Origin of the sequence: Pseudomonas sp. GL-RE-26, from assembly GCF_019956275.1 — a bacterium.
Classification (GTDB): domain Bacteria; phylum Pseudomonadota; class Gammaproteobacteria; order Pseudomonadales; family Pseudomonadaceae; genus Aquipseudomonas; species Aquipseudomonas grandcourensis.
On the sequence record NZ_JAHBDI010000002.1, the window covers coordinates 57,672 to 171,108 of the forward strand.

Annotated in this window: 107 protein-coding genes, 4 tRNA genes and 1 pseudogene (2 of these 112 only partly in view); 80 read left to right on the forward strand and 32 right to left on the reverse strand. The window is 60.3% G+C overall.

The window, feature by feature from the left end; translation table 11 throughout:
- A protein-coding gene (gene flgE, locus KGB07_RS01140) for a flagellar hook protein FlgE (RefSeq protein ID WP_046042367.1) crosses the window boundary here: on the forward strand, window positions 1-579 show its 3' portion. The gene continues 762 nt to the left of window position 1, outside the view; 579 of the gene's 1,341 nt are visible here — the last part of the coding sequence; the start codon falls outside the window, past its left edge; the stop codon is at window positions 577-579.
- A gap of 947 nt (window positions 580-1,526) precedes the next feature.
- Here flgE and KGB07_RS01145 read toward each other — a convergent pair.
- Window positions 1,527-4,421, reverse strand: a complete 2,895-nt coding sequence (locus KGB07_RS01145) for a ribonucleoside-diphosphate reductase subunit alpha (RefSeq protein WP_046043035.1) — start codon at window positions 4,419-4,421, stop codon at window positions 1,527-1,529.
- 740 nt (window positions 4,422-5,161) lie between these two features.
- On the opposite strand from KGB07_RS01145, the gene KGB07_RS01150 reads away from it, so the two are divergent.
- Together KGB07_RS01150 and KGB07_RS01155 are read left to right on the forward strand one after the other, a co-directional pair.
- Entirely contained in the window at window positions 5,162-5,884 is a 723-nt protein-coding gene (locus tag KGB07_RS01150; protein ID WP_008051517.1) for a response regulator, read from the forward strand.
- Window positions 5,881-7,491 (forward strand): ATP-binding protein, encoded by a 1,611-nt coding sequence (locus tag KGB07_RS01155; protein WP_046043033.1) that lies wholly within the window; start codon window positions 5,881-5,883, stop codon window positions 7,489-7,491. Before KGB07_RS01150 ends, KGB07_RS01155 begins: the two co-directional genes overlap by 4 nt.
- A gap of 53 nt (window positions 7,492-7,544) precedes the next feature.
- Here KGB07_RS01155 and KGB07_RS01160 read toward each other — a convergent pair whose 3' ends face one another.
- Both KGB07_RS01160 and KGB07_RS01165 read right to left on the reverse strand, forming a co-directional pair.
- Window positions 7,545-8,270 (reverse strand): 4'-phosphopantetheinyl transferase, encoded by a 726-nt coding sequence (locus tag KGB07_RS01160; protein ID WP_221174497.1) that lies wholly within the window; start codon window positions 8,268-8,270, stop codon window positions 7,545-7,547.
- 235 nt (window positions 8,271-8,505) lie between these two features.
- A complete protein-coding gene (locus tag KGB07_RS01165) occupies window positions 8,506-9,297 on the reverse strand; it encodes a dienelactone hydrolase family protein (RefSeq protein ID WP_046043031.1) in 792 nt (263 codons plus the stop codon).
- A gap of 146 nt (window positions 9,298-9,443) precedes the next feature.
- Between KGB07_RS01165 and KGB07_RS01170 the strand changes: the two genes are divergently transcribed.
- From KGB07_RS01170 to KGB07_RS29625, 4 genes are all read left to right on the forward strand, one after another.
- Window positions 9,444-10,046, forward strand: a complete 603-nt coding sequence (locus tag KGB07_RS01170; RefSeq protein WP_046043030.1) for a membrane protein — start codon at window positions 9,444-9,446, stop codon at window positions 10,044-10,046.
- Between the two features lie 120 nt (window positions 10,047-10,166).
- A complete protein-coding gene (locus KGB07_RS01175) occupies window positions 10,167-10,844 on the forward strand; it encodes a response regulator transcription factor (RefSeq protein ID WP_046043028.1) in 678 nt (225 codons plus the stop codon).
- The gene (locus KGB07_RS01180) at window positions 10,841-12,187 is read left to right on the forward strand and encodes an ATP-binding protein (protein WP_046043027.1); all 1,347 of its coding nucleotides are present in this window, start codon (window positions 10,841-10,843) and stop codon (window positions 12,185-12,187) included. Before KGB07_RS01175 ends, KGB07_RS01180 begins: the two co-directional genes overlap by 4 nt.
- Before the next feature lie 196 nt (window positions 12,188-12,383).
- Entirely contained in the window at window positions 12,384-13,139 is a 756-nt protein-coding gene (locus tag KGB07_RS29625) for a polysaccharide deacetylase family protein (protein ID WP_052960579.1), read from the forward strand.
- Window positions 13,140-13,220: 81 nt separating this feature from the next.
- Here the strand turns inward: KGB07_RS29625 and KGB07_RS01195 are convergent, their stop codons facing one another.
- Window positions 13,221-14,219, reverse strand: a complete 999-nt coding sequence (locus KGB07_RS01195) for an AraC family transcriptional regulator (RefSeq protein WP_046043026.1) — start codon at window positions 14,217-14,219, stop codon at window positions 13,221-13,223.
- 338 nt (window positions 14,220-14,557) lie between these two features.
- Here KGB07_RS01195 and KGB07_RS01200 point away from each other — a divergent pair, with 338 nt between their 5' ends.
- Both KGB07_RS01200 and KGB07_RS01205 read left to right on the forward strand, forming a co-directional pair.
- Window positions 14,558-15,892 (forward strand): dicarboxylate/amino acid:cation symporter, encoded by a 1,335-nt coding sequence (locus KGB07_RS01200; RefSeq protein WP_046043025.1) that lies wholly within the window; start codon window positions 14,558-14,560, stop codon window positions 15,890-15,892.
- 144 nt (window positions 15,893-16,036) lie between these two features.
- Window positions 16,037-17,218 (forward strand): CaiB/BaiF CoA transferase family protein, encoded by a 1,182-nt coding sequence (locus KGB07_RS01205; RefSeq protein ID WP_046043024.1) that lies wholly within the window; start codon window positions 16,037-16,039, stop codon window positions 17,216-17,218.
- 42 nt (window positions 17,219-17,260) lie between these two features.
- On the opposite strand, the gene KGB07_RS01210 is transcribed toward KGB07_RS01205, so the two are convergent.
- Window positions 17,261-17,755, reverse strand: coding sequence for a SprT family zinc-dependent metalloprotease (locus KGB07_RS01210; RefSeq protein WP_046043022.1), 495 nt, complete (start codon window positions 17,753-17,755; stop codon window positions 17,261-17,263).
- Between the two features lie 157 nt (window positions 17,756-17,912).
- The gene (locus KGB07_RS01215) at window positions 17,913-18,515 is read right to left on the reverse strand and encodes a Yip1 family protein (protein WP_046043020.1); all 603 of its coding nucleotides are present in this window, start codon (window positions 18,513-18,515) and stop codon (window positions 17,913-17,915) included.
- Between the two features lie 281 nt (window positions 18,516-18,796).
- On the opposite strand from KGB07_RS01215, the gene ttcA reads away from it, so the two are divergent.
- The gene (ttcA, locus tag KGB07_RS01220) at window positions 18,797-19,621 is read left to right on the forward strand and encodes a tRNA 2-thiocytidine(32) synthetase TtcA (RefSeq protein ID WP_008051493.1); all 825 of its coding nucleotides are present in this window, start codon (window positions 18,797-18,799) and stop codon (window positions 19,619-19,621) included.
- A 178-nt stretch (window positions 19,622-19,799) separates the two neighbouring features.
- Window positions 19,800-20,474, forward strand: coding sequence for a DNA-3-methyladenine glycosylase I (locus KGB07_RS01225; RefSeq protein WP_046043019.1), 675 nt, complete (start codon window positions 19,800-19,802; stop codon window positions 20,472-20,474).
- 100 nt (window positions 20,475-20,574) lie between these two features.
- On the opposite strand, the gene KGB07_RS01230 is transcribed toward KGB07_RS01225, so the two are convergent.
- From KGB07_RS01230 to arsC, 3 genes are read right to left on the reverse strand one after another with little or no spacing between them, the layout of a single operon-like run.
- Complete coding sequence (locus tag KGB07_RS01230) at window positions 20,575-21,000, reverse strand: DUF2069 domain-containing protein (protein WP_046043017.1); 426 nt, start codon at window positions 20,998-21,000, stop codon at window positions 20,575-20,577.
- A 1-nt stretch (window position 21,001) separates the two neighbouring features.
- Window positions 21,002-21,598 carry an NAD(P)H:quinone oxidoreductase gene (gene wrbA / locus KGB07_RS01235; protein WP_046043016.1) on the reverse strand — a complete coding sequence of 199 codons (597 nt, stop codon included), beginning with the start codon at window positions 21,596-21,598 and terminating at the stop codon, window positions 21,002-21,004.
- Entirely contained in the window at window positions 21,595-21,948 is a 354-nt protein-coding gene (gene arsC, locus KGB07_RS01240) for an arsenate reductase (glutaredoxin) (RefSeq protein WP_223464201.1), read from the reverse strand. Before arsC ends, wrbA begins: the two co-directional genes overlap by 4 nt.
- Before the next feature lie 114 nt (window positions 21,949-22,062).
- Between arsC and KGB07_RS01245 the strand changes: the two genes are divergently transcribed.
- Entirely contained in the window at window positions 22,063-22,530 is a 468-nt protein-coding gene (locus KGB07_RS01245; RefSeq protein ID WP_046043014.1) for a TlpA disulfide reductase family protein, read from the forward strand.
- Between the two features lie 90 nt (window positions 22,531-22,620).
- Here the strand turns inward: KGB07_RS01245 and KGB07_RS01250 are convergent, their stop codons facing one another.
- The 4 genes from KGB07_RS01250 to KGB07_RS01265 all read right to left on the reverse strand — a co-directional run bounded on the left by KGB07_RS01250 (window position 22,621) and on the right by KGB07_RS01265 (window position 27,378).
- Window positions 22,621-23,025, reverse strand: coding sequence for an META domain-containing protein (locus KGB07_RS01250; protein ID WP_223464202.1), 405 nt, complete (start codon window positions 23,023-23,025; stop codon window positions 22,621-22,623).
- A complete protein-coding gene (locus KGB07_RS01255; protein WP_223464203.1) occupies window positions 23,025-23,459 on the reverse strand; it encodes a hypothetical protein in 435 nt (144 codons plus the stop codon). Before KGB07_RS01255 ends, KGB07_RS01250 begins: the two co-directional genes overlap by 1 nt.
- A gap of 77 nt (window positions 23,460-23,536) precedes the next feature.
- Window positions 23,537-24,529, reverse strand: coding sequence for a 2-hydroxyacid dehydrogenase (locus KGB07_RS01260; protein WP_046043010.1), 993 nt, complete (start codon window positions 24,527-24,529; stop codon window positions 23,537-23,539).
- A 95-nt stretch (window positions 24,530-24,624) separates the two neighbouring features.
- Entirely contained in the window at window positions 24,625-27,378 is a 2,754-nt protein-coding gene (locus KGB07_RS01265) for a response regulator (RefSeq protein ID WP_223464205.1), read from the reverse strand.
- 215 nt (window positions 27,379-27,593) lie between these two features.
- On the opposite strand from KGB07_RS01265, the gene KGB07_RS01270 reads away from it, so the two are divergent.
- From KGB07_RS01270 to KGB07_RS01305, 8 genes are all read left to right on the forward strand, one after another.
- Entirely contained in the window at window positions 27,594-28,313 is a 720-nt protein-coding gene (locus KGB07_RS01270; RefSeq protein WP_046043008.1) for a response regulator transcription factor, read from the forward strand.
- Window positions 28,303-29,724, forward strand: coding sequence for a sensor histidine kinase (locus KGB07_RS01275; RefSeq protein ID WP_223464207.1), 1,422 nt, complete (start codon window positions 28,303-28,305; stop codon window positions 29,722-29,724). The genes KGB07_RS01270 and KGB07_RS01275 overlap by 11 nt, the downstream gene beginning before the upstream one ends.
- Window positions 29,725-29,892: 168 nt before the next feature.
- Window positions 29,893-30,795: a cysteine synthase CysM gene (gene cysM / locus KGB07_RS01280; protein WP_046043004.1), complete on the forward strand. Its 903-nt coding sequence runs from the start codon at window positions 29,893-29,895 to the stop codon at window positions 30,793-30,795.
- Window positions 30,795-32,147, forward strand: coding sequence for a 23S rRNA (uracil(1939)-C(5))-methyltransferase RlmD (gene rlmD / locus KGB07_RS01285; protein ID WP_223464215.1), 1,353 nt, complete (start codon window positions 30,795-30,797; stop codon window positions 32,145-32,147). The genes cysM and rlmD overlap by 1 nt, the downstream gene beginning before the upstream one ends.
- Window positions 32,148-32,269: 122 nt before the next feature.
- Window positions 32,270-34,513, forward strand: coding sequence for a GTP diphosphokinase (gene relA / locus KGB07_RS01290; protein ID WP_046043002.1), 2,244 nt, complete (start codon window positions 32,270-32,272; stop codon window positions 34,511-34,513).
- A gap of 137 nt (window positions 34,514-34,650) precedes the next feature.
- Complete coding sequence (mazG, locus tag KGB07_RS01295; protein WP_223464216.1) at window positions 34,651-35,484, forward strand: nucleoside triphosphate pyrophosphohydrolase; 834 nt, start codon at window positions 34,651-34,653, stop codon at window positions 35,482-35,484.
- A gap of 28 nt (window positions 35,485-35,512) precedes the next feature.
- Window positions 35,513-36,055: a DUF2058 domain-containing protein gene (locus KGB07_RS01300; RefSeq protein ID WP_103397702.1), complete on the forward strand. Its 543-nt coding sequence runs from the start codon at window positions 35,513-35,515 to the stop codon at window positions 36,053-36,055.
- A 158-nt stretch (window positions 36,056-36,213) separates the two neighbouring features.
- A complete protein-coding gene (locus KGB07_RS01305) occupies window positions 36,214-37,161 on the forward strand; it encodes a hypothetical protein (RefSeq protein WP_223464218.1) in 948 nt (315 codons plus the stop codon).
- Between the two features lie 68 nt (window positions 37,162-37,229).
- Here KGB07_RS01305 and KGB07_RS01310 read toward each other — a convergent pair whose 3' ends face one another.
- From KGB07_RS01310 to KGB07_RS01335, 6 genes are all read right to left on the reverse strand, one after another.
- A complete protein-coding gene (locus KGB07_RS01310; protein WP_223464220.1) occupies window positions 37,230-37,418 on the reverse strand; it encodes a hypothetical protein in 189 nt (62 codons plus the stop codon).
- 392 nt (window positions 37,419-37,810) lie between these two features.
- A complete protein-coding gene (fabB, locus tag KGB07_RS01315) occupies window positions 37,811-39,031 on the reverse strand; it encodes a beta-ketoacyl-ACP synthase I (protein ID WP_046042997.1) in 1,221 nt (406 codons plus the stop codon).
- Between the two features lie 11 nt (window positions 39,032-39,042).
- Complete coding sequence (gene fabA, locus KGB07_RS01320; RefSeq protein ID WP_046042996.1) at window positions 39,043-39,558, reverse strand: 3-hydroxyacyl-[acyl-carrier-protein] dehydratase FabA; 516 nt, start codon at window positions 39,556-39,558, stop codon at window positions 39,043-39,045.
- 247 nt (window positions 39,559-39,805) lie between these two features.
- Window positions 39,806-41,707: an ATP-binding protein gene (locus tag KGB07_RS01325; RefSeq protein ID WP_223464222.1), complete on the reverse strand. Its 1,902-nt coding sequence runs from the start codon at window positions 41,705-41,707 to the stop codon at window positions 39,806-39,808.
- Window positions 41,704-42,636, reverse strand: a complete 933-nt coding sequence (locus KGB07_RS01330) for an ABC transporter substrate-binding protein (protein WP_046042993.1) — start codon at window positions 42,634-42,636, stop codon at window positions 41,704-41,706. Before KGB07_RS01330 ends, KGB07_RS01325 begins: the two co-directional genes overlap by 4 nt.
- Before the next feature lies 1 nt (window position 42,637).
- Complete coding sequence (locus tag KGB07_RS01335) at window positions 42,638-44,761, reverse strand: TonB-dependent receptor plug domain-containing protein (RefSeq protein ID WP_223464224.1); 2,124 nt, start codon at window positions 44,759-44,761, stop codon at window positions 42,638-42,640.
- A 195-nt stretch (window positions 44,762-44,956) separates the two neighbouring features.
- Here KGB07_RS01335 and KGB07_RS01340 point away from each other — a divergent pair, with 195 nt between their 5' ends.
- The 10 genes from KGB07_RS01340 (at window position 44,957) to KGB07_RS01385 (ending at window position 53,576) form a co-directional block, all read left to right on the forward strand.
- A complete protein-coding gene (locus tag KGB07_RS01340; protein WP_223464225.1) occupies window positions 44,957-45,982 on the forward strand; it encodes an NAD(P)H-dependent glycerol-3-phosphate dehydrogenase in 1,026 nt (341 codons plus the stop codon).
- A gap of 33 nt (window positions 45,983-46,015) precedes the next feature.
- On the forward strand, window positions 46,016-46,363 hold the full coding sequence (locus KGB07_RS01345) for a DUF4389 domain-containing protein (protein WP_046042988.1): 348 nt from the start codon (window positions 46,016-46,018) through the stop codon (window positions 46,361-46,363).
- Entirely contained in the window at window positions 46,360-46,812 is a 453-nt protein-coding gene (sixA, locus tag KGB07_RS01350; protein ID WP_046042987.1) for a phosphohistidine phosphatase SixA, read from the forward strand. The genes KGB07_RS01345 and sixA overlap by 4 nt, the downstream gene beginning before the upstream one ends.
- 199 nt (window positions 46,813-47,011) lie before the next feature.
- Entirely contained in the window at window positions 47,012-48,679 is a 1,668-nt protein-coding gene (locus KGB07_RS01355) for an AMP-binding protein (RefSeq protein ID WP_046042986.1), read from the forward strand.
- A gap of 32 nt (window positions 48,680-48,711) precedes the next feature.
- Complete coding sequence (locus KGB07_RS01360) at window positions 48,712-49,155, forward strand: hotdog fold thioesterase (protein ID WP_046042985.1); 444 nt, start codon at window positions 48,712-48,714, stop codon at window positions 49,153-49,155.
- Window positions 49,156-49,268: 113 nt separating this feature from the next.
- A complete protein-coding gene (locus KGB07_RS01365) occupies window positions 49,269-50,075 on the forward strand; it encodes an alpha/beta fold hydrolase (protein ID WP_223464226.1) in 807 nt (268 codons plus the stop codon).
- A complete protein-coding gene (locus tag KGB07_RS01370) occupies window positions 50,072-50,926 on the forward strand; it encodes an alpha/beta hydrolase (RefSeq protein WP_046042982.1) in 855 nt (284 codons plus the stop codon). Before KGB07_RS01365 ends, KGB07_RS01370 begins: the two co-directional genes overlap by 4 nt.
- A 50-nt stretch (window positions 50,927-50,976) precedes the next feature.
- Entirely contained in the window at window positions 50,977-51,636 is a 660-nt protein-coding gene (locus KGB07_RS01375; protein WP_046042981.1) for a glutathione S-transferase family protein, read from the forward strand.
- Between the two features lie 8 nt (window positions 51,637-51,644).
- Window positions 51,645-52,451 carry a DUF4892 domain-containing protein gene (locus tag KGB07_RS01380; protein WP_046042980.1) on the forward strand — a complete coding sequence of 269 codons (807 nt, stop codon included), beginning with the start codon at window positions 51,645-51,647 and terminating at the stop codon, window positions 52,449-52,451.
- Between the two features lie 69 nt (window positions 52,452-52,520).
- A complete protein-coding gene (locus tag KGB07_RS01385; RefSeq protein WP_046042978.1) occupies window positions 52,521-53,576 on the forward strand; it encodes an AI-2E family transporter in 1,056 nt (351 codons plus the stop codon).
- A gap of 785 nt (window positions 53,577-54,361) precedes the next feature.
- Here the strand turns inward: KGB07_RS01385 and KGB07_RS01390 are convergent.
- Window positions 54,362-55,411, reverse strand: a complete 1,050-nt coding sequence (locus tag KGB07_RS01390; protein ID WP_046037530.1) for a sensor histidine kinase — start codon at window positions 55,409-55,411, stop codon at window positions 54,362-54,364.
- A complete protein-coding gene (locus KGB07_RS01395) occupies window positions 55,411-56,169 on the reverse strand; it encodes a response regulator (RefSeq protein ID WP_046037528.1) in 759 nt (252 codons plus the stop codon). Before KGB07_RS01395 ends, KGB07_RS01390 begins: the two co-directional genes overlap by 1 nt.
- 296 nt (window positions 56,170-56,465) lie before the next feature.
- Between KGB07_RS01395 and pyrF the strand changes: the two genes are divergently transcribed.
- A complete protein-coding gene (gene pyrF / locus KGB07_RS01400) occupies window positions 56,466-57,164 on the forward strand; it encodes an orotidine-5'-phosphate decarboxylase (RefSeq protein ID WP_008016546.1) in 699 nt (232 codons plus the stop codon).
- Between the two features lie 141 nt (window positions 57,165-57,305).
- Here pyrF and KGB07_RS01405 read toward each other — a convergent pair whose 3' ends face one another.
- Entirely contained in the window at window positions 57,306-58,310 is a 1,005-nt protein-coding gene (locus KGB07_RS01405) for an NADP-dependent oxidoreductase (protein ID WP_046037524.1), read from the reverse strand.
- Between the two features lie 236 nt (window positions 58,311-58,546).
- On the opposite strand from KGB07_RS01405, the gene KGB07_RS01410 reads away from it, so the two are divergent.
- The 4 genes and pseudogenes from KGB07_RS01410 to KGB07_RS29635 all read left to right on the forward strand — a co-directional run bounded on the left by KGB07_RS01410 (window position 58,547) and on the right by KGB07_RS29635 (window position 62,968).
- The gene (locus KGB07_RS01410; RefSeq protein WP_046037522.1) at window positions 58,547-59,308 is read left to right on the forward strand and encodes an SDR family oxidoreductase; all 762 of its coding nucleotides are present in this window, start codon (window positions 58,547-58,549) and stop codon (window positions 59,306-59,308) included.
- Between the two features lie 201 nt (window positions 59,309-59,509).
- Window positions 59,510-60,895, forward strand: a complete 1,386-nt coding sequence (locus KGB07_RS01415) for a PLP-dependent aminotransferase family protein (RefSeq protein ID WP_223464227.1) — start codon at window positions 59,510-59,512, stop codon at window positions 60,893-60,895.
- A gap of 987 nt (window positions 60,896-61,882) precedes the next feature.
- Window positions 61,883-62,107 (forward strand): annotated as a pseudogene (locus KGB07_RS29630) (HAMP domain-containing protein); the annotation flags it as partial.
- Entirely contained in the window at window positions 62,105-62,968 is an 864-nt protein-coding gene (locus KGB07_RS29635; protein ID WP_411741520.1) for a methyl-accepting chemotaxis protein, read from the forward strand. The pseudogene KGB07_RS29630 and the gene KGB07_RS29635, both read left to right, overlap by 3 nt.
- Before the next feature lie 60 nt (window positions 62,969-63,028).
- Here KGB07_RS29635 and KGB07_RS01425 read toward each other — a convergent pair whose 3' ends face one another.
- Entirely contained in the window at window positions 63,029-63,787 is a 759-nt protein-coding gene (locus KGB07_RS01425; protein ID WP_046037516.1) for a hypothetical protein, read from the reverse strand.
- 385 nt (window positions 63,788-64,172) lie between these two features.
- On the opposite strand from KGB07_RS01425, the gene KGB07_RS01430 reads away from it, so the two are divergent.
- The 4 genes from KGB07_RS01430 (at window position 64,173) to KGB07_RS01445 (ending at window position 64,585) form a co-directional block, all read left to right on the forward strand.
- Window positions 64,173-64,248, forward strand: a tRNA-Glu gene (locus tag KGB07_RS01430).
- A gap of 2 nt (window positions 64,249-64,250) precedes the next feature.
- Window positions 64,251-64,326: transfer RNA gene (locus KGB07_RS01435), tRNA-Gly, on the forward strand.
- 104 nt (window positions 64,327-64,430) lie between these two features.
- Window positions 64,431-64,506: transfer RNA gene (locus KGB07_RS01440), tRNA-Glu, on the forward strand.
- Window positions 64,507-64,509: 3 nt separating this feature from the next.
- Window positions 64,510-64,585: transfer RNA gene (locus KGB07_RS01445), tRNA-Gly, on the forward strand.
- Between the two features lie 58 nt (window positions 64,586-64,643).
- Here the strand turns inward: KGB07_RS01445 and KGB07_RS01450 are convergent.
- Entirely contained in the window at window positions 64,644-65,513 is an 870-nt protein-coding gene (locus KGB07_RS01450) for an AraC family transcriptional regulator (RefSeq protein ID WP_223464229.1), read from the reverse strand.
- A 404-nt stretch (window positions 65,514-65,917) separates the two neighbouring features.
- Here KGB07_RS01450 and KGB07_RS01455 point away from each other — a divergent pair, with 404 nt between their 5' ends.
- From KGB07_RS01455 to KGB07_RS01505, 11 genes are all read left to right on the forward strand, one after another.
- Window positions 65,918-66,127: a Flp family type IVb pilin gene (locus KGB07_RS01455; RefSeq protein ID WP_223464230.1), complete on the forward strand. Its 210-nt coding sequence runs from the start codon at window positions 65,918-65,920 to the stop codon at window positions 66,125-66,127.
- 29 nt (window positions 66,128-66,156) lie between these two features.
- Complete coding sequence (locus tag KGB07_RS01460) at window positions 66,157-66,687, forward strand: prepilin peptidase (protein ID WP_223464241.1); 531 nt, start codon at window positions 66,157-66,159, stop codon at window positions 66,685-66,687.
- A gap of 2 nt (window positions 66,688-66,689) precedes the next feature.
- Window positions 66,690-68,018, forward strand: coding sequence for an AAA family ATPase (locus KGB07_RS01465; protein WP_223464242.1), 1,329 nt, complete (start codon window positions 66,690-66,692; stop codon window positions 68,016-68,018).
- A 15-nt stretch (window positions 68,019-68,033) separates the two neighbouring features.
- On the forward strand, window positions 68,034-68,864 hold the full coding sequence (cpaB, locus tag KGB07_RS01470) for a Flp pilus assembly protein CpaB (protein ID WP_223464243.1): 831 nt from the start codon (window positions 68,034-68,036) through the stop codon (window positions 68,862-68,864).
- A gap of 75 nt (window positions 68,865-68,939) precedes the next feature.
- Window positions 68,940-70,274 carry a TadE/TadG family type IV pilus assembly protein gene (locus KGB07_RS01475; protein ID WP_223464244.1) on the forward strand — a complete coding sequence of 445 codons (1,335 nt, stop codon included), beginning with the start codon at window positions 68,940-68,942 and terminating at the stop codon, window positions 70,272-70,274.
- An 8-nt stretch (window positions 70,275-70,282) separates the two neighbouring features.
- Window positions 70,283-70,768: a TadE/TadG family type IV pilus assembly protein gene (locus tag KGB07_RS01480; RefSeq protein WP_223464245.1), complete on the forward strand. Its 486-nt coding sequence runs from the start codon at window positions 70,283-70,285 to the stop codon at window positions 70,766-70,768.
- Window positions 70,768-71,262: a TadE/TadG family type IV pilus assembly protein gene (locus KGB07_RS01485; RefSeq protein ID WP_223464247.1), complete on the forward strand. Its 495-nt coding sequence runs from the start codon at window positions 70,768-70,770 to the stop codon at window positions 71,260-71,262. Before KGB07_RS01480 ends, KGB07_RS01485 begins: the two co-directional genes overlap by 1 nt.
- Entirely contained in the window at window positions 71,256-72,476 is a 1,221-nt protein-coding gene (locus tag KGB07_RS01490; protein WP_223464248.1) for an AAA family ATPase, read from the forward strand. The genes KGB07_RS01485 and KGB07_RS01490 overlap by 7 nt, the downstream gene beginning before the upstream one ends.
- 3 nt (window positions 72,477-72,479) lie before the next feature.
- Window positions 72,480-73,922 carry a CpaF family protein gene (locus KGB07_RS01495; RefSeq protein WP_223464249.1) on the forward strand — a complete coding sequence of 481 codons (1,443 nt, stop codon included), beginning with the start codon at window positions 72,480-72,482 and terminating at the stop codon, window positions 73,920-73,922.
- Entirely contained in the window at window positions 73,919-74,905 is a 987-nt protein-coding gene (locus KGB07_RS01500; RefSeq protein WP_223464250.1) for a type II secretion system F family protein, read from the forward strand. Before KGB07_RS01495 ends, KGB07_RS01500 begins: the two co-directional genes overlap by 4 nt.
- A 29-nt stretch (window positions 74,906-74,934) precedes the next feature.
- Window positions 74,935-75,897 carry a type II secretion system F family protein gene (locus KGB07_RS01505; protein WP_223464251.1) on the forward strand — a complete coding sequence of 321 codons (963 nt, stop codon included), beginning with the start codon at window positions 74,935-74,937 and terminating at the stop codon, window positions 75,895-75,897.
- Window positions 75,898-76,038: 141 nt separating this feature from the next.
- On the opposite strand, the gene KGB07_RS01510 is transcribed toward KGB07_RS01505, so the two are convergent.
- The 5 genes from KGB07_RS01510 to KGB07_RS01530 form a co-directional block, all read right to left on the reverse strand.
- Window positions 76,039-76,308: a DUF3613 domain-containing protein gene (locus KGB07_RS01510; RefSeq protein ID WP_223464253.1), complete on the reverse strand. Its 270-nt coding sequence runs from the start codon at window positions 76,306-76,308 to the stop codon at window positions 76,039-76,041.
- Between the two features lie 18 nt (window positions 76,309-76,326).
- Window positions 76,327-77,040 (reverse strand): hypothetical protein, encoded by a 714-nt coding sequence (locus KGB07_RS01515; protein WP_223464254.1) that lies wholly within the window; start codon window positions 77,038-77,040, stop codon window positions 76,327-76,329.
- Between the two features lie 119 nt (window positions 77,041-77,159).
- On the reverse strand, window positions 77,160-78,383 hold the full coding sequence (locus KGB07_RS01520; protein ID WP_223464255.1) for a type II and III secretion system protein family protein: 1,224 nt from the start codon (window positions 78,381-78,383) through the stop codon (window positions 77,160-77,162).
- 619 nt (window positions 78,384-79,002) lie between these two features.
- Entirely contained in the window at window positions 79,003-79,410 is a 408-nt protein-coding gene (locus tag KGB07_RS01525) for a PA2817 family protein (protein ID WP_007991629.1), read from the reverse strand.
- A 74-nt stretch (window positions 79,411-79,484) separates the two neighbouring features.
- On the reverse strand, window positions 79,485-81,932 hold the full coding sequence (locus KGB07_RS01530; RefSeq protein WP_223464256.1) for an acyl-CoA dehydrogenase: 2,448 nt from the start codon (window positions 81,930-81,932) through the stop codon (window positions 79,485-79,487).
- A gap of 249 nt (window positions 81,933-82,181) precedes the next feature.
- Between KGB07_RS01530 and KGB07_RS01535 the strand changes: the two genes are divergently transcribed.
- From KGB07_RS01535 to KGB07_RS01550, 4 genes are all read left to right on the forward strand, one after another.
- A complete protein-coding gene (locus KGB07_RS01535) occupies window positions 82,182-82,841 on the forward strand; it encodes a transglutaminase-like domain-containing protein (protein WP_046037493.1) in 660 nt (219 codons plus the stop codon).
- A 43-nt stretch (window positions 82,842-82,884) separates the two neighbouring features.
- Window positions 82,885-83,508, forward strand: a complete 624-nt coding sequence (locus KGB07_RS01540; protein ID WP_046037492.1) for a glutathione S-transferase family protein — start codon at window positions 82,885-82,887, stop codon at window positions 83,506-83,508.
- Between the two features lie 132 nt (window positions 83,509-83,640).
- Window positions 83,641-84,573 carry an ABC transporter ATP-binding protein gene (locus KGB07_RS01545; RefSeq protein ID WP_223464257.1) on the forward strand — a complete coding sequence of 311 codons (933 nt, stop codon included), beginning with the start codon at window positions 83,641-83,643 and terminating at the stop codon, window positions 84,571-84,573.
- Window positions 84,570-85,349: an ABC transporter permease gene (locus KGB07_RS01550; protein ID WP_046037490.1), complete on the forward strand. Its 780-nt coding sequence runs from the start codon at window positions 84,570-84,572 to the stop codon at window positions 85,347-85,349. Before KGB07_RS01545 ends, KGB07_RS01550 begins: the two co-directional genes overlap by 4 nt.
- Window positions 85,350-85,445: 96 nt before the next feature.
- Here the strand turns inward: KGB07_RS01550 and KGB07_RS01555 are convergent, their stop codons facing one another.
- Window positions 85,446-85,961 (reverse strand): DUF2062 domain-containing protein, encoded by a 516-nt coding sequence (locus KGB07_RS01555; protein WP_046037489.1) that lies wholly within the window; start codon window positions 85,959-85,961, stop codon window positions 85,446-85,448.
- A gap of 134 nt (window positions 85,962-86,095) precedes the next feature.
- Between KGB07_RS01555 and KGB07_RS01560 the strand changes: the two genes are divergently transcribed.
- The 12 genes from KGB07_RS01560 to KGB07_RS01615 all read left to right on the forward strand — a co-directional run bounded on the left by KGB07_RS01560 (window position 86,096) and on the right by KGB07_RS01615 (window position 97,641).
- Window positions 86,096-88,330 (forward strand): DNA internalization-related competence protein ComEC/Rec2, encoded by a 2,235-nt coding sequence (locus tag KGB07_RS01560; RefSeq protein ID WP_223464259.1) that lies wholly within the window; start codon window positions 86,096-86,098, stop codon window positions 88,328-88,330.
- Window positions 88,331-88,428: 98 nt separating this feature from the next.
- A complete protein-coding gene (locus KGB07_RS01565) occupies window positions 88,429-89,064 on the forward strand; it encodes a MotA/TolQ/ExbB proton channel family protein (protein ID WP_046037487.1) in 636 nt (211 codons plus the stop codon).
- Complete coding sequence (locus KGB07_RS01570; protein ID WP_223464261.1) at window positions 89,061-89,498, forward strand: ExbD/TolR family protein; 438 nt, start codon at window positions 89,061-89,063, stop codon at window positions 89,496-89,498. Before KGB07_RS01565 ends, KGB07_RS01570 begins: the two co-directional genes overlap by 4 nt.
- Entirely contained in the window at window positions 89,498-90,508 is a 1,011-nt protein-coding gene (gene lpxK / locus KGB07_RS01575; RefSeq protein WP_223464262.1) for a tetraacyldisaccharide 4'-kinase, read from the forward strand. Before KGB07_RS01570 ends, lpxK begins: the two co-directional genes overlap by 1 nt.
- A gap of 24 nt (window positions 90,509-90,532) precedes the next feature.
- Window positions 90,533-90,718, forward strand: coding sequence for a Trm112 family protein (locus KGB07_RS01580; RefSeq protein WP_003179363.1), 186 nt, complete (start codon window positions 90,533-90,535; stop codon window positions 90,716-90,718).
- Entirely contained in the window at window positions 90,715-91,479 is a 765-nt protein-coding gene (gene kdsB, locus KGB07_RS01585; protein ID WP_046037484.1) for a 3-deoxy-manno-octulosonate cytidylyltransferase, read from the forward strand. The genes KGB07_RS01580 and kdsB overlap by 4 nt, the downstream gene beginning before the upstream one ends.
- Entirely contained in the window at window positions 91,479-91,943 is a 465-nt protein-coding gene (locus tag KGB07_RS01590) for a low molecular weight protein-tyrosine-phosphatase (protein WP_046037483.1), read from the forward strand. The genes kdsB and KGB07_RS01590 overlap by 1 nt, the downstream gene beginning before the upstream one ends.
- Window positions 91,940-92,959, forward strand: a complete 1,020-nt coding sequence (murB, locus tag KGB07_RS01595; protein WP_046037482.1) for a UDP-N-acetylmuramate dehydrogenase — start codon at window positions 91,940-91,942, stop codon at window positions 92,957-92,959. Before KGB07_RS01590 ends, murB begins: the two co-directional genes overlap by 4 nt.
- Window positions 92,960-93,276: 317 nt before the next feature.
- Entirely contained in the window at window positions 93,277-93,747 is a 471-nt protein-coding gene (locus KGB07_RS01600) for a (2Fe-2S)-binding protein (protein ID WP_046037481.1), read from the forward strand.
- The gene (locus KGB07_RS01605) at window positions 93,744-96,065 is read left to right on the forward strand and encodes a xanthine dehydrogenase family protein molybdopterin-binding subunit (RefSeq protein ID WP_223464263.1); all 2,322 of its coding nucleotides are present in this window, start codon (window positions 93,744-93,746) and stop codon (window positions 96,063-96,065) included. Before KGB07_RS01600 ends, KGB07_RS01605 begins: the two co-directional genes overlap by 4 nt.
- The gene (locus KGB07_RS01610) at window positions 96,065-97,048 is read left to right on the forward strand and encodes an XdhC family protein (RefSeq protein ID WP_223464264.1); all 984 of its coding nucleotides are present in this window, start codon (window positions 96,065-96,067) and stop codon (window positions 97,046-97,048) included. The genes KGB07_RS01605 and KGB07_RS01610 overlap by 1 nt, the downstream gene beginning before the upstream one ends.
- Window positions 97,045-97,641, forward strand: a complete 597-nt coding sequence (locus tag KGB07_RS01615) for an NTP transferase domain-containing protein (RefSeq protein ID WP_223464265.1) — start codon at window positions 97,045-97,047, stop codon at window positions 97,639-97,641. The genes KGB07_RS01610 and KGB07_RS01615 overlap by 4 nt, the downstream gene beginning before the upstream one ends.
- Before the next feature lie 78 nt (window positions 97,642-97,719).
- Here KGB07_RS01615 and rne read toward each other — a convergent pair whose 3' ends face one another.
- Window positions 97,720-100,980 (reverse strand): ribonuclease E, encoded by a 3,261-nt coding sequence (gene rne, locus KGB07_RS01620; RefSeq protein ID WP_223464266.1) that lies wholly within the window; start codon window positions 100,978-100,980, stop codon window positions 97,720-97,722.
- A gap of 702 nt (window positions 100,981-101,682) precedes the next feature.
- Here rne and rluC point away from each other — a divergent pair.
- The 3 genes from rluC to KGB07_RS01635 are packed head-to-tail and all read left to right on the forward strand — an operon-like array spanning window position 101,683 to window position 104,308.
- Window positions 101,683-102,645 carry a 23S rRNA pseudouridine(955/2504/2580) synthase RluC gene (rluC, locus tag KGB07_RS01625; RefSeq protein ID WP_046037476.1) on the forward strand — a complete coding sequence of 321 codons (963 nt, stop codon included), beginning with the start codon at window positions 101,683-101,685 and terminating at the stop codon, window positions 102,643-102,645.
- Window positions 102,632-103,294 carry an HAD-IA family hydrolase gene (locus tag KGB07_RS01630; protein WP_046037475.1) on the forward strand — a complete coding sequence of 221 codons (663 nt, stop codon included), beginning with the start codon at window positions 102,632-102,634 and terminating at the stop codon, window positions 103,292-103,294. Before rluC ends, KGB07_RS01630 begins: the two co-directional genes overlap by 14 nt.
- Before the next feature lie 24 nt (window positions 103,295-103,318).
- Window positions 103,319-104,308, forward strand: coding sequence for a S49 family peptidase (locus KGB07_RS01635; protein WP_223464269.1), 990 nt, complete (start codon window positions 103,319-103,321; stop codon window positions 104,306-104,308).
- A gap of 54 nt (window positions 104,309-104,362) precedes the next feature.
- Here KGB07_RS01635 and KGB07_RS01640 read toward each other — a convergent pair whose 3' ends face one another.
- Entirely contained in the window at window positions 104,363-104,941 is a 579-nt protein-coding gene (locus KGB07_RS01640; protein WP_046037473.1) for a Maf family protein, read from the reverse strand.
- A 105-nt stretch (window positions 104,942-105,046) separates the two neighbouring features.
- On the opposite strand from KGB07_RS01640, the gene KGB07_RS01645 reads away from it, so the two are divergent.
- The 11 genes from KGB07_RS01645 to KGB07_RS01695 all read left to right on the forward strand — a co-directional run.
- Window positions 105,047-105,574 carry a YceD family protein gene (locus tag KGB07_RS01645; protein ID WP_008050439.1) on the forward strand — a complete coding sequence of 176 codons (528 nt, stop codon included), beginning with the start codon at window positions 105,047-105,049 and terminating at the stop codon, window positions 105,572-105,574.
- A 13-nt stretch (window positions 105,575-105,587) separates the two neighbouring features.
- Window positions 105,588-105,770: a 50S ribosomal protein L32 gene (gene rpmF, locus KGB07_RS01650; RefSeq protein ID WP_003179396.1), complete on the forward strand. Its 183-nt coding sequence runs from the start codon at window positions 105,588-105,590 to the stop codon at window positions 105,768-105,770.
- Window positions 105,771-105,774: 4 nt separating this feature from the next.
- The gene (gene plsX / locus KGB07_RS01655) at window positions 105,775-106,785 is read left to right on the forward strand and encodes a phosphate acyltransferase PlsX (RefSeq protein WP_080925235.1); all 1,011 of its coding nucleotides are present in this window, start codon (window positions 105,775-105,777) and stop codon (window positions 106,783-106,785) included.
- A gap of 125 nt (window positions 106,786-106,910) precedes the next feature.
- Window positions 106,911-107,849 (forward strand): ACP S-malonyltransferase, encoded by a 939-nt coding sequence (gene fabD, locus KGB07_RS01660; protein ID WP_046037471.1) that lies wholly within the window; start codon window positions 106,911-106,913, stop codon window positions 107,847-107,849.
- A 16-nt stretch (window positions 107,850-107,865) separates the two neighbouring features.
- Window positions 107,866-108,606 (forward strand): 3-oxoacyl-ACP reductase FabG, encoded by a 741-nt coding sequence (gene fabG / locus KGB07_RS01665; protein WP_007987168.1) that lies wholly within the window; start codon window positions 107,866-107,868, stop codon window positions 108,604-108,606.
- 196 nt (window positions 108,607-108,802) lie between these two features.
- Window positions 108,803-109,039 carry an acyl carrier protein gene (gene acpP, locus KGB07_RS01670; protein WP_003175607.1) on the forward strand — a complete coding sequence of 79 codons (237 nt, stop codon included), beginning with the start codon at window positions 108,803-108,805 and terminating at the stop codon, window positions 109,037-109,039.
- 109 nt (window positions 109,040-109,148) lie between these two features.
- Complete coding sequence (fabF, locus tag KGB07_RS01675) at window positions 109,149-110,393, forward strand: beta-ketoacyl-ACP synthase II (protein ID WP_046037470.1); 1,245 nt, start codon at window positions 109,149-109,151, stop codon at window positions 110,391-110,393.
- The gene (gene pabC / locus KGB07_RS01680; RefSeq protein WP_223464271.1) at window positions 110,393-111,208 is read left to right on the forward strand and encodes an aminodeoxychorismate lyase; all 816 of its coding nucleotides are present in this window, start codon (window positions 110,393-110,395) and stop codon (window positions 111,206-111,208) included. Before fabF ends, pabC begins: the two co-directional genes overlap by 1 nt.
- 3 nt (window positions 111,209-111,211) lie before the next feature.
- Window positions 111,212-112,444 (forward strand): endolytic transglycosylase MltG, encoded by a 1,233-nt coding sequence (gene mltG / locus KGB07_RS01685; RefSeq protein WP_223464273.1) that lies wholly within the window; start codon window positions 111,212-111,214, stop codon window positions 112,442-112,444.
- A 19-nt stretch (window positions 112,445-112,463) separates the two neighbouring features.
- Entirely contained in the window at window positions 112,464-113,096 is a 633-nt protein-coding gene (gene tmk, locus KGB07_RS01690) for a dTMP kinase (protein ID WP_046037467.1), read from the forward strand.
- Window positions 113,089-113,437: the start of a DNA polymerase III subunit delta' gene (locus KGB07_RS01695; RefSeq protein ID WP_046037466.1), read on the forward strand. It continues 638 nt past the right edge of the window; the window shows 349 of its 987 coding nt (coding positions 1-349); its start codon is at window positions 113,089-113,091; its stop codon lies beyond the right edge, outside the window. Before tmk ends, KGB07_RS01695 begins: the two co-directional genes overlap by 8 nt.

A 113,437-nucleotide genomic window follows, 5' to 3' on the forward strand; every position in this document is an offset into this window, starting at 1 on the left:
GTTTCGGTCAGCACGCCAGTGACGCCACCGACGACCCCGCCAACATCGACCACCAGCAATGACCTGAAAATCAGCAACTGGACGCCGGGTACCGTCACCAACGGTGTCTGGGCAGCCAACGGCGCGGCAGCCGATCCGGCGGGCCTGACCATCGCCATGGGCAACACCACCCAGTTCAACGCCGACACCGCGCGTTCGATTCCATCGCAGAACGGTTATGCCACTGGCCAGATCACCAACCTGACCATCGACGGTAGCGGCGTACTGCTGGCCAACTTCAGCAACAACCAGACCAAGCCAATCGGCCAGATTTCGCTGGCAAGTTTCACCAACGAACAAGGTCTGCAGCCGGTGGGTGGCACCAGCTGGAAAGAAACCTACACCTCGGGTATTCCGGGCTACGATGCGCCGGAAACCGGAACGCTGGGTTCCGTCGTTTCGAACTCCCTGGAAGAGTCCAACGTCAACCTGACCAACGAACTGGTCGACCTGATCAAGGCGCAGAGCAACTACCAGGCAAATGCCAAGACCATCTCCACCCAGAGCACCATCATGCAGACCATCATTCAGATGACTTGATGCTGGAAAGTGCAGTGCAAGGAGCCCCTCATTAGAGGGGCTTTTTTGTTGGTGCGCCAGGCATGGCGCGTTGCGCGTAAGCGCAACCAGCTTGGCTGTGGTGGCCACGCTGGTGACTTGGAGGTGAAAGTCCTCTACACACCCGGCAAGGGGAAGTGTTAGCCAGAGGCAAGGGTGTCGCGGGTGACTGCGAATCCGAAGGAAGCCCGAGGCAAAATGCTGGCCTGACGAACAGGAAGCGGATAGAGGCGGCGCAGCGGGGTAAGAAGGCCAATATCTTCAAAGCCCGATACTTGCACGGAACGCTGCGACGTAGATCCGACAGGCATAAGCAGGAAGGTCGCGCGAATTACCCTGGGAGATCTGTTTAGCCTGCCATGTGCTACCGGCGTCGCGAGATGACGGGATGGGCGACAGAAGTCAGCAGAGGCCGTAGTAGTTGCTCGAAACCGGAGTAATGAAGGGCTGAACCTGCCATGAGTGGATAGTCGGGTGTGATCTCTGTTGGAGCGTAAAGCAGAAACTCCGCGTAGCGGAGGTCAAGACCATTAGGAGGTAGGAGCCGGAAGCTCCGAGGGCCGGTCTGGGCGCTTAGATACCGCAGGCGACACATCAACGGAACCAAGCTCGCTGACGTTGTTTGTCAGTAGGCAGGAACCGCCGTATACGGAACCGTACGTACGGTGGTGTGAGAGGACGGCGGGGGCAACCCCGCCTCCTACTCGATTCTTGGGTTTTGTATTGGAGGTAATGGCCTCATCGCGAGCAGGCTCGCTCCTACAGTTGATCGTGTTTATCTGGAAAGACCCGGTCCCCTGTAGGAGCGAACCTGCTCGCGATAGCGTCAGTACAAGCCCCCATTTCCTTCAGGCAAAAGAAAACCCCCGACCCGCCAGAGGCTGATCGGGGGTTTCGAGTAAGCGCCTTGCGACGCTTACCGGCTCAGCTTATTGGCAAGCTTCGCAATCCGGCTCGTCGATGGCGCAAGCCTTTGGCACTGGAGCAGGGCCGGCAGGAGCTGCCAGGACCGAGTCGTCACCGTGGTTGCCGCCGCTGGAAACAGCGTTCAGCTTGCCGGTGTTGATGGTCGACTTCTCGGTGCTGGTCGCAGCCAGGGCGCGGAGGTAGTAAGTGGTTTTCAGACCACGGTACCAGGCCATGCGGTAGGTCACGTCCAGCTTCTTGCCCGAAGCGCCGGCGATGTACAGGTTCAGCGACTGAGCCTGGTCGATCCACTTCTGACGACGGCTGGCGGCGTCGACGATCCACTTGGTGTCCACTTCGAAGGCAGTCGCGTAGAGCTCTTTGAGTTCTTGCGGGATGCGCTCGATCTGCTGCACCGAACCGTCGTAGTACTTCAGGTCGTTGATCATGACCGAGTCCCACAGACCGCGAGCCTTCAGGTCGCGAACCAGGTACGGGTTGATCACGGTGAATTCGCCCGACAGGTTCGATTTCACATACAGGTTCTGGTAGGTCGGTTCGATCGACTGCGATACGCCGGTGATGTTGGCGATGGTCGCGGTCGGTGCGATGGCCATGATGTTCGAGTTACGGATGCCTTTCTGTACACGGGCACGAACCGGTGCCCAGTCCAGGGATTCGTTCAGGTCGACATCGATGTACTTCTGGCCACGGGACTCGATCAGGATCTGTTGCGAATCCAGCGGCAGGATGCCTTTGGACCACAGCGAACCCTGGAACGTCTCGTAGGCGCCGCGCTCGTCGGCCAGGTCGCAGGAAGCCTGGATCGCGTAGTAGCTGACCGCTTCCATCGACTTGTCGGCGAACTCGACGGCAGCGTCGGAGCCGTAAGGGATGTGCTGCAGGTACAAAGCGTCCTGGAAGCCCATGATGCCCAGACCGACCGGACGGTGCTTGAAGTTGGAGTTCTTCGCTTGCGGCACCGAGTAGTAGTTGATGTCGATCACGTTATCGAGCATGCGCACGGCGGTGTTCACGGTGCGTTGCAGCTTGGCGGTGTCCAGCTTGCCGTCGACGATGTGGTTCGGCAGGTTGATCGAGCCCAGGTTGCAAACGGCGATCTCGTCCTTGTTGGTGTTCAAGGTGATCTCGGTGCACAGGTTCGAGCTGTGGACCACGCCCACGTGCTGCTGCGGGCTGCGCAGGTTGCACGGGTCCTTGAAGGTCAGCCATGGGTGGCCGGTTTCGAACAGCATGGACAGCATCTTGCGCCACAGGTCTTTGGCCTGGATGGTCTTGAACAGCTTGACCTTGCCCGGGTACTCGGTCAGGGCTTCGTAGTACTCGTAGCGCTCTTCGAAGGCCTTGCCGGTCAGGTCGTGCAGGTCCGGTACTTCGGACGGCGAGAACAGGGTCCACTTGCCGTCATCGAAGACGCGCTTCATGAACAGGTCAGGGATCCAGTTGGCGGTGTTCATGTCGTGGGTACGACGACGATCATCACCGGTGTTCTTGCGCAGTTCGATGAACTCTTCGATGTCCATGTGCCAGGTTTCCAGGTAGGCACACACAGCGCCTTTGCGCTTGCCACCCTGGTTAACGGCAACGGCAGTGTCGTTGACGACTTTCAGGAACGGCACGACGCCCTGGGACTTGCCGTTGGTGCCCTTAATGTACGAACCCAGCGCACGAACCGGTGTCCAGTCGTTGCCTAGGCCACCAGCGAATTTCGACAGCATGGCGTTGTCGTGGATCGCGTGGTAGATGCCCGACAGGTCATCCGGCACGGTGGTCAGGTAGCAGCTCGACAGCTGTGGACGCAGGGTACCGGCGTTGAACAGGGTCGGGGTCGACGACATGTAGTCGAAGGACGACAGCAGGTTGTAGAACTCGATCGCACGGTCTTCTTTCTGCTTCTCTTCGATCGCCAGGCCCATGGCCACGCGCATGAAGAAGATCTGCGGCAGTTCGAAACGCACGCCATCCTTATGGATGAAGTAACGGTCGTACAGGGTTTGCAGGCCCAGGTAGGTGAATTGCTGATCGCGCTCGTGGTTGATCGCCTTGCCCAGTTTTTCCAGGTCGAAGGAGGCCAGCACAGGGTTCAGCAGTTCGAACTCGATACCTTTGGCGATGTAGGCCGGCAGTGCCTTGGCGTACAGGTCGACCATCTCGTGGTGAGTGGCGCTTTCGGCCACACCGAGGAAGCCCAGGCCTTCGGCACGCAGGGTGTCCATCAGCAGGCGGGCGGTCACGAACGAGTAGTTCGGCTCACGCTCAACCAGAGTACGGGCGGTCATCACCAGGGCGGTGTTGACGTCGGTCAGGGCCACGCCGTCGTACAGGTTCTTCAGGGTTTCGCGCTGGATCAGGTCGCCGTCGACTTCTTCCAGGCCTTCGCACGCTTCGGTGACGATGGTGTTCAGGCGGCCCATGTCCAGCGGCGCCAGGCTGCCGTCGGCACGGGTGATGCGGATCGACGGGTGAGCGTTGACCGCTTCTTCGGTTGGTGCGTGGGCAGCGCGCTCTTTCGAACGACCGTCACGGTAGATCACGTAGTCGCGAGCGACTTTTTGCTCGCCGGCACGCATCAGGGCCAGTTCGACCTGGTCCTGGATTTCTTCGATGTGGATGGTGCCGCCCGATGGCATGCGACGCTTGAAGGTCGCGGTGACCTGTTCGGTCAGGCGGGCAACGGTGTCGTGGATTCGCGACGAGGCAGCAGCGGTGCCGCCTTCAACTGCGAGGAACGCTTTGGTGATGGCGACGGTGATCTTGTCATCGGTGTAGGGAACGACAGTGCCGTTACGCTTGATCACACGCAGTTGACCTGGCGCGGTGGCGGACAGATCCGAATTCGAATCGGCGGCCTGCGGCAAGGTGCCCTGCGGGTTCTCGCGAGTTGTGTCGGTTTGCATGGGGGGTGTCTCCACATTCTCTATGTTTGTTTGGGCACCATCACGGTGCCCACCGTTCCGTCCTGAAGCACTACAACCGGCGAGCGCCGGGCATAACAACTTCGGGACAGATCAGGAAGGGGGCTATAGGGCGCCGCTTCCATGCCGAAGTCTTTGGTCTCGTGCCGTGGGCGCAAGACCGGGGGTCCTTTGAGGTGACAGTTCAGGACTGCAACACCCGTACCGTTTTCACCACTTGGGGTCGAAATACAGTAGCCATCCGCACGCGCGGTTTGGTCTTTCAAAAATACGTATGGTTCAACCGGACAGAGGCAATAAAAGCGCTTGAAATTGGTGTCTGGTTTGTGTTTGGTTTTTTGCGCAAAACCCTACATCTAGGGGTTTTTTAGCGCCGGGGTACAAGATAATGCGTTTTAGGGGGGGATTGCAACGTACTACCTGTGGATAAACCTGTGCGTAAATTGTGTGTGAAAGAGGTAACCGGCGTGTAGGCCGCGACGCTGCTGGACCGGACCTTTTTTCAGCGATTTTCAACCATCGAAATCGCACGGGCGGATTTTTAAGGGCGCGAACCCTATCACAAAAAACCCTGTTGTCCGAACGCATTTACCCGCTTGTGTTCTCGACGGGCGGCGTTTATACAATCGGCCCAGCGTGTATACATATTTATCCCCCCGAATCATTACAAAAAGACGGGCGGATCCTTCCTTATTAGTGTTTTTGGCAAGCAGAGGTCACCCGTGGAGCAAGAAGCCTGGCAGGTATTGATTGTGGAGGACGACCAGCGACTGGCCGAACTGACCCGCGATTACCTGGAAGCCAATGGCCTGCGTGTATCGATCGAAGGCAATGGTGCGCTCGCGGCGAATCGCATCATCAAGGAACAGCCGGACCTGGTGATCCTCGACCTGATGCTCCCCGGTGAAGATGGCCTGAGCATTTGCCGCAAGGTCCGCGCCCGCTATGACGGCCCGATCCTGATGCTCACTGCCCGCACCGATGACACTGACCAGATTCTCGGCCTGGACCTGGGGGCTGACGACTACGTCTGCAAACCAGTACGCCCGCGTCTGCTGCTGGCGCGCATCCAGGCGTTGCTGCGCCGTAGCGAAACGCCCGAAGTCGCCCCGGAAAAACAGCGGCGTCTACAGTTCGGTCCGCTGATCGTCGACAACGCCTTGCGCGAAGCCTGGTTGCAGGGCAACGGCATCGAGCTGACCAGCGCCGAATTCGACCTGCTCTGGCTATTGGTGGCCAATGCCGGGCGCATCCTCTCCCGGGAAGAGATCTTCACCGCGCTGCGGGGCATCGGCTATGACGGTCAGGACCGCTCCATTGATGTGCGCATCTCGCGCATCCGCCCGAAGATCGGCGATGACCCGGAGCATCCACGGCTGATCAAGACCGTGCGCAGCAAGGGCTATCTGTTCGTTCCCGAGGCTTGCGTAGACCCGTCCCTGTGAACTCGATCTTCCTGCGTATCTATGGCGGCATGTGCGCCGCGCTGATTCTGGTGGCGGTGCTCGGTGTGCTGGCGTTGCACCTGCTCAATCAGGTGCGCAGCGAGCAATACCGCGAGCGCCTGGCCCACGGCACGTTCTCGCTGATGGCCGACAACCTGCAACCGATGAACCAGACCGAGCGCCACCGGGCTTTGCTGGTGTGGGAGCGGCTGCTGGGGATTCCGCTGGCGCTGAAAACCTTTGCCGAGACCGACCTCGACTTGACCCAGCGCACCCGTGTATTGCGCGGCCAGGCATTGGTGGAACAGACCGGGCCGCATGCGGCGAAGGTCTACAAACTGGTCAGCGACAAGGAGCAGTTGATGCTCACCGGGGAAGTGCAGCAGATCAGCGAGCAACTGGCCCGGGCGACCATCTACCTGTTGACCGATGAACTGGTGCGCACCCCGGTTGCCGACCAACCCTTGCGCCTGGCGCAATTGAAGGAAAGCAAAGGCTTCGGCTTCGACCTGCGCCTGGTCACGGTTGACGAGGCGGACATGGACGAAGACCAGAGCCGCCGGGTATCCGAGGGCGACACGGTGATGGCGTTGGGCAAGGGGGGCGATTCGATCCGGGTGTTTGCCGGCATGGTGGGCACGCCGTGGGTCCTGGAAATCGGCCCGTTGTATCAGATGAATCCTTATCCGCCGGAGTGGCTGGTGCTGATTGCCGCGCTGGGCCTGACGCTGATCGGTTTGATCGTCTATCTGTTGGTGCGCCAGCTCGAGCGACGCTTGCGTGGCCTGGAAGCCGCCGCCACGCGCATCGCCAAGGGCAGCCTGGAAACCCGCGTGCCGGCGCGCGGTGCGGACTCGGTGGGGCGGCTGGCGTCGGCGTTCAACGGCATGGCCGAACACTTGCAGCAGTTGCTGGCGATCCAGCGCGAACTGGTGCGCGCGGTGTCCCACGAATTGCGCACGCCGGTGGCGCGCCTGCGCTTTGGCCTGGAGATGATCGGTTCGGCCACCACGCCGCAAGCTCTGGAAAAATACTGCCAGGGCATGGACCACGACATCGAGGACCTCGACCGGCTGGTGGACGAGATGCTGACCTACGCGCGGTTGGAGCAGGGCTCGCCGGCGCTGAACTTTCAACGCATCGATCTGGATGCCTTGGTCGATCAGGTGATCGAAGAACTGTCACCGTTGCGCGCCGACGTCACGGTGCAACGCGGGTTGTGCTTGTCGGCCGCCGATAACGACGATGCCTGGGTCGAGGCCGAACCGCGCTATCTGCATCGGGCGATCCAGAACCTGGTGACTAATGCCATGCGTCACGCGCAATCCCGGGTGACCATCAGCTATCAGGTGGGGCAGCAGCGATGCCGGGTGGATATCGAGGATGACGGGCCGGGTGTGCCGGAGTTGGCGTGGGAGAAGATATTTACGCCGTTCCTGCGCCTCGACGACAGCCGCACCCGCGCGTCTGGAGGCCATGGGTTAGGCCTGTCCATTGTGCGACGCATCATCCATTGGCATGACGGGCGCGCGTTGATCGGCAAGAGCAAGAGCCTGGGCGGGGCGTGCTTCAGCCTGAGCTGGCCGCGCAATCAGGAGAAGCGTTGAGTTTTTTGGTGACTGTTTTGCCCGCGATGTGGGCCCGACAGGCGCCAAAAAACTCAGGCCTTGATGCTGACCAGACTCAACAACTGCCCGTCCTTGACCCCAAACTGCGCATCCAGCTCGGTGCCATTGCGCCATTCGCTGGACAAATCAGTGAGCAATCGCAACCGCACCTCACCCGACTCACGCCACTCCAGCACTTCGGCGTGTTCGAAATAAAAGCGTTGCTGAACGATCGGATAGAGCGCCTTGAACAGGCTTTCCTTGACCGAGAATGTCAGGGTGACCAGCAACGCCCGTTGATCGTGATCACCGGCCGCCAAGCGCTGGAGCTCCGGTGGATTGAGGATTTCCCCGGCCAGGCGTTCGGCCCGTTCGGCATTGAGCAGGTTTTCCAGATCCATGCCCAGGCCGCGCCAATGGCTTTTGTTCGCCACGATTGCCGCGGCCCGGCCTGTGCTGTGGGTGATCGAGCCTGTGATATGACCAGGCCAGACCGGTGCCCGGTCTTCACCGATGGCCGGAATGAAGCTCAAGCCTTCCAGTCGCTGTAGCGCGGCCCGGGCACATACCCGTCCGGCGAGAAACTCCGCCTGTCGTTTGGCCACCGAGCGCTGGATGCTTGCCGGCACTTCGACAGAGCTGCGCTGAAAGTCATCGCTGGCCAGTTGGGTGCTATCGAAATGAGTACTCAGCAGGACCGTATCGGGCAGCACAAACGGCAGCGGCCAATGGTCATCGAGGGGCGTACAGCAGGCAGGCAGGACGGGGGCTGGATTCATGTCGGGCATTTTGCCGTTAAGCACCAAGGCTGGGTAGTAGCGGCGTGGCTTTTGTGGCGAGGGAGCTTGCTGTGGCGAGGGGGCTTGCCCCCCGTTGGGTGGCGAAGCCACCCTAAAACCTGCAATCGCATTGTGTCAGATAGGGCGCGTTTGCCGGATATACGACTGCTTCGCAGCCGAACGGGGGCAAGCCCCCTCGCCACAGGGAGCCTTGCTCAGCTTCAGTCGCTGTATCTCAACCAAAGATCTTCTTGAAAAACGCCTGCATGTCCGCCCATGATTTTTCATCCGCGGCCTTGTTGTAGCCTATGTCCGGCCCGCCATGATCGCCATGGCCCAGTCGATCGGCATCCGGGTTGGTGAAGCCGTGCCTGGCGCCGTCGAGGCTGACGAACTTGTAGTCGGCACCTGCCTTGTCCATCTCACTTTTGAACGCCGTGATGTTTTCCGGGGTGACGATGCTGTCCAGCGCCCCGTGTTCCACCAGTATTTTCGCTTTGACACTGCCCGGCGTTGCTGGCGTGTTGGTCGCCAGCGCGCCATGGAAACTCACCACGCCCGCCAATGGCACGCCCTGTCTTGCGGCATTGAGCACCACGGCACCGCCGAAGCAGTAGCCGATGGCGGCGATTTTATGCGGGTCGGTCTGTGGCTGTTTTTTCAGCAGGTCGAGCCCGGCCTGAAACCTTGCGCTCGACACGGCACTGTCTTTCGCCACGGCTTGCATGAAAGCCATGGCGTCCTTGGGATGCTCGGTATTTTTACCGTCGCCGTACATGTCGATGGCCAGGGCGCTGTAGCCCAGGCCGGCGAGATCACGGGCGCGACGCTTGGCGTAGTCGTTCAGGCCCCAGAACTCATGCACCACCACGACCCCGGGGCGCGGGCCTTTGATGGCATCGTCATAAGCGTAATAGCCGATCATCTTCGTGCCGTCGGCACTTTGGTAGGGGATTTCCCGGGTCTGGATAGCGGCCTGGCTGAGCCCGCTCAGGGCCAGCAGGAGGACGGCGAGTAACAGGCGCATGGTCGGATCTCCTGTTGAAACGTGTCGAAACATACGGAAGGGGGCGGTTCAGCCCAGGTTCAGAGTGCGTTCAGGGGGAGTTCAGGGCGCGGTGCGTAACCTTGCCTCGTACCCAAAAAACAAACGGCACATGAGGAAACTCCCCAATGACTGGATTCAAAAAACTGCTTCTGGCATTCACGGTTCTGGGCGCAAGCACCGCAGCTTTCGCGTCCGACGACAACTTCGCCAGTCTTACTCTTGGACAGACCAGCGACAAGGTCAAAAAATCCCACGCCCTGAACGACAACCTCAATCACCCGAACGCCGATGGCGTAATCGGCAAGGACACCACCTGGGGTGTTCGTCTGGGCCAGCAAAACACCAAGGGCCGCTACTACGCCACTTACGACAATGTGTCGGGCTCCCACAATGGCATTAAACTGCGTCAGGAAAACCTCCTGGGCAGCTACGATCTGTTCTACCCGGTGGGCGGCAGCACCAAGCTGTTCGGTGGCGCCACGGCCGGCCTGACCAAAATGACTCAGGAGTCGCCAGGCTTCAGCCGCGACAGTGATATCGGCTACGCCATCGGTGGCCAGATGGGTGTGCTGCAACAGGTTTCGCAGAACGCCTCGGTTGAACTGGGTTACCGTTACCTGCGCAGCAACGCCAGCACCGAGATGAGTGAGCGCGGCGGTAGCAAGCAGGGTTCGCTGGACCTGACCAGCAGCGCCCAGACTTATCTGTCCGCCAACTACGCTTTCTGACAAGCGTTTCGTGAACGGCCTGCGCCGGATCAGCCCGAGTGACTGATCCGGCGTTGCCATGTTAGCTATTGAGGTGCGACGTTGCGCCTCTGGAGATATTGATTTGCCCGGGAGTGCAATATGAAATTGCTGGTCGTCGAAGATGAAGCGCTGCTGCGTCATCACCTGCAAACCCGTCTGACGGAGAGCGGCCACGTGGTCGAGTCCGTGGCCAACGCCGAGGAGGCGCTGTACCAGACCGCACAGTTCAACTTTGACCTGGCGGTGATCGACCTCGGTTTGCCGGGCATGAGCGGGCTCGACCTGATCCGCCAGTTACGCTCAGGTGGCAAAACCTTCCCGATCCTGATCCTCACCGCGCGTGGCAACTGGCAGGACAAGGTTGAAGGCCTGGCCGCGGGTGCCGATGATTATCTGGTCAAGCCGTTTCAGTTCGAAGAACTGGAGGCCCGCCTGAATGCCTTGCTGCGACGTTCCAGCGGTTTCACCCAGTCGACCATCGTCGCTGGCCCGTTACTGCTGGACCTGAACCGCAAGCAGGCGTCCCTCGACGAACAGCCGCTGGCACTGACCGCGTATGAGTACCGTATTCTCGAATACCTGATGCGCCATCATCAGCAAGTGGTGCCCAAGGATCGCTTGATGGAGCAGCTCTACCCGGATGACGACGAGCGTGATCCGAATGTGATCGAGGTGCTGGTCGGCCGTCTGCGCCGCAAACTGGAGGGGCCTGGCGGGTTCAAGCCGATCGACACCGTGCGAGGCCTGGGCTACCTGTTCAACGAGCGTTGCACTTGATCCGTTCGCTGCGCATACGCTTGATGCTCGCCGCCACGCTGTTGGCGGTGTTGTTCATGTTGGCGTTGCTACCGGCGATGCAAGGCGCCTTCAGCCTGGCGCTGCAGGACTCCATCGAGCAGCGTCTGGCATCCGACGTGACCACGCTGATCTCGGCCGCCCGGGTGGAGAACAACAGCCTGCAGATGCCGGCGCAATTGCCTGACGAGCGCTTCAACCTCACCGACAGCCGATTACTCGGCTACATCTATGACCGTGAAGGACATCTGGTGTGGCGTTCGAAGGCGACCCAGGAAGAACATATCAACTACAAGCCGCGCTACGACGGACGTGGCAGTGAGTTTGCGCGGATCCGCGAAGCCAATGGCCAGGAGTTCTTCGTCTACGACGTAGAGGTCAAGTTGCTCGGCGGCAAAAGTGCAGCCTTCAGCATCGTGGCGTTGCAGCCGGTTCGCGAGTACGAGCTGACCCTCGAAGGCCTGCGGGAAAATCTCTATCTGGGTTTTGGCGCGGCACTGCTGGTGCTGCTGGCGTTGCTGTGGATCGGCCTGACCTGGGGCTTGCAGGCTTTGCGGCGCTTGAGCCAGGAGCTGGACCAGATCGAAGGTGGTACCCGCGAAAGCCTCAGTGAGGAACATCCCCGGGAATTGCTGCGCCTGACCGGCTCCCTCAACCGTTTGCTGCACAGTGAGCGTGAGCAGCGCAGTCGCTACCGTGATTCCCTCGACGACCTGGCCCATAGCCTGAAAACGCCACTGGCGGTGTTGCAAGGCGTCAGTGAAGACATGGCCCAGCGTCCAGAGGATCGCGATCAGGCCTGGGTGCTGCAAACCCAGATCGAACGCATGAGCCAGCAGATCAGCTACCAGCTGCAGCGCGCCAGCCTGCGAAAAAGCGGCCTGGTACGTCATCAGGTGCACTTGCGACCGGTACTGAAAAGCCTGTGCGACACGCTGGACAAGGTCTATCGCGACAAGCGCGTGCACGTCGCGTTCGACCTGCCCGACCCGTGTTACGTACCGATCGAGCAGGGAGCTCTGCTGGAGATGATGGGCAACCTGCTGGAAAACGCCTATCGCCTGTGCCTGGGCGAAATACGCATCAGTGTGCGCGAAACCCTCAGCGGCACTGAGTTGTGTGTCGAGGATGACGGCCCCGGCGTACCACAGAATCAGCGCGCACGGATTCTCGAGCGCGGAGAGCGCCTGGACCGCCAGCACCCTGGGCAGGGTATCGGCCTGGCGGTGGTCAAGGACATCATCGAAAGCTACAGCGCCAAGCTGACCCTGGGGGATTCACCGATGGGCGGGGCGGCGTTCCGGATTCATTTTCCGGCGGTGTGAACGGATATTTGATAGCAGTCTTTTCGGGCTACAGGTATCAGGCGTTAAACGACCGGCAACAATGTTTTGTTGGCGTTCCGCCGTTTGGTGGCAAGTAATAAGCCCCGCCTTATTGACGACATGCACACGCAGAGCCTGTGTTGGTTGCATGAGTGGATAGGGGCTGAAGCGTTACAAGCCACCAATGGAGATAAAAATGGAAAGGAAGAAAGTTTGGCTGACGTTTGACGACGGTCCTCGGCAAGCCCAGACCGAAACCGTGCTCGAAACACTGGAGCTGTTTGATATCAAGGCAACGTTTTTTATTGTTGGCAATCTGGTTGCCAGGCATGGCGAGCGTATCAAGCGCATCCTGGACGAAGGGCACCGGATCGGCAATCACACTTACGATCATCTAAGACTGGTCGGTCAGGACAAAGATACCATCATCGATCAAATCAAGATGACGGAGCAGGCACTGACTCCCTACCAGCAGCCGGACCTGATCATGAGGCCGCCTTATGGCGCTCACGATGCGATGGTCGATCGCACTGTCGCCGAGTTGGGGTATCGGCAGGTTCTCTGGAGCGTGGATACCCTGGACTGGAGCAGCAACTATCAACCTGGGGGCTGGGTATCCCATGGTGTTGAGCAAATAAGGAAAAGAAAGAACTCCATTGTGCTGATGCATGACATACACGCGACCACGGCCAATAATCTTGGCCGGTTCATCGGACAAATAAAACTGCTGGGCGATGTGGATTTCGAATCACCAGCCACACTGGCGATTCCGCCGGTCAGTCAGTTGAATATGTATGTGGTTGTAAGGGGCGATACATTGTCCAAAATTGCCAGAGAGTTTTATGGTGATGCTGCCAAGTACCCACTGATCTTTAATGCGAACAGGTCGGCGCTGGATCATCCAGACAAAATTTACCCTGGCTTGTCACTGATCATCCCGCCTCTGGAGTAAGCGTTCGCAAATCCTGGACGGGGTATTACCGGGTGCGTTCGGGAGACGCCAGTGATCACTGCGCAACGCAGGTGCTGAAACTCAGCTCTCCTGCGCCCGATATGCCCCTGGCGTCAGCCCCGTCCACTTCTTGAACGCCCGGTGAAACGCCGACGGCTCGGAAAACCCCAGCTGCTCGGCGATCTGTTGCAACGACAGGTCGGCGCGGCTCAGGTGATAAATCGCGATATCCCGGCGCAACTGGTCCTTCAATTCCTGAAAGCTCGAACCCTCTTCCCGCAAATGCCGGCGCAGGGTCTGCGGGCTGATGTGCAGGTGCGCGGCCACGGCTTCAAGGTCAGGCCAGCGTGAGCTGTCGCGACTGAGCAAGCGCCGCAGGCGGCTGCTCAAACTGTCGCCATCGTCCGGGCGCGAGAGCAGGTCGGCGGGGGAGCGCTCGAGGAAATGCTTGAGGGTACGTTCGTCCTGCAGCAGCGGCATGGCCAGGTAGCGGCTGTGAAACAACAGGCTGCTCTGGGGCCTGGAAAACTCAAGCGGGCAGGAAAACAGCAGGTCGTACTCGGCGCCGTGTTCCGGCCGGGGGTAGCTGAACGTGGCCTGCTCCAGGCGAATGCGCTGGCCGATCAGCCAGCTGCCGAAGCGGTGCCAGATCACCAGCAGGCTCTCGCTGAGGAAATGATCCGGGTCCCAGAGTTGTGAGTCGTCCAGGCTCAGGCGCACCCATTCATCTTCGCGGCTCAGGGTCAAACGCGGAGCCCCGGGGAATAGGCTATAAAACAATAAGCCGCGATGGAGTGCCTTATCCAGGTTGCGGCAGTGAATCACGGCATGGCACATCATCGCGAAGCTGCCCGGCCTGCTTGGGGCTTGCCCGAACCCCAGGTACTCGTCGTCCAGCGCCAGCCACAACGCCTGGATCAATTGGGTGAATTGCTCCGGAGCGATGCGTGCCCGGGGCTCGTCCAGCAACTCGGGGCTGATTCCCAGTTGCTGTAGCAGGTCCGAATAGTCGTAGCCGTGCCGATGCGCACCACCCAGGGCGGCGCGGGCGAAATGACTGGCGATGGTGCGTTCGCGCATGGCAGTAGATCTGACCGTTGATCGACGGATGTTAGCTGCGCACCGCGGGCATGAACAGGGCGGATATCCGCCAAATAGCAGGACGACTGTTAATGGAAGGGCGGAAATCCGCCACATGCTTATAACCGTTCGGTGACAGGGAGTTCGCTGCAACCCCGGAGATCAAAAGGCTTGCAGGGTTTTTACGGAAGGTGGCACGGGCCTTGCGATACAACGAGCAGATGCCTGCCGTTGCGCAGCTCGAAAAAACAAATCCCTCCAGTGCAGGAGGGTTCGCAATTGCGGTGTTGCGGGCAACAGATGGATGTTGTCACCGGGCACCCTTGAGGAACTTTGCAATGACGACTCGTCAGCCACTGTACAAATCCCTGTATTTCCAGGTGATCGTTGCAATTGTCATCGGTATTTTGCTCGGTCACTTCTATCCGCAGCTCGGTGTGGCGGTAAAGCCGCTGGGTGACGGGTTCATCAAACTGATCAAAATGATCATCGCCCCGATCATCTTCTGCACCGTCGTCAGCGGTATCGCCGGCATGCAGGACATGAAAGCGGTCGGCAAGACTGGCGGTTACGCACTCCTTTACTTTGAAATCGTTTCGACCATCGCATTGCTGGTGGGTCTGGTCGTGGTCAACGTCGTGCAGCCAGGCGCGGGCATGCACATCGACGTAAGCACCCTGGATGCCTCCAAAGTCGCTACCTACGTAGCGGCTGGTGCTGATCAAAGTGTCATCGGCTTCCTCCTCAACGTGATCCCGGCCACCATCGTTGGCGCATTCGCCACGGGCGACATCCTGCAAGTGCTGATGTTCTCGGTGATCTTCGGTTTCGCCCTGCATCGCCTGGGTGCCTACGGCAAGCCGCTGCTGGACTTCATCGATCGCTTCGCCCATGTGATGTTCAACATCATCAACATGATCATGAAGCTCGCGCCGATCGGTGCTTTCGGTGCCATGGCGTTCACCATCGGTGCCTACGGTGTCGGCTCGCTGGTGCAGCTGGGTCAACTGATGGCGTGCTTCTACATCACCTGCCTGCTGTTCATCCTGATTGTGCTGGGCTCCATCGCCCGTCTGCACGGCTTCAGCGTGCTGAAAATGATCCGCTACATCCGTGAAGAACTGCTGATTGTGCTCGGTACTTCTTCTTCGGAATCGGTGCTGCCACGCATGCTGGTCAAGATGGAGCGTCTGGGCGCGCAGAAATCTGTCGTGGGTCTGGTGATCCCGACCGGTTACTCGTTCAACCTCGACGGTACCGCCATCTACCTGACCATGGCCGCGGTGTTCATTGCCCAGGCAACCGATACGCACATGGACATCACGCACCAGATCACCCTGCTGGTGGTGTTGCTGCTGTCCTCCAAAGGCGCTGCGGGTGTGACCGGTAGCGGCTTCATCGTACTGGCTGCCACCCTGTCCGCCGTGGGCCACCTGCCGGTCGCCGGCCTGGCGCTGATCCTCGGTATCGACCGCTTCATGTCCGAAGCCCGTGCCCTGACCAACCTGGTCGGTAACGCCGTGGCCACCATCGTTGTGGCCAAGTGGGTCAAGGAACTGGACACCGACGTGTTGCAAGCGGAGCTGGCATCGGGCGGTCGCGGCATCGCCGACGAGCCTAAAGACGATGCACTGGGCCACGTCGAAGGGGCAACCCCGACGAACGCCAAGTAAGCCTTGTTGTAATGAAAAACCCGCTTCGGCGGGTTTTTTCATGCCCGGCGATTGAGCGCAACGGTCACTGCACGTGGCGTATAAGGTGATTGCTGCAAAGCAATCGGCTGCCTAGGCTGTGGGCATCGTTAAGGGAGAACGCTCATGTTCGGTCCACTGGCATCACTCAAGGTTCTGGATTTCTCGACACTGCTGCCGGGGCCGTTCGCCTCGTTGCTGCTGGCGGACATGGGCGCCGAAGTGCTGCGCATCGAATCACCGACCCGCATGGACCTGCTGCGGGTGTTGCCGCCCCACGATCAAGGTGTGTCAGCCAGTCATGCCTACCTCAATCGCAACAAGCGCAGCCTCGCCCTGGACCTCAAGCAGCCTGAGGCGCTGGAGGTGATCAGGTCGTTGCTGCAGGACTACGACATTGTGCTCGAGCAGTTCCGCCCAGGTGTCATGGAGCGTCTGGGCCTGGGTTACGAAGCCCTGAGGGCGATCAATCCGAAATTGATTTATGTGTCGATCACCGGCTATGGCCAGACCGGCCCCTACAAGGACCGCGCCGGCCATGACATCAACTACCTGGCCCTGTCCGGGCTGGCGAGCTACACCGGCCGTGCCGACACCGGGCCGCTGCCGTTGGGCATGCAGGTGGCGGATGTCGCCGGTGGTTCGCTGCACGGAGTGATTGGTTTGCTGGCGGCAGTCATTGCCCGGCAGCAAACCGGTCAGGGTCAGCACCTGGATGTCAGCATGACCGACTGCGCGTTCAGCCTGAATGCGATGGCAGGTGCCGGGTATCTGGCCTGTGGCGTCGAGCCGGCTCCGGAAAACCAGGTGCTCAACGGTGGCAGTTTCTACGATTACTACCGCTCCCGGGATGGGCGCTGGCTGTCGGTGGGCAGCCTGGAACCGGTATTCATGAAACAGTTGTGCACGGCATTGGGGCTGGAGGAATTGGCCGGCCTCGGCCTGTCACCGCAACCGGCGCATCAGAAACAGCTTAAAGACGCGCTGAGGGTCGAGTTCGAAAAGCATGACTTTGCCGAGTTGCGTACGCTGTTCGCCGAACGGGATGCGTGTGTCGAGCCGGTATTGAGCCTGGGAGAAGCGCTGCATCATCCACAGTTGCAAGCGCGGGAGTTGGTGACCGACGTGCCCCGTGGCGATGGCTCGTCCCAGGCGCAGATGGCGTGTCCGCTGAAGTTTTCGCAAGGGTTGCCTGAGCCCCGGCATATTGGCGCGGCGCTGGGGCAGCATACGGATCAGGTGTTGGGGGAGTTGGGGTTCAGTGCTGAGCGGATTGCTCAATTGCGGTTCGCCAAGGTAGTTCTCTAGCGTCTGCCTGCGAAGAGGTTAGTACGGCCAGCACACATCCCGCTACTCGACCCGCATCTCCCCACTGAACACCAAGGTATTGCGACACCGCCGGCACAGGTACCGCCGTCCCTGCCGAACCAGGCTGTGGCGCTGTGCCGAGAACGGGAAGTCGCTGTCGGCGCACGGACACTTGTAGATGTAGCGGGTCACGCTGCGGCGTTTGACATCATAGGTGTGGCAGCGGTTGGGCGGCAGTTCGTACACGCCGCGCATGATCAATTGCCACTCTTCGCCATGGGGCTGGATGCGGTCGCCGAACAGCTGGTGGGCGATCAGATGTGCGACTTCATGGGCCACGGTCTGCTTGAGGAAATCTTCGGTGTTTTCCCGGTACAACTGCGGGTTGAAGCGCAGCAGGTTCTCGTGCAAATGCGCGACACCGGCTTTTTGCCCGCGCAGCTTGAGGCTCACCACGGGGCGCTTGAAAGGTCGTTTGAAAAAGGATTCGGCTAGTTGGAAACAGTCTTCGACGCGGGTATTGAGTTGCTCGGGCATGCTTGATGGATCTCCAGAGCGGTCGAGTATGCCGCAACCCTGGGACCTTGCGAATCGCCAAGGTGCCGAATGGTCGTGTGCCGTCTCGTTGCTGAAGAATGAAAAGGCCGCCTTGCGGCGGCCTTTGTCAGCAGTTCCGATTTTCAGTGATGAGCGACTAACTGGTGTAGACCGGGCCCACGCCGAGTCCCCAGACAATGACTGTGAACGCCATGATGGCGACCAGCACCACCAGGCCTACGGCGAGCACCGAACTTGAAAACAGGAAGCCCTCGTCAGATGGAATGTTCATGAATGTCGGCAAGCCCACATACAGCAAATACACCGTGTAGCAGATGGCGGCGGTGCCGACGATCATCCCCAGCCACAAGTGCGGGTACAAGGCAGCGAGTCCGCCGATGAACAACGGTGTGGCGGTGTAGGTTGCAAACGCAATGCAACGGGCGAGGCTTGGGTTGGCGTCATAGGTGCGGGCCATCCAGTGGATGAACGCGCCCATTACCGCAACACCACCGAGCATCGCCACGTACGACATGATCGTCATCCATATCGCGCTTTCTACGGTCAGCATCACGGGAGCCCGATTGCCGATGACCCAGCCGACCTGCGTGGTGCCAATAAAGGCAGACACGGCGGGGATCGCCGCCAGAATCAGTGTATGGGTCAGGTACATGTGGCTGATGCTTTCCTCCTGGTCGCCACGGATTTCTTTCCATTCTTGGTCAGGGTGGGTGAAGAGCCCCACTACGTGATGGATCATGCCAGTCACTCCTCTTGTTTTACCGTCGCCCCCCAGTGGAGCGCCTACGGGCCAATGCGGCCAAGTAAGTCATAGGTCTGAATTTGTATGTGACCTTATGTCGCAGTATAGGGAGGAGTTTCCCCAGAGGGAGTAGGGGCTTTAGAGCAAATCGCGCTGTAAACCCGGTTGTTAATCGCTGCAGGGTCTGTAGGTGAGCTGGAGATGTTGCCCCCTCGCCACAAGTGCAAAGAATTTGCGTAAAATGCCGGCCTTTCGTCACACCTCACGGATTTCGCGTCATGGGCACTCTCACAGTCAACCAGAACAAACTGCAAAAGCGCCTTCGCCGACTGGCCGGAGAGGCGGTTGCCGATTTCAACATGATTGAAGACGGCGACAAGGTCATGGTCTGCCTGTCCGGTGGCAAGGACAGCTACACCATGCTCGATGTGCTGATGCACTTGCAGAAGGTCGCGCCGATCAAGTTCGAGATCGTGGCTGTGAACATGGACCAGAAGCAGCCGGGCTTCCCGGAGCACGTGCTGCCGGCCTACCTCAAGGAACTGGGGATCGAGTACCACATCGTCGAGAAAGACACTTACTCGGTGGTCAAGGAGCTGATTCCGGAAGGCAAGACCACCTGCTCGCTGTGCTCGCGCCTGCGTCGCGGCACGCTCTATACCTTCGCCGATGAAATCGGCGCGACCAAGATGGCTCTCGGTCACCATCGCGACGACATCGTCGAAACGTTCTTCCTGAACATGTTCTTCAACGGTTCGCTCAAGGCCATGCCACCGAAACTGCGCGCCGACGATGGTCGCAACGTGGTGATCCGCCCGCTGGCCTACTGCAATGAAAAAGACATCCAGGCCTACTCGGACTTCAAGCAATTCCCGATCATCCCGTGCAACCTCTGCGGTTCCCAGGAGAACCTGCAGCGTCAGGTGGTCAAGGAAATGCTGCTGGACTGGGAGCGCAAGACCCCGGGGCGTACCGAAAGCATTTTCCGCAGCCTGCAGAACGTGATCCCGTCGCAACTGGCGGATCGCAACCTGTTCGACTTCACCAGCCTCAAGATCGACGAAAGCGCCGCTTCGCGCTTCGTCAATGTGGTCAACCTCTAGTCAAAAACTGTAGGAGTAAGCCTGTGGCGAGGGGGCTTGCCCCCGTTGGGCTGCGAAGCGGCCCCAAATCTCTGATGAGCCAAAGATTTTGTGAGTGCTGCGCACTCAAACGGGGGCAAGCCCCCTCGCCACAGTTCGCTCCCACATTTGGTTTTTGTTTCATTCCTCAGGAGAGGGCATGCGCGATTACAAGTGGCTCAATGAATACTGTCTGAACCGCTTCGGTTCGGCGGCTGAACTGGAAGCCCATCTGCCCGTTCCCAAAACCCCGGCGCAACTGCGCAAGATCAGCGACGATCGCTACCTCTCGACGATGGCGTTGCGGGTATTCCGTGCCGGGCTCAAGCACAGCCTGGTGGATGCGAAGTGGCCGGCCTTCGAAGAAGTGTTCTTCAAGTTCGACCCGGAAAAAGTCGTGCTGATGAGTGCCGAGCACCTTGAACGCCTGATGCAGGACACGCGGATCATCCGTCACCTGGGCAAGCTCAAGAGCGTGCCGCGCAATGCACAGTTCATATTGGATGTGGCCCATGAAAAGGGCAGCTTCGGTGCGCTGATCGCCGATTGGCCGGTGACCGATATCGTCGGGCTCTGGACCTTCCTGAAAAAACGCGGACATCAGTTGGGCGGTCTGTCGGCCCCGCGTTTCTTGCGGATGATCGGCAAGGACACTTTTGTGCCGAGCTATGACGTGGTCGCGGCATTGAATGCGCAGGACATCATCGACAAGGTGCCGAGCAGTCTGCGCGACCTGGCGTTAGTGCAGGACGTGTTCAACCAGTGGTATGAGGAAAGTGGCGGGCGGCCGATGAGCCAGATTTCGATGATGCTGGCTTACACAGTGAATCATTGAGACCGAGTCGCCCCAATCGCGAGCAGGCTCGCTCCCACATTGGATCTGTGTCGTTCACAAAATCCCCTGTGGGGGCGAGCTTGCTCGCGATGGCGTCAGATCAGGTGGCAGAGATTTCACCTTCACCCACCAGCTTGCGGTTCAACTGATACCGCCAGCGCACATACAACAGTGCCGAACAAAACACCGCCAGACTCGCGCCCATCTCCAACAAACCGAAGATTTGCCGGTTCGGGTCATAGGCAGCCAATGCGCCCTTGATGAAATACAGGTTCACTACAAAGCACATCCACGAATGCCCGCGAGGGCTGCCGATGATCATCCCCGGTGCCAGAATCAGCAGTGGCACCAGCTCGATCAACAGAATCACCCAGGGGCGTGCCCCGTGCAGGTCGGCAATCGCCAGGTAGTAAACACACAGCAGTCCCACCAGGCCGAAAAAGCACAGCAGGCTGATGGCGCGCATCGCCTTGACCCGTGGTTCGAGCCATTCGAGGGCGGGCAGGATCTTCGGCTTCTTGGCCACCTCAGCTCTCCAGTTTCTGTGCAGTCTTGGCCAGGCGCATACCCAGCGCGCGGCACAACGCCACTTCATGGGCATCCAGACCGCTTTTGCCGTCGGCACCGGCGTGGTGGCTGGCGCCGTATGGCGTACCGCCGCCCTGGGTTTCCAGTAGCGCCGACTCGCTGTAGGGCAGGCCGGTGATCAGCATGCCGTGGTGCAGCAGTGGCAGCATCATCGACAGCAGCGTGGTTTCCTGGCCGCCGTGCAGGCTCGCGGTGGAGGTGAATACACCCGCCGGTTTGCCCACCAGGGCGCCGGTCAGCCACAGGTTGCTGGTACCGTCGAGAAAGTACTTGAGTGGCGCGGCCATGTTGCCGAAACGGGTCGGGCTGCCGAGCGCCAGGCCGGCGCAGTTCTTCAGGTCGTCGAGGCTGGCATACAGCGCGCCTTCGTCGGGAATTTCCGGCGAAACGGCTTCGCACTCGGTGGAAATCGCCGGCACCGTGCGCAGGCGGGCCTCAAGCCCGGCCTGTTCGACACCACGGGCGATCTGCCGGGCCATTTCGTTGGTCGAGCCGCTGCGGCTGTAGTACAGGACCAGAATGTACGGTGCGCTCATGGCAACAGTTCCAGGATCTGCTCCGGTGGGCGGCCGATGATGGCCTTGTCACCGACTTCGAGAATCGGTCGCTCCATCAGTTTCGGGTGGGCGGCGATGGCGGCGATCAATTGCGCTTCGCTCAGGCTGCTGTCAGCCAGGTCGAGGGTCTTGTACTCGTCCTCGCCGGTGCGCAGCAATTGCCGGGCGCTGATCCCGAGTTTGCCCAGCAGGCCCTGGATCTGCGGGGCGTCCAGCGGGGTTTCCAGGTAACGGACCACGGTCGGCGTCAGGCCACGGGCTTCAAGCAGTTCGAGCGCACCGCGGGATTTCGAGCAGCGCGGGTTGTGATAAAGCGTCAGATCGGTCATGAGCGGGTCGCATCTTGCGTAAGGTGGCGGCTATTCTAACTGTGCAACGCGCAATCCAGAACCGTGAGAGGCGATGGGTCGCAGGTGCATTCAATTTTTGACAAGGAACACGACATGACAAGGCGACTGGCAGCAGCATTGGCGATCATCGGAGCGTTGATGCTGGGGGGCTGCGGTAATGACTATGGCATCGACCAAGATGGTCATAAAATCGCCTCTGACCGCCTGGATGGCAAATGGCTGGTGCTCAACTACTGGGCAGAATGGTGCGGACCTTGCCGTACCGAGATACCGGAGTTGAACACCCTGGCCGAGCAGCTCAAGGACAAGAAAATCGGTGTGTTCGGAGTCAATTTCGACAACGTCCAGGGGCAAGAGCTGAAGGGCGCGAGCGAGAAACTGGGGATCAGGTTCACCGTGCTGGCGCAGGACCCTTCCGAACTGTTCGAGTTGCCGCGCAGCGAAGCGTTGCCGGTGACCTACATCATCGATAACAAGGGCAAGGTACGTGAGCAGTTGATGGGTGAACAGACGGCGGCGGGGGTGATGGCGAAGCTTGAGGCGTTGCAGGCTAAAAACTGATCGGATGATCGATTCACTGTGGCGAGCGGGCTTTTTGTGGCGAGGGGGCTTGCCCCCCCGCCACAGGTTTCTCGGGATACCCAGGGGGGATCAACCCTCCTCAAGCCACCAACGCAGCGGCTTGCCTTCGGCTGGCCAGAAGCGTATCTGCTCGATCGGGGAGACGTCCCAGCGCTGGACGTTTTCCAGGGCCTGAAGGAAGCGTTTTTCCTGTTCCATCAGCGCCGGCGCGCACAATTTGCGGGTGCTGCCGATTTTGCCGAAGGTCAGTTTGTCGCCATCGAGGGTGTACGGCGCAAACCAGTGGTTGCAGCCGCCATTGCCGTAGGCCCGGCCATCTTCGCCGAAGGTGATGGTCAGGTGGCTGTAGTCCATCAACGGCCGCTCGCCGATCCACTCCAGAATGTAGCTGCGGTTCTGTTGCAGTTGCACCGGCTCGGCGGCGCAGCCCAGCAGGCTGGCGCCGACCATGGCGGTCAGAGCGAGGCGTTTCATCACGCAGGCTCCTGGCATTTCGGGCACAGGTGTTTCTCGCCGACAGTGGTCCAGCCCAACTCGGCAATCCGCGCGGTGGCGGCAGGCTTTTCGGCCTTGTTGCCCAGCTTGGTATCGACGGCGAACTCGAAGCTCAGCTCTTTGGCGCAGCTGTCACAGTTCACTTGCCAGGTGTGGATGGCCAGTTCACCGAACACCGGGCCACTGGCCACCGCGACCCATTGGCCGGGCGGGTTGATCAGGTGGCGAACCGTTTCGACGGTCAGGCGCATGGACAAGTCCTTCGCACCCTTGAGGGTCACGACCAGCACGTCATTGTTGCGAATCGAACCACCGTTGCCAGTGACTTGATAACGCCCCGGCACCAGGGCGCGGCATTCAGTGAGGGTGTGTTGCGGGTTCATCAGGCTGTAGCGGAAATCGTGTTCGACCATGGGTCCTCCAAATATGCGCGATATGCTAGCACGGGCTTGCACGCCGCATCGCGCAGGCAGATGACCTTCGATCCGTTTCAGTTTCCCGTCACCAAGTTTTCCGGGGTGCCCGCTGCCCAGGCTGAAATGTTGCGCAATGTGATGGTGGCAATCGCGTCCAGCGCTTCGCGGGTCAGGAAGGCCTGGTGCGCAGTGACGATCACGTTAGGAAAGGTCAGCAGCCGTGCCAGCACATCGTCTTGCAGCGGCAGGTCGGAGCGGTCCTCGAAGAACAACTGCGCCTCTTCCTCATACACATCCAGCCCGAGGTAACCCAGGCGACCGTCTTTCAAGGCATCGATCAGCGCCGGGGTGTCCACCAGGCCGCCACGCCCGGTATTGATCAGCATCGCGCCCGGTTGCATGTGCGCCAGGGATTGACGGTTGATCAGGTGCTTGCTCTGCTCGTTGAGCGGGCAGTGCAGGCTGATGATCTGCGATTCGGCAAGCAGCTGCGGCAGGCTCAGGTAGCGCGCGCCGAGGGCTTTGACCTGTGGGTTGGGGTAGGGGTCATAGGCCAGTAACTGGCAGCCAAACCCGCTCATGATTTTGGCGAAGGTCGCGCCAATCTGACCGGTGCCGACCACGCCGACGGTCTTGCCTACCAGGTCGAAACCGGTCAGCCCCTGTAGTCTGAAATCCCCATCTCGGGTGCGGTTGTAGGCGCGGGGCAAGCGGCGGTTGAGTGCGAGGATCAGCGCCACTGCATGTTCGGCCACGGCGTGGGGCGAATAGGCCGGGACGCGCACGATGGTCAGTCCCAGACGCTTTGCCGTCGGCAAGTCGACATGGTTGTAGCCGGCCGAACGCAGGGCGATCAGGCGTGTGCCACCGGCGGCCAGGCGCTCGAGCACCGCCGCGCCGAGGTCATCATTGATGAACGCGCAGACCGCTTCATACCCTTGGGCGAGCGCTACCGTGTCGAGGCTCAGGCGCGCAGGCTGAAATTGCAGCTCGATGCCGGCCGGTTGCTCGGCCGCGAGAAAGCTCTCGCGGTCGTAGTTCTGGCTGCTGAAAAGAATCGTACGCATGCGGTGCTCCTTGAAGGTGGCCTGCACCGTTGAGCAAGCCTGCATTCGACAGTCGTCAGGTTAGCTCGCCGGCAGCCTTTAACGATTGCGCTGCATCAAGCATTCATGCGCGCCTGGGCCGCCAGGCGATTGATTGCCCGGTCGAGCTCATCCAGTGCCACGCTGGCTTTCGGGTCCTGTTGCTTGAGCAGGGTTTCGCTGCGTTGGCAGGCCGCACGCAATTGCGGTACGCCGCAATAACGCGTCGCGCCATGCAGGCGATGGACCCGTTCGATCAGGGCGTTGTGGTCGTTGCTTTGCTGAGCGAGGCGGATGGCTTCGCGGTCGGCTTCCAGGGAAGCGAGCAGCATCGCCAGCATGTCTGCAGCCAGGTCAGCCTTGCCGGCGGCCAGGCGCAATCCTTCGTCGTGGTCGAGCACCAACAGGTCATGGGCGCCAGCATGTCCATCGCCGGAACGCTCCGGGCTGTGATTGCGCAGCGCCAGGCCACTCCATTTCAGCACCACCTGGGCCAATTGCCGTTCGCTGATCGGTTTGGTCAGGTAGTCGTCCATGCCGCTTTGCAGCAGTGCGCGTTTTTCGTTGGCCATGGCGTGGGCGGTGAGGGCCACGATCGGCAGCGGGGTGCAATGGCGTTCGCTTTCCCACTGGCGGATCGCCTCGGTGCTCTGGCGACCGTCCATGCCGGGCATCTGCACGTCCATCAACACCAGATCGAATGTCTCGTTCTGTACCGCCTTGATGGCAGCATAACCGCTTTCCACCGCGAGCACCTTGGCGCCCATGTCTTCGAGCAGGGTCTGCACCAGCATCAGGTTGGCCGGATTGTCGTCGACGCAAAGTACCTTCGGGGCACGGCTGGACACCGGTTCGCCCGGTTCGCTGCGCATCGGTCGCGGGTTGACCAAGTCAGAAAGGGAGCGGCGCAGCTTGCGGGTGCAGGCCGGTTTCGCCTGGAGCTGGCTGTGGGGGTTGGGCACGGAAAGATGGAACAGCGTCTGTTCCGTGGTCGGGCACAGCACCAAGACTTTGCAGCCAAGATGCTCGAGGTCCCAGATGTGCTGGTTGAGGCGTTCCGGCGGCATGTCGTTACTGGTGATGCCGAGCACGGCAAGCTCGATCGCCTGGTCGGTCTGGTGGGCGGCGGTGACGCCATTGGTCAGGCTTTCCAGGGTATTGAACGGTGTGGTGCTGAGGCCGCAGTCTTCCAGTTGATGCTGCAACGCCTGCCGCGCCAGTTCGTGGTTTTCCAGTACCGCCACCCGTCGCCCGAGCAAGGGCGCGGAGGGCAGGTCTTCGGCATCGTCGCGGGTTTTCGGCAGGCTCAGGCTGATCCAGAACTCCGAGCCTTCCCCCGGCGTACTGTCGACGCCGATCTCACCGCCCATCTGTTCGATCAGGCGCTTGGAAATCACCAGGCCCAGGCCAGTACCGCCGGGCTGCCGTGACAGCGAGTTGTCGGCCTGGCTGAAGGCCTGGAACAGGGCGCGCACGTCCTGGTTCGACAGACCGATGCCGGTGTCCTGAATGCTGATGCGCAACTGCACGGTGTCTTCGTGTTCTTCTTCGAGCATGGCGCGGGCGACGATGGTGCCTTCGCGGGTGAACTTGATCGCGTTGCTCACCAGGTTCGTCAGGATCTGCTTGAGCCGCAGCGGGTCGCCTACCAGTGACAGCGGCGTGTCCCGGTACACCAGGCTCACCAGTTCCAACTGCTTGGCGTGGGCGGCCGGGGCGAGGATGGTCAAGGTGTCCTGGAGCAGGTCGCGCAGGTTGAACGGAATATGGTCGAGCACCAACTTGCCGGCCTCGATTTTCGAGAAGTCGAGAATCTCGTTGATGATGCCCAGCAGGCTGTCGGCGGACTTTTCGATGGTGCCCAGGTAGTCGAGCTGGCGTGGGGTGAGCTCGCTTTTTTGCAGCAGGTGGGTGAAGCCGAGAATGCCATTGAGCGGCGTGCGGATTTCATGGCTCATGTTGGCCAGGAATTCGGACTTGATCCGGCTCGCTTCCAGGGCTTCCTTGCGCGCCAGGTCCAGCTCGATGTTCTGGATCTCGATGGTTTCCAGGTTCTGGCGCACGTCTTCGGTGGCCTGGTCGATGCTGTGCTGCAATTCTTCCTGGGCATTTTGCAGGGTGCCGGCCATGCGGTTGATGCCGGAGGCCAGCTCGTCCAGTTCCTGACTGCCGAGGGGTGGCAAGCGGGTTTCCAGATGACCGTCCTTGAGTTGGGCCACGGCCTGCTTGATCTGGCTCAACGGCCGATTGATCGTGCGGCCCATGCGCAGGGCCAGCAGTGCCGCACCCGTCAGTCCCGCAATGATCAGCATCAGGCTGGCGAACAGGCTGCGGTAACCACGCAAAAGCATGCTGTTATGGGACAGTTCAAGCTCGACCCAGCCCAGCAGGCGATCGGCTTCTTCGGGAATCACGTCCCCGGCCAGGTTGCGGTGTTTGCCGAATACCGGCAGCAGATAGCGGGTCGCATCGTTGCCACTGCGGCGCAGCATCTGCGTGCCACTGCCGGAAGGTGTCTGGTTGAGCATGGTCGGGCCGGCGTGGGCCAGCAGCGTGCGGTCAGGAGCCAGGAAGGTCACCGCCCGCACGTCGGTTTGTTCCAGGGCCTGGGTGGCGATGCGTTCGAGCAGTTCGTTGTCCTGATGGCCCATGGCGGGCGCCGCCAGTGGGGCCAACTGCTCGGCGATCATTTCGCCGCGCTGCATGAGCTGGATGTGCAGGTCAGCCTGTTGCATCCAGGTAAAATAACCCCCCAGCACCAACGCCATCAGGCTGGTTGGCAACAGGGTCAGCAACAGCACGCGGCCTTTGATTCCCAGTTTCTTGAGCACGCATCTCTCCTGCATCCCGCTATTTATAGACCCGTACATGCATCCGCCATGCACCACTTGCGCAGTGTAGCGATTTGCTCGCGGGCAATCCTCGTAAAAATGGTGCCGTCATTCGTCGGTCCGGGCGGCTCTTTGGCAAAACGGACAAACCGTGGGTTGCCCCTGGCGAGGCAATCTTGAATAATCACTTAACTGAGAATTGTTTGCAGATAGTCATGGCTCCCATCACTGCTGGCCTCCCCCGAATCCTGTCCATCGAAGACGACCTTGTGCTCGGCGCCTACGTGCATGAGCATCTGGACCGCAGCGGCTTCCAGGTGACCTGGTGCCAGAACGGTCAGGAAGGCCTGGATATTGCCCGCAGGGAACCTTTCGACGTGGTGCTGATGGATATCCTGTTGCCGGGCATGGACGGCCTGGCGGTGCTGACCCAATTGCGCCAGAGCCATTCCACCCCGGTGTTGCTGATGTCGGCCCTCGGTGCCGAGGCCGATCGCATCAGCGGCTTTCGCCTGGGGGCCGATGATTACCTGCCCAAGCCCTTCAGCATGGTGGAGTTGAGGGTACGCATCGAAGCCATTCTGCGGCGGGTGGCACTCGACCGTCGACCCGCGCCCGCAGTGCTGGCCTCGTCAATGGACAGCCTGCGTTTCGACGATGAAAGCTTCGAGGTCTTTTACGGCGAACAGGCCGGTGGCCTGACCCGCAGCGAGTATCGGTTACTGGAGACGCTGCACCGCAGCGCCGACGAAGTACTGAGCAAAGCCTTCCTTTATCAACAGGTGCTGCAGCGCGGCTACGCGGCCCATGACCGCAGCCTGGACATGCACATCAGCCAGATCCGCCGCAAGCTCAAGGCCATTGGCTACACCGAGCGTGAAGTGCGCACGGTATGGGGCAAGGGCTACATCCTGAGCGCCGCCGATGAAATGTAATTTGCCGGGCAGGCATTCGCTGTTCTGGAAGCTGGCTTGTCTATTGGTCTCTTTCTGCCTGCTGATGATCTGGCTGAGTTGGTCTTGGGGCCGTTACATGGAGGAACGTAACCAGTTCCTCTCCGATGAGGCTCGCGGCACCCTGTCCGGTTATGCCGCCGAAGCCGAGCAGGCGTGGCAGCAGCGCCAGAACGTCGGTGTCGATGACTGGCTGCAAGGCATGCATCATCGGGAAAAAGGCTGGGTCGGTGTCATCGGCGGTGATTTGCAGTCCTTGAGCAACCAATCGCTGACGGACAAGGAAGTCGAACGCCTGACTTTTTTGCGCGGCCTCGATTGGCCAATCCACAAGAAAGGCCAACCGTGGATGCGCATACCGTTTCCCGGTGATCCGTCCGCCGGCAGCCTGGTGATCGAGCTGCCCAAGCGCTTCGTACCCGGGCGTTACCGGGTGTTCTGGCGGGTGATCACCAATGGCGTGATTCCGGGATTGTTCACCTTGCTGCTGTGCGTCGGGCTGTATCGCGTGTTGGTGGTGCCGCTCAACAGCTTGCGTGAACAGGCCAATGCCTGGCGTGCCGATCAACTGAACGTACGGCTGTCGACCCGGACCACCAATCGATCGGATGAACTGGGTGAGTTGGGGCGGGCGTTCGATCACATGTCTGAGCGCCTGCAAAGCACCGTGGCTTTGCAACAGCAACTGCTGCGCGATCTGTCCCACGAGTTGCGTACCCCCTTGAGCCGCCTGCGAGTGGCCAGTGAAAGCGAGCAGGGGCTGGAGCCATTGCGCGAGCGCATTGGTCGTGAGGTCGATGGCATGCAGCGCTTGGTGGAGGACACGCTGCAACTGGCGTGGCTTGATACCGAGCGCACCCGATTGCCCGACGAAGCGATCCAGATCCAGGCCCTGTGGGAAATGCTCACGGAGAACGCCTGCTACGAAAGTGGCTGGCCCGATACGCAGTTGCAATGCACGGTGGATGCATCCTGCTGGGTTCGCGGTCATCTCAACACCCTGGCCCAGGCGTTGGAAAATATTCTGCGTAATGCCATTCGTCATTCGCCGGCGGGAGGCATTGTCCAATTGGGCGGTCGTCGTGATGGCGATTTCTGGCACCTGTGGCTGGAGGATCAGGGTGGCGGTGTGGCAGAAGCTGATCTGGAGCGGATCTTCCTGCCGTTCACCCGACTCGACGGTTCGCGGCCGGGGGATGGTGGGTTTGGCCTGGGCCTGAGCATCGCCAGGAATGCGGTGCAGCGTCAGGGTGGACAGCTGTGGGCGCAGAACACAGGGACCGGGTTGCGGATGAATATGCGCTTGTTGGCGGATGTTAATAGCGCCAGTGCCGACGCCATCGCGAGCAGGCTCTCTCCCACATTGACCGTGTTTGAATCGCGAAACCTGTGATCACCGCGGTACCCTGTGGGAGCGAGCTTGCCCGCGAAGAGGCCCTCAAGTTCACCGCAAAATATCTGCTTATTCCCATTAACCATAAGCACCATACTTTGCGTGATATGGCCTGCGAACGTTTGCCGGTATGATAGGCACCCCCGCAGTCTGGATTGCGAATACGCCATGACCTTGCAGTACCCAACCATCGCCGATTGCGTCGGCAACACTCCGCTGGTTCGTTTGCAGCGCCTGCCCGGCGCCACCAGCAATACCCTTTTGCTCAAGCTCGAAGGGAACAACCCGGCGGGTTCGGTCAAGGACCGTCCGGCGCTGTCGATGATTACCCGCGCCGAACTGCGCGGGCAGATCCACGCTGGCGATACGTTGATCGAGGCGACCTCGGGCAACACCGGGATCGCTCTGGCCATGGCCGCCGCGATCAAGGGTTACAGGATGATCCTGATCATGCCGGACAACTCCAGCGCCGAGCGCAAGGCAGCCATGACGGCCTATGGCGCCGAGCTGATTCTGGTCAGCCAGGAACAGGGCATGGAAGGCGCCCGTGACCTCGCGCAGAAGATGGAAGCCGAAGGTCGCGGCAAGGTACTGGATCAGTTTGCCAACGGTGACAACCCTGAGGCGCACTACACCACCACCGGTCCGGAAATCTGGCGCCAGACCCAGGGCACCATCACCCATTTCGTCAGCTCCATGGGCACCACCGGCACCATCATGGGCGTGTCGCGCTACCTCAAGGAGCAGAACGACAACGTGCAGATCATCGGCCTGCAGCCGATGGAAGGCTCGGCGATCCCGGGTATCCGTCGCTGGCCTCAGGAATACCTGCCGAAGATCTACCAGGCCGACCGCGTGGACCGCATCGTCGACATGGCCCAAAGCGAAGCCGAAGACGTGACCCGTCGTCTGGCCCGCGAAGAAGGCATTTTCTGTGGCGTGTCCTCGGGCGGTGCCGTGGCGGCAATGCTGCGCCTGTCCAAAGAAGTTGAAAACGCGGTGATCGTCGCGATCATCTGCGACCGTGGCGACCGTTACCTGTCGACCGGCATTTTCGACGCGCCCAACTGATGGCCAAACATGAAAGAGGCCTGCGCTTCCAGCCCACCGGCGGCAGCAAGGCCCCGCAAGTCCCGACCGGCAAAAAGCAGCGCCTGACCATCGAGCGCCTGGCCAATGACGGTCGCGGTATCGCGTTTTTCGAAGGTCGCACCTGGTTCGTCATCGGCGCAATGGCCGGTGAAGAGATCGAGGCGCGCGTCCTCGGTGCCCACGGCAAAGTGGTCGAGGCGCGCACCGAACGGGTATTCAAGGCCAGCGAATTGCGCCGCCCGGCACCGTGCGCCCATGCCGGCCGCTGCGGCGGTTGCAGCGTGCAGCATCTGCCCCACAACGAACAGCTTGCCCTGAAACAGCGCATGCTCGCCGAGCAGTTGTCGAGGGTCGCGGGCGTCGAGCCCGAAGAGTGGGCGGCGCCATTGAGCGGTGCGGAGTTCGCTTACCGGCGTCGCGCCCGCGTGGCGGTGCGCTGGGACATGAAGGCGAAAAAACTCGAAGTCGGTTTCCGTGCTGCCGGCAGCCAGGACATTGTTGGCATCGATGACTGCCCGGTGCTGGTACAACCCTTGCAACCGATCATGAGCCGCTTGCCGGAGATGCTGCGGCGCTTGAGCAAACCCCAGGCACTCGGGCATGTGGAGTTGTTCAGCGGCTCGACGCTGGCCGTGTTGCTGCGGCACATGGCGCCGTTGTCCGACGCCGACCTGACGATCCTCAAGGAATTCTGTGCGTTCCATGAAGCCCAGTTGTGGCTGCATGGCGACGGCGAACCGCATCCGGTCGAGGCCGATCAGTCGTTGGGCTATCGTCTTGAACAGTGGGACCTGGAGCTGGCGTATCGTCCCGGGGATTTCATCCAGGTCAACGCCGCCGTCAACGAAGCGATGGTCGCCCAGGCACTGGACTGGTTGAGGCCGACAGCGGATGAGCGCGTCCTCGACCTGTTCTGTGGTCTGGGCAACTTTGCCTTGCCGCTGGCCAAGGCCGCTCGTGAAGTGGTGGCGGTCGAAGGTGTGCAGGTGATGGTCGATCGGGCAGCGGCGAATGCGGCTAGTAATAATCTGCATAACGCGAAGTTTTTTCAGGCCGATTTATCCCAGCCTTTGACGGACGCCGAATGGGCCGCCGAAGGCTTTTGTGCGGTACTCTTGGACCCACCGCGTGACGGTGCTTTCGAGGTCGTGCGCAAGCTCAAGAGCCTTGGCGCCGAACGTTTGGTGTATGTGTCGTGCAACCCTGCAACTCTGGCGCGCGACACGGTCGAATTGATCAAGCAGGGCTACCGGTTAAAACGTGCCGGGATTCTCGATATGTTTCCTCAAACGGCACATGTCGAGGCCATGGCGTTATTTGAAGCGAGCTAGGATGCTCGTCTGGTCCGACTGGCCCGCCCGTGCAGCCGCGCACCCAGCCCGACGTGGGCGCACGGGCAACGAAGGTCAGCGATTTGACGCATTGAATCTGCGTCGTAGGGAAGGTAAGCAAGATGGTACAGGTGAGAGCACACCAGCCGATCAACACCGACGGCAGTATCAATCTCGAGGCTTGGCTCGATCATGCGGTCAGTGTCGATCTGGCACTGGATCGCGAAGCCTTGAAAGAGGCCTGCGAGTACGCTCGCGAGGCCGAACAACAAGCCAATGCGGCACAGAATCTGTGGTCGGAAGGTAACTCGACTTTCCGTACCGGGCTTGAGATCGCCGAGATCCTCGCCGACCTCAAGCTCGACCAGGATTCACTGGTCGCCGCGATCCTGTATCGAGGCGTGCGCGAAGGCCAGATCAAGTTGCCGGCCGTCAGCCAGCGCTTCGGTCCGGTGGTGTCCAAGCTCATCGACGGCGTGCAGCGCATGGCCGCGATCAGCGACAGCCTGAGCCCGCGCAAATCCCTGGTGCTGGGCACCCAGGGCCAGGTGGAAAACCTGCGCAAGATGCTGGTGGCCATGGTCGACGACGTTCGCGTTGCCCTGATCAAACTGGCCGAACGCACGTGCGCGATCCGCGCGGTGAAGACCGCCGACGACGAAAAACGCAACCGCGTGGCCCGTGAAGTCTTCGACATCTACGCTCCGCTGGCCCATCGCCTGGGTATCGGTCACATCAAGTGGGAACTGGAAGACTTGTCCTTCCGTTACCTGGAACCGGACCAGTACAAGCAGATTGCCAAGTTGCTCCATGAGCGGCGACTGGATCGCGAGCGTTTTATCAGCGATGTGATGAGTCAGCTGAAAAACGAACTGCAGGCCACCGGCGTCGATGCCGACATCAGCGGCCGGGCCAAACACATCTATTCGATCTGGCGCAAAATGCAGCGCAAGGGGCTGGAGTTCAGCCAGATCTACGACGTGCGTGCCGTGCGTGTGTTGGTGCCGGAAATGCGCGATTGCTACACCGCGCTCGGCATCGTCCACACCCTGTGGCGACACATCCCGAAAGAGTTCGACGACTACATCGCCAACCCCAAGGAAAACGGCTATCGCTCGCTGCACACCGCGGTGATCGGGCCCGAGGGCAAGGTGCTGGAAGTGCAGATTCGCACCCACGCGATGCACGAAGAAGCCGAACTCGGCGTGTGCGCGCACTGGCGCTACAAGGGCACCGACGTCAAGTCCGGTTCCAATCACTACGAAGAGAAAATCTCCTGGCTGCGTCAGGTGCTCGAATGGCACGAAGAGCTGGGTGACATCGGTGGCCTGGCGGAACAGTTGCGGGTCGATATCGAGCCGGACCGGGTGTACATCTTCACCCCGGACGGTCACGCCATTGACTTGCCGAAGGGCGCGACCCCGCTGGACTTCGCCTACCGCGTCCACACCGAAATTGGTCACAACTGCCGTGGCGCCAAGATCAACGGGCGCATCGTACCGCTCAACTACAGCCTGCAAACCGGTGAACAGGTCGAGATCATCACCAGCAAGCACGGCACCCCGAGCCGCGACTGGCTGAACCCGAACCTGGGCTACGTCACCACGTCGCGAGCACGGGCGAAGATCGTTCACTGGTTCAAGTTGCAGGCTCGCGACCAGAACGTCGCGGCCGGTAAAACCCTGCTCGAGCGCGAGCTCAATCGCCTCGGCCTGCCGGCGGTGGATTTCGACAAGCTGGCCGACAAGGCCAACATGAAAACCGCCGAAGACCTGTTCGCCGCCCTCGGTGCCGGGGACCTGCGCCTGGCGCAACTGGTCAACCTGGCGCAGCAACTGGTCGAGCCGGAGCGTGGCAACGAGCAGCTTGAACTGATTCCACGCAAGGCCACCGGATACAAACCGGGCAAGCGCGGCGACATTCAGATCCAGGGCGTCGGCAACCTGATGACCCAGATGGCCGGCTGCTGCCAGCCGCTGCCGGGGGATGCCATCGTCGGTTACATCACCCAGGGCCGTGGCGTGAGCATTCACCGCCAGGACTGCGCCTCGGTGCTGCAACTGAGCGGGCGGGAGCCAGAGCGGATCATCCAGGTCAGCTGGGGCCCGGTACCGGTGCTCACCTATCCGGTGGACATCGTCATCCGCGCCTACGACCGTTCCGGTTTGCTGCGTGATGTTTCGCAGGTGCTGCTCAACGAGCGGATCAACGTGCTGGCGGTCAACACCCGCTCGAACAAGGAGGACAACACCGCGCTGATGTCCCTGACCATCGAGATTCCGGGGCTGGATGCATTGGGGCGGTTGCTGGGGCGGATTTCCCAGTTGCCGAACATCATCGAAACCCGGCGTAACCGTACGCCGTGATGGTGTTCATGTCTGGCACCGTTCTACTGTGTGAGCGAGCTTGCTCGCGATGGCGGCTTGAAGGACACATTGATGTTGAATGTGACGACGCTATCGCGAGCAAGCTCGCTCCCACAGGTTCTCGCAGAGTTTAATAAATGTATTCACTTGAAGACCTGCTTCACCTGATGAACCGCCTGCGCGATCCGCAGTACGGTTGCCCGTGGGACATCAAGCAAACTTACGCCAGCATCGTCCCCCACACTCTGGAAGAAGCCTACGAAGTCGCCGACGCCATTGAGCGCGGTGACTTCGATCACTTGCAGGGTGAGCTGGGCGACCTGTTGTTCCAGGTGGTTTATTACAGCCAGTTGGCCCGGGAAGAAGGGCGCTTCGAGTTCGCCGGCGTGGTCGACAGCATCACCCGCAAGCTGATCCGCCGCCATCCTCACGTGTTCCCCACCGGTGATCTGTATGCGCCAATGGATGTCCCGCGCCTGAGTGAAGCGCAGGTCAAGCAGCGTTGGGAAGAGATCAAGGCCGAGGAGCGCGCGGAGAAATCTTCAGCCCCCGAACAGCTGTCGTTGCTTGATGACGTCCCCGCGGCCTTGCCGGCGTTGTCACGGTCGGCGAAATTGCAAAAGCGCGCAGGGCAGGTCGGTTTCGACTGGCCGGACGCCTTGCCGGTGCTCGATAAAGTACGTGAAGAGCTCGATGAAGTCCTCGAAGCCATGTCGGAAAATGATCCCGAGGCCGTGGCCGACGAGATCGGCGACCTGCTGTTTTCCGTGGTCAATCTGGCGCGGCATCTCAAGGTCGATCCGGAAACCGCACTGCGTGGCGCCAACGGCAAGTTTGAAAGACGCTTTCGTTTTATCGAACAGGCATTGCGCGACACCCGCCGTCCCATGGAAGATTGCACCCTCGAAGAGTTGGACGCCTTGTGGGGCGAAGCCAAACGTCAGGAAAAGAATTTGCCCAGCTGCGGTTGAGCAGTAGCCTAAGTGAGTAATAAGCACCATGAGCATTTCCCTTCGCGACCAGTTGCTCAAAGCAGGGCTGGTCAACCAGAAGCAGGCCAAGCAGGTCAGCAAAGACAAGCAGAAACAGCAACGCCTGGCCCACAAAGGCCAGGTCGAGCTGGATGACTCCCAGCAACGCGCGGCACAGGAAGCCATGGCCGAGAAGGTCAAGCGCGACCAGGAGCTCAACCGCCAGCAGCAGGAAAAGGCTGAGGCCAAGGCCCGTGCCGCGCAGGTCAAGCAATTGATCGAAGTCTCGCGCCTGCCGAAATTGACGACCGAGGATTACTACAACTTCGTCGACGACAAGAAGGTCAAGCGCATCTCCGTCAACACCCTGATGCGCAACAAGCTCAGCAGCGGTTCGCTGGCCATCGTGCATCACGCTGGCGGCTACGAAGTGATTCCGCGCGAGGCTGCGCTGAAGATTCAGGAGCGCGACCCGCAACGCATCGTGCAGTTGAATGTGCAGACCGAAGAAGTCAGCGTCGAGGATGATCCGTACGCAGCCTACAAGATCCCTGATGATCTGATGTGGTAATCGCTTCTCTGGCATTACATGTTTGTTAGTACATTGCTGGATTAATCAATTGAACCCGAAAGATCGCGTCGATACGATCTCTCGGGTTTTCTTTTGCCCGAAATATTCTCAGGGGAGAGAACTAATGGAATGAACTTCAATGAATAAGGATATTCTCAATGCTGGTAAGTATCGCCTCGTTACGCCAACCCACTTTTAAATCGCAGCTTTCACGGCCGCGACAACTCGATCAATCCATTCACGATTATCTTGACGACGAGCTTGTCGCGCGAGCGGAGCTTGTACGCCGAAAGATCAAGATTGCTGCGAAAGCTGCTCGCGACGATCACGGCGGGTCTGCTTGCGTTTTCGTAACCTTGCCTGAGTTTTTCTGGAACATTCCCTGGCACGAAGTCCGCAATGAGCAAGAACTTCACGAACTGAGCTCTGCCTATCTGACGAAGGTGACCGAGTGTGTGACGCTGTTGATAAGCGATCTGCCAGTGGAACTGTACGGCAAGATCGTTTTATTGGCGGGAAGTTGTGCGACACTGATCAAAGTGGGAGAGGGGGAGTCGAGCTATTACGATGTCGTTAATTATGTGCTGACCATTTCCAATAAGGAGTACGAGGCTGACATTCCGCTTATGTCGATGTGGCCGAAACGTTATGTGTCTGGAATCGATTTTGGAAGGCATGTAGGCGCGGAAGACGGGTACTGGTTTTTCAAGTTGTTCGATGAGGTCGTGGTAAGGGTAAAGAAAGTCAGTGATGTACGGGCCGAGCACAGTTACTTTGGTGGTTACGAAGGGATATTCATTAATAGTCTTGTCGCGGGTTGCCCATTCGGTATCAACTTGTGCCTGGATTATGCGGTGTTGAAAGACGGTGAACGGGATAAGGAAGTTGAACAGGCGGGGGCAAAAATCGATTTTCTGATTGCCTGTGGCATGAACTTCGATTACGGCAAGCGTCATCTGTCTTCGCTTCAGTTTGCCGTCCGCAATGACGGCATGGGTGATGGTGAGTGCGAGGTGGTGAAACTTGAGGCGGGCTGGATCGTCGGTGTTGTTCCTTCGGTGGAGATCGACGACTCGCTTCATTTAGCGGCCATTCAGATTGCCTGAGCCGCGTCCTCCGGTCGCAGCCTGCCCGTGCGGGGAAGGGGCAGGCTGCATGGTGGTGGAGTCTGTCTTCAACCGGTTGCGAGCTCGCGTTTGCGCTCGAGCATTTCCAGTTCGGCCCTGTAGTTTTGTGCGTCGATCTCGGAATGGAACATCCCGACCAGCAGGTCTTGTTGATGCACATCCCAGATCCGGATACCGGCGGCTACACCCTCGTGGGATTTATGTGAATCGTCGCGTTCAGTTACTTTTACAGTCATCTGCTAGCTCCAATCTCTGTTATCTGCAGCAAGGCGTGTGCAGGCCTTTGTTATATGTTTTGTTAGCTTGCTAAGTAAATGACTGAGTTTGGTAACGGTTTTTTGCAAAAACGGAAACAGTCCTGCAGCCCGCTAAACACGCGACATTCGGTCACAGGGCATTAAGTTTCATGACAAAAGCTTCATCTTCAGAACGCACCGCAGACGCTTGTAGGAGTGAGCCTGCTCGCGATAGCGGTGGGTCAGTTACCAGTGATGTTGCCTGGAATACCTCTATCGCGAGCAGGCTCACTCCTACAGAGGATTTGTGTATGTCTTGAGGCTTTTCTCAAGGCAAAAAAAACGCCCCGAACCAGTCGGGGCGTTTTCTTGTGCGGCGTTATGGCGGGGTGTTACTTGCCCTGCCAGCGCTTCAGTACCAGGGTGGCGTTGGTGCCACCGAAACCGAAGCTGTTGCTCATCACGGTGTTGATGGTGGCGTTTTCGCGGGTCTTGGTCAGCACCGGCAGATCGGCCACTTCAGGGTCGAGTTCGTCGATGTTGGCGGAGCCGGCAATGAAGTTGCCTTCCATCATCAGCATGCAGTAGATCGCTTCGTGAACGCCGGCGGCGCCCAGCGAGTGACCGGACAGGCTCTTGGTGGAGCTGATGGCCGGAGCCTTGTCGCCGAACACTTCACGCACACCTTTCATTTCCGCGACGTCGCCGACCGGGGTCGAAGTGCCGTGGGTGTTCAGGTAGTCGATCGGGGTGTCGACGGTGGACAGTGCCTGCTGCATGCAGCGGATCGCGCCTTCGCCACTCGGGGCAACCATGTCGTAGCCGTCGGAGGTCGCGCCGTAGCCGACGATTTCCGCGTAGATTTTCGCGCCACGGGCCAGAGCGTGTTCCAGCTCTTCAACCACGACCATGCCGCCACCGCCGGCGATGACGAAACCGTCACGGTCGGCGTCGTAGGCACGGGAAGCTTTTTCCGGGGTGTCGTTGCGCTTGCTGGACAGGGCGCCCATGGCGTCGAACAGGAACGACTGGCTCCAGTGCTCTTCTTCACCGCCACCGGCGAAGACGATGTCCTGCTTGCCCATCTGGATCTGTTCCATGGCGGTACCGATGCAGTGAGCACTGGTGGCGCAGGCAGACGCGATGGAGTAGTTCAGGCCCTTGATCTTGAACGGAGTGGCCAGGCACGCGGAAACGGTGCTGCTCATGGTCCGCGTTACGCGGTATGGGCCGACGCGCTTGACGCCTTTCTCGCGCAGGATGTCCAGCGCTTCCATCTGATTCAGGGTCGATGCGCCACCGGAACCGGCGATCAGGCCGGTACGCGGGTTGGACACCTGCTCTTCGGTCAGGCCGGAGTCGGTGATGGCGTCTTTCATGGCCAGGTAGGCATAAGCTGCCGCGTGGCCGACGAAGCGATAGATCTTGCGATCGATCAGTTCTTCAAGGTTGAGGTCAATGGAGCCGGAAACCTGGCTACGCAGACCCATTTCGGCATATTCCGGGTTGAACCGGATGCCAGGGCGGCTTGCACGCAGGTTAGCGGAGACGGTCTCTTTGTCATTGCCCAGGCAAGAAACGATGCCCAGACCAGTGATAACGACGCGGCGCATGCGGATAACCCTTAGAAGTTGTCAGTGGAGGTGAACACGCCGACCCGGAGGCCTTCGGCGGTGTAGATTTCGCGACCGTCGACAGTGACCGAACCGTCGGCGATGGCCAGGTTCAGCTTGCCCTTGAGGACGCGCTTGATATGAATGTTATAGGTGACTTTCTTGGCGGTCGGCAGGACCTGGCCGAAGAATTTCACTTCGCCCGAACCCAGCGCACGGCCACGGCCCGGCAGGCCTTGCCAGCCCAGGAAGAAACCGACCAGTTGCCACATGGCGTCGAGGCCCAGGCAGCCCGGCATCACCGGGTCGCCTTCGAAGTGGCAGGCGAAGAACCACAGGTCCGGATTGATATCCAGCTCGGCGACCAATTCACCTTTGCCGTACTTGCCACCTTCTTCGCTGATAAGGGTGATGCGATCAACCATCAGCATGTTCGGGGCGGGCAGTTGCGCGTTACCAGGGCCGAACAGCTCACCGCGACCGCAGCGCAGCAGGTCTTCCCGGGTAAAGGCGTTTTGTTTGGTCATGCGAGCTCCTCAATAGTCCCATGCGGCAGGTGGGGCAAATCTTCCCGGCCGATCGAAGCGTTCATGCCTCGAACCGGCAGCCTACTCATAGACTATTGCGTTGTGGTGAAAGTCACAGCACCAAGGACATGAATGTACACTTGTGCACTGAAATTATTATTCAAGCCCCTTTTCGGGCCTGTTCGGGTGACTAAGACTGCCGCACTTTCGCCTTTCACGCCAGTCGCAGATGCTCGAAAGGCCTGTACTACTGCACCCATCGCTGCAGAATTTGCTGCAGATCAGTCCGTTTGAACGGCTTGGCCAGGTAATCGTTCATCCCTGCCGACAGACAGGCTTCGCGGTCACCCTGCAAGGCGTTGGCGGTCAGGGCGATGATCGGCAGGTCGGTGCAGCCGGGTAGCTTGCGGATTTGTCGGGTGGCTTCATAGCCATCGATGATCGGCAAGCGGCAATCCATCAGGATCGCTTCGAAAATCAGGCTCTCGGCACTGCGTACCGCCTGCGCGCCGTCGGCGGCGACACTGACCTTGAAGCCCAGGCTGCGCAACATGGCTTCGATGACGGTCTGGTTGACCGGGTTGTCTTCGACCAACAGCACATTGCGCCCCTCGCCATTGCTGTTGCGCGATTGCGCGCGAGGGGGCAATAGCGGTTGGGTCTGCTGGTGCAGAGCCAGGGGGATTTCCAGGGTGAACACCGAACCGTGGCCTTCCTCACTCTGCGCGCGCAAGGTGCCGCCCATGCGTTCGGCCAAGGTACGGGCAATCGGCAGGCCCAGCCCTGTGCCGCCGTAACGTCTTGAAATGGAGCTGTCGGCCTGCTGGAAAGCGTTGAACATCAATTCCAGGCTTTGCGCCGGGATGCCGATGCCGCTGTCGCGCACGGTGCAGGTGAACCACAGCAACTCGTGGTCCAGCGACTGCCACTGCGCCTCGATGGTGACGCGGCCCTGCTCGGTGAATTTCAGTGCATTGCCAACCAGGTTGACCAGTATCTGCCGGATACGCGTCGGGTCGCCCTTGGCCTGCAAGCCGCGCATGTCGTCGGGGATCATCAGTTGCAGGTCCAGACCACGTTGCGCGGCGCTGTGCTGGAACGACTGGGCGCAACTGCCGATCAGGTCGGCGAGGTTGAACGGGATGTGCTCCAGTTCCAGCTCTGAACGTTCGATCCGCGAGAAATCCAGGATGTCGTTGATGACCTTGAGCAAGTGCTCGGTGGATTCCGAGGCCAGCGCCGCGTATTCCACCTGTTCCTCGGTCATGTCGGTGGTTTCCAGCAACTGCAGCATGCCCAGTACGCCATTCATTGGCGTGCGCAGTTCATGGCTCATCATGGCGAGGAAATCGGATTTGGCGTTGTTGGCCTTTTCCGCTTCTTCGCGGGTCTGGATCAGCTGCGCCATGGCCTGATGCTGTTCGCGGCTGGCCTGCTCGAGACCGCTGGCGAGGTTGTTGATGTGTTGCGACAGCGCCCCCAGCTCGGTGTCATCGACAATCGGTAGCGGTGTCTTGTAGTCGCCGTCCTGGATCGCCTTGACCGCATTGCCGATATCGCGGATCGGTTGCGACAGGCTGCCCGCCAGACGCCGGGCCACAATGAAGGTAAACAGCAGGGCAAACAGTGCCAGGATGGCGGCCTTGAGCACGATTTCCTGTTGGCGCCGGCTGAAGGCGTCGTTGGAAAGCCCGACGATCACCCGGCCTAGATAGTCTTCGACAGGGGCCACGGTGGCGGTTTTGCTGCTCTGGAAAAAATCATTGTGCAAAGCGATGCGCTGGAGCCGTATCGGTGCCTGGAACACTTCGAGCTGTTGCGCGCGATTATGATGTTCGTTCGGTTGTTCGACGTACACCAGAACCCGGTTGGCGCTGTCCTGGATTTCCAGAAAGCTCACGTTGGGTGTGGCCAGCGTCGCCTTGAGCAAGGTGTCGAGCACTTCGATGTTGCCCGAAATCACTCCGTACTCGGTGGCCGGGGCCAGTTGATTGGCGATCAGCTGGCCGGTGTGGGTGATTTCCTGACGCAGATCCTGAATACGCACGAACGTGAAGAAACTGATCAGCAACAAGGTCAGCAGCAGTGCAGGGCCGAGGCTGATCAGTTGGGTGCGGGTGTTGATGTCCCAGCGACGGCGCAAACTCATGGACGGCGTTCTCCTTCAGCCAGCAGTGTGGCGACAGACGCTTCGTTTATCTGTTCGATACCCAATGAACGCGCCACCTGCGGATTGCTCGCGACCTTGAATCGATGGGGATAGTACGTGTGCGGCCAGGTGGCCGGAGGCCGGTCGAGCAATTCGTCGAGGACCGCCAACCAATCGCTCTGATCGCTATAGGTACTGGCCAGGCTCCCGGCCTTGACGAATCCGGCGTTGGGTCCGATCAGCGCCACTTGCCGGGAGTAGCTGCTCAACAGCAGGTTCTTTGCGGTTTGCGGGTTGTACAGGTCGGCATCGTCCAGGCCCAGCAACACGTCGCTTTTATTTAGCAGGGCCTGTAATGGACGACTGTCGTGAATGTTGTCCCAGCGCTGGGTGACCACCTCAAGATCCAGGGGGAGGGCGGCCTGACGCAGCTCATTCAAGAGGAATTCACTGTGGGTGTCGTAGAGCACGCCGACGCGTCTGGCCTGGGGCAACAGGGTGCGGGTCAAGCGCAACTGGCGATCCAGTGGTGGATCGCTCCATAGCAGGCAAAGGCGTGCAGGCAGCGAGTTGTTCAAGCGCTGCCGGGCCTGCAGGCGGCTGATGCGCAATACCAGTGTCGCCGGGCCCTGGGCGTTCTGCAGGCGCCAGTCGAGGCTGGGCAGGTCGAGCAGTATCAAGCGGATGTTTTCCGGCAACTTGTCCGGTATCGGCATTTTGGCCAGCGTCTGGAAGCGTACGCTATCGCTTGGTCGCAACTCGCTCAGGGCCTGGGTAAACGCCCGCACAGCGGGGCTGTCTTCGGCACCCGTGAGCAAAATGTCGGCCGCATTACTCGCCAGGCTGCCCAGCAGGCCGCTTGATAGCAGGCAGAGTATGGCCAGCAGCCGACCCAGGGTCGGCATTCTGCAGGCCGGACGATTCGGCATCTTAAAGCTCCAGCTCCGCGCTGAAATACATTACGTGGCGCTGGTCATAGTTGTTGTCGATGAAGGTGGTCGGCTGATTGTCCAGCCGTTGCTGGAGCACTCCGGCCAGCTCCAGGCTGGCCTTGCCCAAGGCGATACGTTTGGCGATGCGCGCATCGACCCGTTCGAAGCGGTAGCCGTTGAGGGCGTCATCGCCATAATAGAAAAGCGCACTGTTCCAGCCCTGGCCCCAATCGCGCAGCCATCCGGCCGAACCACTGTTGCTTGCAGTCTGCCTGGCATCCAGCGGATTGCTGGCGTCGGCATCAACGTAGGCATAGGTCAGTCGCAGGCGATCGAGGCTGCCGACGCGCCAGTCGAGCTGGGTTTCGCCCCCCGAAAAGCGTGCCTTGTTGGCGTTGCTGGCGATGTACTGATTGTTGCGCAGCGGTTCACTGATCATGCCGGTGATTTCGTCGTGGAACAGCTTCACGTCGAGCGCCAGCCCCGGTTCGGGAAAATAGCCGTTGTAGCCCAGTTCCCGGGAGCGCATGTGCTCTTGGTCGAGGTCGCCGGGGCCACGGGTCTTGACGAAATAACGGGCGCTGGACTGGCCAAAGGCGCCGGGCTTGAGGTTGGTGACCTGATAACTCCAGTTGACGTTGTTCTCGAACATGTCCGGCGAACGGACGGCCTCGGAGTACACTGCACGCAAGCCGTGACGCGGATTGATCAGGTAGTTGACCGCCATGCGAGGTGTCAGCGAGCTGCCGATCAACCGGGTGTCCTCGAACATGGCACCGCCTTGCAACAGCCAGTGTTCGGTGGCACGCCACTCGAACTGGCCGAACGCCCGCCAGATGGTGTCATCGAGCTTGCCATTGAAGTAGGTCTCGGAATCTGCCCGGTCGTAACGATAGTTCAAACCGCTGACCAGCCGCAGGTTATCGGCAAGGCTCAGGGTGTCCTGCAGTTCGAGGTCGTAGCGCGACTCTCGGGTGCTCTGGTCGATGTCGCCGCAAACGGTCTGGCTTGCGCCGTTGCGCCATTGATCGAGCACCTGATTGGCCAGCGCCTGCTCGGCGGGCGTGCCGGCCGGCGCACCAGGGCCGGTGAAACGCGTGATGTTGCGGGCCAGGCGTTCGGTGTAGTTCGGGTTCAATTGCCAGAGTTCGGTCAGTTGCGGGCTGAAGGATATTTCAGCATCGCAGGCGCGCCAGGTTTGCTGACGATCCCAGTGTTGGGCCGAACCCTGGATATAAAGGCTGTGGTCGGGATCGATGTCCAGGTTCCAGCGCAATGACCCGGCGTAGTCCTTGGCGGTGACGTCGGAGTCGTTGCCCGCGCGGGTAATCCCCGGGAACACCGGCCGGTAGGTATAGGGGCGTTGGTTGGTGCCGTCCTTGGCATTCAATTGCCAGTCGAGGCTTTGCCGTTCGTCGAGGCTCTGGCTGACGGCGAGGTTGAAGCGATCGAGGCGACGGCTGTCATGGTAGTGCGCGCCGGTTCGATCGGTGTCGAAGCCGTCGTCTTGCTGGCCGGACAGGGACAGGCGCATGTCACCGTCCTCCCAGCCCAGGCCCTGGCTGGCGTAAAAGTCGTTGATGCCGCGCTGGCCCTGGGTGACCTTCATGCGCGTACCGTGACTGTCGGCCGGCCGCCGGGTAATGATGTTGACCACCGCCATCAGGGCATTGGCGCCGTAGCTGACGGTATTCGGTCCGCGAAAAACTTCGATGCGCTCGATATCTTCCATGGCCACCGGAATGTCGCTCCAGTCGACGGTGGCCAGGCCGGCGCGATACACCGAGCGCCCGTCTATCAGCACTTGCATGCGTCGCGCTTCAGTTGCATTGGTGCCGTGGTAGTTCACCGCTGCCTGGTTGCCGCTGATGTTGCCGACCATCATCCCCGGCACCAGACGCAGCAGTTCACTGATGTCGCGGGCTCCGCTGGCGTGGATCAGGGCGCTGTCAATCACCGTCATGCTTCCCGGCACGGCCGCCGGCGACTGCTTCAGGCGCGTGGCGGTGAGCACTTGCGGCAGTGGTTCACTGTCCAGGAACAAGTCGTCGGCCAGCACCGGCGAGCTGAAAATCAGCGCCAGTACCAGAGGCGAATGCGGTGAAGAAGAGCCCGGAGACACAACTGATCCCTGTCAGTGATTGTTGGCGCGCATGTTAACCGAGCCGAATGACTTTTCCATTCACGATGTCTGCATTTTCCTCGGTTTTATTGGTCTTCTTCCTACGGTTGCAGGTATTTGATGTCGGGGCTGGCCGCCGAGGGGCTGCCCCGTATAATGCCGACATCGCCACTGGTATGGATTAACGGATTGCATATGACTGAACAGCGCCCGATTGCGGTCCTGGGAGGCGGAAGTTTTGGAACCGCCGTGGCTAATCTGCTGGCCGAGAACGGGAATCAGGTCCTTCAGTGGATGCGTGACCCCGAACAGGCCGAGGCCATTCGGGTCAATCGCGAAAACCCGCGTTACCTCAAAGGCATCAAAATTCTGCCCGGCGTCACGCCGGTCACCGACCTGCAAGCCACCCTGGACGCCTGTGACCTGTGTTTTGTCGCATTGCCCTCCAGCGCGCTGCGCTCGGTGCTGGTGCCGCACGCCGAACGCTTGACCGGCAAATTGCTGGTGAGCCTGACCAAAGGCATCGAAGCCCACACGTTCAAGCTGATGAGCGAGATCCTCGAAGAGATCGCCCCGCAGGCGCGCATCGGCGTCCTGTCCGGACCCAACCTGGCCCGAGAAATCGCCGAACATGCACTGACCGCCACGGTGGTCGCCAGTGAAGACGAAGAACTCTGCCAGCAGGTTCAGGCCGCGCTGCACGGGCGCACCTTTCGTGTGTACGCCAGCGCCGACCGTTTCGGCGTGGAACTGGGTGGGGCGTTGAAAAACGTCTACGCGATCATCGCCGGCATGGCGGTGGCGCTGGGCATGGGCGAAAATACCAAAAGCATGCTGATTACCCGGGCATTGGCGGAAATGACCCGCTTCGCGGTGAATCAGGGCGCTAACCCGATGACCTTCCTGGGACTGGCGGGCGTGGGCGATCTGATCGTGACCTGTTCGTCGCCCAAGAGCCGCAACTATCAGGTCGGTTTCGCCCTCGGCCAGGGCCTGAGCCTGGACGAGGCGGTCACGCGCCTGGGTGAAGTCGCCGAAGGGGTCAACACCCTTAAAGTGCTCAAGGCCAAGGCCCAGGAGGTTGGCGTGTACATGCCGCTGGTCGCCGGTCTGCACGCGATCCTGTTCGAGGGCCGCACGCTGGAGCAGGTCATCGGACTGTTAATGCGTGGCGAGCCGAAAACCGACGTCGACTTTATTTCCACCAGTGGTTTCAACTAATTTCACGCTTGCCAGAAAAGCAGGGAGTTGCGCATGAACGATCCAAAAGTAGAAGCCAAGTACGAATCCATCCTGCTGCGGGTGCTGTGGATGATCCTCTTCGTGCTGGTGTGGCAAGTGGCGCAGTTCATCCTCGGCGCCGTCGTGCTGGTGCAGTTGATCTATCGTTTGTTCTATGGCGCCCCAAGCGCCAGCCTGATGAATTTCGGCGACAGCCTGAGCCAGTTTCTGGCGCAGATCGGTCGTTTCGGCAGCTTTCACAGCGACCAGAAGCCCTGGCCGTTCGCCGACTGGCCGACGCCGCGTACACCGGAAGGTGAGGCGCCGCATGTCGTGGCACCGGCACCCCATCCGACCCGAGATGAGGAACCCAAGCTATGAAACTCTGGGTATTGCGTCATGGTGAAGCCGAGCCTTATGGAGCGCGACCTGATTCCGAGCGGGCACTGACCGACCACGGCCGCAAGGAAGTGTTGAGCAGCGCCGCGCGGTTGATGGGTGAGCCGCTGACGGCGATCTATGCCAGCCCCTACCTGCGTGCACAGCAGACAGCGCAACTGGTGCGCGAGGCATTGGGCTTCGAGCCCGAGATCCGTACCGTCGAATGGCTGACCCCGGACACCGACCCGGACAAAGTGGCCGAGCAACTGGTATCGGTGAGCAACGTCCTTTTGGTCAGTCACAACCCGCTGGTGGGGCATTTGTTGAGTTACCTGCAACATGGTGCCGGGCATCCGCCGGAAAAAGTCAGCACCGCCGGGTTGGCCGAACTCAAGGGCGATGAGTTACTGATCGGGTCGATGAAACTCGACAGCATCAAGCACCCTTAACACCGCTTTTCTGTGGGAGCGTGGCTTGCCCGCGAAGGTATCGACTCGGTTTACCTGATAAACCGCGGCGCCTGCATCGCGGGCAAGCCACGCTCCCACAGGTACGTCATAACCCGAAAAGTTTTGTATGAAATAGTCAACCAAGCACTTGCTTGGTTGGCTACGCTTGCTCCAGACCAAAATCACAGGAGCGAGTCGCATGTCTGCTGCTTTTCGTTTGCCACTGGACGTCTTCTACGAGCGTGAGGCCCGTCATCCCCGCCAGCGCTTTCTGGTCCAGCCTGTCGGAGGCGGCCAGGTCGAGACCTTGACCTGGGCCGACGTCGGTCATCAAGCACGCTGCGCCGCCCACTGGCTGCGAGCGCGGGAACTGCCGCAGGGCAGCCATATCGCCCTGATCTCGAAAAATTGTGCGCACTGGATCATTGCCGATCTGGCGATCTGGATGGCCGGGCATGTGTCGGTGCCGTTGTACCCAAACCTGACCGCCGAGACCGTTGCCCAAGTGCTCGAACATTCGGAAGCAGCGCTGGCGTTCATTGGCAAGCTCGATGACTGGCCAGGCATGTCCCGTGGCGTCAGCCCCGACCTGCCGACCATCAGCCTGCCCCTGCATCCTCCCGGTGACTTTGATTTCAGCTGGGACGACCTGCAACGCAGCTCGCCCATCCAGGACAATCCCAAGCCTGACGCCGATCAACTGGCGACCATCATTTACACATCCGGCACCACGGGCATGCCCAAGGGCGTGATGCACAGCTTCGGCAATCTGGGGTTCGCCACGACACGCGGCACTGCGTTGTTCGGCCTCAACGAGTCGGACCGGCTGTTGTCCTACCTGCCGCTGTGCCACGTTGCTGAGCGGATGTTCGTCGAACTGGCGTCGATCTATACAGGTCAAACAGTGTTTTTCGCTGAGAGCCTCGATACCTTCCTCACCGACCTGCGACGTGCGCGCCCGACCGCACTGTTTGGCGTGCCGCGTATCTGGACCAAATTCCAGATGGGCGTGTACAGCAAGATCCCGGCAAAACGTCTCGACTTCCTGCTTGGCCTGCCGATCATCGGCAAACGGGTCGGGCATAAAGTCCTCGCCGGGTTGGGGCTGGACGCGTTGCGCATCGCGTTGTCCGGCGCAGCTCCGGTGCCGCAGACCTTGTTGCAGTGGTACCGCAAACTGGGGCTGGACGTGCTGGAGGTCTACGGCATGACCGAGAGTTGCGGCTACTCCCACATCGGTATGCCGGGCCAGAACAAACCGGGCTGGATCGGCAAGCCTTGCCCGGAAGTCGAAGTGCGGATCGCCGAGACGGGGGAGGTCATGGTGCGCAGTGGTGCGACCATGCTCGGGTATTACAAGGAACCGGAAAAAACCGCCGACACCATTACCGAGGACGGCTTCCTGCGTACCGGCGACAAGGGCGAGCAGGACGCCGAAGGCAATCTGCGCCTGACCGGACGCCTGAAGGAAATCTTCAAGACCAGCAAAGGCAAGTACGTGGCCCCGGCTCCGATTGAAAATCGCCTGGCCGTGCATTCGCGCATCGAACAGGTCTGCGTGGTGGGCGATGGTTTGAGTGCGCCGCTGGGTTTGTGCGTGTTGTCGGCGGTCGGCCAGCAGGATGCCGACGGGGCCGCGCGCGCCGGCCTGCATTCGAGCCTGGAAAAATTGCTGGAAGAGGTCAACGGCGCCCTCGACAAGCATGAACAACTGCGGCGCCTGGTAGTGGTCAAGGACAGTTGGGCCGTGGAAAACGGCTTTCTCACCCCGACCCTGAAGATCAAGCGCAACGTGATCGAAGCGGCTTACGGTGAGCGCTTTGAGGAATGGAGCGAGCGCAGCGAAGCGGTGCTGTGGCAGGATTGATTCACGAAGAAAACCAACAAGGAAATTCTGCGATGAGCTTGTGGCGCACCACCCCGAACATCGAGCAGTTGAACGCAATCCAGAAAAACACCATTGGCGAAGTGCTGGACATCCGTTTCGAGTCCTTCGACGAAGAGTCCCTGACCGCCAGCATGGTCGTCGATCACCGCACCCATCAGCCCTACGGCTTGCTGCATGGCGGTGCCTCGGTGGTGCTGGCCGAATCGGTCGGCTCAATGGCCAGCTACCTGTGCATCGATGCCAGCAAATTCTATTGCGTGGGCCTGGAAATCAACGCCAACCATTTGCGCGGCCTGCGCAGCGGACGGGTGACGGCGGTGGCCAAGCCGATCCACATCGGCCGCACGACCCACGTCTGGGACATTCGCCTGACTAGCGATGAGGGCAAGGCCAGTTGTGTGTCGCGACTGACCATGGCAGTGGTGCCATTGGGTGAGAATCCACCGACTCGTTGAACCAAAGCCATAGCTTTGACCGGACTGTCATCATTCCTGTCAGTTACGGTCATTGCTGTAGGACGCGGTCTTGCGGACAATCGACGTCTGTTCTCGCTCATGGATTTGCAGGTATGTCGCAACAGATCTTTTTCGCCCACGCCAATGGTTTTCCTTCGGGGACCTACGGCAAGTTGTTTGCGGCGCTGGCACCCGAGTTTCAGGTGACGCATCTGGAGCAGCACGCCCACGATCCGCGTTTCCCGGCGGACGACAACTGGTACAACCTGGTGGATGAGCTGATCCATCACCTGCAACAGCAGGCCGAGCCTGTGTGGGGTGTCGGTCACTCCTTTGGTGGCGTGCTGCATCTGCATGCGGCTTTGCGCTGCCCTGAGCTGTATCGCGGGGTAGTGATGCTCGACTCGCCCGTGCTGACCCGCACCGACCAATGGGTCATACGGGCGGCCAAACGCTTTGGTTTCATCGACCGCTTGACCCCGGCCGGGCGCACCCTGGGTCGCCGTGAAGAATTCGCCGACCTGGAAAGCGCCCGGAAATATTTCGCCGGTAAAACCCTGTTCCGCGGTTTCGACCCGGAATGCTTCGATGCCTACCTGCAACACGGCTTGCACCAGGTCGGCGACAAGCTGCGCCTGCTGTTCGACCCGGCCACGGAAATCAGCATCTATCGCGGTGTGCCGCACACCAGCCCGGGCAGCACCCGGCAGTTGCAAGTGCCGCTGGCGGTGGTTCGCGGGCACAACAGCCGCGTAGTGATGCGCCATCACGCCAGTTCGGTGGACCGCCTGCCGCTGGGCGAGTCGTTGACCATGCCCGGCGGCCACATGTTTCCGCTCGAACGTCCCCTTGATACCGCTGACATGCTCAAAGGCCTGTTCTATCGCTGGGGCGGCCGTCGACAGCAGGATTGCGCATGAACCACGTCGTCGAAGAAGTCCGCCTGAGCCTGCCGCACATCGAACTGGCGGCGCACCTGTTCGGTCCTGAAGACGGTCTGCCGGTGATTGCCCTGCATGGCTGGCTGGACAACGCCAACAGCTTTGCCCGTCTGGCGCCGAAGCTCAAAGGCTTGCGCGTCATCGCGCTGGACATGGCCGGTCACGGTCATTCCGGGCATCGCCCGCCGGGCGCCGGTTACGCCATGTGGGACTATGCCCACGATGTGCTGCAAGTCGCCGAACAGCTAGAACTGCGCAAATTTGCGCTGATGGGGCATTCGATGGGCGCCATCGCTTCGCTGATCATCGCCGGGTCGATGCCCGAACGGGTCACCCACCTGGCGTTGATCGACGGCATCATTCCTCCTACAGACAAAGGTGAAAACGCTGCCGAGCGCATGGGCATGGCCCTGCAAGCTCAACTGGATTTGCGGGAGAAGCGCAAGCCGGTCTACGACACCCTCGACCGAGCCATCGAAGCGCGCATGAAGGGCCTGGTTGCGGTCAGCCGCGAGGCCGCTGAACTGCTGGCGCAGCGCGGCCTGATGCCGGTGCCGGGCGGTTACACCTGGCGCACCGACAATCGCCTCACGTTGCCATCGCCGCTGCGTCTTACAACCGAACAGGCCATGGCCTTCGTCCAGCGGATCAAGTGTCCTGCAACGCTGGTGGTTGCCGCCGACGGCATGCTCGCCAAACACCCTGAGTTGCTGGAGCGTCTACCCTTTAGCCGGGAACAGCTGCCAGGCGGCCACCATTTGCACCTCAATGACGAGTCCGGTGCCGATCTTGTCGCAGACTGTTTCAATCGGTTTTTCGCCATTCCTTGACTTGCGCCGGGCAACTGTCGAGGCTTGGCGGGTTGAAAAGGGAGACAACCATGATAGATCTCTACACCGCTGCGACTCCGAATGGCCACAAGGTCTCTATCGTGCTCGAGGAACTCGGCCTGCCCTACACGGTGCATGCCTTGAGTTTCGACAAAAAGGAGCAGAAGTCCACGGACTTCCTCAAGATCAACCCCAATGGCCGGATTCCGGCGATTGTCGACCGCGCCAACGGCGATTTCGCCGTGTTCGAATCCGGCGCCATCCTGATTTACCTCGCTGAACAGACCGGCAAACTGATGCCATCGGACCCGAAGGGGCGTTCGCTGGTATTGCAGTGGCTGATGTTTCAGATGGGCGGGATCGGCCCGATGCAGGGCCAGGCCAACGTGTTCTTCCGCTACTTTCCGGAAAAACTCCAGGGTGCCATCGACCGCTATCAGCATGAAACCCGTCGCCTCTACGAAGTGCTCGAGACGCGTTTGCAAAGCGTGGAGTTCCTCGCGGGCGAGTACAGCATTGCCGACATCGCCACCTTTCCCTGGGTGCGCGGCTACGAGTGGTCGGGCGTCTCGGTGGAGGGCTTGACGGCGTTGCAACGCTGGATGGCAACCATGGAGGCCCGGCCCGCGGTGCAGCGTGGTCTGCAGGTACCGATACGCGCCGATGAAGCCAGTGTCATCAAGGGCGCCCAGGCCATGCTGATCCGATGAGTCTATCCATGCGTTCATTCAGTTTATTGGTGCTGTGCAGTTTCAGTCCCTTGTTGTTCGCCGCTGATATTCCGGGCAGTCAGGACCTGCCGATAGTGCCGCGCATGACCGACGCCCAGATTGTCGACTATCGCCCCGCCGCCGAACTGGAGCGGATCTACCCGTTGGGCTCGATCCGTAAAATCAGTGGCCAGTTACGTTTCGACGGCCAGGTCAGTGCCCGCGGCAACGTCACGTCGGTGACCTACGAGTTGCCACCGGAGCATTCATCCATCGAGGCGTTCACCGCTGCCCGCGAGGCTTTGCAACAGCAGGACGCCGGGTTGCTCTTTTGGTGCCAGGCGCGCGATTGTGGCGAAAGCAGCCTCTGGGCCAATGAAGTCTTCGGTAACGCCAAGCTGTACGGCGCCGACGATCAACAGGCCTATCTGCTGCTGCGTCTTGCCGCACCAAGGGACAACACGCTCATTGCGCTGTACAGCATCACCCGGGGTAATCGCAAAGCCTACCTGCATGTCGAACAGTTCGAAGCTTCGGCACCGCTGGGCGAGTTGTTGCCGACCTCCGCGACCTTGCTGCGTGAACTCAAGAGCACCGGCGAGCTGGATTTTTCCACGTTGAACAGCGCACCTGACGAGACCTGGCTGCGCCTGATTTCTCGCGGACTGAATCTGGACACCACCTTGCGGGTCAGCATTTCCGGAGCGAACTCCGAAGCCTGGCGTCAGGCACTGATTGCCCAGGGCGTGCGTGCCGCGCGGATGGAAACCGGCAGTGCCGAGGGCTCTGGCCTGCACATCGAGCTATTGCGCTAGGCTGTACCGGGCGAGCGTGCAAGCTGCGTTCGCCTACTCTTTTGCTGACTGACTTTTTCGAGACTTTTGATGATCAATAACGATCGCCTGTTGGTGCAGATCCTGCTCGTGGTGTTGTTCGGCGCGAGCTTCTGGGTGATGGCGCCGTTCTGGTCGGCGATGTTCTGGGGCGCGGTCCTGGCGTTTGCCAGTTGGCCGCTGATGCGCTTGCTGACCCGTTGGCTTAACGGTCGCGAGTCGCTGGCGGCGGCATTGTTGACGCTGGGCTGGATGGTGCTGGTAGCGGCACCGCTGGTGTGGCTGGGTTTCAACCTCGCCGATCATGTGCGCGATGCCACCGCATTCATCAAGGATGCGCAGGTCGAGGGGCTACCCGAAGCACCGGTGTGGCTGGGTTCGATTCCCTTTGTGGGCGAGCGGCTGGTAGGCATCTGGAACAGCATCGATGAGCAGGGCGCGGCGATGATGGTGTCGCTCAAGCCTTATTTGGGGCAGGTGGGTAACTGGTTGCTGGCGCGCAGTGCGCAGATCGGCGGCGGTATTCTCGAGCTGACCCTGAGCATCGTCTTCGTGTTCTTTTTCTATCGTGACGGGCCGCGACTGGCGGCGTTTGTACACACGTTGCTGGAGCGGCTGATCGGTCAGCGGGCCGGCTATTACATCGAGCTGGTGGCGGGCACGGTACAGCGGGTGGTGAACGGCGTGATCGGCACCGCGGCGGCCCAGGCGATCCTGGCGCTGATCGGGTTCCTGATTGCCGGCGTACCGGGAGCGCTGGTGCTCGGTATCGTGACGTTCATGCTCAGCCTGATCCCGATGGGCCCGCCGTTGGTATGGATTCCGGCGACCGCATGGCTGGCCTGGAAAGGCGAGTACGGGATGGCCATATTCCTCGGCATCTGGGGCACATTCATCATCAGCGGTGTCGACAACGTGCTCAAACCGTACCTGATCAGCCGTGGCGGTAACCTGCCGCTGGTCATTGTGCTGCTTGGGGTGTTTGGCGGGTTGATTGCCTTTGGCTTTATCGGCCTGTTCATTGGCCCGACATTGCTGGCGGTGGCCTACAGCCTGTTGATCGACTGGAGCAAGACTCAGGCGCGGGTTGAAGATCGCCGGCCCTGAAGTTCCAGGGTCCGTAGCCCACTGAGCCCCTGAGGGTCAGTGGGCTTTTTGTTGGTGCGCCAGGCATGGCGCGTTGCGCGTAAGCGCAACCAGCTTGGCTGTGGTGGCCACGCTGGTGACTTGGAGGTGAAAGTCCTCTACACACCCGGCAAGGGGAAGTGTTAGCCAGAGGCAAGGGTGTCGCGGGTGACTGCGAATCTGAAGGAAGCCCGAGGCAAAATGCTGGCCTGACGAACAGGAAGCGGATAGAGGCGGCGCAGCGGGGTAAGAAGGCCAATATCTTCAAAGCCCGATACTTGCACGGAACGCTGCGACGTAGATCCGACAGGCATAAGCAGGAAGGTCGCGCGAATTACCCTGGGAGATCTGTTTAGCCTGCCATGTGCTACCGGCGTCGCGAGATGACGGGATGGGCGACAGAAGTCAGCAGAGGCCGTAGTAGTTGCTCGAAACCGGAGTAATGAAGGGCTGAACCTGCCATGAGTGGATAGTCGGGTGTGATCTCTGTTGGAGCGTAAAGCAGAAACTCCGCGTAGCGGAGGTCAAGACCATTAGGAGGTAGGAGCCGGAAGCTCCGAGGGCCGGTCTGGGCGCTTAGATACCGCAGGCGACACATCAACGGAACCAAGCTCGCTGACGTTGTTTGTCAGTAGGCAGGAACCGCCGTATACGGAACCGTACGTACGGTGGTGTGAGAGGACGGCGGGGGCAACCCCGCCTCCTACTCGATCGGCACAGGGCCTCATCGCGAGCAGGCTCACTCCCACATTGGGCCGGTTTTGCTTTCAGGCGCGCGGCAGGCGAATCACCGCCGTCAGGCCGCCACCGGGGGTTTCTTCCAGTGTCAGCTGCCCGCCCATTCGTTGCGCGGCCTCCCGGGCAATGGTCATGCCCAGGCCAACGCCGCCGGAATTGCGATTACGCGAGCCTTCAAGGCGAAAGAAGGGTTCGAACACTGCTTCGCGTTGTTCTGCGGCGATGCCCGGGCCATGGTCGATGACCCGAATCACCAACTGTTCACGATGGTCTTGCAGGGTAATCAGCGCCTGTCCGGCATAGCGCAGGGCATTGTCCATCAGGTTGTTGATGCAGGAGCGCAAGGCCATTGGCTGCACCTGCAGGGGAGCGCAGTGGCCGCTGGCCTGGACGTTCGCTCCCTGGTCCTGGGCATTTTCGCTCAAGGACTCCACCAACGCCTGCACGTCCATCCACTGCGGGGCTTCGCTGGTGCGCTGTTCATGCAGATAGGTGAGCGTGGCGTCGAGCATGCTGATCATGTCGTCGAGGTCCTGGCGCATCTGGCCTTGCAACTTCTCGTCGTCGATTTTCTCCAGCCGCAGCTTGAGCCGCGACAACGGCGTGCGCAGGTCGTGGGACACGGCACCAAGCATGCGCGAGCGCTGCTTGACCTGTTCCAGGATTCGGCGCTGCATTTTGTTGAACGTGTGCGCCGCTTGCCGTGCTTCCCGTGGTCCCGATTCATCCAGTGGTGGGCTGTCGAGGTCTTCGCTCAAGCGCTCGGCCGCGTCGCTCAGGCGCTGGATCGGCCGGCTCAGCAGTTTGGCGCCGTACCAGGCGGCGATGATCAGCGAGACCAATTGAAACGTCAGGGGCACCAACGGACCGCCAAACCACGGTCGAGGCGGCCGTTTCTCGAAACGTGGGTCCAGTGGCGGGCGTGGCCCGTCCAGGCCTTCGGAAAACTCCGGTGGAGGCGGCGGAGGCGGCGGGCCGTAATGGTGGAACCAGGCAAAGGCCAGCAGGTGCGCGAGGATAATCGCCAGCAACAGTACGCCAAACAGGCGACCGAACAGCGTATCGAAGCGCCCGCGCATCAGCCGATGTCTCGGGCATCGAACAGGTAACCCTCACCGCGAACGGTCTTGATCAACTGCGGAGCCTTGGGGTCGTCGCCGAGTTTCTGGCGCAGGCGCGACACCAGCAGGTCGATGCTGCGATCAAAGGCTTCGATCGAACGACCGCGAGCGGCGTCCAGCAGTTGTTCCCGGCTGAGCACGCGGCGCGGACGTTCGATAAACACCCAGAGCAGGCGGAATTCGGCGTTGGACAGCGGCACCACCAGGCCATTGTCGGCAATCAGTTGCCGCAGCACGCTGTTCAGGCGCCAATTGTCGAAACGAATGTTCGCCCGCTGTTCGCTGCGGTCATCGCGCACCCGGCGCAGGATGGTCTGGATCCGCGCCACCAGTTCGCGGGGCTCGAACGGCTTGGCCATGTAGTCGTCGGCGCCGAGTTCGAGGCCGATGATCCGGTCGGTGGGTTCGCAACGGGCGGTGAGCATCAGGATCGGGATGTCCGACTCGGCGCGCAGCCAGCGGCACAGCGACAGACCGTCTTCACCGGGCAGCATCAGGTCGAGCACCACCACGTCGAAATGCTCCGCCTGCATCGCCAGGCGCATCGCGGCGCCATCGGTGACGCCGCTGGCATGGATGTTGAACCGGGCCAGGTAGTCGATCATCAATTCGCGGATCGGGACGTCATCGTCGACGATCAGGGCGCGAATGCTCCAGCGTTTGTCGTCACCAGGCGTTTTTTGGTCGTCGTTCACGGGTGCTTGGGTGTTGTGCATGCGTGCGTTCATCTGCCAGGTAGGCTGCCAACCACAAAGATAGGCTGCGAGGTTGTGGTTCCAGCATAGGCGTCCGGCCCTGAGGCGGGAAGTGCTGTTGCAGGGACCTGTTGCGGTTGCCGAGGGTAGCGGGCCGGGGTGTTGCGGACGTGTCGTGTCTGTATCGAGCTCGACACAATGGCCTCAAGGGCTAGTCTTGCCTGAGCCGTCGCGACGATTTACCGATCATCGGGTCCCGCAGCGGCGCTGGTTCCGCTACAATGCGCGCCGATTTCGACTTGCCTGAGAGCCCACTCATGTCCGCCTGCCAGACTCCTATCATCGTCGCCCTGGATTTCCCTACCCGTGACGCCGCACTGAAGCTGGCCGATCAGTTGGACCCGAAGCTGTGCCGGGTCAAAGTCGGCAAGGAACTGTTCACCAGCTGCGCTTCGGAAATCGTCGGTACCCTGCGCGACAAGGGTTTCGAAGTGTTCCTGGACCTCAAGTTCCACGACATCCCGAACACCACAGCGATGGCCGTCAAGGCGGCTGCGGAAATGGGCGTGTGGATGGTCAACGTGCACTGCTCCGGCGGCCTGCGCATGATGGCTGCGTGCCGTGAAGTGCTGGATCAGCGTACCGGTCCGAAGCCGTTGCTGATCGGCGTGACCGTGTTGACCAGCATGGAGCGTGAAGACCTGGCGGGCATCGGCCTGGACATCGAGCCCCAGGAGCAGGTGCTGCGCCTGGCCGCCCTGGCGGAAAAAGCCGGGATGGACGGCCTGGTGTGCTCGGCCCTGGAGGCCCAGGCACTGAAAGCTGCGCATCCGTCGTTGCAACTGGTGACCCCGGGGATTCGTCCGGCGGGCAGCGCCCAGGACGATCAGCGCCGAATCCTGACGCCACGTCAGGCGCTGGATGCCGGTTCCGACTATCTGGTGATCGGCCGTCCGATCAGCCAGGCGGCGGATCCGGCCAAGGCATTGGCTTCGGTTGTGGCTGAACTGGCCTGATCTGACACCGCAGAACCAAATGTGGGAGCGGGCTTGCTCGCGAAGAGGGCGTGTCAGTCGACATCAATGTTGACTGATACATCGTATTCGCGAGCAAGTCGGATCGCCGCACCGCCGCACCCACATTGGTTTGTGGTTGCCTTAGATCTTCAACACCAACTTCCCGAAATTCTCGCCGCTGAACAATTTCATCAGCGTCTCCGGGAAAGTCTCCAGTCCTTCAACGATGTCTTCCTTGCTCTTGAGCTGCCCCTTGGCCATCCAGCCGGCCATTTCCTGGGCGGCGCTGGCGTACTGGGCGGCGTAGTCCATCACCACAAAGCCTTCCATGCGCGCGCGGTTGACCAGCAGCGACAGGTAGTTGGCCGGTCCCTTGACCGCTTCCTTGTTGTTGTACTGGCTGATGGCACCGCAAATCACCACCCGCGCCTTCATGTTAAGGCGGCTGAGCACTGCGTCGAGAATGTCGCCACCCACGTTATCGAAATACACGTCGACGCCTTTCGGGCACTCGCGCTTGAGGCCGGCCAGGACGTCTTCATTCTTGTAGTCGATAGCGCCATCGAAACCCAGTTCATCGATCAGGAACCTGCACTTGTCGGCGCCGCCGGCGATGCCAACCACCCGGCACCCTTTGATCTTGGCGATCTGCCCGGCAATGCTGCCCACGGCGCCAGCTGCGCCTGACAACACCACTGTGTCACCGGCCTTCGGAGCGCCGACGTCGAGCAGGGCGAAGTACGCCGTCATCCCGGTCATGCCCAGTGCTGACAAGTAACGTGGCAGCGGTGCCAGTTTCGGATCGACCTTGTAGAAGCCTCGCGGCTCGCCGAGGAAGAAGTCCTGCACGCCCAGGGCGCCGTTAACGTAATCCCCGACCGCGAACCCCGGGTTGTTCGAGGCAATGACTTTGCCCACACCCAAGGCGCGCATGACTTCGCCGAGCCCGACCGGCGGGATGTAGGACTTGCCCTCGTTCATCCAGCCGCGCATGGCCGGGTCCAGGGACAGGTATTCGTTTTGAACCAGGATCTGACCCGCCGCCGGCTCGCCGACCGGTACTTCCTGGTAGGTGAATGTCTCTCGGGTCGCCGCGCCAACCGGACGTTTGGCGAGCAGGAATTGGCGATTGGTCTGGGAGGTCATGGCAGGCACTCAAGATGAATGAAGCTTTGTTGATAGCCGGTCAGCGACGATGCCGCAAGTTCGGCTGATGCGGCGAATGCAGGTTGATCCAGTGCAGTGATAGTTGGTACGACAGTTCCATCACTGCAACTCATGGATGTCCAACCGGAGCCTTGATAGTGCTGCCGTGTTCAAGACCTCCATGGCTAGACTGGTCACACGCGATTCCCCGCATTCTTCTATTCGAGGACATAACAATGAGCATGACGTTTTCCGGCCAGGTGGTCGTGGTGACAGGCGGGGCGGCCGGTATTGGCCGCGCGACCGCCCAGGCATTTGCCGCCGAGGGCCTGAAGGTCGTGGTGGCCGATATGGACGTGGCGGGCGGCGAGGGCACGGTGGCGCTGATTCGTACAGCCGGCGGCGAAGCGACCTTCGTGCGTTGCAACGTTACCCTGGAAAGCGATGTGAAAAATCTGATGGAGGAGGTGATCAACACTTACGGTCGCCTTGACTATGCCTTCAACAACGCCGGCATCGAAATCGAAAAAGGCAAGTTGGCCGAAGGTACGCTCGACGAGTTCGACGCGATCATGGGCGTCAACGTCAAAGGCGTCTGGCTGTGCATGAAGTACCAGTTGCCGCTGCTGCTGGCGCAAGGGGGCGGCGCGATCGTCAATACGGCATCGGTGGCCGGCCTTGGGGCCGCGCCGAAAATGAGCATCTACGCAGCCTCTAAACACGCAGTGATCGGCCTGACCAAGTCGGCGGCCATTGAGTACGCCAAGAAAAAGATCCGGGTCAACGCGGTGTGCCCGGCGGTGATCGACACCGACATGTTCCGTCGCGCTTATGAAGCCGACCCGAAAAAAGGCGAGTTTGCCAACGCCATGCATCCGGTCGGTCGCATCGGGAAGGTTGAAGAGATCGCCAGCGCGGTGCTGTACCTGTGCAGCGATGGCGCGGCGTTCACGACTGGCCATTCGCTGGCGGTGGATGGCGGGGTTACTGCGTTTTAAAGCAAACATCTCTACCAAAGAAGAGTTGCAACCTGTGGGAGCGAGCCTGCTCGCTCCCACAGGTTTTTGGGTTCCGTTGAAGGGCCGGGCAATGTGTTTCAAATGATTAGATCCAATGATTTTGGCGGCGTTGTCGCACATGTCTTCGAGCACTCCTGTGATTAACTGCTTCTCGCAAAATCAACAGGAGTTTGCTTGCTCATGGAATTGAGAATCGACCGACAGGCGCTGGTGCCCGTCGTACAGCAAATTGTTGATGCGCTGACCTGCTGGCTTCATTCCAGTGGGGTATCGCCCGGTACACGCCTGCCTTCGGTGCGACAGATCGCGCGGACCAATTTGCTTAGTCAGGTAAGCGTCGCCCAGGCTTGTGAACGCCTGGTGACGCAGGGGATGCTGGTGTCAGGTCATGGAGCCGGCTATACGGTTGCCGACCCGATATTGGCCGCAGGCGCAAAGCACGAGCCGGTGTGGTTCGAGGGAGCTGAGCCCGAGATCGGGCCCTGTTCGACTGAGTTGAGGCTGGGCTGTGGCGGGCTGCCTGAAAGCTGGCGCGAGACAGACGATCTGATTTACGCGATTCGGCAAGTCAGTCGTACCGACACGGCCAGCCTGTTCAACTACAGCACGCCGCTGGGTTTGCCAGCCTTGCGACAACAGATCCTCAAACACCTCAGGCAGCTGGATATCCGGGCGCAGGACAACCGGATCATGACCACGGCGGGTGCCAGCCAGGGGCTTGACCTGATCGTGCGGACACTGTTCAAGGCCGGTGATTGTATGGTCGTGGAGAGTCCAGGTTATCCTGTGCTGTTCGATCTGCTCAGGTTGCATGGCATCCACATGGTCGAGGTGCCGCGAACACCGCGCGGGCCGGACTTGGACGTGCTCGAATCGGTGCTGGTCAAGCACCGGCCTCAAGGGTTGCTGATCAATAGCTTCTATCACAACCCGACCGGCAGCAGCCTTGCACCGGTGGTGGTGCGCCGCGTACTGCAGCTGGCCAGGACCTTTGGCGTGAAGGTGATCGAAGACGACGTTTATGCGGATTTGCACAGCGGTTCCGGTATGCGTCTGGCTGCGGTGGACGACAACGTGATCTACGTGGGCAGCTTTTCCAAGACCCTCAGCAGTTCCTTGCGGGTCGGATTTGTGGTGGCCGGTGTCGAAGTGATTACGCGCCTGGCCGAGGTCAAGATGATCAGTGGCATGGGCGCCTCGCGATTTTGCGAGTCGGTGCTGGCGTGCCTGTTGGCTAACGGTGCCTACCGCAAACTGGTACAGCGTCAGCGCCAACGCTTGAGCAGCGACCGGCTGGCGGTGCTGCAATTGCTCGAAGATGTCGAATGGGAAGTTTTCGGCAAGCCGGCAGGAGGCTTGTTCATCTGGGCGCGATCACGAATGTCCGACTACGATCAGGTGCGGACCCACGCTCGGCGCCTGGGTGTACTGCTGTCATCGAAGACCGCCTTCAACCCCTCGGGGGAGACCAGTGACTGGCAGCGTATCAACGTGGCATATGCCTGTGACCCGCGTGCCCGGGCGTTCTTTCAGGCCACTGCCCGGGATCGACCTCAAGCGTTCTGAAAACGACGTTGGCGTAGCTTTTTGCCATTATTCCGGCGCCAGAGCCTTGTGTTGCCACTGGCCCGTTGCGAATCTGCGTCTACAGACTTTGGCAGGGGACTAAGTGCAATGAATTCGGCCGTGCAAGGACGTTTTGCCAACCTCGGTATGGCGAAAAAACTGGGTGTCGGGTTTGTCCTGGTGCTGTTGTTGACTGCATTGGTGGCAGGCATTGGTGTTTGGTCCCTGCAAACCATCAGCCAGCGCTTCGACGGGCTCAAGCAAATGTCATCGCTCAACAGCGGTCTGCTCAAGGTGCGGCTGCTGGAGCAGGAGTACGCCCTGCACGGCAACCCAAAAACCGTCGATGCTCTGCACGAGGGCGTCGATGGCCTGATCGCCTTGGCCGGCCAGCTCAAGGCCGCGTCTGCGGCCAACGTGCCGGTGATGAATGATGTCGAACAGTCCCTGGGGGCCTATCGCAAGGCCTTCGACGAGTTTGTCTCGCTCACCCAGGCCAAGGACCTGGCCCTGGAAATGGCCAGTTGGTCGGTGTCCAGCGTGGCCAATAATCTTGATGTATTGCAGTCCGGGCTCGCCGATGACGGCGCCTATACGCTGAAAGATTCCGAAGGCAAAGATGGTGCGCAATTCATCGATCAGGCCAGCCAGGTCGGCCAGGTTTCACGCTTGATGCTGCAAGCCATGAATGAAGCTCGCGTGCGCCTGGATCAAAGTCGTAAAGGCGACGACAGCGCCGGGCAGGGCAAGATCGAACAGGCCAGCCAGGCACTGACCCAGGCCGAGCAGCTCAAGACCACGGTCAAGGACGAGGGGTACCAGACCGTCCTCAATGAGGTGATGGGCCATATCACCAGTTTCAGTGACAAGCTTGCCGAGTACACCGGCCTGCTGGAGCAGGAAAAAACCGTCTATCAACAATTGCATCAGCGCGCGGCCCAAGTGGTCGAGCGGGTGGATCAGGCTTATGTCGCGCAAGACCTGGCGATGCAGGCCGAGCTGAAAAAGAACTCGCTGCTGATCATTGGCTCTTCCGCCCTGGCCTTGCTGGTCGGGCTGGTTGCCGCGTGGTTCATCACCCGGTTGATCGTGGCACCGCTGCGCAGCGTGATTCAGGTGGCGCAGCAGATTGCCTCGGGGGATTTGAGTGCGACCATTGACGTGACCCGCCGTGACGAAATTGGCCAGTTGATGCAGGCAATGCAACAAATGGGCGCGGGACTCAGCCATATAGTCAGCGGCTTGCAGTCGGGTATCGAGCAGTTGGCGACTTCCGCCCAATCGCTGTCGGCGGTGACTGAACAGACCAATCTCGAAGTCAGCACGCAGAAAGAGGAAACCGAACAGGTCGCCACCGCAATGAATCAGATGACGGCCACGGTGCATGATGTCGCACGTAATGCAGAGGAGGCGGCCCTGGCAGCGCAAACGGCTGACGGCAAGGTTGAAAGTGGTCAGCAGGTGGTGCGCCAGAGCATGGCGCGGATCGAGCAACTGGCGGACTCGGCCATCTCGGCCAGTTCGAGCATCGAAAGCCTGAGTGCGGAAATCCAGAACATCGGCACGGTTTTGAGTGTGATCAAGAGCGTGGCGGAGCAGACCAACCTGCTGGCATTGAACGCGGCGATCGAGGCGGCCCGGGCCGGCGAGCAGGGTAGGGGCTTTGCGGTGGTGGCCGATGAAGTGCGTGCGCTGGCCAAGCGAACCCAGCAATCGACCGAGGAAATCGAACGCCTGGTCAGCGCTTTGCGCTCGGCGGCGCAGTCGTCGGTGCAGCAGATCCAGAGCAGTGGTGAGTTGGTGAAGCTGGCGGTCAGTGATGCCTTGCAGACCGAGAGTGCGCTGGGAAGCATTGCGGCGGCGGTGTCGTTGATCCAGCAGATGAACCAGCAGATCGCCGCGGCGGCCGAGGAACAGAGCTCGGTGGCCGAGGAGATCAATCGCAGTGTCACCAGTATTCGCGCCAGTGCCGATCAGTCATCGCTGGCGATGCAGGGCAATGCAGCGTCCAGTATTCAGCTGGCACAACTGGGGGTTGAACTGAAGGGGATGGTGGGGCATTTCAGGCTTTGAACTGATCATCGGTCAGACCAAAAAAAGCCACCTCTCGGTGGCTTTTTTCATTTTCGCTGATCAGTCGTAGATCACTTTTTTCTTCCAGTCCGCGTCAGCCTCGACGTCCTTGAGGCCTTCGGTCAACTGGTTGACCTCGCCTTCGACCGGCGCGATGCGATCCATGACCTGATCGTTGGCGCGGGCCAGGAGTTTTTCCAGGTACTCCAGTTGCTCGGCGTAGACCTGTGGGTCCTGTTGTTTGCGCAGGTATTGCACGCCGCGCTCGAATGCCAGGCGAGCCTGCCCGGGCTGGTTCTGTTGCAGGGAATGCTGGCCGAGGTTGTTGAAGAACTCGATGTGCAGCAGCACCAGGATGTGGCGCACTTCACGAATCCAGCGCTTGGCTTCGTTGGGGGGCAAGAAGCCGTCCTGTGCCGCACGGGTAATCTGGCCGTGCAGGGCTTCGAGCAGGAAGCGTACATCCTTGGCCTTGGCTTCGGTCTGGATCGGTGCTGGCGGATTGTTGACCGGGATGGATTCACCCTGGCCGACAAGGGCCTCCAGTTCGGCGATCCGTGCCTTGAGGTTGGCGCTGGATTTTTCCAGGTTGAGCAGGCGCTGGCAGACGTTCAGTTCCAGGCGGGCCAACAGTAGCTTGAGTGCCGGGGTCATCAGCTGGCCGGGGAACGTCTCGGTGATTTCGCCGCAGCGTCGCAGGCGATCGTTGAGCTCGATCTTGGTACGGGCCTTTTCCAGCTTGTTGTTTTCCACCACATGGTTCATGTAGCCAATGGCGATCAACAGTGCGATCCCGGCTACGACTAGCAGGGTGATCATGAGTGGCGTCACCGGTAAGACCTCTTTATAGGTTACGCATGCGAGTCTGGTGGCTTGGCATTTGAGCGCCCAGGCCCGCACGACGGGTTGGATCGGACATGCTTGTACTTATATCGGCCGGAGCCCCGCATCTATAAATGATGGCACTCGATATACAGATTGCCATCACCCGGTGGACTATAACGTCTTGGCGGGTGCCAGAATATAGGCGTCAAACGCCGGGCAGCGGAAAAACCGCAACGGCTCCCAAAAGCAGGGTGAAGTCATTGATTTAAATAAATTTATATCAGGGGGTTGACGACCTCTCAATCCATCCATAGAATGCGCGCCACTTGCAGCGTAAAGCACACAGCGAAACGAAGCAGGGAGTGAATGTTGTACGTGTGTCCCCTTCGTCTAGTGGCCTAGGACACCGCCCTTTCACGGCGGTAACAGGGGTTCGAGTCCCCTAGGGGACGCCAATGCGGGAATAGCTCAGTTGGTAGAGCACGACCTTGCCAAGGTCGGGGTCGCGAGTTCGAGTCTCGTTTCCCGCTCCAATTTTAAACAGCGTTGCTTTCGGGCAGGGCTGAGTGAAACCAGAACCAAGTCTTCGGATGCGGCTCTGGACACCGAAACACACACCATGTGTTTCGGGTAGCGTGTCCCCTTCGTCTAGTGGCCTAGGACACCGCCCTTTCACGGCGGTAACAGGGGTTCGAGTCCCCTAGGGGACGCCATTTGCGGGAATAGCTCAGTTGGTAGAGCACGACCTTGCCAAGGTCGGGGTCGCGAGTTCGAGTCTCGTTTCCCGCTCCATATTTAACGAAAACGCCGCTCATTGAGCGGCGTTTTTGTTTGTGCGTAAAAAACCAGATCAACCGCTGAGGGTTTGTACCAGGCTTTCGAGCGTCTCAGTGGTTTTCTCATCCTGCACCTGTTGCGCAGCTGCGGTCGCCCTGATTTGCCGTACAAGGCGGTATTCGCTGGGCGTGCAATTTGCGAACTGCTTGAAGGCACGGGCGAAGTAGGAAGGATCCTTGAAGCCGGCCTCATAGCCGATGCTGGTAATCGGCATCTGGCTGTTGTCGAGCAGGTCTTTGGCGAAGTTCATGCGCTTGTCCAGGATGTAATCGGTGAAGCCCAGTCCATTGGCTTCCTTGAACAGGCGGCTGAAGCGAAATGTCGTCATGCCGCAGCGCTGCGCCAGATCCCTCTGATCGATGCTGTCTCGAAAGTGCTGTTCGATGTACAGCATGATGCTGTTCAGCGCCTGGTGTTTTTGGTGTCCTGAGGTCAGCCGGATGCTGTCCGGCAGCGTCGGGGAATGGTCGATCTGCGATGACTTGTCCAGGCCGTTGAAGTTTCGGCGCAGCTCGCAGAGCTGCACCACCGCCGCCAGGTAACGCTTCTTCTCGGTGGGCGAGAGTGGGAGCACCATGTATTCCCAGACGCTGGAGCGCATGGCCCATACAGCCAGTTCCTCCGAGTGTTGCACGGTGAACATGGTAATTGGGATGGTGGGGGTGGTGCGTTTGATCTCCAGCAATAGCCGCAAACCTGGCGTGTCGGGGCGATCAAAATGGATGCAGATCATGTCTGCGTGTTCCCTGATGGGCAACACGGAGTTTTTTGCCAGTTTGCAGTCGCAGGCATCCTCGAACTGCGTGACGAGTTCTTTCGTGGACCGATCATGAGTCAGATCGAACCATAGGAGCGATGGCCTTTTGGTCAAATTGGACGTCATGTCTCTACTCTGGGGGTTCTAGTGACTCTCATCGCCAGTATTGCCAATGTGCTATCACTTTGCAGATTAAATCCCGATAGAGCAGACGAGTTTTAGTTCTTTTCGCTCTATGAGTCCCCTGGAAGGTTGCCCGGGGCGAGTGTTTGCTTGTGTATTGTCGGCAAACCCGGGTTGAGCCGCCTGTCGCTTGTGAATCAATGGCAATTGCCTTTGCGTTTCAATGCATTGTTTACCCCTCGTTACTTCTGCAAAGGCCAATGTTCCGTATTTGGCCGCCCCGCAAAAAAGTCCTAACGATGTGCAAAATCCTCCTAACGCCTATGCCTTGCCCCTGACTAGTGTTGCATCAGGCAGCGCAGAAAGTACTGCCTCAGAAAAAACAACATTCGAGTGAGGTGGGCAAAATGATCATGCAAACAATCAAGGCTTCGGTAGTGAGGTTCATCAAAGACGAAGATGGCCTGACCGTTGTGGAATACGCGGTAGCGGGTGGGTTGATTGCGATAGCTGTTGTCGGGGCGTTCACGACTCTTGGCACGGAGGTGGGAAAAAACATCCTGAAACTTTGTAAGGCCGTTAGTGGTGCCACTTGCACCGCCGCCGCTGGCCCTTAATAACGACAACTCTGGCAGGAGGATGCGACATGTCCATGGAACAGCTGTTAGCCACCGTTGTGCTGATAGGACTGCTGGGCGTGGCGGTGGTGAGTGACTTGCGTCGCCACCGCATTCCCAACCTGCTGATCCTGGTAGGTCTGGCCTTGGGATTGGCCAGCCAGACTTACTCAGGTGGGATCAGCGGCATGGGAGACAGCCTGTCGGGCCTCCTGATTGGTTTTACGCTGTTCCTGCCCATGTATGCCTTGGGCGGCATGGCTGCCGGCGACGTCAAGCTGATGGCTATGGTTGGCAGTTTTCTACCCCCCCATTACGCCTTGTGGGCTGTGTTCTTCAGTCTGCTATGGGGAGGGCTGTGCGGTTTCCTGATCGTGCTGGTGCGCGGTCAATTGTTGCAGACCCTGGGGCGCTATCGGTTGATGTTTTGGGCGCGGGCCTATATGGCGCCAAGTTCAGACGAGGTAGCCGGCAAGCCCTTTCCTTATACGGTAGCGATCCTGCTGGGGACGTTGAACAGCATCTACTGGCAACTCACTGCCGGTGGATTCGGAGGTTAGACATGCACGTCATCGTCGATAGTGATGCCTACCCCAGCGATCGGGGAGCGGTGCAACGGCTTGCTCCTCAGCCCTGCACTGTCCGCGAAACTGGCCTGACCGACAGTTTTCTCGGCGAGTTGGTGTGCAAGCATTTGTTTGATGCCGGTGTGCTGGACATGTCGCGGCTGGTGGAGCGCCTGGCGCTGACCGGCGCGGTACTTGAAGAGGTCCTGGCGTTTCTGCGCAAGGATGGCCGTGTCGAAGTGCTGGGCCAGGCGAGTCAAACGGGCGGACAGATGCTGCGTTATGGCCTGACCGAACGTGGTCGCAGTGCCGCCCGCGATGCCCTGTCGCGCAGTGGCTATATCGGTGCGGCACCGTTCCCGGTGAGTACCTACCGGTCCCTGATCAAGCTACAGACCATTCACCATGGTCGCATCAACGCCAACGATATGCGCAATGCCCTTGCTGGTGTAGTGCTCACGGAGGAGATGCTCGATCAGTTGGGTGTGGCGATGAACTCCGGGCGCGCGATCATGATTTATGGCCCCGCGGGTACCGGCAAGACTTATGTCAGCAGTCGGTTGATCCGTCTGTTCGCCGAGGCCATATGGGTCCCTTATGCCATCGTCATCAACGAGTCGGTGATCGAGATCTATGACCCGCAGGTGCATCAGCGGCTCGATGATAACGCTCAACAGAATAATCTGATGCTCAACGAAGGGGTCGATCGCCGACTGCTGTGCTGCAAACGCCCGATCGTCATCACGGGCGGTGAGTTGAGCATGGAACAGCTGGACGTTCGCTATGACCCCTTCACCCGTCAATACCAGGCCGCCTTGCAGCTCAAGGCCAGCAATGGCCTGTTCATCATCGACGACATGGGGCGCCAGCGCATGGCACCCGCCGAGCTGTTGAATCGCTGGATCGTCCCGATGGAAGAGAAACGCGATTTCCTCAACCTGGGCGGCGGTCGGCATTGCGAGCTGCCGTTCGATCTGATTCTGGTGTTTTCCACCAATCTCAATCCCCTGGAGCTGGCCGATGAGGCCTTCCTTCGCCGGATTGGCTACAAGCTGCAATTCGGTTACCTGAAGCCCGAGCAGTACGAAAAGATCTGGCGTCAGGAAAGCGAGCGTTTGGGCATTTCCTATGACCCGCTGCTGCTGCGTTATGTGCTGCAAAGGCTGTATGCAAGTGAAGGTATGCCCCTGGTGCCTTGCCATCCCCGCGATCTCCTGAACATGGCACTCGATCGCCAGCGTTATATGGGCGGTTCCGGACCACTGTCACCGAAAGAGTTGGAATGGGCCTGGCACAACTACTTCGTCCAGCTCGACTTTCTTTGATACGGAGATACTGACATGAGCTCTCGTACGCTTACCCTGATAGGCGTTTCCCTGGCCATGGGCCTAGGGGCTGCATGGATGGCCGACTCCTGGCTGAGCGCGCGGCTCAATGCCAGCCCGGATGACCACCTTCGAAACGTGGTGGTCGCCACGGTAGAGATTCCATTCGGGCAGATGGTCGAGGCCCAGCAGGTCACGACCGTACGCATGCCCATGGATACGATCCCGGACGATGCCTTCGATGCCAGCGAAAAAGCCGTGGGCAAGATCGCAACGTTCGACATTCTGCGGGGCGACATCGTGCGCGGTGCGCGTCTGAGCGAGCACCTGGGGGGCAGCACCCTGGCCTCTTTGATTGCCCCCGACAAACGCGCCATATCGGTACGGGTGGACGATGTGGTCGGCGTGGGCGGATTCCTGTTGCCGGGTAACCGGGTCGATGTACTGGCGACCAAAACCACCAATGGCGGTAGTAACAGCGCCACGTCCAGGACCATCCTCGAGAACTTGCGGGTGTTGGCGGTGGATCAGACCGCGGGTACCGACAAGACCCAACCGGTAGTGGTGCGCGCAGTGACCCTGGAAATGTCCACTGCTGAAGCCGAAGCCCTGGTCACGGCGCAGACGGAGGGCAAGTTGCAACTGACGCTGCGTAACCCGCTGAACCTCGAGAAGAAAACCGCGGCCGTTGCGCCAACTACACCGGCTGCACCTGTTGCCCCGGCCATGGCTGTGGCCACCGCCGAGGCGCCAAAACATGTGGTACAGCGCAGCAGTGGCGGGGGTGGGAGTGGGGGTATCACCGTTATCCGCGGGATCGAAGTCAAAGTAGTCAACATTCGCTGACGGGACGCAACAGGTATCCGGGCACCCAGGTATTGGCGGAGCCGATCCGGATCAGTATCGGCAATCGAGGGCTTGATGATGAATCATCGTATTCAGCGGCCGTTCACTTCGACGCCAAGGCGCCAGGAAGGATCGGTGAGCGTATTGATGGTGATCGCATTGGCGGCGATGGCCATGATGGCGGCGTTGGCTTTGGACGGCGGGCATATGCTGCTGAACAAAACGCGCCTGCAGAATGCGGTGGACGCCGCCGCCCTGAGTGGCGCCAAAACCCTGAGTCAGGTGGAGGGTGGCATCAACAGTGCCAGCGCGACGCGTACCGCCGCGCTCAATACGCTGATACAGAATGCCAATGCCACAGGCAACAACGAATTGGCCACGGCGGTCGACGGCAACGCAAATTTTGCAGTGGTGGAACTGGCAAGCAGCGTCTATGGCCCGTTCTCCTATCCCGGGTCGGCGGATGCCAAATACGTTCGGGTATCGGTACCGAGCTATAACCTGACGGGATTTTTCTGGAACTTCGCTCAGATGTTCGGCTCTGGTGGCCTGGGAACCAAAGCGGTAGCGGCGATTGCCACCGCTGGACCCAGCCCTACCAGCCCCTGCGATCTCACGCCTTTGATGGTTTGTGGCGATCCGACTAAAAACAACCCAGCCGCTGGCATGTTCTGGGGCTTTCAATTTGGTGATTTGCAGGTATTGAAGACGGGTGCCGGAAAATCGACCGACGACATTGGTCCAGGCAACTTTCAATTGCTCGATCTTGGCATGAAAACTCTCGAGGGCATGGCCGGAGGTCACATGGCCTGCAGCAATGTGGGGGAAAATGTCCAGACTGAACCTGGCAACAAGGTCGGCCCTGCCTCTCAAGGTCTGAATACGCGCTTCGGCATCTACAATGGCCCGGTCAGTGCCTCGGACTATCCACCGGATCTGGTGACGATGTCCAGCACCCCAGAGATGACTTACGACGACTCAGTCAAGCCGCCAGCGAGGTACAACGGGCAACCCGTCACCTCGAGTAACGGCAATCTCACGGCGGGTGGTAGCGAGATACTGGACTACAACGACTGGCGTGCGAGCGTTGCCGCGTGTGTGGCAGGGTCCGGCAGTGACTGTGAGGGCAACGGGGTGTTCGAGCGCCGGATGCTGAAAGTCGTGGTGGGCGACTGCACCGGCAAACAGAATGGTTCAACCTCGATCCCCGTCCTCGGTTTTGGCTGCTATTTCGTGGTGCAGCCCATGGATAAAGGTGGCACGAATTCGCAGATCTATGGCCAGTTCGTGAAGGAGTGCGAAGGTGACAACGTGGCCGGTCCCTCGCCGTCAACCGATGCCGGTCCGCAGATCATTCAGCTCTACAAAACCTATCTCAACGGCAGCGGCACTCCGAGCACTGACTCGTAGGAGGCGTCATGAGGCTTCACGGATTTAAACATCCGCAGCGCCAGCAAGGCCTGGCCATAGTGGAATTCACTCTGGTCCTGCCGGTGTTGCTGTTGCTGTTGCTGGCCTTCGGTGAGTTCGGCCGCATGCTCTACCAGTACAACATCCTGTTACAGGCCAGTCGTGATGCCGACCGTTTCGTCGCCAGTCAGGCCTGGAACTCAACGCTTGGTAAGGTCGCTCTGAGCACTGAGCTGCTGGAGCAGACGAAAAACGTCGCAGTCTACGGCGTGCCCATCCCGACCGACAGCGTTGTGGTGTCAGGGTTGACGCCCGAGATGGTGGAGGTCGCCGTCGCCGAAGAGCTGCCCGACCATGTTCGAGTCACCATCACTTATCCGTTCTGCCCAGTGATTGGCGGTGGCATTTGCACCGGAGCGCTTCCCGGTTTTTTTGGTAATCAGATTGCGCTAAGCATTCCGCTAGTCGCCAGTACCGTGATGAGGGCACTGTGATGAACAGAAAACACATGCGCGGCATCTATTCGGTGGAGTTCGCCTTCATTGGTCTGCTGATGTTCATGCTGTTGTTCGGCGTAGTGGAAATGGGCCGCCTGTACTTCACGGTCAATGCGCTGGATGAAGTCGTGCGCCGTGGTGCACGCTTGGCGGCGGTGTGCAACATCGACGATGAGGTGGTGTTGCGGCGGGCGATCTTCAACGCGGCGGGCGATGCAGGTGATAGCCAGCTGATCAGCGATCTGGCCACCGCCAAGCTGAAGTTGACCTATCTGGACGTAAACGGTGCTCCGGTGGACAACCCCGCTGACACTGTCAGCGCCAACGGTTTTCGTGCCATCCGCTATGTCCGGATGAGTCTGCCAGACTTCGTATACAAACTGTTCATTCCCGGGTTCGGCGTGTCCATTACCCTGCCTACATTCCAGGCAACGTTGCCACGTGAAAGCCTCGGGCGTCATTCCGATTCCGGGGAGATCACGCCATGCTGAATACCAAGGACACTCCACTCTCCAGTTCGACCGGCAAAGCCGGGCTCAGGTTGCTGATCAGCAGCCGTGATGCCCCGTCGTTGCGCGACCTGCAGAGCGTCTGCCAACGCATGCCCAGCCTGGAGGTGAGCACTCGCCTGGTGAGCAATGGGCATGTCGACCCGCTCTACGGCCTGGACCGGATGCCCGATCTGCTGCTGTTGCGCGTCAGCCACCTGTGGCGTGAAGAGCTGGCGGCACTGTTGCAGCGCCCGGCCCATGAGCGCCCGCCGATGCTGGTGTGCGGACTGCTGAGCGAACAGGAAGGCATGCGTCTGGCGATGCAGGCCGGCGCCCGTGACGTGCTGCCCGAGCCCGTCGCCGAGACAGAACTGGTCGCCGCTCTGAATCGTCTGGTCATGGAGGTTCGGACCGGCAGCGGGACAGAAGGGAAATTGATCGCCGCGATCAGCTCCAAGGGCGGATCCGGCGGCACCATGCTGGCCTGCAATCTGGCTCAGCAGTTGAGCATGAAGGGTGGCAGTACCCTGTTGCTGGATATGGACCTGCAATTTGGCAGCGTGACGCATTACCTGGATGTGGCGCAAACCCACAGCCACCTGGAGGTGTTGCATCAGATCGACGGCATGGACAGTGTCGCGCTACGGGGTTTTTGCAGCCACTTCAGCCCGACCTTGCATGTGTTGGGGGGGCGGGCCGGTGAGCTGTGTCTGCCGCAGGATGCCCAACCCGAGCAACTTGACACCTTGTTGCAGTTGGCCCGCGCCAGCTATGACTGGGTAGTGATCGATCTGCCGCGGCAAATCGACCACCTCACCGGTTCTGTGCTGGAACAGGCGGATCGGGTGTACGTGGTGGTGCAGCAGAGCGTCAGCCATCTGCGCGATGCCAGCTCTCTGGTGCGGATTCTTCGCGAAGACCTGGGCGTGCGAGGGGATCAATTGCAGGTAGTGGTCAACCGCTATGACAAAGCGGCAGCGGTCAGCCTCAAGGATATCGGCGAGGCGCTGCGCTGCACGAACCTGTCGAAATTACCCAATGACTTCAACCTGGTCAGCCAGAGTCAGAACACTGGCGTGCCGTTGGGGTTACATGCGCCGAGGGCCGCGATTACTGCCGCACTGCGCGACATGACCGAGGACCTGGTCGGTCAACAGGTAGCCGGGAACAAAGGCTTTCTCAAACGCGCCTTTAACCGCTTTTTCGGGGGATGACCCATGATCAGTGACTTTCGTAACCGTTTGCGCAAACAGTCCGCTAAAACCGCCTCATCGTCGGTTGCCCCGTCGGGCGGTGACCTGCCGGATCCGGCAGACGAATTGATGGCTTGGGAGCATGCAATCCCGGATGTACTGTACGAAACCAGAACCCAGGTCACCCCGGTTGAAGCCGAGTGGCGAGAAAAGATCTACCAGCAGTTGCTCAAGGTCATGGACCTGTCCTTGCTGGACTCCCTTGAACAGGCTGAGGCCGCGCGGCAGATTCGCGATATTTGCCAGCGTCTGCTCGATGAGCATTCGGCACCGGTGAGTTCTTCCAGTCGCCAGTTGATCATCAAGCAGATCACCGACGAAGTGCTCGGCCTTGGCCCCCTGGAACCGTTGCTGGCCGATCACAGCGTGTCCGACATCCTGGTCAACGGCTTTGCCTCGGTCTATGTCGAGCGCTTCGGCAAACTGCAACGCACCGATGTGCGCTTTCGCGATGATCAGCATTTGCTGAACATCATCGACCGCATCGTTTCCAGTCTGGGGCGGCGTATCGATGAGTCTTCGCCGTTGGTGGACGCCCGGCTCAAGGACGGTTCGCGGGTCAACGCGATTATCCCGCCGCTGGCCATCGACGGCCCGAGCATGTCGATCCGGCGCTTCGCCGTGGACCTGCTCAATACCGACAGCCTGATCCAGGTAGGGACGTTGACCCCGGCCATTGCCCTGCTGCTCAAGGCGATTGTGCGTGGGCGCTTGAACGTGCTGATTTCCGGCGGTACCGGCAGCGGCAAGACCACCATGCTCAATGTCTTGTCCAGTTTCATTCCGCACAACGAGCGGATTGTCACCATCGAGGATTCGGCCGAACTGCAACTGCAGCAGCCCCACGTGGTGCGCCTGGAAACCCGGCCTTCGAATATCGAGGGGCGCGGTGAGGTGAGCCAGCGGGAGTTGGTGCGCAACAGCCTGCGGATGCGCCCGGACCGCATCGTGATCGGCGAAGTGCGCGGCGTCGAGGCGCTGGACATGCTGACTGCGATGAACACCGGCCACGACGGTTCGTTGACCACGATTCACGCCAACACCGCGCGCGATGCGTTGGGGCGGGTCGAGAACATGGTGTCGATGACCGGGGCAACCTTCCCGATCAAGGCCATGCGTCAGCAGATCGCATCGGCCATTGATGTGGTGATCCAGCTGGAACGCCAGGAGGACGGTAAGCGTCGTCTGGTCAGCGTGCAGGAGATCAACGGCATGGAGGGCGAGATCATCACCATGACCGAAATTTTCTCCTTCGCGCGCCATGGCATGGGCGAAAACGGCGAAGTGCTGGGTGATTATCGACCCAGCGGCATGATCCCCGCCTTCCGCGATGTGCTGGCCAAGCGCGGCATCGAGTTGCCGCTGACGATGTTCAGGCCTGAATGGATGGAGGCACGGCAGTCATGAACCAGATTCCTGGTGAATTCATTCTGATGTTCCTCGGCATGGTGTTTATCGCCGTGTTCCTCCTGTCCCAGGGCGTGGTGGTGCCGGTGTTCGGCGAGGCCGGCAAGATGCGCAAGCGCATCCGTGGCCGCCTGCACGTACTGGAGAAAGCCAATAATTTGCCCAACATGCAGACGGTGTTGCGGCAGAAATACCTGACGCGTTTGTCGCCACTGGAGGCCAGGCTTGAACAGCTGCCCTTGATGGAGGCATTGACGCAAATGATTGAGCAGTCCGGGCACGAATACCGGGCCTATCGGGTATTACTGCTCGGGCTGGTGCTAGGGGGCTCGACGGGTATCTTGATCTGGATTGTTTCGTCAGTCTGGTGGATGGCGCTGGTGGCGGGGTTCGCGGTTTTCTGGTTACCCATACTGAAAATCTCTCGCGACCGTGGCAAGCGGTTCGCTGCGTTCGAGGAAGGCCTGCCGGATGCGCTGGATGCCATGTGCCGCGCTCTGCGCGCCGGGCACCCATTCAATGAAACCCTGCGCCTGGTGGCCGAGGAGCACAAGGGACCGGTCGCTCAGGAGTTTGGCCTGACCTTCTCCGATATCAACTATGGCAACGATGTACGCCGGGCCATGCTCGGCCTGCTGGAGAGGATGCCAAGCATGACGGTGATGATGCTGGTGACCTCGATCCTTATCCATCGCGAGACCGGCGGCAATCTGACCGAGGTGCTGGAGCGTCTGAGTCGCCTGATCCGCGGGCGCTTTCGCTTCCAGCGCAAGGTCAAGACCCTGTCGGCCGAAGGGAGGATGTCGGCCTGGATACTGGTGGCCATTCCTTTCGTGCTGGCGGCGGCGATCGTGATTACTACCCCTAAATACCTGCCGGTGCTGCTCAATGATCCCACCGGTCACAAGCTGATCATCGGGGCGTTCTGCGCCATGTTGATCGGGATTTCCTGGATTCGCAAAATCATCCGGATTCAGGTTTAAGCGGTATTCGCTACCGGGAGGTACAAGTCATGGACTTTTTGCTCGGGTTATTCAGTCGGGTCGCGGGGAACGAGGAGATGGCGCGCCTGTTGTTCCTTGGCGCGATCGGTTTGAGTACGGTGCTTGTGGTCGTCGCCGTGATCTTGTTGATGCAGGGTCTTCAGGACCCGGTGCAGCGTCGTCTGGCGCTAATCAAGCGTGGTCATTTAGGCAACACGACCGGGCAGGAAGCTCCGGGGAACCTGCAACTGTTGCTCGAGCGGGTCGGCCATCGCTTTGGCACGGCCGAATCGGCTCAAACGTCCGTCACCCAGACCCTGTTGATGCATGCGGGATACCGCTCCTCGTCGGCGGTGCAGATGTACTGGGCGGTACGCTTGATGTTGCCGCTGTTATTGGTCGGTATTGCGTTGCTGCTGGTGCCGATGATTCCCAAAGTGTCCCTGATCATGGGGATGCTGTTGGTGGCCATGGTGGCCGGTGTCGGATGGTTGCTGCCGGCGCTGTATGTCGCCAAGCGCAAGCAGTTGCGACAAGGCCGGCTGCGTGCCGCGTTTCCGGATGCGCTGGATCTGATGGTGGTGTGCGTGGAGTCCGGCCTGGCCTTGCCCACGACCATCGAACGGGTGGCTGAGGAGATGTCGGTCAGTCAGGTCGAACTGGCTGAAGAGCTGGCCACGGTCAATGCACAAATCCGCGCGGGCATTTCCAGTACCGAGGCACTCAAGCAACTGGCTGTGCGCACTGGCCTGGATGACGTACAAGGGCTGGTCAACCTGTTGGCGCAGAGTATCCGCTTTGGTACCAGCGTGGCCGACACCTTGCGCATCTATGCCGATGAGTTCCGTGACCGGCGTACGCAGGCCGCCGAAGAGATGGGGGCAAAAATTGGCACCAAGATGATATTCCCGCTGATTTTCTGCCTGTGGCCGAGCTTCTTTCTGATTGCCATCGGCCCAGCGATGATCGGGGTACTCAGAGCATTCGGGTGATGAAAACGGGCGGGAGGCTGCCGAGTGCGACAGCCTTGCCACCGGAGCCTGATCTGCACTTTCCTGCACACGACATCAAGCCCGGCTTTGCAGCCAGGCCACTCTGGACTTCGCCAGAGGCTGATCACCCATCGATATGCCTCAGTTGCCGATGGTCATTTGTCCCGCTGTATCCTGGTCATAAAACTGCGGAATCGGGTAATTGAAGCTATTCAGCCAGCGCTGCATGGTCAAGTCACGTTCGGTGGCCGAAGCGGTTTGCAGGTGAGGGGAGGCAACTACACCGCGAATCTGTAGCTGCAACCACTGCTCGGTACCTTGTTGATACGGCGAGGAGGGCCCCGGCTCAATGGCCCAGGCACTGGTGGACAGGCAAGCCATGCACACGATCAACAGCCTTTTGGTATTCATCTCGACTCCTCGTACGTTCTACTTGTTCGCACTGGAAGAGGCATCGGCTACCTCAGTCTTGCGATTCCCATCGATAGCCACCACTTTTTTGGCAGAGGCCTTGAGTTTTTCCGCGCGGGTTTGAGCCTCTGCGAATTGCTTGGGGCTCAAGTCGGCGCGGGTCACGAGGTCGGCAGCCGCCTTCCAGTTATCCTGGTAGATCAGCAGCGTCACCATATTGAGTGCCGCCAGTGTGTTTGCCTGCTTGAGCTCCATGGCGGTCATGAACTCAATGCGTGCTTCGGGGATACGTCGCTGATTGAGGTAGACGACCCCAAGGTCATTACGCATCCTGTCGTCGGTGGGGGCCATCCACACCGCACGCTCAAGGTGAGTGATAGCGGTGGCGTTATCATTTCTGGCGGCGGCCAATTGGCCCAGACCATGTTCCCCTTCAGCCGCCAGACAGGTGCCGAGCAAGCTTTGATACAACGGCTCCGCCTCCGAGTTACGCCCCATCAAGCGCAGCACCCGAGCCTTGCGCAGGCGAACCTGGACCAGGCTATCGGGCAACCCTTCCAGATTCGCCAGGCTGGCATACAAACGGCCTTCGCTGGCCATGTTGTCGGCCAGGTTCAGGGACAGTTCCTGGTCCGAACCGGGCTTGGCACAGCTACCCGGTCGCGAAGGCATGCCATTGCTGGCACAACCTGCGAGCATTAATGTCGCCGCTATTGCAATGACTGCTTTCATTGAGTGTCCTCTGGCTACAACACGTTGAACGCCTGGCCAATGGCAGTACAGCTGGCCCGGCAAGCGTTCAAAGTCACCGTTACGAGTGAGGGCGAGGTCTGTGCGGTTCAGGCTTCGGTTCATTGCGAGAGCCCGCTGAGACTGTCGAAGTCGCCATTTTCCAGGAAGAACATGCGGTAGAAGTTCGGGTCGTAATTGCGCAGCTGTTCGCCAGGCAGTGTCGGTAGTTGTGCATTGGCAGCCAGTGGCTGGACCAGATGGGGGGTGACGATCATCAGCAGTTCGCGCTCTTCACGATTGATGGTGTTGTCGCGGAAAAACGCGCCCAGAATCGGGATATCGCCCAACCCCGGAAACTTGTTCACCTGGGAGTCGTTGTGGGTGCTGATCAGGCCGCTGATGACGAAGCTTTCGCCGTCGGCCAGGGAGATGCTGGTATCGGTGCGGCGTACGGTCAGGGCCGGGACTATCGTGCCGGCGATGCTCACGGCGTTGGTGAAATCCAGTTCACTGACTTCCGGCGCCACCTTCAGTGCGATTCGGTTTTTCCCGACGATGGTTGGCGTCAGGGTCAGACGTATACCGAATTCCTTGTACTCGATGGACACGTTATCGCTGCCTGAACTTGGCACTGGAATCGGTACTTCACCGCCGGCCAGAAAGCTCGCACTTTGCCCGCTGAGCGCAACCAGGCTTGGTCGCGCCAGGGTGTAGGCGAAACCGCTGCCTTCCAGCGCGTTGATCGCCACCAGGGTATTGCCGGTAGCAAACGTGAGGTTGAACTGGTCGTTTCTCACCGGTATCGACGGCGTGACTATGCCGCCGATGGTGGGCAAGGTTCTCGGCGAGCCGAACAGCCAGTTGCCCCGGACGCCGAAAATCGAGGCGGAGGCCTCCTTGAGCTTGGTCCGGCTGACTTCAACGAAGCGGACATCGGTCTGCACCTGGCTAGGCAGCAGCGGGTCGTCGGAAGGCACCGTCGGCGCGCTGGTCAGCGCTGACGTGGCCTTGCCCTTGACGAATACCATGCTTTGGCGCGGCGTTTTCGAACAGGCGGTCCAGACCATCAGGCTGGTGGTCCCCGGCGCAATGCCCGTGAGTATGAAGGCGTTGCTGCCGCTGGGTTGCACGTCGGCAATTTTCGGGTCACCCACCGCCAGTTGCGTGACCGGAACGGGGCTGCGCAGTTCATTCTGCAGTCCCTGACCGACCTCGTACGTTGTCGGCCAATTGTCCAGTTGCGGGCAATTGGCCGGCGCGGCCTGAGCCGCTTCCACGCTGAGGCCCATCCAGAACAGGCCATGGATAATTCGCTTGAAAGCGGGCTCGGTACGAAAGCTCATTGAGTACATCCTCGCTGGATAGGCCATCTTTAGTCAGGCCGAGTTGTCTCGGATCACTTCATGGGGATCGGACTATCCCCCCCAATGCGCCAGACCACTCATCCATGGCCCAGGCGTTATTCCTTGCGTGCTACACACGAGCGGGCGCAATTCGCTGATCCGGCTGGATAGCGAGCGACCTTTGCTGAAACGGTTTTCAGTGATCCGGTGACCTGGACTGCCGGCAAGAGCGATACTCGCGGCTATGGACGGCGCTGTCCGCTGTCCTGGTTCCCCCTGAAAGTAATCGGCAATGCAGGTACAGAGCCGGAAAACGCCTGTCAGGATCATGGTGAGGTAACTCCTTTTGCCAATCCGCTATCTGATCACTGAAGCTAACGTGGAAACTCGAGCCGTTATGACTTCTTGTAGTTTGAAGGTAGTTCAATCAAACCAAAGTGCCATGAGTTAGAGAGAAAACTATTGGTGCAAAGGCTCGAATCAGGCGGGCGGGCGGAGGGGGCGGGCAAGGTCGCAGCACAGTGCGGTTGCCTGAAACTGGCGGGTTGCGTTGAAGGCAATAAACAAAAAAAGGCCCGCATGCTCAAGCATGCGGGCCTTTGGCATCACTGATTGAAGATCAGTGCTTGCTGTCCTGGTTCGACAGCGCCAGCAGCTGCTTTTCCTGGTTCCAGTCGAAAGGTTCGTCGTTCTGTTCGGCTTCGAAGCGGCGTTCTTCCAGTGCCTGATACAGGTCGATTTCTTCATCGGACAAGTAGTGCAGGCAGTCACCGGCGAAATACCACAGCAGATCCCGTGGAATCAGGTGGGCGATTTGCGGATAACGGGAAATGACTTGAGTCAGGATGTCCTGGCCCAGGTATTGGCTTTCGATCGGATCGATCGGCAGTGACGCCAGCAGCTCGTCGAAGCGCTCAAGGAACAAGGCATGGCTTTCTTCGGGAACCTGCTCGGCCTCACCTACGGCGACCAGGATGCTGCGCAGGTGGTCGAGTAAAACGAGATGATCGGCAACGATGTTGGACACGAGATAAGTCCTCAAGAGCAAAACGGGCGCGGGAGTATAAAGCGGCCGCGCCCGTTTTTACATGTTTGAAGGGATCAGCGGACTTTTCCCTCGGCCAGTGCCAAGGTCTCTTGGTCAAAATCATCCACATCGATCACCTTGCGCCGGGCCGCCTCGGCTTCACGCAGGGTTTGGGCTTCCACCGGTTGCAACACGCCAGCTTCGAGGGCAGCATCGATCACCGACTCGCCGGCCACCGGTTTGACCTGGCCACTCTTGAGTGCCACATGCAACTTCTTCTGCAACGGCTGTGCGGCGCTCAACAGATTGCAGGCGTGTTGCAATGCGCCGACCGGATCGTCGCTCCCTTGCGGGCGGTAGCAACCCAGGAGCACTTCCTCCAGTGCCGGGTCGCCCTTGGCGCGGCCAATCACCCCAGCGACTTCGGCACCGAGTTTGTCCGATGGCCCTTTGTGTCGGCGACCGAACGGGAACACGATCACTCGCAACAGGCAGCCGACGACTTTGTTCGGGAAGTTGCTCAGCAGTTCATCCATGGCCCGTTCCGCCTGGCCGAGGCTTTCTTCCATGGCCCAGGCCACCAGTGGTGTCATGTACTGCGGTGAGTCGAGGTCGTTGTAGCGCTTGAGTGCGGCGGACGCCAGGTAAAGGTTGCTCAGTACGTCGCCCAGTCGTGCGGACAGGCGTTCGCGGCGTTTCAGTGCGCCGCCCAGCAACATCATGCTGAGGTCGGCGAGCAGGGCGAATGCAGCGGCCTGACGGTTGAGGGCGCGGAAATAACCCTGGCTGAGTTTGTCGCCCGGGGTGTGTTCCAGGTGCCCGAAACCGAGATTGAGCACCAGCGTACTGGCGGCGTTGCCCACGGCGAAACCGATGTGCTTGAGCAGCAGCTCATCGAACTCTCTGAGCGCCTGATCCTTGTCTTCACGGCCGGCGAGGGCCATTTCCTTGAGCACGAAGGGATGGCAGCGAATCGCGCCCTGGCCGAAGATCATCAGGTTGCGTGAAAGAATGTTCGCGCCTTCGACGGTGATGAAAATCGGCGCGCCGTTCCATTTGCGACCAAGGTAGTTGTTCGGCCCCATGATGATCGCCTTGCCGCCGTGCACATCCATGGCATCGCTGATGCAGTCGCGGCCGCGTTCGGTCAGGTGGTACTTGAGAATCGCCGACAGCACCGACGGTTTCTCGCCCAGATCGACCGCATTGGCGGTCAGCATGCGGGCGGCGTCCATCATCCAGGCGTTGCCGCCAATGCGTGCCATGGCTTCCTGGATGCCTTCGAACGAAGCAATTGGCACATTGAACTGCTCGCGAACCTGAGCGTATTGGCCCGTGACCAGGCTGGTGAACTTGGCCATGCCGGTGCCCACCGCCGGCAGGGAAATCGAACGCCCGACCGACAGGCAATTCATCAGCATCATCCAGCCTTTGCCGAGCATTTCCTGGCCGCCGATGAGGAACTCCAGCGGGACGAACACGTCCTTGCCGGAGTTCGGGCCATTCATGAATGCGGCGCCCAACGGCAGATGCCGGCGGCCGATCTCGACACCGGCGATGTCAGTTGGAATCAGCGCCAGGCTGATGCCCAGGTCTTCCTTGTCGCCCAGCAGGTGATCCGGATCGTAGGCCTTGAAAGCCAGGCCGAGGAGGGTGGCCACCGGGCCGAGGGTGATGTAGCGCTTTTCCCAGTTCAGTCGCAGGCCGAGGACTTCCTGGCCCTCCCATTCTCCTTTGCAGATCACCCCGGAGTCCGGCATGCCGCCGGCGTCGGAGCCGGCCAGCGGACCGGTCAGTGCAAAGCACGGGATGTCGTCGCCGCGCGCCAGGCGAGGCAGGTAATGATTGCGTTGTTCGTCGGTGCCGTAATGCAGCAACAGTTCGGCCGGGCCGAGGGAGTTGGGGACCATCACGGTGGAGGCGAGGTCGCCGCTGTGGCTCGCCAGTTTCATCGCCACTTGCGAGTGGGCGTAGGCGGAGAAGCCCTTGCCACCAAACTCCTTGGGGATGATCAGGGCGAAAAAGCCGTTGTCCTTGATGAAGGTCCAGGCTTGCGGCGGCAGGTCCATGGTTTGACCGAGCTGCCATTCACTGACCATGGCGCAGAGTGTTTCGGTCGGCCCATCGATGAAAGCCTGTTCCTCTTCATTCAATTGCGCCTTGGGATAGGACAGCAGTTTGCTCCAGTCCGGACGGCCGCTGAACAGTTCGCCGTCCCACCAGACCGTGCCGGCGTCGATGGCATCGCGTTCGGTTTGCGACATGGGCGGCAGGGTTTTCTGGAACCAGTTGAACATCGGCGCGCTGAACAGTTTGCGGCGCAGGTCGGGCAGCAGCAGGGGGGCTGCGACGGCGGCGATCAGTACCCAGTAAACCAGCAGCAACCAGCCCGGCGCGCGGCTGAAAGCGCCCATGGCCACGACATAGATGGCCACGATGACCAAGGCGGGCAGCGGGGCGATGCGGCGGTGGGCCAAATAGGCAATCCCGACCAGCAGAACCAGTATCCACAACAACAGCATATTCATTCCTCCGTGAAACCAGGGCGAACCAGCCCACAGAGCTTAGACGGCATCCGCGAAACAGGCTGGTTGGAACGATGTGATTGGAATCGTGGGAAACCCCGGATGATTTTCGTGCGACAAATGGGCCGCACACGTGGGAAAAGCGTTCATCGAGCGAGCGGCAAAGCGCCCAAGTTTGGCCGAAACGTCGTTATCTCTGTGCTGAAGCTCTCGCTAGACTCGGGGCTTCCCCAGGAGATTATTCTCATGCACGAGTATCTGAGTCCCGGCCGCTTCATCGATAGTGACCATCCGTCCGTGGTGGAGTTCGCCGAAAAGCACCGTGGCGCCAGTCGCGATCCGCTGGAGCAGGCGATCAGTCTTTATTACGCCGTGCGCGAAGCGGTGCGCTACAACCCGTACACCTTCAGTCGCGATCCGCAGACCCTGCGCGGCAGTTATGCGCTGGCGGCCGGGGAGAGTTACTGCGTGCCCAAGGCCACGTTGCTGGCAGGTGCAGCACGGCATTGCGGGATTCCCGCGCGGATCGGCCTGGCGGATGTGCGCAATCATCTGTCGACGCCACGGCTGCTTGAGTTGCTCAAGAGCGACATGTTCGCCATGCACGGCTACACCGAGTTTTATCTGCGGGATCGTTGGGTCAAGGCGACGCCAGCGTTCAACCGCAAACTCTGCGACCTGTTCAATGTGGCGCCGCTGGAATTCGACGGGGTCAACGACAGCGTTTTTCATCCGTTCAACCGCGATGGCGCGAAGCTGATGGAGTACCTCGTCGATCACGGCCAGTTCGCCGACGTACCTGAAGTGTTCTTTTTCGAACACCTGGAAAAATGCTATCCGCACCTGTTCGGTGAGCAGCAGCAACCGTTGCTGGGCGACATGCAGAGCGATTTGAGTCGCGCCTGATCCGGCGTATGCTGCCTGCCCACTTACCGAAAAAGAGGCGGTCATGCTGAAGATCTGGGGTCGGAAAAACTCATCGAATGTCAGAAAACCATTGTGGGCCGCCGAAGAACTGGGACTGGCCTATGAGGCGATTGATGCCGGTGGCGCCTTTGGTGTCGTCGATACGCCCGAATACCGCGCCATGAATCCCAATGGCCGCGTGCCTGTCATTGAAGACGACGGTTTTGTGTTGTGGGAATCCAACGCCATCGTGCGTTACCTGATGGCCTTGCATGCCGACGGCACGGCCTGGTACCCGAACAATCTCAAGGCCCGCGCCACTGCCGACAAGTGGATGGACTGGACCACCTCAAGCTTTGCCGGCCCGTTCCGTACTGTGTTCTGGGGTGTGCTGCGTACCCCGGCAGACCAGCAGGACTGGACCGCCATCAAGGCGGCGATCAAGGAATGCGACACGCTGCTGGCGATGGCCGATCAGGCGTTGGCGAACAAGCCCTACCTGTCCGGAAACGAGATCGGCATGGGTGATATTCCCCTGGGCAGTTTCATTTATGCCTGGTTCGAGATGCCGATCGAACGTGCGCCGCAACCTCATCTGCAAGCCTGGTATGCCCGGTTGAAACAGCGTCCGGCGTATCAAAAGGCGGTCATGACCGCGTTGACTTAATACTCACTATCGACACGCTTGACTGTACTTGTGTGGCGGCGACAAGCACCATTGTGCCAGGTCGCTGCGGTTGTATTGTTCGCCGCCGCCCATACTTACCCCTTTCTTCCCTTCTTGGTGCGTAAATCAGATATGAGTTCCGCTCTGTCCATCCGGCAGCTAACCAAAACCTACGGCAACGGTTTCCAGGCCTTGAGTGGTATCGATCTGGATGTCGCCGAAGGTGACTTTTTCGCTTTGCTCGGCCCCAACGGCGCCGGCAAATCCACGACCATCGGCATTCTCTCGACCCTGGTGAACAAGACCAGCGGCACAGTGAATATCTTCGGTCACGACCTGGACAGGAATCCTGCGCAGCTCAAGCGCTCCATCGGCGTGGTGCCTCAGGAATTCAACTTCAACCAGTTCGAAAAGACCTTCGACATCGTCGTGACCCAGGCCGGCTACTACGGCATCCCGGCGAAAATTGCCAAGGAACGCGCCGAACAGTACCTGACCCAGCTCGGCCTGTGGGACAAGAAGGACGTGCCGTCGCGCTCGCTGTCCGGCGGCATGAAGCGTCGCCTGATGATCGCCCGCGCGCTGGTACATGAACCGCGCCTGCTGATCCTCGACGAACCGACTGCCGGGGTGGACATCGAACTGCGTCGCTCGATGTGGAGCTTCCTCACCGAGCTGAACCAGAAAGGCATCACCATCATCCTCACCACCCACTACCTGGAGGAGGCTGAGCAGTTGTGCCGCAACATCGGCATCATCGATCACGGCACCATTGTCGAGAACACCAGCATGAAGCAGTTGCTCGGCCAATTGCATGTGGAAACGTTCCTGCTGGATATGAAGAACACGTTGCAAGTGGCGCCACAGTTGCTCGGCTACCCGTCCCGGCTGATCGACAGCCACACCCTGGAAGTCCAGGTGGAGAAGTCCATGGGCATCACCGCGCTGTTCACCCAGTTGGTGCAGCAGAACATCGAAGTGCTGAGCCTGCGCAACAAAACCAATCGCCTCGAGGAGTTGTTCGTGTCCCTGGTGGAGAAAAATCTGTCGAAGGTGGCGGTATGAGTTCCGAGCTGCGCCCCAACCTCGTTGCCCTCAACACCATCGTTTACCGTGAAGTCCGGCGCTTCACCCGGATCTGGCCGCAGACCTTGCTGCCGCCGGCCATCACCATGGTCCTGTACTTCGTGATCTTCGGTAATCTGATCGGTCGGCAGATCGGCGACATGGGTGGCTTCACTTATATGGAGTACATCGTGCCGGGGCTGATCATGATGTCGGTGATCACCAACTCCTACGGCAACGTGGTGTCGAGCTTCTTCGGCAGCAAGTTCCAGCGTTCCATCGAAGAACTGATGGTCTCGCCGCTGTCGCCGCACACCATTCTGATCGGCTACACCCTGGGCGGTGTGCTGCGCGGGTTGATGGTGGGGATCATCGTGACCCTGCTGTCGCTGTTCTTCACTCACTTGCAGGTGCATCACCTGGGCGTGACCATTCTGGTGGTGGTGCTGACCGCAACGATCTTCTCGCTGCTGGGCTTCATCAACGCCGTGTTTGCGCGCAACTTCGATGACATTTCGATTATTCCGACTTTCGTGCTGACGCCACTGACCTACCTGGGCGGGGTCTTCTACTCGATCACCTTGCTGCCGCCGTTCTGGCAGACCGTGTCCCTGGCCAACCCGGTGCTGCACATGGTCAACGCGTTCCGTTACGGCATCCTCGGGGTATCGGATATCCGCATCAGCGTGGCCATCGCCTTCATGCTGGTCGCGACCGCAGTGCTGTATCTCGGTAGTGCGCGGTTGCTGGTCAGCGGGCGTGGGATGCGTACCTGACCCGCAGCAAACCTTTGTAGGAGCTGGCTTGCCAGCGATGGCGTCAGCCCAGACACCGAAAAAAACGGCCTCCCAAGTGGAGGCCGTTTTGCATTCTCACATCCGGCTCTTCTTGCGCCGCTTCCATTGCCTGGCCACCCACCAGCGCCAATACATCATCACCAGGAAGTAGGCCAGCGCACCGAGTGCCAGCCCCGTTACCACCGAGCCCAGCAGAAACGGTTGCCACAAGGTCGAGATCTCACCCCTGATCCATTCCCAGGTCAGTGAGTCCGGCAACTGCCGGGCGGGAACGTCCATCAGCCAGGCTCCGGCCTGATAGGTGCAGAAGAACACGGCGGGCATGGTGATCGGGTTGGTCAGCCAGACCAGGCTCACGGCAATCGGCATGTTGCCGCGCACGATGATGGCGAGGATTGCCGCCAGCAGCATCTGCAGCGGGATCGGCAGGAACGCGGCGAACAAGCCCACCGCCATGGCGCGGGCAACGGAGTGGCGGTTGAGGTGCCACAGGTTCGGGTCATGCAACAGCGTGCCGAGAAAGCGTAAGGATTTGTGATCCCTGATGCTCATCGGATCTGGCATGTAACGTTTGAATAAGCGCCGGGGCATAAGGCTTCTCGGTCGGTCAAGGCGGCAAGTATGTCTGGATTCTATGAACTGCCCATTCAGACTTTGTGACAATTATTGACGACGCCCAGGCGAAGGGCGGGCTAAGCCTTGAGGGTACTCTCAAGGACGGGCTTATGCGCACAGGGATGATGGCGCTGGCGTTGGGTCTGTTGACCTTGCGTTTTTTACCGGCATTACCGCCGGTCTGGTTGTGGCTGGCGATGCCGGTGGCGGGTTTGATGTTGCTGCCGTTCAGGACCTATCCGGTGGCGTTTTACCTGTTCGGCTTGAGTTGGGCCTGCGTGAATGCGCAGTGGGCGCTGGATGACCGGTTACCGCCGGCGCTGGACGGAGAAACCCGCTGGGTCGAAGGGCGGGTCACAGGCTTGCCCCGGCATGATGACGGTGTCGTGCGATTCGAATTGACCGACATCCAGTCCCGACGTACCCGGCTGCCGCGGCAAATGCGTCTGGCCTGGTATGGCGGGCCACCGGTGAACAGTGGAGAGCGCTGGCGTCTGGCAGTCAAGTTGAAGCGCCCGGTCGGGCTCCTCAATCCTCAGGCCTTCGATTACCAGGCCTGGTTGCTGGCACAACGCATTGGCGCGACCGGGACGGTCAAGCAGGGCGAGCGCCTTGCGCCAGCCCGATGGGCTTGGCGCGATGTAATCCGTCAGCGTTTGCTGGCGGTGGATGCCCAAGGGCGAAGCGGCGCGTTGACGGCGTTGGTACTCGGGGACGGCGCCGGGCTGAGTCGCGAAGACTGGCAGGTATTGCAGGACACCGGCACGGTGCATCTGTTGGTGATTTCCGGGCAGCACATCGGGTTGCTGGCGGGCGTCGTGTATCTGCTGATCGCCGGCCTGGCCCGCTTTGGGTTATGGCCGAGCCGTCTACCATGGTTGCCCTGGGCGTGTGGCCTGGCATTCGCCGCTGCACTCGGTTACGGGATGCTGGCCGGTTTCGAGGTGCCGGTGCGGCGGGCCTGCCTGATGATTGCAATGGTGTTGTTGTGGCGTCTGCGGTTCCGTCATCTTGGTGCATGGTGGCCACTGTTGTTGGCACTCGACGGCATTTTGCTGCTGGAGCCGTTGGCGAGTCTTCAGCCTGGATTCTGGCTGTCTTTCGCGGCCGTGGCAGTCTTGATATTGACCTTCGGCGGACGATTGGGGCCTTGGCGTTGGTGGCAGACCTGGACCCGTGCCCAGTGGCTGATTGCAATCGGACTGTGCCCATTGTTACTGGCACTGGGGTTACCAATCAGTCTCAGCGGGCCACTGGCCAATTTGTTCGCGGTGCCCTGGATCAGTCTGGTGGTCCTGCCACCGGCGTTGCTCGGGACACTGTTGCTGCCGGTGCCTTACCTGGGTGAAAAACTGCTGTGGCTGGCGGGCGGCCTGATCGAATGGTGGTTCAGGGGACTGGGGGTCGTCTCCGGCCAGATTCCCGCGTGGGTGCCCGCGGCAGTCCCGCTATGGGCCTGGGTAATCGGTGCCATGGGTGCTTTTTTGCTATTACTGCCGCGAGGCTTGCCGATGCGCCCGTTGGGGTGGCCCATGCTGTTGATGTTGGTTTTTTCGCCCAGGCCGACTTTGCAGGAAGGTATGGCCGAAGTCTGGCAATTTGATGTGGGGCAGGGCTTGGCGATCCTGGTGCGCACTCGGCATCACACGTTGCTGTATGACGCCGGACCGCGTTTCGGTGAGCTCGACCAAGGGGAGCGGGTGGTGCTGCCGGCATTGCGCAAACTGGGGGTGAAGGGGCTCGACCTGATGCTGATCAGCCACGCCCACGCCGATCATGCCGGCGGTGCCCGGGCGATTGCCAAGGGCTTGCCGGTGGAACAGGTGGTCAGTGGTGAGCCGTCAGACTTGCCTATGGGGTTGCAGGCCGAGAAGTGTGAGAGCGGTCGGCAATGGACCTGGGATGAAGTCGATTTCCAGCTTTGGCACTGGCCATTGGCCGGCGACAGTAACCAGAACTCCTGTGTCCTGCTGATCGAGGCCAATGGTGAGCGGTTGCTGTTGAGTGGCGACATTGATGTCGCCGCCGAGAGGGCCTTGCTGGACAGTCCGCTGGCCGTGCCCACCGATTGGCTGCAGGCGCCACACCACGGCAGTCGCAGTTCGTCGTCCATGGCCCTGCTGGATGTCCTGCAACCTAAAGGGGCGCTGATCTCCCGCGGGCAGGGCAATTCGTTTGGCCATCCGCATGCGACGGTCATCGCGCGTTATCAAAAACGTGGAATGGCGATCTACGACAGCGTCGAACACGGAGCCATTCGTCTGCAACTGGGACGCTTCGAGCCACCGTGGTCAATGCGCCAGGAGCGGCGTTTCTGGCGCGATCCGCCGCCCTTGAACCCATAACCGAGCATTATCAAAGCCCGACCGGATGCGACATCACGGTCTTCGGTGCTTGCACCCCCTATGTTAGAGTGGCGCACTTTTTCGAGGGGGCTGTCACTGTGTGGGAATTGGTCAAATCCGGCGGCTGGATGATGCTGCCGATCATTTTGAGTTCCATCGCGGCCATGGCGATCGTTGCCGAGCGTCTGTGGACCCTGCGGGCCAGCCGCGTGACCCCGGAGCACTTGCTCGGGCAGGTCTGGGTCTGGATCAAGGACAAACAGCTCAATAAGGAAAAACTCAAGGAACTGCGCGCCAACTCCCCGTTGGGCGAGATCCTGGCGGCCGGCCTGGCCAACTCCAAGCATGGTCGCGAGATCATGAAGGAGTGCATCGAAGAGGCCGCACAGCGGGTTATCCATGAGCTCGAACGCTACGTCGCCGCCCTAGGCACCATCGCCGCCATGGCGCCGTTGCTGGGCCTGCTGGGTACGGTGCTGGGCATGATCGATATTTTCAGTGCGTTCACAGGCAATGGCATGACCACCAACGCCTCGGTACTGGCCGGTGGTATTTCCAAGGCCCTGATCACCACGGCTGCGGGCCTGATGGTGGGTATCCCTTCGGTGTTCTTCCACCGTTTCCTGCAACGCCGGATCGATGAGCTGGTGGTGGGCATGGAGCAGGAAGCGATCAAGCTGGTCGAAGTGGTGCAGGGCGATCGCGATGTGGACCTGACCGGGAGCAAAGCGTGAAATTCCGCCGCAAACCACGGGAAACGGTGGACATCAACCTCGCGTCGTTGATCGACGTGGTGTTCATCCTGCTGCTGTTTTTTGTCGTGACCACCACCTTCACCCGTGAAACCCAGTTGCGAGTCGATCTGCCGGAAGCCGTCAGCGGCACGCCGGCCGACGATCAGAGCAAACCTTTGGACATCGCCATCAGTGCCGACGGCGTGTTTTCGGTGAACAACCAGATTTTGCCGAAAAGCGACCTGGCTTCGCTGATGGACGCGCTGCAAAAAGAAGCCAACGGCGACACCAACCGACCGCTGTCCATCAGCGCTGATGGCAAGACTCAGCATCAGTCCGTGGTGACTGCCATGGATGCGGCCGGCAAACTCGGCTTCAGTCATTTGCGCATGACCACCATCGAGGCGGCGCCCCCGGCGCCCCCGGCGCCCTGATGGCCATGTCCGATCGATTGCTCGCCGCGTGGTACGCAGGTCATCCGGCCCTGAAGCTGTTGCGGCCATTGGAATGGCTGTACCGGCGCGTGGTCATGAACAAGCGCAAGCGCTTTCTGGCGGGTGAGGGCGAGATCTATCAACCACCGGTGCCGCTGATCGTGGTCGGCAACATCACCGTGGGTGGCACTGGCAAGACGCCGCTGATTCTATGGATGATCGAACACTGCCAGCGCAGCGGCCTGCGCGTCGGCGTGGTCAGTCGTGGCTACGGCGCCAAACCGCCGCAGTTGCCGTGGCGGGTCGAGGCCGAGCAGGGTGCCGACGTCGCCGGTGACGAGCCGTTGCTGATCGTCCAGCGTACGGGCGTGCCGCTGATGATCGACCCCAATCGCAGCAATGCCGTCAAAGCCTTGCTGGCCAGTGAGCCGCTGGACCTGATCCTGTCCGACGACGGCATGCAGCACTACCGCCTGGCCCGTGACCTGGAACTGGTGCTGATCGACGCCGCCCGCGGCCTGGGAAACCGTCGATGCCTGCCCGCCGGGCCATTGCGTGAGCCGGCCGAGCGCCTGCAAAGCGTCGACGCGGTGCTCTACAACGGTGCCGTGGCTGACCGCGATGATGGATTTGCCTTTCAATTGCGCCCCACCGCGCTGGTCAACCTGCGCAGCGGCGAACGACGTCCCCTTGACCACTTCGGCGCAGGCCAGGCTGTGCACGCGGTGGCCGGCATCGGCAATCCGCAACGTTTCTTCAAGACCCTCGAAACGCTACACTGGCAGCCGGTTCCACATGCGTTTGCCGACCACGCCGAATACAGCGTGGAGGTGTTGAATTTCACGCCGTCATTGCCGTTGGTGATGACGGAAAAGGACGCGGTGAAATGCCGTGCCTTTGCCGCCGCCGACTGGTGGTACCTGGCGGTCGATGCCGTGCCGTCGCCGGCCTTCGTGGCCTGGTTCGACACACAGCTGATGCGCCTGCTGCCGGCTCGTTTGTTGCCTTAACTCCGTTTTTTCCAGGGAATGCTCATGGACACCAAATTGCTCGATATCCTCGCTTGCCCGGTCTGCAAAGGCCCGCTCAAGCTCAGCGCCGACAAGACCGAGCTGATCAGTAAGGGTGCAGGCCTGGCCTACCCGATTCGCGATGGCATCCCGGTGATGCTCGAATCCGAAGCGCGCACCCTGACTACCGACGAGCGCCTGGATAAATGACCACAGCCTTTACCGTCGTCATTCCATCGCGTTACGCCTCCACCCGCCTGCCGGGCAAGCCGATGCTGCTGATCGCCGGCAAACCGATGATCCAGCACGTCTGGGAACAGGCGAGCAAAAGCAGCGCCGAGCGGGTGGTGGTGGCCACCGACGACGCGCGCATCGTCGAGGCCTGCAAAGGCTTTGGTGCCGAAGTGGTGTTGACCCGTGAAGATCACAACTCCGGCACCGATCGCTTGGCCGAAGTCGCGATGAAGCTGGGCCTGGCGCCCGACGCCATCGTGGTCAACGTCCAGGGCGACGAACCGCTGATCCCGCCGAGCGTGATCGATCAGGTCGCCGCCAACCTGGCGGCCCACGCCGAAGCGCGCATGGCCACCCTGGCCGAGCCGATCGAAGACGCGGGCACCCTGTTCAATCCCAACGTGGTCAAGGTCGTCAGCGACCTCAATGGCCTGGCGCTGACGTTCAGCCGTTCCACCTTGCCTTGGGCGCGGGATGCATTTGCCGTGAACCCTGAGCAGTTACCGGAAGGTGTGCCGTATCGCCGCCATATCGGCATCTATGCCTACCGCGCCGGTTTCCTGCAGGATTTCGTCAGCTGGGGCCCATGCTGGCTGGAAAACACCGAGTGCCTGGAGCAGCTGCGTGCCCTGTGGCACGGCGTGCGAATCCACGTCGCCGACGCTCTGATCGCGCCGCCAGCCGGTGTCGATACCGTTGAAGACCTTGAGCGCGTTCGTCGCCTGCTGGAGGCGTGATGCGGGTTCTGTTTGTCTGCCTGGGCAACATCTGCCGGTCACCCACGGCCGAAGGCGTGCTGCGGCATAAGCTGCGCGAGGCCGGCTTGGCCGATCAGGTTGAAGTGGCCTCCGCCGGCACCGGCGACTGGCATGTCGGCAAGGCGCCGGACAAGCGCAGTCAGGCCGCGGCGAAGCTGCGCGGTTATGACTTGTCCACCCAGCGCGCCCAGCAAGTCAGCCGTGCCGATTTCGCCACCTACGACCTGATCCTGGCGATGGACAACAGCAACCTGCGCAACCTCAAGGCCTTGCAACCGGCCAAGGGCAAGGCCGAACTCGACCTGTTCCTGCGTCGCTACCAGTCGCCGGTGGATGAAGTGCCGGATCCGTACTACGACGGCGAGCAAGGCTTCGAGCAGGTGCTCGACCTGATCGAGCACGCCAGCGATTTGCTGGTGATCGAATTGAAGGGACGGTTATGAGTTTGCAGGTTCAATCGCAGGTTTCGCTCAAGCCGTTCAACAGCTTTGGCGTGGATGTCCAGGCCCGGTTGTTTGCCGAGGCCCATAGCGACGCCGATGTGCGCGAAGCCCTGGCCTACGGGCTGGAACACAAGGTCCCGGTGCTGGTGATCGGCGGCGGCAGCAACCTGCTGCTGACGGCGGACATCGATTCGCTGGTGCTGCGCATGGCCACGCGCGGGATTCGCGTGCTGAGCGATGAAGGCGGCAAAGTGGTGATCGAGGCCGAGGCGGGCGAGCCCTGGCATCCTTTTGTGCAACACACACTGTCCCAGGGGTTGTCCGGCCTGGAAAACCTCAGTCTTATTCCCGGCACCGTCGGTGCGGCACCGATGCAAAACATTGGCGCTTATGGTGTCGAAATCAAGGACGTGTTCGCCGGCCTGACCGCCCTCGATCGCCAGACCGGCGAACTGCGTGACTTCACATTGCAAGAGTGCAACTTCGCCTACCGCGACAGCCTGTTCAAGCAGGAGCTGGGGCGTTGGTTGATCCTGCGTGTGCGTTTCGCCCTCGACCGCGCCGCGCATCTGCACCTGGAGTACGGCCCGGTGCGCCAGCGCCTGACCGAGCAGGGTATCGAGCATCCGACCGCCAGCGATGTCAGTCAGGCCATTTGCAGCATCCGCAACGAAAAACTCCCGGACCCGGCCGTACTCGGCAATGCCGGCAGCTTTTTCAAGAACCCTTTGGTATCGACGGTGCTGGCTGCACGGCTCAAGGGCGAATACCCGGACCTGGTGGCCTATGCGCAACCCGACGGGCAGATGAAGCTGGCCGCCGGATGGCTGATCGAGCGGGCAGGGTGGAAAGGTTTCCGCGAGGCTGATGCTGGCGTGCATAAATTGCAGGCGCTGGTACTGGTCAACTATGGCGGCGCGACGGGTCTGCAATTGCTGAACCTGGCGCAGCGTATCCAGAAAGACATTTTCGAGCGTTTCCATGTCGATCTGGAAATGGAGCCGAACCGGTATTGATGAAGCAGCCGCAAGCTACAAGCTTCAAGCGGCAAGCTACAATCCTTAAATTCAGGTTTTTCGCTGTTTTGCTTCTACTTGAAGCTTGCAGCTTAAAGCTTGCAGCTAAAAAGCCCTGTCTCAGCAGGGCTTTTTTGTTAATGCTCGGTTAACTTAGTCAGCTAACGATGCACACTCTTGCTCCACCAAAGGCCCGGTGCAGACCGTTTGCGTCCGCACAAGAGAGCCCATTAGCCTGAGTCGATCTGCGTGCGACCCACCGAGATCCAGCGGCAGATTGCTCGACCCCATAACTCAAGACCTATGCGGGCGTGCCCATGATTACCCTGAAACTCAATGGTCAAGACCATCAACTCGACGTCACCGAGGACATGCCGCTGCTCTGGGCGATCCGCGACGTGGCCGGTTACAACGGCACCAAATTCGGCTGCGGCATGGGCCTGTGCGGCGCCTGCACCATTCATATCGAAGGGGCTCCGGCACGCAGTTGCATCACGCCCATCGGTTCAGTCGCCGGGCAGAATGTCAGCACCATCGACAACCTGCATGCCGACCCGATCGGCAAAGTCGTGCAGCAAGCCTGGCTCGACACGGCAGTCGCCCAATGCGGCTTCTGCCAGGGCGGGCAGATCATGTCGGCGACGGCGCTGCTCAAGACCAATCCGAATCCGAGCGACGAGCAGATCGAAGAAGCGATGGTTGGCAACATCTGCCGCTGCGGCACCTACAACCGCATCAAGACCGCGATCCGCCAGGCCTCCACTCACCTGAAGGAGGTCAAGGCATGAGCCGGTTACCGAATGATTTCGCCCTGAGCAACCTCAGTCGCCGTGGTTTTCTCAAGGGCGTGGGGGCGACCGGTGCGCTGGTGGTTGCCGCGAGTTGGGGCTGGCAGGACGCGTTTGCCGACGAGAAAGAGAAGAAGTTCGGCGCCGACGGCATGCCTCACGGCTGGGTTGATGATCCCAAGGTGTATGTCAGCATCGCCGCTGATGGCACAGTGACCGTGATCTGCAACCGCTCGGAGATGGGCCAGGGCGTGCGCACCAGCTTGACCATGGTGGTGGCCGATGAACTGGAAGCCGATTGGGCTCTGGTCAAGGTGCAGCAGGCCCCCGGCGATGAAGTGCGCTTCGGCAACCAGGACACTGACGGCTCACGCAGCATGCGTCACTGGTACGAGCCGATGCGTCGCTGCGGTGCCGCCGCGCGGACCATGCTAGAACAGGCTGCCGCCGCGCAATGGAAAGTGCCGGTTGGTGAATGCCATGCGCAATTGCACAAGGTTGTCCATGAGCCGTCCGGCCGCGAGCTCGGATATGGCGCCCTGGCCTCCGCCGCAGGCGCGTTGCCGGTTCCGGCCCGCGACAGCCTGAAGCTCAAGCAACCCGCTGAGTTCCGTTACATCGGCAAGGAAGGCACCAAGGCCATCGATGGGGAGGACATCGTCAACGGTCGCGCCGTGTACGGCGCCGACGTGCATTTCGACGGCATGCTGTACGCGACCATCGCGCGGCCCGCGGTGTATGGCGGCAAAGTCAAAAGCTTCGATGGCAGCGCGGCGATGAAAGTCCCCGGCGTGGTCAAAGTGGTACAGATCGAAAGTCGTCCGTTGCCCTCGGAATTTCAACCGCTCGGCGGTATCGCCGTGGTGGCGAGCAATACCTGGGCGGCGATCAAGGGCCGCGAGGCACTGAAAATCGAGTGGGACGACGGCCCCAACGCCAGCTACGACTCGATTGCCTATCGCAAGGAACTTGAAGCGGCATCGCTCAAGCCCGGCAAGGTGGTGCGCAATACCGGCAACCTCGAAAAGGCCATGGCCAGCGCCGATAGCACCCTGGAAGCCTCCTACTACTTGCCGCATTTGTCACAGTCGCCGATGGAGCCGATGGTCGCCATTGCGCGGTTCAAGGACGGTGCGTGCGAAGCCTGGGGGCCAAGCCAGGCGCCTCAGGTCACCCGGGAACGGATCGGTGAACGCCTGGGCCTGGCGTTCGACAAAGTCACCTTTAACGTAACCCTGCTCGGGGGCGGGTTCGGGCGCAAGTCCAAGCCTGACTTCATCATCGAGGCTGCTATCCTCGCCAAGGAATTCCCCGGCAAAGCGGTGCGGGTGCAATGGACCCGCGAAGACGACATTCACTGTTCCTACTTCCACACCGTGTCGGCCGAATACCTCAAGGCCAGCCTGAACAAGGATGGCCTGCCGTCCGGCTGGTTGCACCGTACGGTGGCGCCGAGCATCACCGCGTTGTTTGCACCGGGCATGAACCATGAAGCGGCGTTCGAACTGGGCATGGGGTTCACCAACATGGCGTATGCGATCCCCAACATTCGCCTGGAAAACCCCGAGGCAACGGTGCATACCCGGGTGGGTTGGTATCGCTCGGTGTCGAACATTCCCCATGGCTTTGCGATCCAGAGTTTTATCGATGAACTGGCGCACAAGGCCGGGCAGGATCCGCTGAAGTACCAGATCAGATTGCTCGGCCCGGACCGTCAGATCGATCCGCGCACCTTGAGTGAAGAGTGGAACTACGGTGAATCCCCGGAGCGTTATCCGATCGACACCGCGCGCCTGCGCACGGTACTGGAGACCGCCGCCAAAGCCGCCGGTTGGGGGCGTGAGTTGCCCAAGGGGCGCGGCCTGGGCCTGGCGGTGCATTACAGCTTCGTGACCTATGTGGCGGCGGTGATCGAGGTGGAGGTCAAGGACGACGGTACGTTGGTAGTGCACAAGGCTGACATCGCCGTCGATTGCGGACCGCAGATCAATCCCGAGCGGATTCGCGCGCAGTTCGAGGGTGCCTGCGTCATGGGCCTGGGTAATGCGGTGCTGGGGGAGATCAGTTTCAAGGACGGCAAGGTCCAGCAGGATAACTTCCACATGTACGAAGTGGCGCGCATGTCCCTGGCACCGAAAGAAGTGGCCGTGCATCTGGTGACGCCGCCGGGCAACGTGCCGTTGGGCGGTGTGGGTGAACCAGGCGTACCACCGATTGCGCCGGCACTGTGCAATGCGATCTTTGCTGCCACCGGCAAACGCATCCGCAACCTACCGGTTCGTTATCAGCTGTCGGGCTGGCAGAAGGCTGGCGCCTGATGGACAGCGCCGATCTGAACGTCCTGCGCAGTGTGTTGCAATGGCATCGCGCCGGTCAGCGGGTGGTGTTGTACAGCGTGGTCGAAACCTGGGGCACTGCGCCCCGGGCACCCGGCGCCATGCTGGCCTTGCGCGAAGACGGCATGGTGATTGGTTCGGTTTCCGGCGGGTGTGTCGAAGATGACTTGATCGCTCGGCTGCACGACGGGCGCCTTGCGCTTGACGGGCCGCCGGTGCAGTTAATCACCTACGGTGTGACCCGTGAGGAAGCCTCACGTTTCGGCTTGCCCTGCGGTGGCACCTTGCGCTTGACCGAGGAGCGTATCGACGATGGGGATTGGGTCGAGCAATTGCTCGACCGTTGCGAGGCCCATGAAATCGTTGCGCGTGAACTGAACCTGGTCACCGGCGAAGTGCTTTTGCAGCCGGCCAGTAAAGCTGACGTGTTGACGTTCGACGGACAGACCTTGCGGGCGATCTATGGCCCGCGCTGGCGCTTGCTGCTGATCGGCGCGGGGCAGCTGTCGCGCTATGTGGCGGAAATGGCCCGGCTGCTGGATTTCGAGGTACTGATTTGCGATCCGCGTAGCGAGTTTGTCTACGGCTGGGAGGAGCAGCACGGACGATTCGTTTCGGGCATGCCGGATGAGGCGGTATTGAACATCCAGACCGATGAACGCACGGCCATCGTGGCTTTGACCCATGATCCGCGTCTGGACGACATGGCGCTGCTCACGGCCCTGGATTCCAGGGCTTTCTACGTCGGGGCGCTGGGGTCGCGGGTCAACAGCCAGAAGCGCCGGGAAAACCTGGCTCAACTGGGTTTGTCGCAACCGGCGATTGACCGCTTGCATGGTCCGATCGGTTTGCACATCGGCAGTCATAATCCAGCGGAAATTGCTTTGTCGCTCATGGCGGAAATCGTGGCGGTCAAAAATGGCATCGAACTGAAGCAGAAGAAAGCCGTGCGGGAGAGCGTATGAGCAAGTCCATTGGCGTCGTCGTACTGGCGGCGGGGCAGGGCAGCCGGTTTCGTGAGGTTGCGGGCGCCGAAAAGGATAAATTGGTGGCCGATTGCACCGGGCGTGACGGCGTGGTGCGGTTCGTCATCGAGCACACGTTGGTCAACCTGCCGGCGGCGCTGGACAAACGCGTGCTGGTGACCACTGCTGACCGCCCGCAAGTGATTCGCATGGCTCAGGCCTATGGCTGCGAGATTGTATTGATCGAGTCGACGGGAATGGGTGACAGCATTGCCGCGGGAGTCGCTGCCTGCAAGCAACTCGATGGCTGGCTGATGGTGCTGGGGGATATGCCGTTCATCCTGCCATCCAGTATCGGGCAAGTGGTGGCGGGCATTGGCGGTGACAGTATCAGCGTGCCCGTGCAGAGCGGCGAGTATGGGCATCCGGTCGGGTTCGGACGGGACTTCTCGGCGGGGTTGATGGCGTTATCGGGGGATCGCGGCGCCAAACCGCTGTTTGCTCAGGGGCGGGTGGTTGAAGTGACCGTGGATGATCCCGGTGTGGTCTGGGATGTGGATGTGCCTGAGGCACTAACCTTCAGACCGGCATAGATCCTTGTGGGATATACAGAGATATAAAAAAAGCCCCGCCTGGATTCACCAGACGGGGCTTTTTAGTGGCCGATGGAATCAGACGAGAGGTTTAGGCTCGTGTTCTTTTTCCTGGGCTTGCTCGTGTTGCTCTACCGCTTCCTGAACGGAGCGCGGCGCTTCGTGGATCACCGACTCAACCGGCTCGGCAGTCACTTCAGCGGCTGGGGCAGGAGCTGCCTCAACCACTTCAGCAACAACCGGTGCAGGCTCGGCAGCGACAGCTGCTTCAGCTGGAGCCGCAGAAGCAGCCAGTTCAGCTTCCTTCTGCAGACGCTCGGCTTCACGCTTGCGACGACGCACTTCACGCGGGTCGTTAGGCGCACGGCCACTTGGCGTCAGGGCGCTGGCAGGAGCAGCTTCGACTACCGGAGCAGGTGCTTCGGCAACGACCGGAGCTTCTACTGCTGGTGCTTCAACCACAGGCGCTGGAGCCGGTTCTGCAGCAGCAACCACCGGTTCGGAAACCATGGCTTCAGCCACTTGGGTTTCAGCGGCTGATGCAGCGGCTTCAGCGACGGCTGGCTCGGCAACCCAGTTGAATGCGGTTTGCTCTTCGCGAACTTCACGCACGGTTTCAGTTACGGTTTCAACAACCGCTTCTGCAACCACGGCAGGTGCTTCTACCACTGGCGCTGGCTCGGCAGCCGCTTCAACAACTAGCTGAGCTTCTGGCGCTGGCGCTACTTCGATTTCCGGCGAGGCGGTGACTTCGACCGGTGTGGTCGCTTCAACGACTGGCGCTTCAACCGGAGCTGCTTCCAGGGTCGCGGCAGTGGCGCGTTCGGCTTGCACATTGGCTTCAGCTTCGGCTGGAGCGCTGATCACGCTGCTGGCAACGGCTGCAGTGACAGCCAGGCCGGCGGCCAGATCGGCAGTGCTTGGCGCTTCAGCGTTTTCGCCGGACTCGGACTCCTCCGAACCTTCGATCACGTTGCCGTTGGCGTCACGCTGACGCTCGCGACGGTTGCTGCGACGACGCTGGCCACGGGAGCGGCGGCGTGGACGATCGCCTTCGGCGCCTTCCTGACCGTCTTCCGGCAGTTGCTCTTCGTTGGTGACCAGTTCTTCTTCAGTTGCGGCTGCGGCGGCTTGTTCGGCACGTGGCTGACGTTCTTCACGCGGTGGGCGTGGAGCGCGTTCTTCACGTGGCTGGCGAGCTGGACGCTCTTCAGCGGTAGCAGCGGCGGCCGGAACAGCCGGAACAGCCGGAACGGCATCCAGAGGCTCGCGCAGTTCACGAACGCGTTCTTCACGCTCGCCACGTGGCTTGCGATCTTCACGCGGAGCGCGCGGTGCACGTTCTTCACGAGGCGCGCGTGGTGCGCGTTCTTCGCGGGCTACCGCTGGCGTTTCTTCGCGGGTCTCGCGAGGTTCACGCACTTCCCGTGGCTGACGCTCTTCACGCGGCTCACGTGGTGCGCGTTCTTCACGCGGTGCACGTTCTTCGCGAGGCTTGCGTTCTTCATCGCGGCGACCGTTACGGTTGCGGCTCTGTTGACGACCGTTGCGACGCTCTTCGTTGCGGGCCGGACGCTCGGTGGTCGCAGGCTTTTCAACCACGGCCGGAGCAACAGGCTCTTCCTTGGTGGCGAACAGGCTCACCAGCGACTTCACCAGGCCTTTGAACAGGCTTGGCTCCGGTACGGCGACCGGGGCAGGGGCCGGAGCGGCCACTTCGGTCGGAACCGGAGCGTTGGCGCGGGCCGGGGCCGTCTTGACCGCAGCTTCCTGGCGAACCAGGGTGCGGGTCGCAGCGGCTGGCTGGACTTCTTCGACTTCGGCAGCGGCAGCGGCGATTTCGTAGCTGGACTGGTTGGTCGCGGCTTCCGGGCTGTCATCACGCAGGCGCTGCACTTCGAAGTGCGGCGTTTCGAGGTGATCGTTCGGCAGGATGACGATGCGGGCACGGGTGCGCAGTTCGATCTTGGTGATCGAGTTGCGTTTTTCGTTGAGCAGGAACGCGGCCACCGGGATCGGCACTTGTGCACGAACTTCGGCGGTACGGTCTTTCAGGGCTTCTTCTTCGATCAGGCGCAGGATCGCCAGGGACAGCGATTCAACGTCACGGATGATGCCGGTGCCGTTGCAACGCGGGCAGACGATGCCGCTGCTTTCGCCCAGGGACGGACGCAGGCGCTGACGGGACATTTCCAGCAGGCCGAAGCGCGAGATACGACCGACTTGCACGCGAGCGCGGTCGGCTTCCAGGCATTCGCGGACTTTCTCTTCCACGGCGCGCTGGTTCTTGGCAGGAGTCATGTCGATGAAGTCGATGACGATCAGGCCGCCGATGTCACGCAGGCGCAACTGACGGGCGATTTCTTCGGCCGCTTCAAGGTTGGTCTGCAGTGCGGTTTCTTCGATGTCGCTGCCTTTGGTGGCGCGCGCCGAGTTGATGTCGATGGACACCAGGGCTTCGGTCGGATCGATAACGATGGAGCCGCCGGAAGGCAGTTCGACGACGCGCTGGAAGGCGGTTTCGATCTGGCTTTCGATCTGGAAGCGGTTGAACAGCGGAACGCTGTCTTCGTACAGCTTGATCTTGCTGGCGTACTGCGGCATCACCTGGCGGATGAAGGTCAGGGCTTCGTCCTGGGCTTCAACGCTGTCGATCAGCACTTCGCCGATGTCCTGGCGCAGGTAGTCGCGGATCGCGCGGATGATCACGTTGCTTTCCTGGTAGATCAGGAACGGCGCGGAACGATCCAGCGAAGCTTCCTTGATTGCGGTCCAGAGTTGCAGCAGGTAGTCGAGGTCCCACTGCATTTCTTCGCTGCTGCGGCCCAGGCCGGCAGTGCGCACGATCAGGCCCATGTCGGCCGGGGCAACCAGGCCGTTCAGGGCTTCACGCAGTTCGTTGCGCTCTTCGCCTTCGATGCGACGGGAGATACCGCCGGCACGCGGGTTGTTCGGCATCAGTACCAGGTAACGACCGGCCAGGCTGATGAAGGTGGTCAGGGCGGCGCCCTTGTTGCCACGTTCTTCTTTTTCGACCTGAACGATGACTTCCTGGCCTTCGCTCAGGACGTCCTTGATGTTGACGCGACCTTCCGGGGCTTTCTTGAAGTATTCGCGGGAGATTTCTTTGAGTGGCAGGAAGCCGTGGCGCTCAGAGCCGAAATCGACAAAGGCAGCCTCGAGGCTTGGTTCGATGCGAGTAATCCGGCCTTTATAGATGTTGGCCTTCTTCTGCTCGCGTGCACCGGATTCGATGTCCAGGTCGTAGAGGCGCTGGCCATCTACCAGTGCAACGCGCAACTCTTCGGGTTGAGTTGCGTTAATCAGCATTCTTTTCATGTAGTACCGTCGGTTTCCGGGCTGCCGGAAACGGCGTTCGGCACACACGACTTCTCACGGTCGGTGTCAGGTGCGTCGGGAGTGGTTGGCCAATTCCCGTGTCCAGCGAAGTCCGGCCAATGTGGGCCTTCATCGCGACGTACGCGTCCTGCTTGCTGTGGCTACTTAAGCACTCAGTCAGGAGGAGGAATCAACCAGCGGCTGTGGACGAGATGAAGCGTCTTGAGTAAGCCTGTTGCTACACAGTCCGGCGGTTGTGCATCTCCACCCTACACGTATCCCTGATAATTCGGGTGCTGCCGCGCGCAGAATCCGCAGCGGGTTGGCATTTACCGTGAGCTCCGAAAGGGGAGGTCACGCATCATGGCTAATTTAGGCGTTGTTTCCGATGCCTTCGCTCGGGGTCATTCGCAGCTGACTGCACTTTGTGAACTGGCCGTGAATATGGCGCGCAAAACGAGTGGAAAACTCTGCTTTGTGGCGTGATTCAGGCCTCATGTCACCTGCGCTCGTTACACCTGCAAACTCCACCGTTACGTAGCGAAAGCCCCGTAGGACGGCCTCGCGTCCTGGTGAATTGCGTTGGTCAGGGCCGGTTTTTGACCGTTGGTCCGCTGTCCAGGCCGCTTTTGGCGACGTTCGCGACTATAGCAGCAATGATTAAGTGCTTCAATTCCATAAAAAATTGTTATCATCCGCGCCATGACGACGACTACCCCCCCGACTCCAAGCGTACAACTGCTTGAGGTCTCGCCGGAATATGCCGGCCAGCGCATTGATAATTTCCTTCTCGCCCGACTCAAAGGCGTGCCCAAGACCTTGATTTACCGCATTTTGCGTAAGGGCGAAGTGCGCGTGAACAAAGGTCGGATCAAGCCCGAGTACAAGCTGCAGGCGGGCGATATCGTGCGCGTGCCGCCGGTTCGGGTGCCTGAGCGTGACGAGCCGGTACCGCTGGCACAAGGCCTGCTGCAGCGGCTCGAAGCCTCGATTGTCTTCGAAGACAAGGCGCTGATCGTGATCAACAAGCCTTGCGGCATCGCCGTTCACGGCGGCAGCGGCTTGAATTACGGAGTCATCGAAGCCTTTCGTCAGTTGCGTCCCGATTGCAAGGAACTCGAACTGGTTCATCGTCTCGACCGTGACACCTCCGGCCTGCTGATGATCGCCAAGAAGCGCAGCATGCTGCGTCACTTGCACACTGCCTTGCGCGGTGATGGCGTTGACAAGCGCTATATGGCGCTGGTTCGCGGTAACTGGGCATCCTCGATCAAGCAAGTTCGAGCGTCGCTCGGTAAGAGCAATCTGCGCTCCGGTGAGCGTATGGTCGAGGTCGACGAGGAGGAGGGCAAGGAGTCTGTGACCGTGTTCAAGGTCCTGCGTCGCTTTGGCGACTTTGCCACCCTGATTGAAGCCAAGCCGATCACCGGCCGCACTCACCAGATCCGCGTCCACACGTTGCACGCCGGGCACTGCATTGCCGGCGACACCAAGTACGGCGATGACGATTTCAGTAAGGAAATCCGCGATCTGGGCGGCAAGCGCCTGTTCCTGCACGCCTACATGCTGACCGTGCCGCTTCCCGATGGCGGTGAGCTGAAGCTGCAGGCGCCGGTCGACGAGATGTGGGCCAAAACCGTGGAGCGATTGAGTGCGCCCATCTGATTACAAGCTGCTGATCTTTGATTGGGACGGCACCCTGGCCGATTCCATTGGCCGGATTGTCGAGGCGATGCACGTTGCCTCGCAGCGTTCCGGTTTTGAGTTGCGCGATGATCTGGCCGTCAAGGGCATCATCGGCCTGGGCTTGCCGGAAGCGATCCGCACCCTGTACCCCGAAATCGGCGACGCCGAGCTGTTTGCCTTCCGCGAGCACTATGCTGAGCATTACATTGCGTCAGAGGTTGTGCCTTCGCCGCTGTTCGAGGGTGTGGTCGAGTCGCTCGAGGCGTTTCGTGCCGAGGGCTATCATCTGGCTGTTGCGACCGGCAAGGCCCGTCGCGGGCTGGATCGGGTGTTGAAGTCCCATGGCTGGGAGAATTACTTCGATATCACCCGCGCCGCCGACGAGACCGCCAGCAAGCCCCATCCGCTGATGCTCGAGCAGATACTCGCGCATTGCGAGGTTCGCCCGGAGCAGGCGTTGATGGTCGGTGATTCGTCTTTCGATTTGCAGATGGCGCGCAACGCCGGCATGGGCTCGGTGGCCGTCAGTTATGGCGCTCAATCGATCGATGCGTTGAAGTTGTATGAACCGCGACTGGCCATCGACCATTTTTCAGAATTGTATGCCTGGCTGAGTCAGCAGGCTTAACCGGTTGTTTTTGGGGTGGATGGCATGACCGACGAATGGAAGGCGCCCGCCAAGGCGAGCGCAGAGAGCGGTGACGACAGAAGCTGGAAGCTGCTGGAAAAGACGCTGCTGGCCGGCGTGCAGGAGCAGCGCCGGTCCCGTCGCTGGGGGATATTCTTCAAGTCACTGACTTTTGTGTATCTGTTCGGCGCAATTGCCCTGTTTTCGCCGCTGATGGATATGGAGAAGGCAGCTACCCTCAGTGCCAATTACACGGCGTTGATCGATGTGACAGGCATGATTGCCGACAAGGAGCCGGCCAGCGCAGACAATATCGTTGGCAGTCTGCGCGCGGCGTTCGAGGACAAGAAGGTCAAGGGTGTCATCCTGCGCATCAACAGCCCGGGCGGCAGTCCGGTGCAGTCGGGTTATGTCTATGACGAGATCCGTCGCCTGCGCGGCCTGCACCCGGACATCAAGCTGTATGCGGTCATTTCCGACCTGGGGGCTTCCGGCGCTTACTACATCGCCAGCGCGGCAGATCAGATCTACGCCGACAAGGCTAGCCTGGTCGGCTCCATCGGTGTGACGGCGGCCGGCTATGGTTTTGTCGGCACCATGGAGAAGCTGGGTGTCGAGCGTCGCACCTATACCTCTGGCGAGCACAAGTCGTTCCTCGATCCGTTCCAGCCACAGAAGGCGGAAGAAACCGCCTTCTGGCAGGGCGTGCTCGATACGACCCACCAGCAGTTCATCAATAGCGTCAAGCAAGGGCGTGGCGATCGCCTGAAGGACAAGGAGCATCCGGAGCTGTTTTCCGGCCTGGTCTGGTCTGGCGAGCAGGCACTGCCGTTGGGGTTGGTCGATGGGCTGGGCAATGCCAGTTCGGTTGCGCGGGATGTGATCGGCGAGAAAGAACTGGTGGACTTCACCGTTCAGGAGTCGCCATTCGATCGCTTCTCGAAAAAACTCGGTGCCAGTGTGGCTGAGCATTTGGCGATGTGGATGGGCTTTAACGGTCCGTCGCTGCGCTGATTCTGAAATGGCATGAAAAACCGGCCTGCGTGGCCGGTTTTTTAGTATTGAGATTCAAGGAATCTGTACGTCTTCTGCCAGTAACATGTCGATCAGGCGAATCAGCGGCAGGCCGATCAGGCTGGTGGCGTCGGGCCCCTCGGTGCTGCGAAACAGGCTGACCCCCAGGCCTTCGGCCTTGAAGCTGCCTGCGCAGTCGTAGGGTTGCTCGGCGTGCAGGTAGCGTTCGATGCGGGGCGCGTCGAGTGTGCGCATGTGTACGGTGAATGGCACGCAATCGACCTGGCAGTGCCCGGTCTGGCTGTTGAGCAGGGCCAAGCCGGTCAGGAATGTCACGCTGGCACCGCTGGCCGCCAGCAGCTGTTCGCGGGCCTTTTCGAACGTGTGGGGCTTGCCGATAATCCGGTCTCCCAGCACGGCGACCTGGTCGGAGCCGATTATCAGATGAGCGGTATGGCTGTCGGCCAGGGCGCGCGCTTTCTCTTCGGCGAGGCGTTTGACCAGCTCGATGGCGGACTCACCTGGGCGATGGCTTTCGTCGATATCCGGCGAGCTGCAAGTGAAAGGCAGCTGCAGGCGGGTCAGCAATTCCCGGCGATAGGCCGAGCTGGAAGCGAGTAATAAAGGCAGCATGCGCAACTCCATAAGGCGTGTGCGAATTCTAGCGAGGCTTCCAAGTGACGGACAGGGCTGAATTTCCTTTGACATGGGCGGGGGCATCCCTATAATGCTGCGCCTATGTTGAATGACCCGATTCCACCTCACGTTGACCCGCGCAAATTGGCTGATCGTGGCACCACCCTTCAAGGTGAAATGCTGCTGGCCGATTTGGAGAGACTCTGCGACCCGCTTTCCGACAATGTCGGTACGGTGCAGGCTAAATTCGTTTTTGAACGAGATGAACGTAAATCTGTGGTCATCCACAGCTTTATCGACACTGAAGTCAAAATGGTTTGCCAGCGTTGTCTTGAGCTGGTCACCCTGCCGATCCATAGCGAATGCAGTTACGCTGTGGTGAAGGAGGGTGCGAATACCCAGTCGTTGCCGAAAGGTTATGACGTGCTGGAACTGGGCGAAGATCCTTTGGATCTGCAGTCACTGATCGAGGAGGAGCTTCTGCTCGCCTTGCCCATTGTGCCTGCTCATCATCCGGAAGAATGCCAGCAGCCGGCGGGTCTCGATGAGCCCGAACCGAGCGAGGACGAGGTAACGCGGTCCAACCCGTTCAGTGTATTGGCGCAGTTAAAGCGTGACCCAAACGTTTAGGAGTTAATCAATTATGGCTGTTCAGCAGAACAAAAAATCCCGCTCTGCCCGTGACATGCGCCGTTCGCACGACGCTCTCGAGGCTAGCACCCTGTCTGTAGAAAAAACCACCGGTGAAGTTCACCTGCGTCACCACGTATCGCCAGAAGGCGTATACCGTGGCCGTAAAGTGATCGACAAGGGCGCTGACGAGTAATCACTTGTCCGCTCAAGTCATCGCGATTGACGCAATGGGCGGGGACTTCGGTCCCCGCAGCATTGTACAGGCCAGCCTTGCTTGCCTGTCTGCTACACCCTCGTTGCACCTGACCCTCGTCGGTCAACCCTCCCTACTTGAAGAATTGATCGCTGGCCATACGGCTGTGGATCGCGCGCGCCTGTCGATTACGCCGGCGTCCGAAGTCATCACCATGGACGAAAAGCCCGCCCAGGCCCTGCGTGGCAAACCCGACTCGTCGATGCGCGTGGCGCTTGAGTTGTTGCGTGACGGCAAGGTCCAGGCCTGTGTCAGTGCTGGTAATACCGGCGCGCTGATGGCGTTGTCGCGCTTCGTGCTCAAGACCCTGCCGGGCATTGACCGTCCGGCCATGGTGGCGGCGATTCCGACGCAGAGGGGTTACTGCCAATTGCTCGACCTGGGCGCCAACGTCGATTGCAGTGCCGAGCATCTGTTGCAGTTTGCGGTCATGGGGTCGGTTGCGGCTGAAACCCTGGGCATAGCGCGTCCTCGGGTGGCGTTGCTGAACATCGGCACCGAAGACATCAAGGGTAATCAGCAGGTCAAGTTGGCAGCGACTTTGTTGCAAGGCGCCCGTGGCATCAATTACATCGGCTTTATCGAGGGAGACGGCTTGTACCGTGGCGAAGCGGATGTGGTGGTGTGTGACGGTTTTGTCGGCAACATCCTGCTCAAATCCAGTGAAGGTCTGGCGATCATGATTGCCGGGCGCATCGAGGCGTTGTTCAGGAAGAACATGGCCACTCGCGTGGTTGGCGCGCTGGCGCTGCCCTTGATGAAGCGTCTGCAGGCGGATCTGGCGCCTGCACGGCACAACGGCGCGAGCTTTCTCGGCTTGCAGGGCATTGTGGTGAAAAGCCACGGTTCTGCCGGGGTCCAGGGGTTTCAGAGTGCCATTGCGCGCGCCTTGATCGAGATTCAGGAGAATCTTCCCGAGCGCCTGCACGGTCGTCTGGAGGATTTGTTGCTTTAGGCGTTTTCGTCGGACAATGCTTAAATGTGACCGCTTGGTTCGATGGGCCATCCAACTGTCAGTTTCTTGCGTCCCCAGAGCGGGGCGCCAACTCTCCGACGACAAGATCATTAGGGGCTTGTTACATGTCTGCTTCCCTCGCATTTGTCTTTCCAGGACAGGGTTCGCAGTCCCTCGGCATGCTGGCCGAGCTGGGCGCGCAACATCCGGTTGTCCTTGAAACATTCAAAGAAGCTTCCGATGCACTGGGTTACGACCTGTGGGCACTGACCCAGCAAGGGCCGGAAGAGCAACTCAATCAAACCGATAAAACCCAGCCGGCCATTCTGACCGCCTCTATCGCCCTGTGGCGTCTGTGGCTGGCCGAAGGTGGCGCGCGCCCGGCTTACGTTGCCGGGCACAGCCTGGGTGAATACAGCGCGCTGGTTGCGGCAGGCAGTCTGAGCCTGGGCGATGCGGTGAAGCTCGTCGAGCGTCGTGGCCAACTGATGCAGGAAGCCGTTCCGGCCGGTCAGGGCGGCATGGCTGCCATCCTGGGCCTGGACGATGCCGACGTACTGGCAGCCTGTGCCGAAGCGGCGCAAGGCGAAGTTGTCAGCGCGGTCAATTTCAACTCGCCGGGCCAGGTGGTCATCGCTGGCGCCAAGGCTGCAGTCGAGCGCGCCATCGAAGGCTGCAAGGCGCGTGGTGCCAAGCGCGCCATGCCGTTGCCGGTCAGCGTTCCGTCGCACTGCGAGCTGATGCGTCCGGCTGCCGAGCGTTTCGCCGAATCGATCGCTGCGATCGACTGGCAGGCGCCACAGATTCCCGTGGTGCAGAACGTCAGTGCCCAGGTGTCGGCCGATCTGGAAACCCTCAAGCGCGATCTGCTCGAGCAACTGTACAAGCCAGTACGCTGGGTTGAATCGGTCCAGGCGCTGGCCGCCAAGGGTGCGACCAACCTGGTCGAGTGTGGTCCGGGCAAAGTGCTGGCCGGTCTGAACAAGCGTTGCGCCGAAGGCGTGTCGACATCCAACCTCAATACCCCAGACGCTTTCGCTGCCGCCCGTGCAGCGTTGGCCTGAATCAGGAGAAGCTTGCATGAGTCTGCAAGGTAAAGTTGCACTGGTCACCGGTGCAAGCCGTGGCATCGGCCAGGCCATCGCCCTGGAACTGGGTCGTCAGGGCGCCATCGTTGTTGGTACCGCAACCTCCGCGTCGGGTGCTGAACGCATTGCCGCAACCCTGAAGGAAAACGGTATTCAAGGCACTGGCCTGGAACTCAATGTCACCAGCGACGAGTCCGTGGCAAGTGTTCTGGCGAGCATTCAGGAGCAGTTCGGTGCGCCGGCGATTCTGGTCAATAATGCCGGTATCACCCGCGATAACCTGATGATGCGCATGAAAGACGACGAGTGGCACGACGTTGTCGATACCAATCTGAACAGTCTGTTCCGCCTGTCCAAAGGCGTTTTGCGTGGCATGACCAAAGCCCGTTGGGGCCGAATTATCAGTATTGGCTCGGTTGTGGGTGCCATGGGCAACGCAGGCCAAGTAAACTACGCTGCCGCCAAGGCCGGTCTGGAAGGTTTCAGCCGTGCACTGGCGCGTGAAGTCGGTTCGCGTTCGATTACGGTAAACTCGGTGGCCCCTGGGTTCATCGATACCGATATGACCCGTGAACTGCCCGAGGCGCAGCGTGAAGCCTTGCAGACGCAGATTCCGCTGGGTCGCCTGGGGCAGGCTCAAGAGATCGCGTCCGTGGTCGCTTTTCTTGCGTCGGACGGTGCGGCTTACGTTACCGGAGCTACAATCCCGGTGAACGGCGGGATGTACATGTAATTCAAATGTGACGGATTGCTTCAAAAAAATGTCATACGAGCTGTCTAAAATCCGTTATAAAGCTGCAATCTATTTATAGGCAGAGGGTCACCGGGTTCGAGGAGTGAAGCTTTCAGTTGAAAAGCTGAAAAGTCTTTCTATACACTTACCCACTGGCCAGCTGCCTGAATTTGTCCATTAGGAGTGAAAACAAGGTATGAGCACCATCGAAGAGCGCGTCAAGAAAATCGTTGCTGAGCAACTGGGCGTTAAAGAAGAAGAAGTGGTCAACACTGCTTCCTTCGTTGAAGACCTGGGTGCCGACTCCCTTGACACCGTTGAGCTGGTGATGGCTCTGGAAGAGGAATTCGAGACCGAAATCCCTGACGAAGAAGCCGAGAAGATCACTACTGTACAAGCTGCAATCGACTACGTTACTAGCCACCAGGCGTAATAGTTTGTAATCGTTGCTCGCTGTCATGGAAAAACCGCACTGCCATCATGGCGTGCGGTTTTTTCTTTAGGCCTGATGCAAAGTCGTCATTTGAAAAAAGGAGAGTGCTGTGTCGCGTAGACGCGTCGTAGTCACCGGTATGGGTATGTTGTCGCCACTGGGCACGGATGTGCCGAGCAGTTGGCAGGGCATTCTGGCTGGCCGCAGTGGCATTGGTCTGATCGAACACGCCGACCTTTCTGCCTATTCCACCCGTTTTGGCGGCTCGGTAAAGGACTTCAATGTCGAGGAATACCTGTCGGTCAAGGAAGCCCGCAAGCTCGACCTGTTCATTCAATACGGTCTGGCCGCAGGTTTTCAGGCGGTACGCAATTCCGGTCTGGAAGTCACTGACGCCAACCGTGAGCGTATCGGCGTGGCCATGGGCTCGGGTATTGGCGGTCTGACCAATATCGAAGAAACCGCCCGCACGCTGCACGAGACCGGCCCACGACGGATCTCTCCGTTCTTCGTGCCAGGCTCGATCATCAATATGATTTCCGGTTTCCTGTCCATCCACCTCGGTGCACAAGGCCCCAACTACGCCATCGCCACGGCCTGTACCACCGGTACACACTGCATTGGCATGGCAGCCCGCAACATCATGTACGACGAAGCCGACGTGATGATTGCCGGCGGTGCCGAGATGGCGGCCTGCGGTTTGGGCATGGGCGGCTTCGGTGCTTCCCGCGCGCTGTCGACCCGCAACGACGAGCCGACCCGCGCCAGCCGTCCATGGGACAAGGGCCGCGATGGCTTTGTATTGTCCAATGGTGCCGGTGCGCTGGTACTGGAAGAGCTCGAGCACGCCAAGGCGCGTGGCGCGACCATCTACGCCGAGCTGATCGGCTTCGGCACCAGTGGCGACGCCTACCACATGACTTCGCCGCCAGTCGATGGCGCGGGTGCTGCGCGCTGCATCACCAATGCGCTACGCGATGCCAAAATCAATGGCGATCAAGTGCAGTACATCAATGCCCACGGCACGTCGACTTCGGCAGGCGACCTGGCTGAAGTCAATGCGATCAAGTCGGTGTTCGGCGAGCACGCCTACAAGCTGGCTGTCAGTTCCACCAAGTCCATGACCGGCCACCTGCTGGGGGCGGCGGGCGCGGTCGAGGCGATCTTCAGCGTGCTGGCGATCAACAGCCAGGTAGCACCGCCGACCATCAACCTCGATGAGCCGGATGAAGGCTGCGACCTCGATTTCGTGCCGCACACGGCGCGCAACATGGATATCGATGTGGTCGTTTCCAACTCCTTCGGTTTTGGTGGCACCAATGGCTCGCTGGTGTTCCGCCGGTTCGCAGGCTGATGGACAGCTGGGTCGACGGTCAGCCGGCTGACGCTTTGTCGCTGAAGGATCGCGGCCTGGCTTATGGCGATGGCCTGTTCGAGACCATCGCCGTGCGCAACGGGCAGCCCGTGTTGCTGGACCGGCATCTGTCGCGTCTGGCGGACGGCTGCTCGCGTTTGGCAATTACTGCCGATCATGAGTTGGTCCGCAGCGAGTTGCTGGCCTATGCGGCGGCACTGGGTGGCGGGGTGCTCAAGCTCATCCTCACCCGTGGCGATGGTCTGCGCGGTTACGCCCCCGATCCTTCGGCCCAGGCCCGACGCATTCTGCAAGGCAATCCACCTGCGGCTTATCCTGCCGCGCACGGTGAGCAGGGTGTTCGCCTGTTTCCTTGCACCACGCGATTGTCCAGGCAGCCATTGCTGGCCGGCCTCAAGCACCTGAATCGTCTTGAACAAGTCCTCGCCCGTGCCGAATGGCAGGACACCGAGCATGCCGAAGGCTTGATGCTCGATCAGGCCGGGCGCGTGATTGAAGGTGTGTTCAGCAACTTGTTCCTGGTGCGTGATGGCGTGCTCATCACCGCTGACCTCAAGCGCTGCGGCGTGGCAGGCGTGATGCGTGCCGAAATATTGTTTCAGGCCAAGTCGCTGGGAATCCCCACGCAAATCACCGATATCCCCCTCGAACAGCTGCAATGGGCTAACGAAGTCTTTGTCTGCAACAGCGTGTATGGTATTTGGCCGGTGCGCGCCTATGCTGCTCTTCACTGGCCGGTTGGGCCGCTCACCCGTAAACTCCAAACCATTGCCCGTGTGCTACTGGATGCTTGATACGTGAGACGTAAACTCTTGCTGCTGCTGGAAACCGGAGTGGTTCTGGCAGGGCTGCTGCTGGGTGCTTCAGCCTGGAAAATTCATTCGGCGCTGGTACAGCCGCTGAACATTGCCCAGGAACAATTGCTGGATGTGCCCAAGGGCACCACGCCGACCCGCACCTTCTACCGACTCGAAGCCAATGGCGTCATCAAGGACGCATTCTGGCTGCGGGTCTATTGGCGCTTCAACCTCGCCAAGCAACCCCTGCACAGCGGTGAATACCGCATGAAGCCGGGCATGACCGTCGAAGGCCTGATCGACCTGTGGAAGCGCGGGGACATGGTTCAGTACAGCCTGACCCTGGTCGAAGGCTGGAATTTCCGTCAGGTCCGCGCAGCGCTGGCCAAGGAAGAGAGGCTCGACCATAGTCTCGACGGTTTGAGCGACAGCCAGGTCATGGACAAGCTCGGCCACACCGGGATTTTTCCGGAAGGGCGCTTTTTCCCTGACACCTACCGTTACGTGCGGGGCATGTCCGATGTCGAGCTGCTGAAAACCGCTTACGACCGCCTCGACGAAGTGCTGGCCAAGGAGTGGGAGCAGCGCTCTTCCGATGTGCCGTACACCGAGCCCTACCAGGCGCTGATCATGGCTTCGCTGGTGGAAAAGGAAACCGGCGTACCGCAGGAGCGTGGGCAGATTGCCGGCGTGTTTGTGCGCCGCATGGCGATAGGCATGCTGCTGCAGACCGACCCGACGGTGATCTACGGCCTCGGTGACCGCTACAGCGGCAAGCTGACCCGGGCTCACCTCAAGGAATCGACGCCCTACAACACCTACATGAATGCGGGCCTGCCGCCGACCCCGATTTCCATGGTCGGTCGCGAAGCCATCCATGCGGCACTCAATCCGGTGGAGGGCAACAGCCTTTACTTCGTGGCGCGTGGTGATGGCACTCACGTGTTCTCCGATGACCTGGATGCCCATAACAATGCCGTGAAGGAGTTCCAGCTCAAGCGTCGCGCCGATTACCGCTCCAGCCCGGCACCCGCTGCCACGCCAGAGACAGCGCCGACCCAGGCTGAACAAAACGGTACGCAGGAGGCCGAGGCCTCGCAGGAGCTGGCACCGATCCCGGCCGCTTCGCCGAACGCGGCTCCCGAGGCGCTGCCGCAAGTGCCAGCGCAAGATCCTGCGCCAGCCCCTGAAACGCCCGAACTCGATGCCAACGCACCGAAAAGCTCGCAATGACTCTGATTAAGGACTGCCTGTGACCGGCTTGTTTATTACTCTGGAAGGCCCCGAAGGCGCCGGCAAGAGCACCAATCGCGAATACCTGGCCGAGCGCCTGCGCGCCGCCGGCATCGAGGTGGTGCTGACCCGCGAGCCGGGTGGCACGCCGTTGGCCGAGCGCATCCGTGAAGTGCTGCTGGCCCCGGTCGATGAAGTCATGAACCCGGATACCGAGTTACTGCTGGTGTTCGCGGCGCGTGCCCAGCACCTGGCCGAGGTGATTCGCCCGGCGCTGGCTCGCGATGCCGTGGTCTTGTGTGATCGTTTCACCGATTCGACATACGCCTACCAAGGTGGCGGTCGCGGCTTGTCGCTGGAGCGCATCGCGACTCTGGAAACCTTCGTCCAGGGCGATCTGCGCCCGGACCTGACGCTGATTTTCGATCTGCCTGTCGAGGTCGGCCTGGCCCGCGCCAGCGCTCGTGGTCGTCTGGATCGCTTCGAGCTCGAAGGCCGGACCTTTTTCGATGCCGTGCGCAGTGCCTTCCTCAAGCGGGCCGAGGCGGATCCGGCGCGTTATGTGCTGGTCGATGCTGCCCAGCCGTTGGCACAGGTTCAGCAATCACTGGATACCTTGCTGCCGCGCCTGCTGGAGTTGAGCCGTGGCTGAGGCCTATCCGTGGCAGGAAAACCTCTGGCAGCAACTGGCCGGTCGCGCCCAGCATGCCCACGCCTACCTGCTGCATGGCCCGGCCGGGATCGGCAAGCGGGCACTGGCCGAGCGCTTGATGGCCAGCTTGCTGTGCAAGCGCCCGAACGCGCTGGAAGCCTGCGGAGAGTGCAAGTCCTGCCTGCTGCTCAAGGCTGGCAGCCACCCGGATAACTACATCCTGGAGCCGGAAGAGGCCGACAAGGCGATCAAGGTCGACCAGGTTCGCGATCTGGTCGGTTTCGTGGTGCAGACCGCGCAGTTGGGCGGTCGCAAGGTGGTGCTGATCGAGCCTGCCGAGT

Bases quoted from the DNA above. Each gene is read 5' to 3' on its own strand.
- KGB07_RS01610 (WP_223464264.1), top strand. From the start codon at position 96,065: ATGGACAGCGCCGATCTGAACGTCCTGCGCAGTGTGTTGCAATGGCAT.
- mazG (WP_223464216.1), top strand. From the start codon at position 34,651: ATGTATTCACTTGAAGACCTGCTTCACCTGATGAACCGCCTGCGCGAT.
- KGB07_RS01145 (WP_046043035.1), bottom strand. From the start codon at position 4,421: ATGCAAACCGACACAACTCGCGAGAACCCGCAGGGCACCTTGCCGCAG.
- ttcA (WP_008051493.1), top strand. From the start codon at position 18,797: ATGGGCACTCTCACAGTCAACCAGAACAAACTGCAAAAGCGCCTTCGC.
- KGB07_RS01475 (WP_223464244.1), top strand. From the start codon at position 68,940: ATGATGAATCATCGTATTCAGCGGCCGTTCACTTCGACGCCAAGGCGC.
- KGB07_RS01325 (WP_223464222.1), bottom strand. From the start codon at position 41,707: ATGAGTTTGCGCCGTCGCTGGGACATCAACACCCGCACCCAACTGATC.
- cysM (WP_046043004.1), top strand. From the start codon at position 29,893: ATGACCTTGCAGTACCCAACCATCGCCGATTGCGTCGGCAACACTCCG.
- KGB07_RS01275 (WP_223464207.1), top strand. From the start codon at position 28,303: ATGAAATGTAATTTGCCGGGCAGGCATTCGCTGTTCTGGAAGCTGGCT.
- rlmD (WP_223464215.1), top strand. From the start codon at position 30,795: ATGGCCAAACATGAAAGAGGCCTGCGCTTCCAGCCCACCGGCGGCAGC.
- KGB07_RS01515 (WP_223464254.1), bottom strand. From the start codon at position 77,040: ATGAAAGCAGTCATTGCAATAGCGGCGACATTAATGCTCGCAGGTTGT.
- wrbA (WP_046043016.1), bottom strand. From the start codon at position 21,598: ATGAGCGCACCGTACATTCTGGTCCTGTACTACAGCCGCAGCGGCTCG.
- KGB07_RS01165 (WP_046043031.1), bottom strand. From the start codon at position 9,297: ATGCGCCTGTTACTCGCCGTCCTCCTGCTGGCCCTGAGCGGGCTCAGC.
- KGB07_RS01175 (WP_046043028.1), top strand. From the start codon at position 10,167: ATGAAATTGCTGGTCGTCGAAGATGAAGCGCTGCTGCGTCATCACCTG.
- KGB07_RS01375 (WP_046042981.1), top strand. From the start codon at position 50,977: ATGATAGATCTCTACACCGCTGCGACTCCGAATGGCCACAAGGTCTCT.
- KGB07_RS01195 (WP_046043026.1), bottom strand. From the start codon at position 14,219: ATGCGCGAACGCACCATCGCCAGTCATTTCGCCCGCGCCGCCCTGGGT.
- KGB07_RS01260 (WP_046043010.1), bottom strand. From the start codon at position 24,529: ATGCGTACGATTCTTTTCAGCAGCCAGAACTACGACCGCGAGAGCTTT.
- KGB07_RS01210 (WP_046043022.1), bottom strand. From the start codon at position 17,755: ATGCCCGAGCAACTCAATACCCGCGTCGAAGACTGTTTCCAACTAGCC.
- fabD (WP_046037471.1), top strand. From the start codon at position 106,911: ATGTCTGCTTCCCTCGCATTTGTCTTTCCAGGACAGGGTTCGCAGTCC.
- KGB07_RS01580 (WP_003179363.1), top strand. From the start codon at position 90,533: ATGGACACCAAATTGCTCGATATCCTCGCTTGCCCGGTCTGCAAAGGC.
- KGB07_RS01160 (WP_221174497.1), bottom strand. From the start codon at position 8,270: ATGAATCCAGCCCCCGTCCTGCCTGCCTGCTGTACGCCCCTCGATGAC.
- KGB07_RS01535 (WP_046037493.1), top strand. From the start codon at position 82,182: ATGCACGAGTATCTGAGTCCCGGCCGCTTCATCGATAGTGACCATCCG.
- KGB07_RS01480 (WP_223464245.1), top strand. From the start codon at position 70,283: ATGAGGCTTCACGGATTTAAACATCCGCAGCGCCAGCAAGGCCTGGCC.
- KGB07_RS01460 (WP_223464241.1), top strand. From the start codon at position 66,157: ATGTCCATGGAACAGCTGTTAGCCACCGTTGTGCTGATAGGACTGCTG.
- KGB07_RS01540 (WP_046037492.1), top strand. From the start codon at position 82,885: ATGCTGAAGATCTGGGGTCGGAAAAACTCATCGAATGTCAGAAAACCA.
- KGB07_RS01645 (WP_008050439.1), top strand. From the start codon at position 105,047: ATGTTGAATGACCCGATTCCACCTCACGTTGACCCGCGCAAATTGGCT.
- KGB07_RS01270 (WP_046043008.1), top strand. From the start codon at position 27,594: ATGGCTCCCATCACTGCTGGCCTCCCCCGAATCCTGTCCATCGAAGAC.
- KGB07_RS01415 (WP_223464227.1), top strand. From the start codon at position 59,510: ATGGAATTGAGAATCGACCGACAGGCGCTGGTGCCCGTCGTACAGCAA.
- KGB07_RS01520 (WP_223464255.1), bottom strand. From the start codon at position 78,383: ATGAGCTTTCGTACCGAGCCCGCTTTCAAGCGAATTATCCATGGCCTG.
- KGB07_RS29625 (WP_052960579.1), top strand. From the start codon at position 12,384: ATGGAAAGGAAGAAAGTTTGGCTGACGTTTGACGACGGTCCTCGGCAA.
- KGB07_RS01215 (WP_046043020.1), bottom strand. From the start codon at position 18,515: ATGATCCATCACGTAGTGGGGCTCTTCACCCACCCTGACCAAGAATGG.
- KGB07_RS01205 (WP_046043024.1), top strand. From the start codon at position 16,037: ATGTTCGGTCCACTGGCATCACTCAAGGTTCTGGATTTCTCGACACTG.
- KGB07_RS01510 (WP_223464253.1), bottom strand. From the start codon at position 76,308: ATGAATACCAAAAGGCTGTTGATCGTGTGCATGGCTTGCCTGTCCACC.
- KGB07_RS01370 (WP_046042982.1), top strand. From the start codon at position 50,072: ATGAACCACGTCGTCGAAGAAGTCCGCCTGAGCCTGCCGCACATCGAA.
- KGB07_RS29635 (WP_411741520.1), top strand. From the start codon at position 62,105: ATGGGCGCGGGACTCAGCCATATAGTCAGCGGCTTGCAGTCGGGTATC.
- rne (WP_223464266.1), bottom strand. From the start codon at position 100,980: ATGAAAAGAATGCTGATTAACGCAACTCAACCCGAAGAGTTGCGCGTT.
- KGB07_RS01360 (WP_046042985.1), top strand. From the start codon at position 48,712: ATGAGCTTGTGGCGCACCACCCCGAACATCGAGCAGTTGAACGCAATC.
- KGB07_RS01550 (WP_046037490.1), top strand. From the start codon at position 84,570: ATGAGTTCCGAGCTGCGCCCCAACCTCGTTGCCCTCAACACCATCGTT.
- KGB07_RS01545 (WP_223464257.1), top strand. From the start codon at position 83,641: ATGAGTTCCGCTCTGTCCATCCGGCAGCTAACCAAAACCTACGGCAAC.
- lpxK (WP_223464262.1), top strand. From the start codon at position 89,498: ATGGCCATGTCCGATCGATTGCTCGCCGCGTGGTACGCAGGTCATCCG.
- fabA (WP_046042996.1), bottom strand. From the start codon at position 39,558: ATGACCAAACAAAACGCCTTTACCCGGGAAGACCTGCTGCGCTGCGGT.
- KGB07_RS01355 (WP_046042986.1), top strand. From the start codon at position 47,012: ATGTCTGCTGCTTTTCGTTTGCCACTGGACGTCTTCTACGAGCGTGAG.
- KGB07_RS01380 (WP_046042980.1), top strand. From the start codon at position 51,645: ATGCGTTCATTCAGTTTATTGGTGCTGTGCAGTTTCAGTCCCTTGTTG.
- KGB07_RS01490 (WP_223464248.1), top strand. From the start codon at position 71,256: ATGCTGAATACCAAGGACACTCCACTCTCCAGTTCGACCGGCAAAGCC.
- KGB07_RS01635 (WP_223464269.1), top strand. From the start codon at position 103,319: ATGACCGACGAATGGAAGGCGCCCGCCAAGGCGAGCGCAGAGAGCGGT.
- KGB07_RS01455 (WP_223464230.1), top strand. From the start codon at position 65,918: ATGATCATGCAAACAATCAAGGCTTCGGTAGTGAGGTTCATCAAAGAC.
- acpP (WP_003175607.1), top strand. From the start codon at position 108,803: ATGAGCACCATCGAAGAGCGCGTCAAGAAAATCGTTGCTGAGCAACTG.
- KGB07_RS01330 (WP_046042993.1), bottom strand. From the start codon at position 42,636: ATGCCGAATCGTCCGGCCTGCAGAATGCCGACCCTGGGTCGGCTGCTG.
- pyrF (WP_008016546.1), top strand. From the start codon at position 56,466: ATGTCCGCCTGCCAGACTCCTATCATCGTCGCCCTGGATTTCCCTACC.
- sixA (WP_046042987.1), top strand. From the start codon at position 46,360: ATGAAACTCTGGGTATTGCGTCATGGTGAAGCCGAGCCTTATGGAGCG.
- arsC (WP_223464201.1), bottom strand. From the start codon at position 21,948: ATGACCGATCTGACGCTTTATCACAACCCGCGCTGCTCGAAATCCCGC.
- KGB07_RS01390 (WP_046037530.1), bottom strand. From the start codon at position 55,411: ATGCGCGGGCGCTTCGATACGCTGTTCGGTCGCCTGTTTGGCGTACTG.
- KGB07_RS01310 (WP_223464220.1), bottom strand. From the start codon at position 37,418: ATGACTGTAAAAGTAACTGAACGCGACGATTCACATAAATCCCACGAG.
- KGB07_RS01485 (WP_223464247.1), top strand. From the start codon at position 70,768: ATGAACAGAAAACACATGCGCGGCATCTATTCGGTGGAGTTCGCCTTC.
- KGB07_RS01225 (WP_046043019.1), top strand. From the start codon at position 19,800: ATGCGCGATTACAAGTGGCTCAATGAATACTGTCTGAACCGCTTCGGT.
- KGB07_RS01605 (WP_223464263.1), top strand. From the start codon at position 93,744: ATGAGCCGGTTACCGAATGATTTCGCCCTGAGCAACCTCAGTCGCCGT.
- KGB07_RS01405 (WP_046037524.1), bottom strand. From the start codon at position 58,310: ATGACCTCCCAGACCAATCGCCAATTCCTGCTCGCCAAACGTCCGGTT.
- KGB07_RS01615 (WP_223464265.1), top strand. From the start codon at position 97,045: ATGAGCAAGTCCATTGGCGTCGTCGTACTGGCGGCGGGGCAGGGCAGC.
- KGB07_RS01385 (WP_046042978.1), top strand. From the start codon at position 52,521: ATGATCAATAACGATCGCCTGTTGGTGCAGATCCTGCTCGTGGTGTTG.
- murB (WP_046037482.1), top strand. From the start codon at position 91,940: ATGAGTTTGCAGGTTCAATCGCAGGTTTCGCTCAAGCCGTTCAACAGC.
- KGB07_RS01450 (WP_223464229.1), bottom strand. From the start codon at position 65,513: ATGACGTCCAATTTGACCAAAAGGCCATCGCTCCTATGGTTCGATCTG.
- KGB07_RS01500 (WP_223464250.1), top strand. From the start codon at position 73,919: ATGAACCAGATTCCTGGTGAATTCATTCTGATGTTCCTCGGCATGGTG.
- KGB07_RS01425 (WP_046037516.1), bottom strand. From the start codon at position 63,787: ATGATCACCCTGCTAGTCGTAGCCGGGATCGCACTGTTGATCGCCATT.
- KGB07_RS01340 (WP_223464225.1), top strand. From the start codon at position 44,957: ATGACTGAACAGCGCCCGATTGCGGTCCTGGGAGGCGGAAGTTTTGGA.
- fabB (WP_046042997.1), bottom strand. From the start codon at position 39,031: ATGCGCCGCGTCGTTATCACTGGTCTGGGCATCGTTTCTTGCCTGGGC.
- cpaB (WP_223464243.1), top strand. From the start codon at position 68,034: ATGAGCTCTCGTACGCTTACCCTGATAGGCGTTTCCCTGGCCATGGGC.
- KGB07_RS01505 (WP_223464251.1), top strand. From the start codon at position 74,935: ATGGACTTTTTGCTCGGGTTATTCAGTCGGGTCGCGGGGAACGAGGAG.
- KGB07_RS01305 (WP_223464218.1), top strand. From the start codon at position 36,214: ATGCTGGTAAGTATCGCCTCGTTACGCCAACCCACTTTTAAATCGCAG.
- KGB07_RS01560 (WP_223464259.1), top strand. From the start codon at position 86,096: ATGCGCACAGGGATGATGGCGCTGGCGTTGGGTCTGTTGACCTTGCGT.
- KGB07_RS01555 (WP_046037489.1), bottom strand. From the start codon at position 85,961: ATGCCCCGGCGCTTATTCAAACGTTACATGCCAGATCCGATGAGCATC.
- KGB07_RS01170 (WP_046043030.1), top strand. From the start codon at position 9,444: ATGACTGGATTCAAAAAACTGCTTCTGGCATTCACGGTTCTGGGCGCA.
- KGB07_RS01590 (WP_046037483.1), top strand. From the start codon at position 91,479: ATGCGGGTTCTGTTTGTCTGCCTGGGCAACATCTGCCGGTCACCCACG.
- KGB07_RS01250 (WP_223464202.1), bottom strand. From the start codon at position 23,025: ATGAAACGCCTCGCTCTGACCGCCATGGTCGGCGCCAGCCTGCTGGGC.
- KGB07_RS01395 (WP_046037528.1), bottom strand. From the start codon at position 56,169: ATGCACAACACCCAAGCACCCGTGAACGACGACCAAAAAACGCCTGGT.
- KGB07_RS01200 (WP_046043025.1), top strand. From the start codon at position 14,558: ATGACGACTCGTCAGCCACTGTACAAATCCCTGTATTTCCAGGTGATC.
- KGB07_RS01365 (WP_223464226.1), top strand. From the start codon at position 49,269: ATGTCGCAACAGATCTTTTTCGCCCACGCCAATGGTTTTCCTTCGGGG.
- KGB07_RS01600 (WP_046037481.1), top strand. From the start codon at position 93,277: ATGATTACCCTGAAACTCAATGGTCAAGACCATCAACTCGACGTCACC.
- pabC (WP_223464271.1), top strand. From the start codon at position 110,393: ATGGACAGCTGGGTCGACGGTCAGCCGGCTGACGCTTTGTCGCTGAAG.
- KGB07_RS01345 (WP_046042988.1), top strand. From the start codon at position 46,016: ATGAACGATCCAAAAGTAGAAGCCAAGTACGAATCCATCCTGCTGCGG.
- fabG (WP_007987168.1), top strand. From the start codon at position 107,866: ATGAGTCTGCAAGGTAAAGTTGCACTGGTCACCGGTGCAAGCCGTGGC.
- KGB07_RS01300 (WP_103397702.1), top strand. From the start codon at position 35,513: ATGAGCATTTCCCTTCGCGACCAGTTGCTCAAAGCAGGGCTGGTCAAC.
- KGB07_RS01245 (WP_046043014.1), top strand. From the start codon at position 22,063: ATGACAAGGCGACTGGCAGCAGCATTGGCGATCATCGGAGCGTTGATG.
- rluC (WP_046037476.1), top strand. From the start codon at position 101,683: ATGACGACGACTACCCCCCCGACTCCAAGCGTACAACTGCTTGAGGTC.
- relA (WP_046043002.1), top strand. From the start codon at position 32,270: ATGGTACAGGTGAGAGCACACCAGCCGATCAACACCGACGGCAGTATC.
- KGB07_RS01465 (WP_223464242.1), top strand. From the start codon at position 66,690: ATGCACGTCATCGTCGATAGTGATGCCTACCCCAGCGATCGGGGAGCG.
- rpmF (WP_003179396.1), top strand. From the start codon at position 105,588: ATGGCTGTTCAGCAGAACAAAAAATCCCGCTCTGCCCGTGACATGCGC.
- KGB07_RS01640 (WP_046037473.1), bottom strand. From the start codon at position 104,941: ATGCTGCCTTTATTACTCGCTTCCAGCTCGGCCTATCGCCGGGAATTG.
- KGB07_RS01530 (WP_223464256.1), bottom strand. From the start codon at position 81,932: ATGCTGTTGTTGTGGATACTGGTTCTGCTGGTCGGGATTGCCTATTTG.
- KGB07_RS01410 (WP_046037522.1), top strand. From the start codon at position 58,547: ATGAGCATGACGTTTTCCGGCCAGGTGGTCGTGGTGACAGGCGGGGCG.
- kdsB (WP_046037484.1), top strand. From the start codon at position 90,715: ATGACCACAGCCTTTACCGTCGTCATTCCATCGCGTTACGCCTCCACC.
- KGB07_RS01495 (WP_223464249.1), top strand. From the start codon at position 72,480: ATGATCAGTGACTTTCGTAACCGTTTGCGCAAACAGTCCGCTAAAACC.
- KGB07_RS01255 (WP_223464203.1), bottom strand. From the start codon at position 23,459: ATGGTCGAACACGATTTCCGCTACAGCCTGATGAACCCGCAACACACC.